The organism is Cellulophaga sp. 20_2_10 (assembly GCF_023476645.1).
Taxonomy (GTDB): domain Bacteria; phylum Bacteroidota; class Bacteroidia; order Flavobacteriales; family Flavobacteriaceae; genus Cellulophaga.
Genome location: NZ_JAMCOJ010000007.1, coordinates 1 through 115,343, shown reverse-complemented (window position 1 = coordinate 115,343; position 115,343 = coordinate 1). Strand labels below are relative to the sequence as shown.

Here is a 115,343-nt window from a genome sequence, read left to right as displayed (position 1 = left end):
ATATCCAATTCATATTAATCCAAACAGGTCCTCTCCAATATTTTTTAGGATCAAAACGATCGCTTTCCGGATCAAAAGAAGCACATAAATACTTATCTTCTCCTCCAAACTTAGTCATCATTGTTTGCACTAACACATCTGCTCTTTCTTGGCTAGGTATGTTTGCATATAAAGGCGCAAAAGAAGAAGAACTTACAAAACTAATAGGCGCATCTTTTCTTAAATCGTAATGCACATAAGCTCCTAACTTATCATCCCACAATTTAGAATTAAAGCTTGCTATACTTTTTGCTTGCCATTTTTTTAATTGGGCAATTTTATCCTCGTTACCACCAATACGGATGTATAAATTAATTAAAGCTTGGTTCGATTTAATTAACATTGCATTAAACAACGGATCTATAACTAAAAAAGGAGATAACTCTGCTATTTTAGCATCGTTATAGTTGTTCTCCTTAGCTATTTCTATAATGTAGAGGTAATGATCATATTCTCTTTTACTAGGCCTCTGAGAAGCATCTACGTGAGTTGTATCTCTGCGCTCAAAAGTATATTCTGGCGGATTCATTGTTGTCCAGATATCATCCCAAATAGGTGAATTATCTGTGCCAGATTCCCAATTGTGATATATAAACACCAAACCTTCATTATTTACGTCTCTATTTTTGTAAAAATAGTTGTGGTTTTCATAAACCTTATCTATTTGAGATTTTACAAATGCAAACATATCTTTTTTATCATCTGCAATACTGTACATTTTTTCTAACACAAAACCCGTTACAGGGGGTTGTGTCATCCCTGTAGATTTATATTTTTTTGATGCAACCGGACTTAAATCTGACCTATGTACATCTGCCCCTGGAAAATAGGTATCGCTTTCGTTATGAAAAACAATATGCGGTATAAAACCATTATCCCATTGTGCATCTAACAAGGTTGCTATTTCTTGCTTTGCTTTTGAGGCATCATAATATGCCTGCCCTATAGCTATAAAACCACTATCCCACTTCCATTGAAAAGGATACAATCCTTTACAAGGTATCGTAAAACCTCCTTCTTGGAAATTATCTTCTAATACTCTAATGGCTTGTAATATTAACTTCTCTTTCATAAAACTGTTGTATTAAACACACTAGCGGCACTGACCTCCGCTAATGTGTTTGTCATAATTATAAACAAAAAAACTACTAACTTAAAAATTGAATGTTGCGTTAAAGAACACTCTTGTTGGCAATACAGGACGACCAACAAAGAACTCTTCATCTGTTTGGTTGTTACCCAACCTTGGAGAACCTTCTGTAATTCCGTCAGAATCAAAAAGATTAAATACCTGTGTACCTATTCGTAACGTTTCTCCGTCTTCACTTAAACTAAAAGTATACCCTAAATTAAAGTTTGCTATACCTATAGCATCTAATTCTATTGTATTTGTCTCGTTAGAGAATTTTTTACCCGTGTAGTTGTAATCAAAATTAGCATCTAGCTTAGAGTCATCAAAACTAATACCTAAAGCGCTTATTACTTTTGGCTGTCTTCTTAGTTCGTTACCTTCTATAGTTGGATCGTTCTCTGATTTTGTTATTTCGTGATTTTGATATGTAAAAGATCCTGTAAAGGCAAAATTATCTGCAAAGCCCCAGTTCCAAGTACCTTCTATACCATACGTATTCGTATCTTGCTTATCTACATCTTCTATAAAACCACCACCTGGTGCATTTATAAAACTTACAGACCTTCTATCCTTTAAACCAACATTATACAATGCTGCTGTTGCAGAAAAACCAGGAATACCATACTTAACACCTAATTCTCCTTGAAGAATTTCTTCTGTATCGTAAGAAGAAGGATTTCCAAAATTATCGAACTTTGTACCTCTTAATTCTGGGAAAAAATAGCCTCTAGAAAAGTTACCATAGACACTTAAATCATCATTTACCTTATACAAAGCAGCTAGTGCCACTGCAAAATCATCTGCATAAACGTGACCTCTTGTGTAACTACCGTTACCCCAAGCTACATTATCTAGACCTGCTATACCTGTATTATCAACCAAGTAAGAATCTGTTCCTTCGTTTTCTATATCTCCTGATGCTCTTTCATATCTAATACCAAAATCTAAATTCCAACGATCTAACTTAATTTCATCTGCAAGAAAAACAGCTACTTTATTACTAGAAATATTTCTGTTTGTATACGCTAAACCTCTGTTTGTAACCCCGTTTACACTATAATCCGAAACATTTACCAAACTAGGCCTGTTATTGTATTCTCCTAAATACCTAGTAATTACATTAAAATCTCCTGCTTCTGATCTAGATAAAAAAGTACCTAAAGTAAGGTTGTGCACCCCTACAGATTTTGTTAATTTAATATCTGCCATTAACTCTTTTAATGGTCTATCTCTATCTAAAATTCTGTTTTCAAAAAGTAATGCATCTGCTGCTAAAGGCTGACCGTTTAAATATGTAAAATCTCCACTTGCCAAACCTCTTGCATCTAAATACTCTTGTTGTGTTTCTACTACTTTTGCTCCGCCTACTCCACTTCCGTCTAAAAATAAATTAAATTGATGCTCGTATTTAGAGTAACGTAATTTTGCATCTAATTTTAAATCATCATCAAACCTGTGTTTAAAGTCGGCCATAATGTAAGACCCTTTGGTAGACACACCATCTTCTATAGGAGAAGTATACACTCCGTTTGGAGTTTGGTAAGATATATCTTGTGCATCTGCTGTTTGTAATGTAAAAATCTCATCACCATTATTACCTGTTGGTCTTTTTCTAGAACCACCTTCTAATGGGTAAGGCAAGAAAAATTGTACTTGATCGTCTATATATTGACCAGAAAGTGTAAATGATCCTTTTTCTGTTACGTGTTTAATATTACCTCTTAACTGAAAACCTTCTGTTGGCAAACCCGTAATAATTGGACCCTCATCATATCTATAAAAACCAGAAAGCGCATAAAACGTATTAGAATCTTCGCCTCCTAAAGGACCACTTGTAACAAAATCTGCTTTATATCTAGAATTGCTACCAACTTCTGTTCTTAATGTTGTTTTTTGATCTACTGTACCTGTAATACTCGTATAGTTAATAATACCCGCAACAGAACCTACACCATATAATATAGAAGAACCACCACGTACAAACTCCAAACTCTTTATACCAATATCGTTTCTAAAATATACATCATGAGCAGATGAGTTTAACCCAAATGTACTTAACACCGGCATACCATCTATTTGTAATGGGTTAAATTGATATTGCCCACCAGAAGGCAAACCTCTTACAAAAATATTAGATGCAACCTCACCACCACCACCTTCTGCGGTAATACCCGGTACACTACGTAACACATCTGCTTGGCTACTTGTATTTACTTTTGCCAACTGCTTTGCGCCTAAAGAAGTAACAGACAAAGGTGTTTCTTTCTGAGACCTTCTTGTTGATGTTGCTGTTAACAAAACCTCATCTAACTGCTGACCATCTGTGCTTAACACAATATTTAAAACTGCTTTGCCACCAGATAAGTTTATTGTTTTTTCTATTGTAGTGTATCCTATATAAGATACTCTTACAATTTGAGACCCACTTAAACTAGTTGACAATGTATAATTACCATCAAAATCTGATGTTGTACCTTCTGTTGTGCCCTTTATAATAATATTGGCACCATCTACTGGAACTCCGTCCGAATCTTTAACTGTACCAGAAATGTCGGTTTGCCCAAACACTCCCGTACTGCTAAAAACTAATGCAATTGCAAAAATTAAGTTTTTCATTTTCTTGATTTTTATTAATATTAAGTTTGTTGGTTGCTATTACGTAATTTGTAATTATTATATAAATTTATGGAGATTAATGTAATTATTTAGTGATTTTATTAGCATAAAACTATGCAAACGTTTGCGGTAACGTTTGCAATGTATTTTTTTTATGTATATTGACCTACAAAAAGTATCTTAAAATGGCTAAAAACCACATTGTAACCCTAAAAGAGCTTTCCAAAAAGCTAAATATTTCTATATCAACAGTTTCTAGAGCTTTAAATGATCATCCAGATATAAGTCCCAATACTGTAGATAGAGTTAAAAAATTAGCAAACGAATTAAACTACGTCCCTAATCTTTTTGCAAAAGGCTTTAGAACCAAGAAAACGAATATACTTGGCGTAATTGTACCAAATGTTAGTCATATGTACACAACTACAATTTTAAAGGGTATTTTGGATGAAGCCGAATTATCTGGTTATAGAGTAATTATTTCTGAGTCTAAGAACGATGAAACAAAACAAGTAGAAATGTTGCAAACTATGATACAGTTTGGCGCAGATGGTATTTTAATGTCTTTGGCAAAAAAAACATCTTCGGTAAATAAAATTCTAAGTATGTTACAGCGCGTGCCTTTGGTTTTATTTGATAAAGTATCTGACAAAATACCGTGTACACAAATTGTAATAGATGAAGAAGAGGCTGCCTATAATGCAGTACAGCATTTGATAGGTTTAGGCAAAGAAAGAATTGCTATTTTAAAAGAAACTGAAAACTCTTATAACTCCGAAAAAAGATTTGCGGGCTACAAACGAGCTTTAGAAGCGAATAACTTACCGCTTAAAGAAAAATTAGTTTTAAGTACAGAAGATATTTCTCTTATTAATGGTAAAAGGTTAACCAACGTTTTACTTAGTCTAAAGAAAAGGCCAGATGCCATTTTTGCAATTACAGACAATGCAGCAATTGGGGCAATACAAACATTAAACAAATTTTCTATAAAAATACCCGAAGAAATAGCTGTGGTAGGCTTTAGTAATTCTGCAAGCGCTACAATTATTACACCCAGTTTAACCACTGTAGATCAACCTGGAGAGCGTTTGGGTAGAACCGCAACCACTTATTTAATTAAAGAAATACAAAATCCCGTAGAGGATTTAGTTACAAAAACAATAGAGATAAAAACAAATTTAGTTGTTAGAGCATCTACCTTTAAAGGATAAAGCACTAACAACTAAATAGTATTTAAAGTATATAAAATTACTTCTTACGCATAAATACAGAGATAGGAACTCCTTCAAAATTAAAGTTCTCTCTAAGTTTATTTTCTAAGAAACGCATATAAGGATCACGCACATACTGTGGTAAATTACAGAAAAACGCAAATTGCGGATAAGGCGTTGGCAATTGTGTACAAAATTTAATTTTTACATATTTACCTTTATACGCTGGTGGCGGATTATTCTCTATAATAGGTAACATAACGTCATTAAACTTACGTGTCTGTACTTTTCTTGCTCTGTTGTTGTACACCTCAACAGCAGTTTCTATAGCTTTAAAAATACGTTGTTTCGTAAGCACAGATACAAATATAATTGGCACATCTGTAAAAGGCTCTATCGCTTGCTTAATACGCGTAGTATACTTTTTAATAGTATTGGTTTCTTTATCTTCAACCAAATCCCATTTGTTTACTAATATCACTACACCTTTATTATTACGTTGTGCCAACCAGAAAATGTTTTCTACTTGTCCATCAAAACCACGCGTAGCATCTAGCATTAAAATACAAACATCTGCATGTTCTATTGCTCTAACAGAACGCATTACAGAATAGAATTCTAAATCTTCTTTTACCTTCGCTTTTCTACGTATACCCGCAGTATCTACTAAGTTAAACTCAAATCCAAATCTATTGTATTTGGTATCTATACTATCTCTAGTAGTACCTGCAATATCTGTTACAATATATCTTTCTTCGCCAATTAAAGCATTTATAAATGAAGATTTACCTGCATTTGGTCTACCAACTACGGCAAACCTAGGTAAATCATCTTGCTCCATTTCTTTCTCTGGAAGTACTTTAACAACGGCATCTAATAAATCTCCTGTACCACTACCATTTATACTGGCAATAGTAAAGTATTCTCCTAAACCTAGTGAATAAAACTCTACAGCATCTTGTGCTCTTTTTGCATTATCTACTTTGTTTATTACTAAGAATATTGGTTTATCTACTCTACGTAACAAATCAGCAACATCTTCATCCATACCGGTTACGCCAGACTCTACGTCTACCATAAAGATAATTGCATCTGCTTCGTCTATAGCAAGTTCTACCTGCTTATCTATCTCTGCTTCAAAAACATCATCACTTCCTAATACGTATCCACCAGTATCTATTAAAGAAAACTCGACCCCATTCCAATCACTTTTTCCGTAGTGACGATCTCTTGTAACACCACTAACGGCGTCTACAATAGCTTCTCTACGTTGAATTAATCTATTAAAAAAAGTAGACTTCCCTACATTTGGTCTTCCTACTATGGCAACAATAGCACTCATTCTTTTATTTTTTTGCAAAAGTACTATTAATATCTGAAGAAAAACAGTATCTTTTTGTTTACTATCTATTTACATTATGAAAACACTACCTAACGATATCGTTTTAAGGCCTAGATTTCAGCTAAAATTGGACCAACCAAGCAAGATAATTCTTGATCAATTTGAAAAAACTAACAACAATTCTATCACTTGTAAGCGATTAGACGAACATATATTTTTAAAGATTAAGCCAAAAGATATTCATTTTTGGTCTCCTCAACTTCATTTAGAACTAGATATTATAGATTCTAAATCTTGTAAATTATATGGTGTCTTTGGTCCTAACCCATCACTATGGACCTTTTTTATGTTTATCCATTTTGCAATAGCCATAACATTTCTAGTCTTTGCTATTTGGGGATATACTAACTGGTCTTTGCACAGGCCTTATTTTTTACAGCTTTCTTTTATGCTTTTTATGACACTTATATGGGTGTCTTTATATGCTTTTGGCCGCATTGGAAAACAAAAAGGAAAACCACAAATGAATGAACTTTATTTGTTTATGAAACAAACCATTAGTGAGTGTTCTGTATAAAAAAGGACTTGCTACATTTGCTCGTTAAGCAACTATAATCATATTACTTAATTACAAAGGTACTGGTAACTTACAGTAAATTAACACAATAAAACAAAAAATCCTTAAAATCTACTTTACGTAGAAATTAAGGATTTGTACCTGTACTCCGTATAAAATTTATTTAATCTCGTAAATAGAAACAGTATTAGAGACTTCGTTGGTAACAATAACTAAGTTTTCTCCAGACGGACTATCTTCAGCAGCTACAGTTAAGAGTCCTTCTGGTGCAATGTCTTCCGCACTAAAAATCCAATGTATGTACTCCGGTGCAGCAGGATTACTAATATCGTAAACCAACACACCACCTGTACGTTCTAAGCCTACAAACAATAATGTTGCGTCTCCTATTTTTAAAGTTGCTACAGATTCTGGCTCCGCTCCTTTATCATCACTTCTGCCATCTGCTTCACCTTCATCTGCATTAAAATAAGCAGGATTAACTTCTAATGTTTTTCTTCCTATGGCGTCACCACTATCAAAAACTAAAGAACCGTCTGTATTCCAAATTGTAAAAGATCTTGCTCCGTATGAATACAACTCGTCAAAATCACCATCATTATCTATATCACCATTTGCCGTAGTAATTTTAAGTCGACCTAAATTTTCATTTAATTGAAGGTCCGCAGCATTAGGAAAAACTGAAGGATCTAACGTTACATCTTTAACACGTTCTTCTTCAGAATAGCCATCATAATCTCTAGAGTCACCCTCGTTTGCAGAAATAATATAACCAGTTCCGTTTATAGAGGCATACGTTATAGCATCTGGCATATAAAAACCTTTAATTGGCCAGTTTTTAAAATTACCAACAATGTCATCTTTATTACTAGCATCTAACATATTATCAGACAACATATGATCTTTAACACCCAAACCAAAAACTTGCGTAATGCTTTTAGAAACTAAATTAACAACTGCCATACCGTTGTTTTCTTGCAAAGAAACATAGGCAAACCTGCTGTCTTTAGAAACCGCAACATACTCTGGCTCTATATCCTGTGCAACTGTTGCTCCAGGACCAAACACTCTAAAGTTATTCCCTACTTCTTGACTATTAAAACCTGAAAAGCTTAATTGTACAACTTCTTTTTTATTTAAATCTACTACAGTAATTGATCCCTCTGGGTCTACCGTATAGTCGTCATTAGGTTCACCTTCATTGGCAGAAATTATGTACTTACCATCTGGACTAAAAGTTACCATATCTGGTAAAGCACCGGCAGCATAAGATTGCTCCAGAACTTGTGTATCTGTATTATAGGTTGCAATTTGTCCGTTTGCCTGTTTGTTTGCGTTTTCTACAGCAACCGCCAACAAGCCGTTATAAGTAGCTACGCTATTAGGTGTGCCATTTAAAGTAATAGAAGTTAATTTTAATGGTGATTCTGGTGAGGATAAATCCCAAACCGACACCTCATTCTCTTTGGGGTTTACAACAAATAACTTTTTAGAAGCCTTGTCATAAGCACTAATTTCAGCAAAGCCTTCATCTCCTGTACCGTTAGTAAAACGGCCAATTCTGTTAAAGGTTAAAGCAGATGTGTCTATTGGAGTTTCACCACCACTGTTGTCGTCTTTATCACAAGAAACAAATAGCGCAACAAATAATGCTGCGCTTAATACATATTTTTTCATTTTTGGTCATTTATATAGTTATGCCAAAAATGATGATGTTATATAACTTTATTGTAAACTTAAAAATAAAGAAAGGTTAGGTTTTAGCCTTTATTGTAACCAAAACGTTTTAACTGGTTTGCATTGCTACGCCAATTTTTATTTACTTTAACGTAAAGCTCTAAGTGTACTTGCTTGTCAAAAAACTTTTCTAAGTCTTTACGCGCCTCTACACCTACTCTTTTTAAAGCAGACCCTTTGTGACCAATAATAATACCTTTTTGCGAGTCTCTTTCTACCATAATTACAGCACGCATTCTAATAATTTCTTCGTCTTCAAAAAATTCTTCGGTATCTATTTCTACCGCATAAGGAACTTCTTTTTTATAAAACTGAAGGATTTTCTCTCTAATAGTCTCGTTTACAAAAAAGCGTTCTGGCTTATCTGTTAATTGATCTTTAGGGTAGTATGGATGAGATGCCGGAAGCAATTCTATAATTCTAAGAAAAACTTCTTTTACATTAAAGTTCATTAATGCAGAGATTGGGTGTATTTCTGCTGTTGGCAATTGTTCTTGCCAGTATTGTACTTGCTCCTCTAACTTCTCTTGTTCAGAGGCATCAATCTTATTTAATAATAATAGTACCGGAATTTTTGTATTCTTCAACTTGTTAAAGAATGCTTCATCTTTTAATGCTCTTTCTCCTATCTCTACCATATAGATAAGAATATCAGCATCTTCAAAAGCAGTCTTCACAAAATCCATCATAGAACTTTGTAGTTCGTATGCTGGTTTTATAATACCCGGAGTATCAGAAAGTATTACCTGAAAATCATCACCATTTACAATACCCAAAATACGGTGTCTTGTAGTTTGTGCTTTAGAGGTGATAATAGATAATTTTTCGCCCACAAAGGCATTCATTAAAGTAGATTTACCCACATTTGGGTTTCCTATAATATTTACAAATCCGGCTTTATGCTCTTTCATTCTTCAATTTTTTAAAATACGCCGCAGCGGCAACATTTACTTTTGGAGCCAATAATAAAACTGCTATCATATTAGGAACTACCATTAACGCGTAAGATAGATCTATTAAATTCTTCACTAAATCTAAAGACGCTACAGCTGCAAAAATAATCATTATTACAAAGTAGACATTATATAATTTACCTATTCTAGCATTAGTTAAGAAACTAAGGCTTTTTACACCGTAATATGAGTACGTAAATAGTGTAGATAAAGAAAATGCTGTTACAATAATCATTAATAAAATATCGCCATAACCAAACAATGTTCTATCAAAAGCATCTAAAGTCATTAATATACCACTAGTATCTTCTTTATAAGCGCCACTTAAAATTATTACAATTGCCGTAAAAGTACAAACCATTATAGTGTCTATAAAAGGACCTAGCATTGCGACTAAACCTTCTTTTACTGGACTATCTGTTTTAGATTGTCCGTGATACATTGGTGCACTACCCAAACCAGCTTCATTAGAAAACATTGCTCTACGCACACCAATAATTACCAATCCCCAGAACCCACCAGTAACTACGGTTTTAAAGTTCCAAGCTTCTGTAATTATAAGTTTTAAAGCGGGTAGCACTTCTGATGCATTCATAATCATAACAAGAATTACCGCCATTAAATATACAAACACCATAAAAGGCACCACTGCAGAAGACACTTTAGCTATTTTAGACAAACCACCAAAAATAACAAAGGAGGTTATTATTGCAAGAACGGCGCCTATAGTCCATTTCCAAGTTTCTGCTTCTAGTGCATAAATAGTATCTGTTGGTTTTACAACCATCATAAACGTTTCTGTAAATTGGTTTGCTGTAAAGACACCTAAAAAACCAAACAGCCCACAAATACAAAAGAAAATTGCCAATGGTTTTGCTTTTTTACCAAGCCCTTGTGTAATATAATACATTGGGCCTCCTTGTAAATTCCCCTCAGAATCTGTACCTCTATACATTACAGCTAGTGTACAAGAATAAAATTTAATTGCCATACCAAGAATTGCTGTTACCCAAATCCAAAATACCACACCAGGGCCACCGTCGTGAATTGCAATGGCGACTCCAGAAATATTACCCAAACCAACAGTTGCTGCAACTGCTGAAGAAAGTGCCTGAAAAGAACTTACTTCTCCCTTAGCATCTTTACTATCGTATTTACCTGCTGTAATTGCAATAGCGTGACCAAAAAAGCGAAAAGGAACAAATTTTGAATAAATTATTAAAAATAAACCGCCACCTATTAATAACACAATCATGGGCCATTCGGTATAGGGTAAAACACTCTTTAACACGTCATTAATCTTGTCCATAGAAAAATATAAAATCTTATAAAAGATGGTAATTTACGCATTTTTAAATCGCGATTATAAATTTTTTTATTTTTTGCTTGCCAGTTCCAAAAAAGGGCGTATATTTGCAGTCCGAAATATAACGGTCAGCAGTTATGATCTGAAAGTTAAGAGCTAAGTTGTTTATTTTGGAAACGCAAATCGCGGGATAGAGCAGTAGGTAGCTCGTCGGGCTCATAACCCGAAGGTCACTGGTTCGAGTCCAGTTCCCGCTACAAAGTTTAAAAGCTTCACAGAAATGTGAAGCTTTTTTTATGCGCTAAATTTAAGTGAGTGCCTCTACGCTCATTTAATATTTCTTCACATCTGTTCTACATACTCTTTCTTCATTAAATAATATAAGAAAGGTTACTCATAACTAATTGTATACCAATTATAAGCAATACGCTCCCAATTACACATCTTGGTAATTTTAGTATAAAAAAATCTTTAAATTGTAACACACAATGTTTAAAAAAACCAGATATTATGAAGAACCAAACCTTATTATTTATTTTAATATTAGCCTTAAACTCTATAAATATAAATGCACAGGAAGTTAAACTTATGTCAGTAGCGAACAAATCGGGAACAAACCACCCTGATTTACCGCAGTGGAAAAATGCAGGCGTTAGCCTAACAGGTAGGCAAGATACATACATATCTATTATTAGTGAACCAGCAAAAGACAAGGTAAAGCGAGTTGTTTTTATAGCTGCAGGCCAACAAAGTGATAATCCGTTTGGTGATGACCACTTTTTTTCAGGCCGGTTCGCTGATGGGTATACTAATGTTCTTACGGGCCAGCCAGACAATTACAAACAAGGTATTAGAAAAACAAATAACCTAGAAGGAACAAGAACTTTAAATTCTAAATCTTTAGCATCCAGGTTAATAAATTCAGGAAAATTTCCAAAGGAATCAACTTTATTTGTTTTAGGTTTCGATACAAGATTCGGCTATTTTAGAGATGAGCCCAAAAAAAAACGTAGAGAAAATGCTTTTTTCAGTTTTTTAACATCCAAATTTGACGCATCAAAAGTAGAACTGATTGTGCTTTCAGGACAAAGTAGAAGCGGCGCCCTTATGTTCCGTCTTGGAAGTCGTTTAAGAAGTAATTCGGCATATGACAAAATACCGTTAATTGTACAAGGGTATGATCCAGTAGCTACAAATCCAGTTTTGGTAAAAAGGAGGATAGTTTCTCAAAAAGTTCTTGCCGCTCTTTTAGTAAGGACACCAGCTACAGCACTTGAAGAATACCTTCCTATAAATAGTGAAAATGATAAACTTATAAACCCTCATGATCATGATGATTATTGCTGGAAAGTTGATATGAATGTTACATTTCCTCCGAGCAAAAGGGAAAATTTAAAAGTTTTAAATTTACATGGTGGAGCTATGGTTAGTAAAGATATACATGAAAGTATTCGTGCTTTTGCTTGGACTGGAGTAGATACTAAAAACCCCACTTGGTACAAAGAATGGTGGCTCAATATGGAACATGAAGAAATGGGCGGAAATTTTTCTGATGCTTATTTACAAAAAACTGTAGAAGTAGGTTATCAGCATATTATTTATGGGATGGATGAGATAATCTTAGAAAAAGTATATTCTTATCATACGAAACCTATGGTTGGCAATTTTAATGCTGATTATGCAAAACTTGAAAAAGAAAAAGGTCTTGAAAAAAAGGCAGTTAAAAAAGAAGCTGTATTAACCAACACAAAAAATGTTGCTGTTGCTAAAAAAAATGTAAGTAAGAGTTTAACCAAAGGTGCTAAAACTGTAGCTAATAATAGTACCGTAATGACCGAGTTACTAAGAAAGGATTATTCAGATATAATTTATTATGGAAAATGTGGTGATGGTAACGATTGTTGGCGCGCACATATAAACGATAAAAACGGAAAATTCACTACTACGTCTTACGGCGGAGATATGTGGTTTCAAGGTGAAAAACCAATAAATACTCCTGTTGCTGGTGATTTTAATAAAGATGGTTATACAGATATTGCTTATTACGGTAAAGTTGGTGGTGGTGACGATTCTTGGAGGGTACATCTAAACGATAAAAACGGGAAATTTACAACCACTTCTTACGGTGGAAATATGTGGTTTGAAGGAGATAAACCAATAAATACTCCTGTTGCTGGTGATTTCAATAATGATGGTTATACAGACATTGCCTACTACGGAAAAGTTGGTGGTGGTGATAATTGTTGGAGAGTGCATCTAAACGATAAGAATGGAAAATTTACCGCCACTACCTACGGCGGAAACATTTGGTTTGAAGGGGATAAACCAATAAATACTCCTGTTGCTGGTGATTTTAACAATGATGGTTATACAGATATTGCTTATTACGGAAAAGTGGGTAATGGTGATGATTGCTGGAGAGTACACCTAAACGATAAGAATGGAAAATTTGTCGCTACTTCCTATGGAGGTAATATGTGGTTTGAAGGAGACAAACCAATAAATACTCCTGTTGTTGGCGATTTTAACAATGACGGTTATACAGACATTGCTTATTACGGAAAAGTTGGTGATGGTGATGATTGTTGGAGGGTGCATCTAAACAATAAGAACGGACAATTTGTTGCTACTTCTTATGGAGGCAATATGTGGTTTGAAGGCGATGAACCAATTAACGCTCCAATTGCTGGCGATTTCAACAGCGATGGATATACAGATATTGCTTACTATGGTAAAGTTGGTGCTGGTGATGATTGTTGGAGAGTACATCTAAACAATAAGAACGGAAAGTTTGTTGCTACTTCTTACGGAGGCAATATTTGGTTTAAAGATTAAGTAACATATTTTTTAACTTACAAGACAAAGAACCAAGGTAACAAGCAAATTCTTTGTGAAGTTTAAACATTATAGGAACAAGCTCATAGATTCTAAAACTAGTACTATGAGCTTTTTTTATGCGCTAAATTTAAGTGGGTGCGTCTACTCCCATTTTATATTTCTACACATCTGTTCTACATGCGCTTTCTTCTTTACATAGTATAAGAAAGGTTACCCATAACTAATTGTATACCATTTATAAGTAAATCTTATCCAATTACACATATCCGTAATTGAACACAAAAAAATAGTTTTACATTGTGTTGAAAATTAAGAAAAAGAAGTTTTTCTTAAAACACAGACAGAATAATTAAAGGAACAAAACTTCCGTACATCCTACCATATAGTTTGTACTTTATTAGCAATAGTCATTTTTACAGCATCAGAGTTTAAGTATTCTGCAAGTATCAAGCGGTCAAGCTCATTATTTTCATATAACCAAAGGAGTTCGGTTTTTAGACTTTCATCGCTACAGTCAGCATCTTCTTCATATTGTAAGCTAACGTATTTTATTAATAATTCTTTAGTGTACGGAGTGCACATTAATTCAATGTTTTTTATAATAGATTCCATATGTTTTAGTTTTTATTGGTATTATTTATTTGGTACTTGTGATTGAATTCAAAAAGTAAACTGTGGTGTATTCTCCAGCTATGCCTTTTCTTAAATAGTAGTTCTGGTTGGTCTTTATACTTTTCTTTAATCACTTTCATACGGTATCTAAAAGTACGCTCAGATATACCAGTTAATTCAATTATATGCTTGAATTCGTAATAGTTTTTTTGTTTCATAATTATCTTTATTTACAAATATGCAGCTGCAACTTAAAAGACCATTTTCTTGAAAGATTTATATCATTTTATGAGATAATAATTCTATATTTATTTTTTTAAATTTTCACATTATGAATCGTATTAAAGAAGTACTACACGAAAAAGGTATGAAGCAATCATTACTTGCTGAAAGACTGGGTAAAAGCTATAATATGGTTAATAGTTATGCTGCTAATCGAAGACAACCTCGTGTTCAAGTATTATTTGAAATTGCAGAACTTCTAAACGTTAGTGTGAAAGACCTATTAATTGATAACCAAGCCGTTAAATGAAATTAATCAACAATCAAGACACCTTATTAATCGATGAAATTAAAAGTTTAATTAACGAAAAATCTAAAGTTTATATAAGCTGTAATTTCTTTACTGCTTTTGCTGTTTTTGAGTTAATTGAAACACTAAAAAAGTCTAGTCAAGTCAGTATTTTATTAGATTTAAAATCAGAAGTAGACTTTCAATTTATCCAGAATGATGCTGAGCAAAAATTAAACCTAGCATTAGATAGAAAATATAAAATAAATCAAGTTATTGGTTTAATAGAAGATAAAATCCAGTTTAGAAAAGGGAATACTGCAAACCAAAATATTCTTATTATAGAAAATGAGGATAACTCTATATGCTTTACATTAACACCATTAAATTTAGATTCTGTTAGTTTAGGTCTTATACCTTCTCAGTTTCCCGTGCTTATAAACGCATTAGAAGATACTAATAATACTTTTTTAGGTTTATTTAATAATTCATGGGAAAGCAGTAGTCAATCTTTAAACGATATGGTAGTTGAAGAACTTCAAAAAGGGACTTCAAATTTTACTGGAGAAGCTATTTATAAATATTGTATCCGTGAAATTTTTCATTACTCTACCATAAACGAACGAGCAGATGCAAAATTGGAAAAAGTAGGGCTTAAAGACTCAAAAATATGGAGTATGCTTTATAATTTCCAGAAGGATGCGGTAATTGGTGCTATCGAAAAAATAGAGACTTATGGAGGTTGTATCATTGCTGATAGTGTTGGTTTAGGTAAGACTTTTGAGGCTTTAGGAGTAATTCAATATTATTCTTTGAGAAATGAAAAAATATTAGTTTTAGCTCCAAAAAAACTTAGAGAAAACTGGACTATTTATACATTAAATGATAAGAGAAATGTTTTAACGGAAGATAGATTAAGTTACACTGTTTTAAATCACACAGATTTATCTAGAGAACGTGGTAAGTCTGGAGATGTAGATTTAGAAACTATTAATTGGGGTAATTATGATTTAGTTGTGATTGATGAATCTCATAATTTCAGAAATAATCCCACTAAAAGAGGTATGACTAGATATAAGCGTTTAATGAACGATGTTATCAAGTCGAATATAAGAACTAAAGTTTTAATGTTATCTGCTACACCAGTTAACAATAAAATGAATGACCTTAAAAACCAAATTGCTTTTATTACAGAAGGTGATGATGCTGCTTTTGCTTCACATGGAATCAACAGTGTATCTCAAGTAATGAAAGATTCTCAGCGTAGATTTACTAATTGGTTTAGAGATGGAGACCCAGATAATTTAGATGTTAATGAATTAATGCAGCATTTGGATGGTGCATACTTCAGAATACTAGATATGCTAACAATAGCAAGGTCAAGAAAACACATAGAAAAATATTATGATACCAAAGATATTGGTGAGTTTCCAGACCGTTTAAAGCCTATTACCGTAACTCCAGAAATAGACACAAAAAAGCAGTTTAAAGATATAGAGCAAATTTACGATGAAATTAGTACACTAACTCTAGCTTCTTATACGCCCTTAGGCTATGTAATGCCTCATAAACGTGATTTTTACGAGGAGAAATACGATATGCAAACACATACTGGTAGTGTGTTTAAACAAGTGGATAGAGAGCAGAGTTTAATATACTTAATGCGCGTAAACCTTTTAAAACGTTTAGAAAGTTCAATTCACTCTTTTAAGCTAACGGTAGAAAAACTTATCGGTTTAGTAAATTCCAACTTAAAACAACTGGAACAACATCAAAATGGTAATATAGATTTAGATATTAATATTACAGATATAGATTTAGATGATACTGATTTAGAAGACTTATTAATTGGAGGTAAAACAAAAGTGCTGCTGCAAGATATTGATAGCATACGCTGGAAGCAAGATTTAAGACACGATAAGGACGTTTTAAACAGTTTACTTGCAAGTATTAAGCTCATAGATGTGAACCGTGATGCAAAGCTCTTAAAGCTTAAAAAGCTTATAGAAGGAAAAATTGAAAATCCTCTAAACGGTAACAATAAAAAAGTAATTGTATTTACAGCCTTTGCTGATACAGCAAATTACATGTATCATGAGTTAAATGACTGGCTTAAAAAAGACAAAGGATTAAATGCTGCTTTGATAACGGGTTCTGGTCACAACAAAACCAACATGAAGGATTGCCGTAATGACCTTAATTCCATCTTAACGCATTTTTCACCGCTATCAAAAAAACGTAAAGATATTTATCCAGAAGCAACTAGTGAAATTGACGTGTTGTTCTGTACAGATTGTATTTCAGAAGGTCAAAACTTACAAGATTGCGATTATCTAGTAAACTACGATATTCACTGGAATCCAGTACGTATCATTCAGCGTTTTGGACGTATAGACCGTATTGGCTCTATTAACAAGCAAATTCAATTAGTAAACTTTTTTCCAAGTATGGAGCTCGATAGTTTTATTGATTTAGTAGCTAGAGTTCAAGGAAAAATGGTAATGTTGGATGTGTCGGCAACTGGAGAAGACAATATCATTTCTAGAAACAGTAAGGAAATGCAAGATTTGGACTATCGTAAACGTCAATTAAAGCAGTTACAAGACCAAGTACTAGATTTAGAAGATATTAATGGTAATATTTCTATTACAGATATGACGTTTAACGATTTTAAAATCGATTTAGAAAAAAGTAGCGATGCACAAATAGAAGCCTTAAACGAAATTCCACCAGCATCCTACGCTATTGTAAAGTCTAACTTATCTAGCGTAAAAGAAGGTGTTATTTTCTGTTTAAAAGATACTAGTAACGATATAAGCGACAAACTCAAAAACAACATCTTATATCCCTATTTCTTAGTATACGCTAGTTTAGATGGTGAAGACACCGTTACAGCTTCGCAAACCAAAATAGCTTTAGATTATTTTAGAAAACTATGCATGGGTAACGATAAAGTGCTGCCAGATTTAGTAGCAGAGTTTGATAAAGAAACCAAAGCTACTAAAAAAATGAAAGCCTATACCCAACTACTAAAAGCATCGTTAAAAGATGTGGTTGGTGTACAAGAAGAAGTTGGTTTAGATATGTTAGCCACCCGTGGAGCTATCAACTTACTAAACAAAAATATAGGTAACGATGATACATTACAATTAGTCAGTTATTTAATTATTAAGTAAATGAGTAACCAGTTTAATAGCATATTTAAAATACCAGACCGTAGTCTGGTAGCGCAGCGGTTAACAAAAGCTTTTTTTCTTCGGAATTTCAGCTTATCCACTGCTGAAAAAAAGTTGCTAAACAATACTATTGTCGCTATGGAAATATTGGGACAAGTTAATCTAGAGAAAACAAACATTCCAGTAGTAGTAACGGAAACCGATAGCTACGAGAATATTTTAATAATTACGTGTAGTATTAATAATAACCAGTTAGAAAAGTATACAGATAGTTGTACGCAATTCATACAAAAATATATAGCACACCAAGTGGTTTTGGTAATTGAAGACGGTGACGATTTTGTTATTAATGTAGCCGAAAAACGCATTAATCAAGTAGACAATAATAAACTGGTAGTAGACCAACAGTTTAACACCTCAGTAATATCTAAACTTTATAAAAACGAACAAACCGAAGCCTTTTTTAAAGCTTTAGATTTTAATACGTTAGATAAAACCAATCTAGAAACCACATACAAAAGTTACTTACAAGCAGTAGTACAATACCAAGTAGCAAACAGTACAGGTAGTTTTAATAAAAGAAGCCAGAAACGTACAGAAGAAGATATGGCTAATTTATTAGCCATAGAAAACATAGAAGTAGAAATAACTAGCCTAAAAAGCCAGTTAAGCAAAGAAAAACAACTCAATAATAAAGTAGCTTTAAATGTAGCTATACAGAAAAAGCGACAACACATACAACGCATTAAACACCAACTCACTACAATATGAGCATAGATAAAATACAACAAGGCGATACCCTAACGCAAAGCAAAGATTTAGTAGCAGATAATATAGAAAAGTTAAAACAACTGTTTCCAGAAATTGTTACGGAAGGAAAAATTGACTTTAAAGTATTACAAGATGTTTTAGGCGAAGATATTGAAGAAGAAGATGAATACTATCGTTTTACGTGGGCTGGTAAAGCACAAGCCAGACGAGAAGCACATAAACCAAGTACGGGTACATTAAGACCAGCTAAAGAAGATAGTGTAGATTGGGATACTACCGAAAATCTTTACATTGAAGGTGACAATCTTGAAGTATTAAAACTTCTACAAAAAAGTTATGCTGGTAAAGTAAAAATGATTTACATAGACCCACCATACAATACGGGTAAGGACTTCGTTTATAAGGATAACTACAAAGACAATCTTAAAAATTACCAAGAAGTAACTGGGCAAGTAGATAGTGATGGTAATAAATTAAGTACCAATAGCGATAGTGACGGACGTTTTCACTCTAATTGGTTAAATATGATGTATCCCCGTTTGCGATTGGCTCGTAATTTATTAAGCGATGATGGAATTATTTTCGCAAGTATCGATGATAATGAAGTTCATAACTTGAATAAAGCAATGGAAGAAGTCTTTGGTGAGTCAAATTTTGTAGTTCAAGTAGCTTGGAGAAAATCTGATAATCAAGCAAATATTGGTCAGATAGCGAGAGTCAAAGAGTATATTTTAGGTTATGCAAAAAAGAAAGATGACCTAACAATGTTTAAAATGCCATTAACTGACAAGGCTAAAAAAGAATATAGATACTCTGATAATATAGGTCAATTTAGAAGAGCCATTCTTCTACACAAAACCAGAGGCAGACACTTTTTTGATGTAAAAACAAAATCAGGTAATATACTTAAAGGTCCTTGGATGATAAATGAAGAAGATTTTAAAAAATTAGACTCTGAAGATGCTATATATTGGACTTCAGGAGGAGAAGAACAGCCTTATGGTAAGATTTATTTACATAAATCGAAAGGACAAATTCCAAATGATTTTTGGGGTATTGAATTCGGCACAAATCAAAGAGCTAGTTCGGAAATTGAAGAGCTTTTCGGAAAAAGAGTTTTTGATTTTCCTAAACCCACTTCAATGTTAGCAAACCTAATAAAAATAGGAGCTGATAAAGAAAGTATTATTTTAGATTTTTTTGCTGGTTCCTCATCCTCTGCTCAAGCAGTGATGAATCTAAATTCGCAAGATGAAGGAAAAAGGAAATTTATACAAGTTCAGTTACCTGAAAAGACAAATCCTAAAAGCGAAGCCTTTAAAAATAACTATCAAGTTATCACAGAAGTTGCAAAAGAACGCATCCGAAGAGCAGCACAAAAAATAGCAGAAGAAAACCCAGAAAAAGCTAAAGATTTAGATTTAGGTTTCAAAGTTTTTAAACTAGATAGTAGCAATATAAAAGGTTGGGATGGTAATCCAGAAGAGCTAGAAACTAACTTGTGGGATGCTGTAAGTAATATTAAAAAAGACAGAACAGAAGAAGATGTATTGTATGAGATATTACTAAAATACGGTTTAGACCTAACATTACCGATAGAAGAAAAAGTTATTGAAGGTAAAACGGTTTTTAATGTAGGTTTTGGTGCTTTATTTATTTGTTTAGGAGATAATTTAACAAGCAAAGTAGCAGAAGGTATTGGTCAATGGAAAGAAGAATTGGCTCCTGAAATGTGTCGTGTTATTTTTAAAGATACTGGCTTTACCGATGTAGAAAAAACAAATTCTGTACAAACATTAAAGCGTTTTGGTATCACAGAGATAAAAAGTATATAACGTATGAAAATTCAATTTGATGCTGCGTTAGATTACCAACAAGAAGGTATAAACGCTATAGTAGATATATTTCAAGGTCAAGAAGTTTGTGAAGCTAATTTTACGGTGTATTCTCCAGAGTTTTTAGCAAAACAACAAAACTTTGCTTTTAACGAAATTGGTTATGGAAATCGTTTAACGTTAAGTGAGGGTAAGTTACTGGAGAATGTACAAAACATTCAATTAGCTAATGGATTAAAACCTTCAGAACGTAAAGAAGTTAACCGAAACCATTTAGACTTCACGATAGAAATGGAAACTGGTACGGGTAAAACTTATGTGTATTTACGTTCTATTATGGAGCTGTACCGTAAATATGGGTTTTCTAAACATATTATTGTAGTGCCTTCCATTCCTATTAAGGAAGGTGTTTACAAATCTTTAGAAATTACTAAAGAACATTTTAAGCAGTTGTACGATAACATTAATTATAACTTCTTTATATACGATAGTAGTAAATTAAACGAAGTCCGTGATTTCTCTACTAATGATGGTCTGGAGATTATGGTTATAAATATTGATGCCTTTTCTAAAAGTTTTGTAGACCCTAAAAAAGACAACAAAACCAATATTATACACAGGTATAACGATAGTTTAGGATACAAACCTTTAGACCTTATTAAAAACACAAATCCAGTAGTGTTTATAGATGAGCCGCAAAGCACCATGAGTACGCCTATTCGTAAAAAGGCAGTGAAAAGTTTACATCCTTTATCTATAGTAAGATATTCTGCTACACATAAGGAAAAAGTAAACCTAATGTATAAGTTAGATGCTATTGATGCTTATGACAGAAAGCTAGTAAAACAAATAGAAGTTGGTTCTGTACAAACCGAAGGTGTAAACAATCAAGCTTATATTAAATTAGTTAGTGTAAAAGTTAGTAAAGGATTTCCAGTAGCTAAAGTAGAAGTGGATGCTTTTAAAAATGGTAGTATCACCAGAAAAACCTACACTGTAAAGCAAAATGAAGATTTAGAACAGCTTACAGATAGAATTGAATATGAAGGTTATATTATAAAAGATATTCATGCAGTAGCTGGTAATGAGTATATAGACTTCACTAGTAAAGAAGATGTTATTCGTTTAGGTCAGTCAATTGGTGCTGTAGATGAAAAGCAAGTAAAAACGGCTTTAATAAGTAAGACTATTGAAGAGCATTTAGACAAAGAACTGGTTCTAAACCCTCAAGGAATTAAAGTCTTGAGTTTATTTTTTATTGATTCAGTAGGTAAATACCGTGTGTATGATGAAGAAGGAAATGCTGAAAATGGTGAGTATGCCGAGATATTTGAAAAAGAATATTTAAAATTAATTACTAAACCAAAATACGTAAGTCTATTTGAAGAAATTACCGATGATGAAAAAGATGCTTCGGCTGTTCATAATGGATATTTCTCAATAGATAAAAAGAGTAAATCCAGTAATAAAAAAGATAAGTTCGAGTATTTTAAAGATACTTCTGGTAACGTAAAAGCAGATGAAGACACGTACAGTCTAATTATGCGAGACAAAGAAATGCTGTTAAGCTTTAAGTCTAAATTACGCTTTATCTTTTCGCATTCAGCGTTAAAAGAAGGATGGGATAATCCTAATGTATTTCAAATCTGTACACTTAAAGATGCTGGTAATTCAGAAATAAAAAGAAGACAAGAAATTGGTAGAGGATTACGTTTATGCGTTAACCAAGATGGAGAACGTATTTATGGTCATGAAGTAAATACACTTACAGTAATGGCTACAGAATCTTATAGCGATTTTGTAAGTAACTTTCAAAAAGAAGTAGAATCAGATACTGGTATCCGTTTCGGAATATTAGAGTCTCATAGTTTTGCTAATGTAGTATTAGCTATTGAGGACGAAACACCAGTGTATTTAGGTCAAAAAAAATCTGAAGAATTATTCAAGCATTTATTAACACAAGGTTATATTGATGCTAGAGGAAAAGTGCAAGACGAATTAAGAACCGACCTAAAAAATGATAACGTTAAGTTACCAGAAGAAATTACCGAAAACAAACACGTTTTAAAACAAGTGTTAAGCAATTTAAAAGATGCTGCTGGTAAACTTGAAATTAAAAATAAAGACGAAAAGAAAAGAGTAAAAGTAAATAAACGTGTTTTAGATAGTCCAGAATTTAAAGAACTTTGGGAACGTGTAAAGTACAAAACAACTTTTTCTGTAGATTTTGATTCTGCTAGTTTAATAAAGGAATGTATCAATGCTTTAGATAATAGATTAAAAATTACTAGAGGCAAACTACATTACAGTAAAGCATCTGTATCTATTGATATTGGAGGTGTTCAAGCTGAAATACAAAATAATAGTGTTAGAACAGAAACTTTACATGAAGAAGTAGAAGTACTTCCAGATATTGTTGGTTACCTTCAAAATGAAACACAGCTGACCAGAAAATCTATAGTAGAGATACTTACTGGAACAACGAGGTTACCCTATTTTAAAATTAACCCTCAAAAATTTATTGAAGGCTGTATAGATATTATTAATGAGCAAATGAGAATGCACATTATTGATGGCATCCAATACAAGAAAATTGATAAAACAGAATACTATAGTCAAGAACTGTTTGAGAATGAAGAACTTTTCGGATATTTAAAGAACAACTTAAAAGAGAGTACTAAGTCACCTTACGATTATGTGGTTTATGATTCGGGTATAGAATCGACCCTAGCAAACGATTTTGAAGAAAGTAAAAATATTTCTGTGTATGCGAAACTACCAAACTGGTTTAAGATTGATACACCTCTTGGAACATACAATCCAGATTGGGCTATCCTTTGGAAAGATGAAAATGAAGAAAAGCTATTCTTTGTAGTAGAATCTAAAGGTAGTACTGGACTATTTGATTTAAGACCAAAAGAACAAGGAAAAATTGATTGTGGTAAAAAACATTTTACAGCTCTAGATACAGAAATGATAGTTGCTGCTAATATGGAAGATGTTACTAATGAAGCTATGATGAAGTAAAAACTATTATTTTCAATATAAATACCACTAAGGAATGATTTATAAAAAGATAGAAATATTAAGCGATTTAATAGATAAATATGGTAATTCTATTAACCCGAATTTAAAATCTGTAAAAATATTACAATCAGAAAAGGACTGTTTTATAATGTCACAGTTCAATGATGATATAGAAAAACTATATTTAGAAAACTTAGATATAATTGCTGACGATAATTTTATAGAAGTGTCAGATATAATAAACCCTAGTATGTTTAATCCTCAGAATGAAATAACAGAAAATGTAAAGATATTTCTTGATGAGTTGGATAAAGAAACTATTGCTATGTGTTTTTCTGAAATTATTGTAGAAGATGTAAAAAGTAACACATGAAAAAAGAAATAGTACTTTTAGATAGCCCATTGTATTTTGAATGTCCAGTGACAGGAGAAGTTATACTTGATGAGGAAAATGAAATAAGCAATGAGGCTTCAAGTGCTACTGAATTTATTTATTACGATGGCGAATTCGAGTTTCAGAAGGATTGGGTCAAAGAAGCCTATGAAGATGACTTAATTGATTTTATTCAATTGGAATCTAAGGATTCAAAAGACATTATTTGCTATGAACTTGTTATGGGGTCTGGACCTAGTTTAGATAATTTATTTATTGGAATTAAAAATTAAAGAAATTGTATGAATATAAACAGCACCGCATATTACGATTTACTATTTGAAATAGCAGAGGAAAACAATAAGACTTTACCATATCGTGTTAAAGAATTAAAACGTATTCTTCAATTAATTGCTTCAGACTATACTACTGAAACCTCCATACAATTCCCAAGTTTGTATGCCAGATTAGATTTTATATACAGAAAAGAACAGTTAACTGGAAACCTTGAGAAGAATCTAGGTGCTTTGAGGTTTCATACTAAAACAAATGATACCATTAACCAAATAGATGAAGGGCACTTTTATGGATATTTACTAACTGTAGGTAAATTTATAGAGAAGCTAACATCTAGTCCAATACCAAATTGGTTTGTTGGTATTACAGATAAAGCAACATACGACACTTATGACCCACCAAAAGCCAAAGCGCATTATAATGCCTTAATTGGGTACGTTTGGGATAAAACAAGTAACCATATTATTGTAGATACTGATGATGGGAATCAGTTTAAAATACCATTACTAGATGATTATCTATTAAAAGAATATGCCGATACGCTGGATATAATTCAAGTAGGTGATAAACTATCCTTATTAGAAGTTAAAATTGATGAGAATGACAATTGTTTGCCATTACATATTGTATATCAACCAGATTATTTAATTGATATTTCGGCTGTAGCAGAATGTTTTCAAAACATTGGAGGTAATGAAATAGCACCATGGCAACTGTTTTTTATTAAACGAATGATTGAAGTGGAAGCTTCGGCTGCCTTATTAAAGGGAAATGTTTCTAACTATTTTATGGATGAGTTAGTATATGCTCCTAGAGACAATCAACCTTTATTTAGCAACCTCATAAAAGAAACTTTTAAGAATAGTCCTTTTCAATACACAGTGTTATTTAAAGATGACCAGGAACTAAAAAGTTTTATACAAAAAACAAGAGAGCAATTCGATAATTTAAAACGTGTAGTACAGTTAGATTTTGAAAGTGATGGAGTTGATATAAATAAAGATAGTACAGTTTTAGAACCCGCTTTCATAAACGAAAAAATAGGATTACAAGGACGTTTAGATGTGTTGGACAAATCTAATCAAGCAGCAAAAATTATAGAATTAAAATCTGGACGTTTACCATGGTCAAGAGATAATTCGCCTACAAAAGTTAGCGTCAATCATGCAGCGCAAGCAAGAATGTATCGTATGATGTTACGACAGGTATACAATATGCCAGATAACAATATTGAAGCTGCTATTTGTTATTCCTCAGCTACTATCCAAGGTGAGAATATAAGATGGGTACCTAAATATGTCGATTTTGATAAAAGAATACTAAATACTAGAAACGTTATTGTTAGTAGGGAAAGAGCTGTAGTTTCTGCTGAGAGCAGTGATATTATAAGTCAGTTTTTCAGTGAATTAGGATTTGAAAAACTAGGAATCGATTTGCATCCTAAATTAGAGTGGTTTAGAAGAGATTTTGATGCTATCCAAGACGCTTTAAGAAAATTAGATAATGATGAGTTACAATATTTTTTAGCTTTTTATCAATTTGTTGCTCAAGAACTAATGCTTTCTAAAATAGGCGATGGTAAATATTCTAAAGGTCATGCTGCACTTTGGAATAAGGAAGATGTTAGTGAAAATGATGAAAGTGATGCAATAGAGCCTTTAAAAATTGAGAATAACTATAGTGATGATGAGGTAAATCCAAGATTAATACTAAAACATACTGCTCTTTTAGATTCCGATGCATTTAATTTTAGACGAGGTGATATTTGTGTACTCTACCAAAAAGCCGAAAAGGATGCTATTGTTACCCAGGGCCAGATTTTTAAGTGTTCTATTTCAAAAGAGATAGATAACGATGGTTGTATGGAAGTTGTTTTTAGATACAAGCAAAATGCAGTAGCTAAAGATAAAATTTTCAACAATGATAAACCGTGGTGTATAGAACACGATAGTCTCGACCATTCATTCCATAGCATGTTTAAGAGCTTATTCAAGTTTATCAAAACAGATAGGTCTAAACGAGATTTATTACTGGGAAAACGAGCTCCAGAAGAGTTTGATTGTGAGTTAAAAGAGTATGTTACCGAAGACGAAAATAAAAACTCAGAATCAAGAAAAGAGCAAAATAAAATATTAAGTGAAGCATTATCGGCAAAAGATTATTATCTATTAATTGGCCCTCCAGGAACTGGTAAAACCAGTATCATGTTAAAGCACTTGGTAAGACAGCTTCATAGTTCTGTAGAAGGTAATATTTTGGTTTTAGCATACACTAATCGCGCTGTAGATGAGATTTGTGAGTCGATTAATAATGCTATTATAAATTTTGAAGACCAAAATGATGGGCGTATTAATTTTGGACGAACAGATAGAAACTTTATTAGAATAGGTTCAAGATTAGGAACTGCTACAGAACATCACCATAACTTATTAGATGGCATTGCAGAAGGCTGTACCAATAGAGCTGAACTAGTGGAGGTTTTATCAAAACACCGTGTTTTTGTTTCAACAGTATCATCAATTATTAATAAAACAGAACTGTTTAAAATCAAGAAATTCGATACGGTTATTATTGATGAAGCTTCACAGATATTAGAACCTCAATTGGTTGGTTTATTAGGAAGGTTTAAAAAGTTTATTCTTATTGGAGACCATAAACAGTTACCAGCAGTTTCATTACAAAGTCAAGAACAAGCAAAAAGATTTGATTCTAGTTTAAAAAGTATTGGTATTGGTGATTTGAGAGAGTCTTACTTTGAGAGAATGCTGCGATTATCAAAAGATAAAGGATGGAAACATGCTTCTAATATGTTGAGCTTCCAAGGACGAATGCATAAAAATGTTGCTACATTTCCCAATCACTGTTTTTATGGAAATAAATTAAAGATAGCTGGTTTACGTCACCAAACTGGAGTATTGCCATTCAGAACTTTCGAAAATGACATCCAAAAATATTTAGGAAATAGACGATTATTATATATTCCAAGTAAAGTTACAGAGTCTAGTAACAGAAAAACAAATGAGTTCGAAGCCCAAACCGCAGCAAAACTGGTTCAACAAATTATTGATTTATACAACAATAATGAAGGTGCTTTACTAACTGATAAAAATGAGTTTAGAGAAGTTAAATACCAATCACAAAAAACCATTGGTATTATTACGCCTTACAGGAACCAAATAGCACTAATTAAAAAAGAGTTAGAAAAAGCTGAAATCCCTAATTGGGAAGATATTGCTGTGGATACAGTAGAACGATACCAGGGAAGTCAAAAAGATATTATTATTTTGAGCTTGTGTGTTAATTCACTCGCTCAGTTAGAGTTTTTATCAGCAAATATAACGGTTGATAGTGATACAGGAGAACTTGTGGACAGGAAGCTAAATGTGGCTCTTACCAGAGCGAAGGAGCAACTTATTTTAATTGGGAATCCTTATTACATTTCCAATGTGTCTATCTATTATAAATTAACGCAGTTTATTAAATCTAGAGGAGGTTTAATTGAAGAAGGAGTTGATGGTTTGTTATCTGGAGACATCTCTTTTAATGAAGAACTTGATTTGAAAAAGACCTCTACTGAAGAAGAAGTACAACTACCAGACGCCTCTTTTAATTCGGTTTTTAATGAGCTTGTTTTGAATCCTATAAAAGATAGAAGTCCTAATTATCCACAAGGTATTTTGGGATATGATAATGAATATAACCGCACAACGGTTATTGGTTATGGACGAGCTAATTTTGATGAAGTTATCATTACTCATGAGCCAAAAGACCGTACCTTATTGTATTGCTATTACAATATGAGGAAACATTATTTTTCTCAATTAGCTATTTTTAAATCCTTTGATGAGTTATTCCAAAATGAATTACAAAACAATTCTAAGAAAATGGTCTTTGTCGATTGGGGATGTGGACCATGTACAGCTGGAATAGCACTTCAGTCATATTTAAACACTGCCCAAGAAAATGCTATGATTGAATATGTTGGAATTGATATTTCAACCGCAATGTTAGAAAAGGCCGAATCATTTTTACAATCTTCAATGTTTGGAGCTAATTTTAATTATAATTTGGTGACAAATTTCTCTGATATTGAAGAAGCTCAATTTGAAGATATGCTATCGCAAACAAAGCTTTGCATTTTTAACTTCTCTTATTTTTTTGGAAACATAAACTCAGAACAAGCTAAGCTATTAGCAGAGTTTATTAATCAATTAGTTGAGAGATTTCCATTGAATAAGTACTCTATATTATTCCAGAATTCTGCTATGGAAAAGAGAAATCATAGTTATAATGTGTTTAAAAGAACACTAAAAACATATAATTCAAAATTAAGTAGACGAGAAGTTGTTAGATACAAAAATAACGAAATGTCAAGGTATGAGAAAGATGAAAAAGTGTATTTTGAATTATTAGAATTATAATGGATTTATTTGGAACATATAAAACGGATGAAGAGGTTAATGAAGAACTTGTATCACAAATAAACGGTCTAGTTTATAAAGAGCATTTTCTTACTGAAACTGAAGAGAGAACACTTATCGATATTATTGATAAGCAACCTTGGTTGGATGATTTAAAAAGGAAAGTTCAACACTATGGGTATAAGTATGACTATCGAGCAAGGAAAATAAATCAAAACTTTAGGTTAGGAAAATTACCAGATTGGAGTAAGGGTTTATGTGACAAGCTATTGAGTAAAGGTGTTGTTGATTTTATACCTGACCAAATTATTGTCAATAATTATGAGCCTGGACAAGGTATAGCTATGCATGTAGATTGTGAGCCCTGTTTTAGTGAGACAATTATATCTTTAAGCTTAGCTTCTGACACTGTGATGGATATAAAAAATATTAAATCCAAAGAAAAGATTAGTATTTTGCTTAAACGTAGGTCGTTGTTAGTATTTAGTAACGAATCTAGATATTTGTACGAACATGGTATTGCTTCTCGCAAATCTGACAAATTTAATGAGTCAAAAAGGAACCGTGAGCGAAGGATATCATTAACATTTAGAAAAGTTATTTTGGAGTAAAAATTATGAGAGTCCTCACCAAATCTAGATTTAAATTAGGTTTAGAATGTCCCAATAAGCTATTCTACACTAGAAAAGTTGAGTACTCAAATCAAAAAACCGATGATACATTTTTACAAGCTTTGGCTCAAGGTGTATTCCAGGTAGAAGAACTGGCACGTATGCATTACCCAAATGGAGTTTTAATTGAAGGGAATGATTGGGATTATGAGAGACTAGCAGAACAAACTAAAATATTACTCTTACAAGAAGATATAATCCTATTTGAAGCTGCTTTTTTAATAGACAATCTATTTATGCGGACGGACATTTTAATTAAGCATGGCAGCAATATTAAACTTATAGAAGTTAAGGCAAAATCATATAGCCCTTCCAATGATTATACTTTTATTGGAAAAAAAGGTATAATTTTCCTGTAAACCATAAAGCACCTGTTCTAGAAGTAGTTAAAGAAGCTAATTTTTACAAAATAACTACAAACAAAGGTGACTTTTACAGCAAAACAATAGTAAGCGCTACAGGTACTGCTAAAAACCCTTTTATACCTAAATACCCAAATGATGAAGTTTTTAAAGGAAAACAAATTCATTCTGTTGCTTATAAAAATGCAAACGACTTAAAAGGAAAAAATGTTATTGTTGTTGGTGGCGGAAACTCTGGTGCTCAAATTTTAGCAGAAGTATCTAAAGTTGCTAAAACAAAATGGGTGACACTAAAAGAACCTAAATTTTTACCTAAGGAGATAGATGGCCGTTATTTATTTAAGCAAGCCACAGAAAGCTATGTTACTAACGACACAAAAAGCTATACCGAGAAAGTTTCTTTAAGTGATATTGTACAAATTAAAAGCGTACAAGAAGCTTTAAAAAGGGATGTTTTTAAAGACTATAGGCCTTTTACATCTTTTTATGAAAATGGTGTTATTTGGGAAGACAACACTAAAGAGCCTGTAGATGTAATTATTTGGTGTACTGGATTTAGAGCAAATTTAGAACATTTGTCTTCTTTACGTATTACAGAAAACAATAAAATAAACACAACAGGGACTAAAGCTACAGAGATAACTGGTTTGTGGTTGGTTGGCTATGGCAACTGGACAGGTTTTGCGTCTGCTACAATTTATGGTGTTGGCAAAACGGCAAAGCAAACCGTTAAAGAGATAGTAGCTTATGTTGGAGGTTTGTGAAACAACACCTTAAGTTTTACAATGTTAATTATTAGCTAATTACTTCTCATATTTTATTTTTACTCCTATCTTAGATTGTAAGAAAATCATCTTTTTAAAAGAGATTTTACATACGGAAATCTAAAAAGCAGTCTACCGCATAAATTAATATGAAACATTTTTTACTCTTATTTATTACTAGTTTTACTATACTTTGTAGTTCGCAAACCAAACAAAATAATATAAACAAACTAAGCTCTACAGCTAAAATATGGGGGTTTTTAAAATATTATCATCCAAAAGTAGCAAAAGGAGAAATAGATTGGGATAAAGAACTTTTAGATATATTACCACTAGTACAAAATAGTAAAAACAAAAAAGAACTTTCTAAAATTTATATAAATTGGATCACATCATTAGGTGAAATTGAAATATGTGAAAATTGTACTTTGGTGGATAATGAAAATTACTTTGGTAAAAATTTTGATCTAGATTGGATAAAAGATACAAACCAATTTTCTCAAGAATTAATTGAAAAACTTAAGTTTATTGAAAAAAATAGATTCCAAGGTGATCACCATTATATATCTGCAATTGAAGGAATAGGAAACCTAATTATTAATAATGAAAAAGAATACCCAAGCTATAATTGGGAAGATCAAAATCTAAGATTACTAACCCTATTTAGGTATTGGAATTATATAGAGTACTTTTTTCCCTACAAATATCAAATGGATAAAGACTGGGATACTGTTCTAGAAGAATCAGTTTTAAATTTTTTAAGCCCTAGCACAGAAACAGCTTATCACTTGGCATTATTGGAGTTATTTAGCAATACTAATGATACTCACGCTCTTTTTTACACAGACCTTACAAATAAATACTTTAAATCTTACGCAATACCTGGAAAAAGCAAAATAATAAATAACAAAGTGGTACTTACTCAGCTTTTGAATAACGAATCTGAAACTAATAATGAATGGAAAATAGGTGATGTTATTTTAGAGGTAAATGGAAAAAAAATAAAATCTATTTTAAAGAATATTGATAAGTATATACATGGTTCTAACTCATCTGCAAAATTAAGAAATGCTGCCAGTAAAATTTATAGCGGAGAAGGTGACTCTTTAAAAATTAAATTTGAGAGAAACGGTAAAACAAGTATCAAAAAAATAAAATACAAGCAATTTAATAAAACTACTTACAAAAAAGAAAAATGGAGAATAGTTGATAGTAATATTGGCTATATAAATATGGGTGCAATTACTAAAAATGATGTACAAAAAGTATTGGATACCTTAATAAATACTAAGGCTATTATATTTGACATTAGAAACTACCCCAGAGGAACAATGTATATTATTGCAAACTTCTTATTAGAAAAACCTAAAGAGTTTGTAAAAGCATTAGTGCCAAATCTTAGTTACCCTGGAAAATTTAAGTGGATGTCAACTATAAGTTGCGGAACAAATAATCCAAAAGCTTACAAAGGAAAAGTAATTATTTTAGTAAATGAAGATACTCAAAGCCATGGAGAATTTACAACAATGGTATTACAAACAGCTAAAAAAGCAGTAATAATAGGTAGCCAAACAGCTGGTGCAGATGGCAATGTAAATCATGTAACTCTACCGGGAGACTTTTACACGTATTTTACTGGCATAGGCATTTTTTACCCTGATGGTAGAGAAACACAAAGAATAGGTATAGTTCCAGATATTGAAGTTAAACCTACTATTAAAGGAATAAAAAATGGTATTGATGAAGTATTAGAAAAAGCTATAGAAATAGCAAAATAACTATTAAGAAGAACTAAACTAAAAACAAATTCTTCATTAATTTAAGGCTTTATTATAGTAAGCTCATAAACTCTAAAACAAGTTCTATGAGCTTTTTTTATGCGCTAAATTTAAGTGGATGCTTCTACTCTATTTTTTTAATTACACAGCTGTTTTAAATATGATTTCTATTCTTTTTCCACTTAAAAAATAAGAGTAACTTTAGTCTGTAATTACTAAATTTAGTACCAATGAAAAGCAACTCTGAACATAAAATATACGACTGTATAATAATTGGTGGCGGACAAGCAGGTATGTCTGTTGGTTATTTTTTTAGAAGAACTAAATTAGAGTATCTTATTTTAGATGAGCAAGATACCGTTGGTGGTGCTTGGCTAAAAACCTTGGATAGTTTAAAGCTATTTTAAATTGCATATTGAAAAACTACAATTGTACTTTCTAGAAAATCGGCAATGGATACATTTGTTTCTTTTATTACCTTATGCCCATTTATCCTATCCCTTCACTAGTTCCTTCTGTAGTTAATATGACAATCTTTACGTTGTTGTTTTTTAATAATTTACAAAAAAAATATTTTAAACTTGTAAAGTTGACATCAGTCTTATGCTGTTAATTGATTCTTAAGAGAATCTTAAGAGAAATATTATCTAACTTTAATTAAAAATCGTAAATTTTGTGCGATGAGAATTTTAATAGTAGAAGATGAACCAGGTATATTTAACTTTCTTAAACAAGGTTTAGAGGAAGAATCTTATGCTGTAGACATCGCCGAAGAAGGGAAAAAAGGGCTTAAAATGGCACTTTCAGGCGAGTATAATTTGTTGTTGTTAGACTGGATGGTGCCTGGCATAAGCGGTATTGAAATATGTCGCCAATTCAGAAAAGAATTTCAAGAAACCCCTATTATCTTCCTAACTGCTAAAGACACATTAGACGAAACTATTTTTGGACTTCAATCTGGAGCCAACGATTATATTAAAAAACCATTTCATTTTGAAGAGCTTCTAGAACGCATTAAGGTGCAATTGCGTCCAAAATCTGGCGAACATTCTATCTTCAAACTTGGAGAAATAACACTTAATACGTCTACACACCAAGTATTTAAGGCCGAAGAAGAAATAGCGTTAACCCAAAAAGAGTTTGCCTTATTAGAATATTTAATGCGCAACAAAGGTTTAGTGTGCAGAAGATCTCGAATTATTGAAAACGTTTGGGATATTCACTTTGATTACAACACAGGCGTTATTGACGTATTCATCAACGCACTTCGTAAGAAACTAAAATTAGGAAAAGAAGATAATTACATCCAAACGATTAGAAGTGTTGGTTACATTGCAAAGGAATTATGAATTTGAGTTTTAAAAATAGGATAGCACTACATTATATGATAGCAACTGCAATCATAATGGCGGTAGCATTTACAGCTGTTTATTTTGTAGTGAAAGGCGTGGTGTATCAAAACATAGATAACGACCTTTCTTTTGAAGCTGAAAAACATACCGAAGAAATAAAAGTTGTTGGCGACAGTATCAAAATAAAAAATAGAAAAGAGTGGGAAGAACGCGAGCATAGAGAAGTTCAAGTAAATCCTGTTTTTATTCAGATTTTAGATAAGAACGGGCTATTTATGGACAAATCCCCAAATCTAAAAGATAACCAACTCGATTTCAGTGAAAAAGCTAATTTTGGCGGAAGCTATAATGAGAGTCTTAATAACAAGCCCATTAGACAGGTTCAGTTACCTATTGAAGAAAATGGTAAAATAAAAGGCTTTATAATTGCTGCGATGTCATTAGAAGCATCTCAAATGGTACTATTGAACCTCAGAAATATTTTGCTATTAGTCTATTTGCTGCTTTTGGCGAGCCTTTATTTTATTTCTAAATATATTGCTGGCAGAAGTATTATACCAGTAAAAAATGTAACAGAAACAACCAATAGAATTACCCGTAACAACTTAAATGAACGTGTTGCATTACCGCAGAATAAGGATGAATTATTCGATTTATCTTCTGGAATAAACGACTTATTGCAACGTATCGAGAATGCTCTTGAAAGGGAACGCCAATTTACATCAGACGCCTCTCACGAATTGCGTACACCTTTAGCTACCTTAAAGGGCACATTAGAAGTATTAATTCGTAAGCCAAGAGAACGCGCGGAATACGAAGATAAAATTAAGTTTAGTCTCACGGAAATAGACCGAATGACTGCTACCTTAGAGCAACTTTTACTATTAGCAAGATTAGACTCAAGCTCAAAAACACTGAATGAGTCCTCAATGCCTTTGGCCACCATAATCGACGAAATTCTTACCAGACAAAACAAACAAATAGCTGCTAAAAAAATTTCTATAAATTTCAAAAATGACATTGAGTACGAAACTTTAGTGCCTCAATATTTTAGCAATCTTATATTCGAGAACATCGTTAATAATGCCATAAAATATGCTAAAGATGCCACGACCATTCATATTTCAATTACCCAATCAGGTTCTAAAATAATTTGCAAGGTTAAGGACGAAGGCATAGGCATAAAAAAAGAAGATCTAAAGAAACTATTCAATAATTTCTTTAGATCAGATGCGCTAAACCATAAAAATATTTCTGGTAATGGTTTGGGGCTTTCCATAGCTAAAAAAGCTGCGGATGCTATAAGTGCTAAAATTTACGCAGAAAGTGACTTAGGTATAGGAACAACTTTTACGGTTCAATTTTAAAACAATCTTAATAAATTCCTTTGACTGTCTCAAATTACATTTACATAAGAATTTGCAATAGCACACTATTACTATTTGAAAAAAAAATATTCCCTCATTAACCAATATTTTTTTTGGTTGGTGTTTATTGGTTAATAGGTGCAAAGATCATGAGAACTATCAAGGCCTTTGCCGTATTTTAAAGCAAATCATATATTCTTAAGCTAATCTTAAGAAATGCCTTAGAATACAATTAGATATCAATTTTACATTTGATTACTATTTTCTATAAACCACCTAAAAAATGTTAGAACGCATTATTCAGTACAGTATCCATCATAAACTCATTGTGCTATTATTTACTGCCGGAATTGTTGGATTCGGTTTGTATTCTCTTTCCAATATTCCTATTGGAGCAGTTCCTGACGTAACCAATAACCAAGTACAAGTTATTACAACGTCTAGGAATTTAGCAACTGAAGATGTTGAGAAATTCTTGACGTATCCTGTAGAGTTGGAAATGGCAAACTTGCCAGGAGTAAAAGAAATTCGTTCCATTTCTAAGTTTGGTTTATCTGTGGTAACGATAGTGTTTAGTGATGAAATGGGTACGTATTTACCACGTCAGCTCATTGCCGAAAAAATTAAAAGTGCGGAAGAAAAAATCCCCACAGGTTTTGGTAAACCTTTTATGGGGCCAGTTTCAACAGGTCTTGGAGAAATCTATCAGTACGTCATCGATGTAGATGCCGAACATAAAGACCAATACTCATTATCAGATCTGCGTACCATTCAAGATTGGGTGGTAAAACGCCAGCTTTCTGGAATCCCAGGAGTAGTTGAAGTAAACACTTGGGGAGGCTATTTAAAAACCTATGAAGTTGCTGTAAACCCGCAGCGACTTCGAGCTATGGACGTTTCTATTTTTGATGTTTTTACAGCTCTTGAAAAAAACAACAGCGTTGCTGGAGGCGGTTATATTGAAAAAATTAATGAAAGTTACTTTATTAGAGGCGAAGGTTTAGTGTCTTCTATTCAAGATCTTAAAGACATAGTTGTTGTCAACAAAGGCGAAATTCCTGTTTATGTTAAAGATATTGCAAATGTTGGCTTTGGTCACGCGAACCGTTTTGGTGCTATCACAGGAAACGGCGAAGGCGAAAAAGTACTTGGGCAAGTAATGATGCTTAAAGATGCCAATTCAAATGCAGTTATTGAAGCAGTAAAACAGCGTGTATCAGAAATAGAGGCTTCATTACCACCTGGTATTTCAATTAATCCATTTTTAGAGCGAGGCGAACTTATTGGTAAAACTACCTTTACCATTGCCGAAAATCTAATTTTAGGGTGTTTGATTGTAATTTTTGTGGTGGTCTTACTTTTAGGAAACTGGCGTTCAGGATTAGTTGTTGCTTCCGTTATTCCATTATGTCTTCTCTTTGCGCTTTCCCTAATGTATATTTTTGGTGTAGATGCAAATTTAATGAGTTTGGGGGCAATTGACTTCGGAATTATCATTGATGGAGCAGTAATTATAGTTGAGTTCATTGCCTTTAAAATTACGAGTCAGCGTGCTAAATTATTAGCACTCCCGAAAAATGAAAGGCAAGGTTTAATAGACACAATTACGTATCAAGGAGCCACAAAAATGATGAATTCCGCTGTATTCGGACAATTAATTATCATCATTGTTTTTATACCTATTCTGTCTCTAGTAGGCGTAGAAGGAAAAATGTTTCGCCCTATGGCATTGGTATTTTGTTTTGCTCTAATTGGTGCAATGGTATTCTGTTTTACCTATATACCAGTAATGGCATCTCTGTTTATTAAACCAAATAATACAGAAAAGAAAACCATATCATCCAGATTGATTGCTTTTTTAGAAGATAAATATAGACCAACTATTTCATGGGCATTGCGTAAAAAGAAATTAGTATTAAGTATGGCTGCAGGTTTGTTAATTTTTACCGGTTTTCTATTTACTAGAATGGGTGGAGAGTTTGTGCCAACTTTAGATGAAGGCGATTTTGTAATTCAGCCTGTATTAAAAACAGGAATGTCTTTAAGCAAAACTATTGAAGCCACAACAAAAATCGAAAAAATACTTAAGAAATTTCCAGAGGTGGAACAAGTAGTAAGTCGCATTGGTGCTGCAGAAGTACCAACAGACCCAATGTCTATGGAAGAAAGTGATGTGATTATAAAACTGAAACCAAAAAGAGAATGGACATCTGCTGGGTCTAAAGACGAACTCGCAGATAAGTTTAAAGAAGCCTTATCTAATGAAATTGCAGGTGTAGATTTTGAGTTTACCCAACCTATAGAAATGCGATTTAATGAATTGATTACTGGTGTTAGGGCAGATTTAGCAATTAAAGTTTTTGGAGAAGATTTAGACGTCTTATACAGAAAAGCTTTAGAAATAGAAAAAGCCATTCAAAATGTGGAAGGAGCTGCGGATATTTCTATAGAAAAAACAGCAGGTTTACCTCAAATGTCAGTAAAATATGACCGACAAAAAATTGGTAAATATGGAATGAATATTGAAGACTTAAATAAAGTGATTACAATGGGTTTTGCAGGAATGCCAGCTGGAACCGTATTTGAAGGCGAAAAACAATTCGATTTAATGATTCGGTTTGACGACTCGCACAGAAAGGATATTGAAAATTTGGAAACAGCTTCCGTTTCTTTACCTAATGGTTCAAAATTACCACTTAGCGAATTTGCAACTATAAAGTATACTAAAGGGCCTACTAAAATTTCAAGAGATAATACCAAGCGTAGAATTGTAGTAGGTGTAAATGTGCGAAACCGAGATTTAGAATCTGTCGTAAAAGATGTACAGGCAATAATTGAAAAAGAGGTAAAGATGCCAACAGGATATTCTATTAGCTATGGTGGGCAATTTGAAAATCTAAGAACAGCAACAGCAAGATTAAAAGTAGCTGTACCTATCGCCTTGATTTTAATTTTTGTATTACTGTATTTCGCTTTCGATTCTGTAAAAGAAGCTTTAATGATTTATAGTGCAATTCCTTTATCTGCAATCGGTGGTGTGATGCTTCTCTATATGCGAGGTTTACCATTCAGTATTTCGGCCGGTGTTGGTTTCATTGCACTCTTTGGTATCGCAGTACTTAATGGTATTGTATTGATTGAAGAATTTAAAGAATTGAAAGCACAGGGTGTAAGCAATATCAATAAACGTGTTTTAATGGGGACAAAAAACAGATTACGTCCCGTATTATTAACCGCGGCAGCAGCGGCTTTAGGTTTTTTACCTATGGCAATTTCAACATCTGCTGGTGCCGAAGTACAACGGCCTTTAGCAACCGTAGTGGTAGGTGGTTTAATTACTGCAACTGTATTGACTCTTGTAGTACTTCCAATTTTATATACAATGTTCGATAGAAAAGGACATCATCCTAAAGTGAAAACAAAGGTAAATTTAAAGCCGTTAAGCATTATACTTTTATTGTTGGCACCATTCTTTGGAAATGCACAACAAAAACCTATAAAAGCAGAACAAACTGTGCAACTGGCTATAAAGAATAATAACGCACTTCAAGCGTATGCGAAAAGAATCAACCAATCTGAACAATTAGTGGGTAGTGCATATAATTTGGATAAAACACAGGTTTATTATAATTCTGACCAAAACAATATTGGAGAAAATGGCTTGCCAATTCAAGTTTTTGGTTTGAGTCAGTCACTTCAATTTCCAACTATTTATGGTGCGCAGCGCAGGGTAGAAAAACAAAAAATCGAATTAAGCACGCAACAATATAAATTAAACAAAAGGCTATTGACTAAAGAAGTTTATAGTGCCTATTACAATGTGGTTTATAATAATAGTCTTGTTAAAAAATATACGTATTTAGATAGTCTATATGGTCAATTTGCAATAGCAGCTAAGAAAAGATATGATGTTGGAGAAACTAATTTATTGGAAAAACTAACCGCCGAAACAAAGCAAAAAGAAGTAGCGATTGCACTTTCACAAGCTCGCGCAGATGTTTCTAAAGCCTACACAATGCTACACAAATGGGTGCAGTATGATTCATTGGATACTGTGACAGAAGATGTGCTACCAAGACTAACCTTAGATGAATTTACTATAGCAAACCATCCAGGATTGTTATATTATAATTCGGCCGAAACTTTGGCAAAGTCATCGTTATCGTTAGAAAGACAAAGGTTATTGCCAGATTTACAATTTTCGGTATTTAAAGGAACAAACAATGGTCTAAACGCAAAAAATTATAGTGGCTTTCAAGTAGGCGTGGCTGTGCCTTTATGGTTTGGAGCACAAAAATCAAAAATCAATGCCGCAAAAACAGAAACATTTATTGTTGCCAATGAATTGCAAAACTATAAAATACAGTTGCAGTCAAAATATGATGGCTTACTTTCCGATTTAAAAAAATATCAAGAAACAGTTGATTATTATGAAAATACAGGACAGAATCTCTCAAAGGAACTAACAATAACAGCTTCTAAAGCATTTATAAGTGGAGAGATAGACTTTCTGCAATATGTGCAACTTTTAGAGAGTGCAAAAAATATCGAAATTAACTATTTACAAAATCTAAATAAATACAACAATACCGTTTTAGAGTTAAATTATTTAACCAATTAATAATGAAAAATACAAACAATAAATCACCTAATGCTATCTACTTCAAGAGTCTATTATTGGTAGTGATATTAGCTTTAGCTTCCTGTAATTCAAAAGAAAAACCTGAAGTTGTAACTATAGATGCAACCAAGACAACAGAAGACGTTGATGTCATCACTATTACAGAAAATCAATTTACATCTGGCAACATGGAGATAGGTAAAATAACAAAACAACCATTTAGTACTGTTGTAAAAGCGAACGGTATGTTTGCTGTTCCACCAGAGAATCAAGCAGATGTTAGTGCTTATTTTGCAGGATATGTGAAGAATATTAGTTTGTTGCCAGGCGATTCTGTTAAAAAAGGACAGACTTTATTCACCATAGAAAATCCCGAGTATCTGCAAGTACAGCAAGATTTTTTAGAAGCTAAAGGACGTTTGAACTATTTAAAATCGGACTACGAGCGCCAAAAAGAATTGATGGTAGATAATGTGACATCAAAAAAGAGCTTTCTAAAAGCAAAATCTGAATATACTGTGACATTGGCGCAATATCAATCTCTTAAAAAGAGGTTGAGTTTAATGAATATTAACCCAAATTCCTTAACAGGAGAAAACATTCGTTCAGTCATCAGTGTGCTTTCACCAATAAAGGGTTATGCTACCAAAATTAATGCTACAAAAGGGATGTACTTAAATCCATCTGATGTTGCAATTACAGTTACAAATACAGATAATTTACACATAGAACTCAAGATTTTTGAAAAAGACTTACCAATGGTAAAAATGGGTCTGCCAATAAATGTGCGGTTACAAAACGATATGAATAAGGTGTATCAAGGCAAAGTACATTTAGTAAATAAAGCAATAAATACCCAAGATAGAACGGTAGATATTCACGGTGATTTAATAAATGAAGACGATGCCAAACTATTTGCACCAGGAATGTACATAGAAGGAGAAATTTTAACGACGACTCAAGAGCATTCTGCACTACCTGTAGAAGCGATTGCTAACATTGATAACGATTACTTTGTGTTGGTTAAAGAAAATGAAACAAATTATAAAAGAGTATTGGTAAAAATAGGAGCAACTACTAATGGATTTATTCAAATATTAAATACTGATAGTTTTGCACCAAACACAGAATTTTTGACTAAAGGTGCTTTTAATCTAATAACAGAATAAATGGCAGAAACAACTGAAGAGCTAGACAAATATTTAGACAACCATTACATTCACAAAAGTAGTTGGTTAAGAGCAGCTGTACTTGGTGCTAATGATGGTATTTTATCCACAGCCAGCATAGCCATAGGTATTGCAGCGGCAAGTGCTACACGAGAGCCTGTTATTTTGGCAACACTGGCAGGTCTTGTTGCCGGAGCTTTGTCTATGGCTGCAGGAGAATACGTTTCCGTTAGCTCTCAAACAGATGTTGAAAAAGCAGATATTGAGCGCGAAAAACAAGAGCTACAAGAAATGCCTGAAATCGAGTTACAACGCCTTGCAGAAATCTATGAAAAAAGAGGTTTAAAAAAAGAAACTGCACTAATTGTAGCTAAAGAATTAACAGCACACGATGTTTTAGGTACACATATTAGGGATGAATTAGGTATTAATGAAATTAACCAAGCTAAACCTATGCAGGCTGCAATAGCTTCTGGTGCTGCATTTACAGTTGGTGGCCTACTTCCTTTTTTGGTAACCTTATTTCTTCCGCTAAATAGTATGGAATATTCCCTTTATGGTTTTGCGCTACTCTTCCTAATTATTTTAGGAGCATTGGCAGCTAAAACAGGAGGTTCAAGTATTGGGAAAGCAATTGCCCGAATTACATTTTGGGGAACAATTGCAATGGGTCTAACCGCCTTAGTTGGGTATTTATTTAATGTAAATATTGCTTAAAAAATTAAAATTATGAACGACGCACATTTTCATTTAGTAGGCAATCAACTGCCTATAGTAGGCGTACTGATTGGTTTTTTTATGTTGTTAGCAGGTTTAATCATGAAAAAACCTCAAATCAAAAATACAGCATTAGGTATATTTATTATTAGTGCTTTAACAGCTATTGCTGCTTTTTTAATAGGAGAAGGTGCAGAAGAAATTATTGAAAATTCACCTAGAATTAGTGAAACATTAATTCACAAACACGAGGAATATTCAGAACTGTTTTTTACGATGATGCTGATTTTAGGAAGTGTATCGCTAATTACGATGTTTTTACAGTATAAAAACTTGTCATTTTCTAAATATGGATTTGTACTGATTTTACTACTCTCAATAACCTCTGTAGTTATTTCAAAAAATACAGGAACAAGCGGTGGCAAAATCACACACATAGAAATACTAAGTGATGCCAATGCAATTCAATTAGATGGACACGATGAACACGAATATGAGTAGCAGCGTTGCTGCATATTGTACAGATTTATTGACGATTTCAAAATGTAAGGAGTTGCCATTTCATAACCTTGAGCATACTAAAGAGGTTGTTCAAAATGTAAAATATCTATGCGCTGCGATGGATATTAATCATGTAGATACTGAACTATTAATTGTTTCAGCTTGGTTTCACGATACAGGATTTTCAAAAACCTATAAAGGGCACGAAGACGAAAGTAAAAAGATCGCTACAAAGTTTCTTTTAGAATTAGGTATAAGAAATGAAATGATAGAAAATATTTGTCTTTGTATTGATGCCACTAAAATGCCACAAAACCCAACAACTGTATTAGCTGCGATATTATGTGATGCTGATTTTTTTCATATAAGTACACCTCATTTTTATTACCGAAAATTACTTCTAAGAAGAGAATGGGAAATGAATTGTAAAAAGAGGACAACAGATAAAAAATGGCATCAATTAAATCTTGATTTCTTAAAGAACGTTCATTTCAAAACTGAATATGGAAAGAATGCTTTAGAAGTAGGCAAGCAAGAAAATATAAAAAAAGTTCAACGAATTTTAGAATATTATGATGAATAATCTTTTTTTACATAAAGGATATAGTTTTGATAATCAGGATTTACTTTCTGAATTACCAGATGCTATTTGTAAAAGTATTCATAAAAATAGGATAACAATCTATTTTAAATGCGGCGATTCCATTTTTATAGAAGGTAAGGAACCTACAGGCATTTATAGAATCAAGAAAGGAAAGGTAAAGAAGTTTACGTCTACAAATTTTGGAACTGAGCATATCTTTTATGTCTGTAAAGAAAATGAATACTTGGGATATCACGCTGTTTTAAGTGAAGATTTTTATCCGGATTCAGCTACGGCACTTACAGATTGTGAGATTGAATTTATATCTAAAAGCGATTTTTTTAAAGCAGTAGATAAGTCGCACGAGCTAGCCCAACGTTTATTAAAAAATATAAGTCGTGAGTTTGGAGTATTCCTTAACGCTCTAAAATTACTTGCAAAATACACAGTTAGGGAAAGGGCTGCATTAAATTTATTAATCCTAGAGAGTAAGTTCAGAGAAGATAGTAGAGATGATACCGTGATAATTATTAATCGAGGTGATTTAGCGAGTATGGTAGGTACTGCAAAAGAGTCTTTGGTGCGTATGTTGAAAGATTTTAAAGAGGAACAACTTATTACCACTAAAGGTAGTAGCATATTCATTAAAGACTATAAAGGTCTTGTAAAGGCATCTAATTTCAATTAATTCATTTTACATATGTTACACTCAAAATTGATAAATATCAATGTAAGCTATGGAATTAAATTACGATTAATAAAGTAAATTTACCTAACTATAAAACTATGAGAAAAAATTTATTATTAGCAATGATTTTTGTTGCTTCTGTTGCTACAGTAAGTGCTCAAGAATGGCAGACAGATTTTGTAAAAGCAAAAGCTATCGCAGCAAAAGAAAGTAAACCTATAATTCTTGTTTTTCAAGGGTCCGATTGGTGTGCACCATGTATTAAGCTAGATCGTGAAATTTGGAGTACGGAAAAGTTTAAAAAGTATGCAGGCGAACATTATGTAATGCTTCAGGCCGATTTTCCTAGACGAAAAAATAATGCATTATCAGATACTCAAACTAAGGCAAATGCAGCTCTTGCCGAAAAATATAATAAACAAGGTTATTTCCCATTTGTGGTAGTTCTAGACTCTAAGGGTAAAGTGTTAGGAGAGACAAGTTATAAAAAGACTACATCCGAAAATTATATCAAGGAATTAAATGCCTTTACAAAATAATTTGAAAGTAGTCATCACTTCATTCGTCTTACTATTTTCAATAGTATGTACCGCACAGCAACCCTATAAGCGAACACTCAAATTAATGGGGAGTCGGTTTGATATTACTGTTGTAGCAAACGACTCTATACAAGCCAACAAACACATAGATACCGCTGTTGCTGAAATCACAAGAATCGAAAAAATTATTTCTTCTTGGGATTCCAATTCGCAAACTTCTGCTATCAATAAAAATGCGGGAATAAAACCCGTAAAGGTTGATAAGGAGCTTTTTAATTTAATTGAAAGAGCTATTCGAATTTCAAAACTTACCGATGGAGCTTTTGATATTAGCTACGCATCAATGGACAGAATTTGGAAGTTTGATGGAAGTATGAAAAAGATGCCTTCAGAAACAGAAATTACAGCATCCGTATCAAAAGTTGGTTTTAAAAATATTGTACTTGATAAAGAAAATAACACAGTCTTTTTGAAGTTAGTAGGAATGAAAATTGGTTTTGGTGCTATTGGCAAAGGATATGCTGCCGATAAAGCAAAAGCATTACTTATAGAAAAAGGAGTATCATCGGGAATTATAAATGCTTCTGGAGATATGAATACTTGGGGGAAACAACCAGATGGGAGCGAGTGGAAAGTTGCTATTACGAACCCTATGAATAAGAATAAAGTATTTGCGTTACTCCCTATAACAAATGGTGCAGTAGTAACTTCAGGTAATTATGAGAAGTATGTAAACTTTAACGGTAAGCGATACACTCATATTATAGATCCAAGAACTGGATATCCTTCAACCGGAATTATTAGTGTAACCGTTTTTGCACCAAAAGCAGAACTTGCGGATGCTCTAGCAACTTCAGTATTTGTTATGGGAAAAGAGGCTGGGTTAGACCGCATTAATCAATTACCAAAAATAGAATGTATCATCATAGATGATAAAGGAAATATTACGAAATCAAAGAATATAGAAATAGATAGGTTATGATTAAAAAGTTAATATGTGTTGCTCTAATAACAACTTGTTTTAGTAGTTGTGTTGTGGTTAAAGAATACGAAAAAGTAAATATAAATGACCCAGATATGGCATTGACAGAAAAAAAATGCGACAGAAATGTTTCCACTATGCATTCATATAGAGAAGCAGCCGTAGGAGCAAATGGAGGAAAAACTGGAGGAGGCTGTGGCTGTAATTAATAAAACAAGAGATTTGAAAAAAATAATTTTGATATTCTGCGTATTTGCTTTTGCTAAATCATATTCGCAAACAGGACAAGACTCAACCAAAATCTATAAAAAACGCGTGTTGGAAACTACTGAAGTAGATTTCTTAACAAGTTATTATTCCCAAGATGGAGATAATGCTGCGGTAAGTGGTGGAATAGGTACGGAAGAATTAACTGATGTTACAGGAACTTTTGTAGTTTCTATTCCATTAAATGATGATGACGTATTAACCATTGATGCCGGCGTTTCTGCATACACTTCGGCATCATCAAGTAACGTTGATCCTTTTGATGATGGATTAGCAGACCCATTTCAAGCATCTTCTGGTGCTTCAAACAGTGATTTATGGAAAAATATAACAGGAAGTTACAGCCATAGCTCGGATGATAGAAACGATATTTGGTCTACTAAGGTGGCAATATCTTCAGAGTACGATTATTTTTCTGTGGGAGTTGGCGGTAGTTACACCAAGCTTTTCAATGAAAAAAATACTGAGGTAAGCATAAATGGTAATGTTTATATAGATAGTTGGAAAGCTATTTATCCAACAGAGTTAAGACCTTTTGGAGAGGGAGGAAATGGTTTAAGTAATCGTTTGTTTACTCAGAATACAATTACAGGTAACACAAACTACAACCCAAGATTTGCTGAATTTGATAGTGAAGGTCGTAACTCCTATTCCTTAGGTTTTGGGTTCTCACAAATATTACACAAAAAGGTACAAGGATCATTAGCTCTAGATTTTGTGCAACAAGACGGATTGTTATCTACGCCTTTCCAAAGAGTTTACTTCAGTGATGTAGCAGATTCATATATTGATAATTTTCAACTGGCAGATGCAGTTGAAAGTTTACCCGATTCTAGATTTAAAGTGGCAGTTGGTGGTCGTTTAAATTGGTATCTCAATGAAACGGTTACTGTACGTACTTTTTATCGTTATTATTTTGATGATTGGGGTATTACTTCACATACAGCGAGTATTGAAATGCCTGTTAAAATAACGAATAAGTTTACCTTATATCCATCATACAGATTCTACAATCAAACAGCAGCAGACTATTTCAACACTTACGAAAGTGCTTTATCTACGGATGAGTTTTACACGTCAGATTATGACCTTTCTAAATACTCCGCAAACCAATTTGGTTTTGGAGTATCTTATACAGACATTTTCTCAAAAGCTCATCTTTGGCAATTTGGACTAAAAAGTATTGACTTAAAGTTTTATCAGTACGATAGAGATACCTCTTTTAGTTCTAGTATAATTACAGCAGGCTTCAAGTTTGTAATGGACTAATCTCTAAGATTTAATAATGTTAATAAGCTCTAAGATTAATAGTTTTAGAGCTTATATATCATTCCTGTTTATAAAAAAACAACCTCACTTCTAATAGTTGTATTGGCTTTTTCGCTAATGCGCATCAAGGAGTTGTTGAACTCATTCTAATAGACCACTAAAACCAAAAAAAAATATTTAAACTGGTTCTTTCTTATGATGTTCACGCTACAAAGTTTAAAAGCTTCACAGAAATGTGAAGCTTTTTTTATGCGCTAAATTTAAGTGGGTGCCTCTACTCTATTTTTTTAATTAGACAGTTGTTTTTAAATATGATTAATGTTCTTTTTCCGCTTAAAAAATAAGAGTAACTTTAGTCTGTAATTACTAAAATTAGTGCCAATGAAAAGCAACTCTGAACATAAAATATACGACTGTATAATAATTGGTTGCGGACAAGCAGGTTTATCTGTTGGTTATTTTTTTAGAAGAACTAAATTAGAGTATCTTATTTTGGACGAACAAGATACCGTTGGTGGTGCCTGGCTAAAAACCTGGGATAGTTTAAAACTATTTTCGCCAGCAGCATATAGCTCTTTGTCTGGTTGGCAAATGCCCAATACCGAAGAAGAATATCCCTCAAAAAACGAGTTTATTAAGTATATTACTGCTTATGAAAAAAGGTATAATTTTCCTGTAAACCATAAAACAACTGTTCTAGAAGTAGTTAAAGAAGCTAATTTTTACAAAATAACTACAAACAAAGGTGACTTTTACAGCAAAACACTAGTAAGCGCTACAGGTACCGCTAAAAACCCTTTTATACCTAAATACCCAAATGATGAAGTTTTTAAAGGAAAACAAATTCATTCTGTTGCTTATAAAAATGCAAACGACTTAAAAGGAAAAAATGTTATTGTTGTTGGTGGCGGAAACTCTGGTGCTCAAATTTTAGCAGAAGTATCTAAAGTTGCTAAAACAAAATGGGTGACACTAAAAGAACCTAAGTTTTTACCTAAGGAGATAGATGGCCGTTATTTATTTAAGCAAGCCACAGAAAGCTATGTTAATAATGATACAAAAAGCTATACCGAGAAAGTTTCTTTAAGCGATATTGTACAAGTTAAAAGCGTACAAGAAGCTTTAAAAAGAGGTGTTTTTAAAGACTATAGACCTTTTACCTCATTTTATGATGATGGTGTTATTTGGGAAGACAACACTAAAGAGCCTGTAGATGTAATTATTTGGTGTACTGGATTTAGAGCAAATTTAGAACACTTGTCTTCTTTACATATTACAGAAAACAATAAAATAAACACAACAGGGACTAAAGCTACAGATATAACTGGTTTGTGGTTGGTTGGCTATGGCAACTGGACAGGTTTTGCGTCTGCTACAATTTATGGTGTTGGCAAAACGGCAAAGCAAACCGTTAAAGAGATAGTAGCATATGTTAATGGTTTAAAAAATAAGTCATTATAATAGATTACAAATTTTATAAAAAGCCACAAGTTTATTCATAAACCTGTGGCTTTTCACTTTTTACTACACGAATATATACTGATACAGAGCGAAAAAAAACTAAGTATTTCAGCATACCTAAAAATTACTTTACTTAGCTAATAAGCACTAATCAACAAATAAAATTTATATAAATGAAAAACAAAGTTTTACTAACAACAATTTTTACGGCACTAATTAGTGCTTTCACTTTTGCACAAACAATGAGTCTTGGGAGTGATGATACCGAGACCAACCAATATAGCAATGACCAAATTGCTACATCTATTAAAGAAATTCTAAACACCACAAACCACAAAGATATTTTAGGTGATGAAAAAGTAGAGAAAGACCTTATTGTTGTTTTAAAAAATGATGGTGAGTTAACTTCTTACGATTTAGAAAGTCTAGATCAAAAATGGAATATTCAATTTACAGATAGTTCTAATAATAAAATGAATAATCAGTTTAAAATTGAAAATGCTATATTATATGCTACAAGTACACAAAAAGAAATTATTGCGGCTAATGTAAATGATGGTAGTCTGTATTGGAAAACAGAAATAGGGATGCATAATGAGGTTGAAAGAAGGTATGACATAAACGGACAGCATTTACCAATACAAGGAAACCTGATTTTTTTAGCATCTAACAACAAACAACTCTATGCATTTAATAAATATACTGGTGACAAAGTGTGGAATTACAAACTACAGTTTCCATACAATAACTACACTCCTGTTCTAAACAAAGACAATCTAGTAATACCTAACGCTCCTTATGTGTATTCTTTTAAATCGCAAACAGGTCAGGCTATTTGGCAACGAGGTTTTGGCAATACACCTATGTATTCTTTAATGCAAATTGATGATAAAAAAGCCTATGTTGCTAGTGAGTCTAATAAAGTATACGCGCTAAATATTGACGATATGGCGTCTATAGCATGGGAATACGAAACAGAATACAGCTATGCTAGCATAGATAACAATACGATACTAGATGGTGATACATATTATTTTGCTGCTGATACAGAAAGTAAAATTTCAAATGTGATAGCTTTAAACAGCAACAATGGAGAATTAATATGGAAAACTAGTTTAAATAGTAATGAAAAAGAAGTAAGGTACTTTAGCAAATACAACAACTATATTTTTGGTTTTACAAAAGCAGATACTAACGCATTTTTTATTCTAAACTCTAGTGATGGCAAGCAGTTAAAAATTAATCAGCCTAAAGAAAAAATACTATCTAACATTTTTATTTCAGAAGGAAACTTAACCTTTTTAACCAAAAGTTATTTTGTGACATACAATTTAAAATCTGGCCAATATACATACAGAGATATTACGTTAGAATATGAGGTTAATGATGCTTTTAATTTATATTTTGAAATAGTAAAGGCGAACTAATTAGTTGTGTAAACACTACTGTAAATGTAATTCTGTACCACTTAAAATAATAGCGTATGAGTAAGTCTAAAAAAATTATTTTAGCAATAGCCGGAGTGTTCGCTGTACTTATAGCTGGTTTTTTCTTGTCTAAAAAAGTTAATCTTAATCCATATTATAAGGTTGGACAGAAAATTGATAGTTTAAATGGTGTTGTAGTTTATTACAATGGTGGAGTTGGCAATGTTGATGGCAGAAACCTATCTGAAGATGGATATAATATTGGACTTACATACCAATGTGTAGAGTTTGTGAAACGTTATTACCTTGAAGAGTTAAACCATAAAATGCCCAATAGTTACGGGCACGCTAAAGATTTTTTTAATTTAAATACTAAAGACGGTACTATTAACAAAGAACGCAACTTAACGCAGTACACAAACGGCAGTAATTACAAGCCCAAAGTAGGCGACTTGGTTGTATACTCTGGCACACTTCTTAATAAATATGGCCACGTTGCTATAATAGCCGCAGTAGAGAATGGTGAAATTGAAGTTATACAGCAAAACCCTGGACCTTTTGGAAGTTCTAGAGAAAAATATACTTTAGTTAACAAAGACAATAAATGGACTATTACTAATGACCGAATTTTTGGTTGGTTAAGAAAATAATAAAATTTAGAATGAAAAAAACAAACAACATACTATTAGTTAGGTTAACGTTATTGTTTTTAGGCTTCTCTGTATTTACAAGTGAAGTTTATTCTCAAAACTCATTATCATTTAAGGCCAACCAAAGCCGTCACCAAGGTTCTTATGCAGAATACTATTACAGAATTGTTAAAGATGGCAGCAAGTATAAATTAGTAGACCCCAGAAAGAGAGATGTTCTAGAAAAAGAATACGATACTATTGTTAAAAATGAACATTTTATTAAAACCGTTATTGGCAACGATATAACAATTTATAGGTGTAGCACATTAAAAAAAATAAAATTACCCAATATACAAGAAGCTTATTTTTTTAGAAATGGTTTAGAGGTTTTGAGTAAAAAAGGAGCTCAATATTACGACAATGACATTTCTGAAATTGATAATTTTCCGTATGAAGAACTTTTTAAATGCGGTACAGTTTATTCAGAAACATACAGGCTTAAACAAGATAGTAAAACAAAAAAATACAGTCTTAACGTAGAAAAAGGAGATTTTGGAGCTCCAACCATGCCGCTAATATTAGAGTTAAAAGGACTTCCTGATAACATAGAAGAATTAAGTTTCTTAAATGACAAAACCTACGTAACCAAAAGTATTAACAACGATTACAACCCCCATCCGTTGCTTATAAAAGTAACTAAAAATGGCAAAGACGGAATATATACCTATAACCTTGAAGATGTTATTTACCCTAAAAAGCAAAAATCTAAAAAAAGAGAAATTTATACTATTGACACAGTGACCAGAGATACTATTTATGTTCCTGAACCAATAGATTCTCCATTCTTTTTTAATAAAAAAGGAACCATAGTGTTTAAAGAAGTACTGCCTATAGTTTACAATCAAATTCAGCAAAATACCAATACAGGCCTTATATACTTGTACAAGGACAACAAAATAGGTCTGTACCCAAACCTCATAAGTACTAGTTTTTCTGTGTTTGATGAAAAAACAACATCATTTTATAAAATTACAAAGAATGAAAAGCAAGGCTGGTTAGACATTAAGACTTTTAAAGAATATTATTTTGATGAATAACCCAAAAATGAAACAACTTATAATCTTAATTTTTCTGGCTCTAAGCTTTTTGTCTTGTGAAAACAAACCTACATTAGAGCTAAAACCAACCATTGCTAAAGCAGCACAAATTATACAACCTAGAATATCGCAAACTATGCCTATTCCAGAATTATGGAATGTTATGGTTTTTAAAAAAGGTGGTTGTTTGGGCGGTACGCAACATATAAAAGACTTTAAAAGAGAAATACCTACTATGGTATTTAGCGAAAAAGAATGGAAAACTTTTTCTAAAAGAGATACAACAGAAGTAACAAATTTTTTACTCTCTAAACTGGCAGACACAACCACAACAGCTGTGCACACCTGTCCGTTTTCTAATGCTACAAATGGTGAAATGGCTGTTTACGCTCTTCAGCATATTTACGATATAAACTGGTACAACTTTGCCCACTTTAAAGAATACGATGGTAAAAAAATTACAAGTGCAACAGATCAACCTCAGATATGGTTGCAAAACATATTGAAGAATGAGAAAGAGAGAGAAAAATTAGCCTCATTATTCAAAAATAAATTGAAGAATTAATATGAAACAAAAATTACTTCTTATTCTAATTCTTCTTTCTGTAATTGCTTGTAAACTGGCTCCAGATACCACTAAACAAGACAACCCTACAATAGACAAGAAAAAAACAACTAAGGATACACTTTATTACAATGGTTTTAAAGCTAGTTATGTAAAACTATCTAAACCTAACATACATTTTACCAATGATATGCAGTTAGATTATTTTGAGTTTAAACCTAAAGACTCTCTTACAACGCCACAATACACTTATCCCAATAAAGAATCTGTTTACATTACGTACCCTAACAAAGAGCGCAGTTATGGTGGATATGTTTATAAAGGGTATGAAGATTGGGTTGTAAGAAAAAACCAATTACTGCACTATGTAGATTACAATTACAAAGATTCTACTTGCGTAATTTACACAGCTCCTAAAGGAAACTTATACCTTAGAAAAGAAGATATAAAAATCACTAAAAAATATTATAAAAAAGAATTGAGAAAGACTCTAAAAACTAAAGACTCTCTTGGTGAAGAATATATAGTAAACAATGCAAACGGAAGCAGGTTCTACTGGTACCCACATAAAGATTCTATTTTTCCAGAATATCAATATGATAGGCTAAACAACAGGCCAACCAAAATACTTGCTCTGTATGAATCTAGATTTATTTATGAACCTACATTATACAAAGATTGGTATGTCTATAAAAATAGTTTTCAAATTAGAAGCTATGATTCTATTAAGCAATATAGCACCAATTACGACACAGATTTTGGATATGTTTTTACTCCAAAATCAGACTACATTAAAAAAAGTGATATGCGAATTAAAGAAAGCTTATTAACTGTGGTTGCAAACTTTAAGGCTAACGATAAACACATAAAAATAGATTCTTTACTAGATATTACACTTAGCAGTAAATTAGAGTTTGATACATATAAAAAGCAAAAAAAAAATATTACGTATGATGCAAACATAAAAAAAGAAGAAACCACATTAGCACTTCCTATTAAAAATGAACCTTATAAAATTGTATTAGAAGACAGTTTTGGAGAATATATTATGAGGAATAAGTACAATGGAGAAATTCCTTTTTTAGATGCATATATAATAGAATATAACGACCCAGATTATACGGTAAACAAACTTATTAGTAAAACTACAGGAAAAGAAATAATTACTTTAGACGGACAGCCTTATATATCTCCCAATAACAACATTATTATATCTGCAATGCCTAATGCTTATGATAACACCTCCTTTATTCAATTTAATAAAATTAAAAATGGAAAGATAGAACCTCTTTATTCTTTTGAATTTCCGTATTGGGTTATAGAATATCATCCTAAAATTAGATGGGTTAATAACAATACAATAATACTACAAGCAGTTTCTCCTGTACATAGAAATGCTTTTTATAACAAGCAAGAAGAGAAAATAGAATATATTAAAATTAAAATAAAAGATGCTTTTTTTACTAAAGGAACAGAATAAACAACAAATAATAAAAAACACATTAGATACGCATAAAATACCGTTTAACATTAAAAGATCCAGGAATAGTATTCCCCTTAATTTAAATTTTTAAAAAATGAAAAAAGCCTACTATATATTTTTAGTATTAACGATACTAATAGCCATACCATTTATTATATCTTTTTTTCCATCTGCTCCGAGTGCTTCTGTACACAGAGACCCTTCTGGTTTTGGTGTTGGTTACGGAGCAGCTATAAAGAGTCTTGTTACAGACGTAATTAGAGTTACATTTGGCATATTTGCTGTAATAACAGTATTGCTAAGACTTGCATTACTGCCAAATAAATAATTAAATCAATACTATTTACACAAATGAATAACAACCTAATTATAATATTGCTTGTTCTAGCATTAACATTTTTAATTGTTATTTACGGTTTAAAGAGAATTAAAACAACCGGTTGCGTACCGTTTATGGTTACATTTTTTATTATACTCTGCTTAAACGTACTTACTTTTTATGCTTGGGTTAATTTATCTAGAATTGCTTCTAATGTTTATGTTGCCACTGCAACATCAGAAAAGTATATAGGAACCGTAATAGCCTACGATTCCATAATCATAGATGGTGACGACCCTAAAAAAAAGACTTTCGTAAAATATACACCTCTTGTTTTATTTACGACTAATACTGGCAATAAACTTACAAAAGAATTAAACTTTACGGTCTCTAAAACAAAGTTAGGAGACACATATAGGCTATACTACAATGAAAAAAAGAATACAGTAATTGCTTTTAGTCCTTTAATATATATCATAATACCTATAAATATATTTGCTTGCACATTACTATCTTTTCTATTTATAGGTATTTTTAAATATGCGCTAGGATACCCAATGAAAGGCTATTATTCTAGAGAAAACCTCTCTTACTTATTTTTTAAATTTGGTGTTCCATTGATACTACTTTTTTTTATGATCATTGCTCTTGTAGGTATTTCTATTTCAAGAAATCCTGATGGCTTTCCTAATAACATAATAATTTTAATTGTTTTTGGTGGAGCAATGCTAATCTGGGGCTACATGAATAGTACCTCTGGAATGAAAAATCCTAATAAACTGGATGAAAAATCAAGAAACACAAAACAAACAAGAAAAAACTAACATCTAACTATAGTACACTTCTGGTAAAGTCACTTAGAATAACATGTGCAATATTTACAACAATAACAACACTACTAAGATTTGTTTTAGTACCGACTAATTAATTTGAAAACTAGTTTTTATTTATGCATTTTTTTACAGTTTCTACAATAATAGTGCTAGTCTTTTCTTTATTTATGGCTTTTCATTTTGTGAAAAGAGCCAATAAACCAGGCTGCTTATCGTTCTTTACAACCATTGTTTTAATGCTTGTATTAAATATCTGTTTATTGTTTTCATTATTGATAGTGTATTCTTCTGCTAAAGAAATGTCTCAAATCACACTTTTGAATAAAAAATATACAGCAACAGTTATTAGTTATACATCTGATGCAGAAGACGACTCTAGTGGTAATTTCAACGTTGTATATAAACCCTTAGTACAGTTTAAAACAAGTACGGGTAATATTATTGAAAAAGAATTAAGTTTTCAAAAATCTAGAATAAAAATAGGGGATACCTATACGGTTTATTATGATGTTAAAAACGATGAGGAACTTAAATTTCCAATCGGATTAATTGCTACAACAATTGGGAACCTTCTTTTTTGTTCTCTCCTTATTTTTATTTTTATAGGTGTTCTAAAATACGCACTAGGATACAGAATGAAAGGATATTATTCTAAAGTAAAACGTAAAGAACTTGCCTTTAAAATAATTGTCCCTGCACTACTAATTGGTTTTAACCTAATGCTTATATATGGTATTTTCTTTGGAAACCCTGTGCCCAGATTTATTACTGCCATATTAGTCTTTTTTGTTATAGGACTAGCATTAGGAACCTGGGGTTATTTTAGAATGATATCTGTAAAGGGAATGCCTAAAATGGAAAAAGTTGGTCCTAACAAGTGGGTGAGCAAATGGGATAATGATGATGACATACTAGATGACAAAGAAGAAAATCTTATTTTATAAATCTAACTTAGCTATATAATCTTCGGCATTTTTAAGGTGTGTATTTTGCTTCTCTTCAGGCATTTTATCGTACATACGTATTAACATACCCAACCTAGGGTTAGACAAGAAAAAATCTCTATGCGTGTGCATAAATCTCCAGAAGAGTCCGTCCCAAACGTCTTGCCACTCCCCTTTTTTATAATTACTCATTTTCATTACATAATTACTACCACTTATATATGGTTTGGTTGCCATTAATCCGCCATCTGCAAACTGACTCATACCATACACATTTGGCACCATAACCCAATCGTAAGAGTCTATAGACAGTTCCATAAACCATTGGTATACCTCATCCGGATGAAACTCGCACAACAACATAAAATTACTTAGTACCATTAAGCGTTCTATGTGGTGACAATAACCCGTTCGCAGCAATTTCTTAATCGTTTGGTCTATTGGGGGTATACCTGTAGTTCCGTTATAAAACGACGCTGGTATTTTACGTTTAAAACCCCAATAATTAGCAGTACGCTCCTCTGTGCCTCTTGTAATATACATTCCCCTTATAAACTCTCGCCAACCAATAATTTGTCGCACAAAACCTTCTGTAGAGTTTATAGGTACATTATTCTCTCTTGCATAATCTAGCGCCTTATCTACGATTTCTTTAGGTGTAATTAAACCTACATTTAACATTGGTGTTAATACACTGTGGTTAAGTATAGAGTTCTCTGCCACAATAGCATCTTCATACACACCAAACTCCATAAATCGTTGATCAAAAAATTGTTGTAACCAATCTTCTGTTGCACTAAAACTAGTAGGGTAAAGAGATTGTTCTGTTAATGAACCCAAGTTCCCTAAAAAATGCTCTTCTACATATGTTTTAGCTTCTTGGTAATATACATCTACATCTGGAAACTGAATTGACGGAGGTGTTTTTTTAGTTGGATATTTTTTGCGATTCTCCGTATCATACGTCCACTTACCACCTTCTGGCTCTCCGTTTTCATCAATAAGAATATCTAATTTTTTACGCTGCTCTTTGTAAAAAGTAGTTTGGTGGTATTTTTTTTTGTCTGCGGTAAAAAATGATGCTAAATCTTCTTCAGTATTTAAAAATAAAGGTGATGTGTGTATTGTCGTTTTTATTCCTGCCTTTGCTGCACTTTCTTCAATTCGTTTTTTTAACCAATTATCTGTTGGGTCTATATAATTTATATGCTCAATATTATCCTTTTGTAACTCAAGAATAAATGTTCTAATATCGGCTGTTTTTCCTATGGATGCTATATATGTAACATCACATTTATGTTCCTCAATTAAAAAATCTTTATACCTCTTCATAGTTGCTCTATGAAAAGCTATTTTTTGTTTATGAAAAGAATACTGTTTAAAAAATAAATATTCTTCTATTATATATATCGAGTCCCCCGTTGCTACTAAAGGAGATTCTTTAAATAATTGATGCGGAAAAACAATACTTATACTTTTCATTTATTTCTTTTACAACGTTCACTACAATACTTAACCTCTTCCCAATTTTTCTCCCACTTTTTGCGCCAAGTAAATGGGCGTTCACAAACAATACATATTTTTTGTGGTAGGTGCTGTTTTTTCATTTTTATTATTTTTTCTTCCCAATTAGTAGTTTTACAACCTAATTAGGTAATGTAGCATTACACAACTATTTTTTAAATTAATTTTTTACACGAAAACAAATTTTAAGCATCTGGTATAGATCTGGATGATTTTTTTTCATTACATCTGGTTGCTCAAAAAAGTATTCTGACGCTACTGCTAAAAATTCGGCCTCATTGGTTCCTCCATAATTTCTAATATCAGATTCATTATCATTTATAGCTTCTATCTCTTTATGTATAATTTTTAACCAAGGAATAACGTAAGGCTCTTGTATTAATCTCTCTGGCACACCATCTATTACACCATCTTGCTTATCTATTAAATGCACAAACTCGTGTATCCCTGTATTGTGAACATGCGGTTTTTTCTTAAAGCCACTATGTAGTGCTTTTCTAGACAAAAGCATTTGATTTTTAAATTGTCCACTACCCACCATACCAGCAATATTTCTATTTTTATCTTTTTGAGCAAAACCTAAATCTTCATTAAAATGATCTGGATATACCAGTACTGTACTTAAGTTTTTATAATACCACTCTGGAAAATTAAAGACAGGAATAACAGCACTAGACGCAATTAATATTCGATCTAAATCCTCCAGTTCAAAACCTACACTTTCTATATTTATTTCGCTTAAAAACAACATTATACGACTTTGAAAACGTTTTTGTTCAGCAGCAGACAAATCCTTATAAAAATGGACATGTTGTATTAATAGATTGTGCCAATTGGCAGGAAAAGTTTCTGCTTTTTTCTTTTTAGTTAACAGAAAACCATAAATAGCAAAAGCTACTAACAGTAAAAATCCAAAACCATATATCATAGTACTTCTTATTTAATGTAAAAATATCCTTTTAAAAAATACTACTCTCTTTTATGTACGTGTGTAGCTAGTATTCTATTTTTTTCTTGTTGTACTGCAGGGTGCTTTTTATGTCCCCAAATTTTGTCTCTTGCCGCTTTTGCACTTTGTTGTAAGTCTACAATTGGCAAAGGATAATCTACTCCCAAAGTAACACCACAAAATGTCTGCTCCATTAAACTCATTTTCCAAGGCTCGTGAATATAACTTAAGGGCACATTGCCCAATTCCGGAATCCATTTTTTTATAAATTCACCTTGTGGATCGTGTTCTTGTGAGTTTTTTACAGGATTATACAAACGTACCGTATTAACACCTGTAGTACCTGCCTGCATTTGAAACTGTGGGTAATGTATACCTGGTTCATAATCTAAAAATTGCCGTGCTAAATGATACGTACCTTCTCGCCAATCTTGGTCTAAGTTTAATGTTAAAAACGAAACCAGCATAGCACGCATTCTAAAATTAATCCAACCCGTTTCTTCTACTGCTCGCATACAAGCATCTACTAAAGGGTATCCTGTAGTTCCTGTTTTCCAAGCTTTAATAAAAGAATCGTTTATAGGATGCTCTAAAATCTCGTACCCTTTATTAACGCACAAGGTTTCATAAGTGCACTCTACTTCAAACTTCTGAATAAAATGACAATGCCAATGCAATCTTGTAAGCATTGCGGAAAATGCCTTGCTATTTTTTGTGCCGTTTGGGTGCGTACCAATAAAATAAAAAGCTTGTTTTACACTTATGTTTCCCCAAGCTAAATAAGGAGACAATCTACTACAAGCAGTTCTACTTTCTGTTGGTTTAGATATGTGTTTTTGATAGTTAAAACCTCTTTTTGCTGTGAACGATTTTAAATAGCGCCACGCATTAATTTCACCCGCGGGTTGGTATTGTTTTGGATACTTATTTATCTTTTTAAGAAACTCATCTGGCAACAAAAAATTATGATCTAAAATTTCAACTTCTTTAGCTATAGTATATGTGTTTACAATTACAGGCAAGTGCATTTTTTTATGCCATTGCGTACTCCAGTCTAATCTATTTTTAATACCTCTTAAAACACCATCTCTTTGATACTCTAGCCATTTAATATTATTTGTTTTACAAAATTTCGCAACCTTTTTATCTCTCTTCCAGGTAGCCAAGGTTCCACTTTCTTGATAACTATAAATGTTTTTAACCTCATAAGCATCATTTAAAAAATGAAACGCCTTTAAAGCTTCAGCATAAAATACAATTACCTTTTTATTAAAGGGTTTTAATGTATTATTTAATGCATTTATAGAGTGATAAATAAATTGCAAATGCCTTAGACTGGTATCTGGATAATTGATGAATTCTGGCTCAAATAAATATAGAATTATATAAGGAATACCAGCCTGTTCTGCTTTTTGAAAAGGCTCGTGATCCTGAGAGCGAATATCTCTCTTTAACCAAACGATATTTACGGTTTGTTTTATCAAAAAGCGAATTCTTTTTTACATTTTTTCCAAAAAGCAAAGAAAGATGGGTAGTAACCGGTAACTGTAAACATCCAATCTCTTGCATCTTGCTCTCCTTGGTAATGTGTTGTAGTTGGATGTTCTTTAAAATAGATTTTTTTTAATTGATACTCAGAAACTAAATCTGAAAATTCACCAATATAAACTTGTACATTACTAATATTATCCTCTGCTAATTTTAGCATAAAATCTATACTTTTTTTAGACACTGGATATTTTGCAAAATGAGAAGGCTCTAACAATAAAACCCTATTTACAACTTCTTCTTTTCTCCAGATAGGATCTAAATTGTAAAAATTATAAATACAAATTGGTATTCCTTTTTCTAAATTTATTTTAGCCTGACTTGGCAGCGGAGTTATTAGAATTACATCTTTAGTTTCTTTAACCACATCTGGTATCTCTAATGACTCAAAAGCACTGTAAGGAACATCTAAAAAAGTATTGCTTTGCGTGGTAAAACAGTACCTATTAATATTTTCTTGATTGGCATAATATTTTTTATTGGAATTTGAGCCTGCCACCCATTGCCAACTTAAAGCATTACTTGCCCAATCTGCATCTAACAAATAATAGTACATCCATTGTGCTGGTTTTAACCAGTGACTCTTAGCTATATTACAAGATACTGAAGCCACATACATACGTAAATGGTTGTGCATATAACCTGTTTCCTCTAATTTTTTTATTGCAGTATCTATTGCAGATATTCCTGTATTTGCATCTACAATTGACTTTGGCATTTGCTTGTTAGAGACAGGTGATTGTTGGTGTTTTAAATCTGAATTAATTTCTTCTCCTTTATTAATCCAAACCTGTTGCCAATAATCTCTCCAAGCTAATTCTTGTATAAATTTTTCTATAGCCTCTGGTTTGTATCCTCTAGCTAATACTTGGTCTACTATATATTTAGTAGAAATAACACCTCTAGAAATATAAGGTGATAAATAGGTTACAGCCCCATTAACATAATTTCTTGTAGATGCATATTTTATAGGATCTATTTGACTTACTCGTTTGTAAATTTCATCGATAGTAGTAGGAAAAAAAGTAGATTCATCTTCAAATAACTCCATAATACGCTATTTTTATACTTTCTCCCAAATTTGTTCCACATTTAAGTAAAAACTCCCCATAAAATTAAAGTTACATTCGTCTGGCTTTATAATAGACAAAAAGGTTTCATTATTCTCTCTTTTGTACAAGTGATAAGTTTGACCAATTATAGGCTCAAAAGTAAATTTAGCTTCAAATATAACTTTGTTATATTCAAACTGCTGTATCATACTATCGTACTCAGCTTTTAGTTCAGAGTATCTTGCTTCTAATTTATGGTTTACTTTATTTATGCTTCTGTTTTTCCAAGCAATATTATCTGTAGTAGTAATTACTGGCGCACCAACAGATGTAGCATACGGTTTTAAAGCCGCATCATACTTTTGTGTTTCTGTATTAAAAACGACACTATCTGGTTTTTTATCTTCCTTCATTTACAATAACCTGTTTATCAATAACTAAAAAAGAATCAAAAAAATAAATTCTTTTCTACTCTATAAAGATAAGCATTGTATCATAAACAATATACCTAAAAGTGAACTAGCGTTCTTATAAAATTGTTAATTCTACACTCTTGTAATTAGATTTTGGAGCATCACAAACTGAGCAGCTTTAGTTTTCTGGTAAGTCTGAAAAACCGGTAAAGAAATTTTTATTTTAGTGGAAAAGGATTTTGTTTGTATGGACGAAACTGTAGAAGACCAGACGGATAATTATCCTAATGCTTAATAATCTAATTTTTAAACAAAAAAAAGAGTGCCCAAAAGCACTCTTTTTAACTAACCAACTAGATACTTAAAATTAACTAATTTTCTTTATCTTCTTCAAACTCTGTTTCTGCAACACCAGTTTTAGTCGTATTTATATCTCTAAACTTTAGGCTTGGCTTTTTGCCATCAAAATCAAAAACTAAGATTTCTTTAGACTGCATAAACTCCAAACTATTAAAGCTATTAAATTTATTATTCTGTAGTTGTAATACCTGTAAATTTACCAACTGTCCAAATTCCTGAGGAATATCTCCCATTAATTGGTTGTTAGCTATAACAAGTTCTTTTAACTCTACTAGATTACCTAATTCCTTAGGTACAAAACCTACTAGTGTATTTTCAAAAAGCCCTAAACTTTCTAATTTAGATAAACTTCCTAATTCATCTGGAATTATACCGGTTAATTTATTACTTGATACATTAAGTACTTTTAAGTTGTTTAATTTACCTACGCTTTTAGGAATTTCGCCATCTATAAGATTATTAAAAAGAACTAAAGTTTCTAAGTTTTCTAAATCACCTAACTTTTCTGGTAATTTACCAGTTAGCCTATTCATTTCTAAATGCAAGCTCTTTAACTGCTTTAGCTTTGTAATTGTAGCAGGTATTTCTCCTCCTATTTTATTAAAAGCTAAATTTAAATCTTGTAAACTTTTAAGTTTATTTATAGTTTTAGGTAAGTTTCCTTCTAAATTATTTCTAAATAAATTAATCCCCACAATGTGGTTATCTTCAACTTTTACACCTTTCCATGTAGAAACTGGTTTATCTAGATCCCATTTAATTGTCCACTCACTACCATTAGTAGCGTTATACAAATCTACTAATATTTCTTTTTCCTTGGGTGCCACTTGTCCTGCTACTGTCTGGACTGCAATGGCTATAAATGCTATAAATGTGTAAGTAAAATTCCTTCTCATGTCTATACTGATTAGCTAGTATTATGACACAAAGAGAAGCTAATTATAGACCATAGGCAAAATTATTAGATGAACTACAGGTAGTTAACCCGTTTTTGTTGTGAAAGTCGCTTTTCTTGTGGTTTAGCTAATTCACTTACATCTATTAATTTACCCTACAAATCTTCTAAATTTAAAGTTAAGTCTTCCCAAGAAGTCATTAGTTGTTTTAATTTCTTCTTTTTCGCTTCATATTTACTAAAGAAATCTGCTTCAGCAATGGTTGCTTCATACTCCAATAAAAGGCCTTGATCTATCTTCTTAATTTCACTTTCTAAAGAAGAAATTTCACTTTCTACGTTACTAAGTTTATTTTTTAAAGCTTTTATTTTTTTCTGATCTTTGTAATCAACCTTTTTATCTTCTTCTTTCTTAACCTCTTTTTTAACTTTAGTTTTTTTCTCTATTGCTCTAAAGTTTTCTGCTTTACGTTGGTTTAAGTAATAATCTATATCACCTAAATACTCTCTAATTTTTTGATCTTTAAACTCGTATACCTTATTGGTTAAACCTTGTAAAAAGTCTCTATCATGCGATACAAGAATTAATGTACCTTCAAAATTCTGCAAAGCTTGCTTTAAAACATTTTTAGATTTTATATCTAAGTGGTTGGTAGGCTCATCCATTACCAACACATTTAAAGGCTGCAATAACATTTTAGCTAGCGCCAAACGGTTACGCTCACCACCTGACAATACTCTTACGTATTTATCTACATCGTCTCCTCTAAACAAAAAAGAACCTAATATATCTCTAACCTTACTTCTATTTGTTTCGTTAGCAGCATCTATCATCGTATCTAATATGGTTTTTGTACCATCTAAATACTCCGCTTGGTTTTGTGCAAAATATCCTATTTGCACATTATGTCCTAATTTTAAGTGACCTGTATACTCTATATCACCCACCATTATTTTGGCTAAAGTAGATTTACCTTGCCCGTTTTGACCAACAAAAGCTGTTTTGCTATCGCGCTCAATTAATAAATCTATATTATTTAAGACTTTTTTATCGCCATAGTTTTTAGATAAATCTTCTATCTCAGCAATAATTTTACCTGGTGTTATAGAGATAGGAAAACGTAGATTCATAACACTATTGTCATCTTCATCTACTTCTATCCTGTCTATTTTATCTAGCTTTTTAATTAGAGATTGCGCCATAGTTGCTTTAGATGCTTTTGCTCTAAACTTCTCTATTAACTTCTCTGTTTGCTGTATTTGCTTTTCTTGATTTTTTTGTGCGCTTAACTGTTGTGTCTTTAACTCGTTACGTTGCACTAAGTATTCTGAATACGGTTTATTGTAATCGTAAATTCGACCTAAAGAAATTTCTATTGTTCTGTTGGTTACATTATCTAAAAACATTTTATCATGCGATACTATAACCACAGCTCCTGTGTACCCTTTTAAAAATTGCTCTAACCATATTATAGATTCTATATCTAAGTGGTTGGTAGGCTCATCTAACAACAATACATCGTTGGTTTGTAGTAAAAGCTTTGCTAGCTCTATACGCATACGCCATCCGCCAGAAAAAGTCTCTGTCTTTTTATCAAAATCTTCCCTGCTAAAACCTAATCCTTGTAAAACTTTTTCTGTTTCACCTTGGTAGTTGTAACCTCCTAAAATTTCGTAATGATGTGTTATATCATTTAAATCTATAATAAGCTGACTGTAACTTTCACTTTCGTAATCTGTACGTTCTGCTAATTGATGATTTATTTCATCTAACTTTTGCTCTAATGATTTAATTTCTTCAAAGGCTTGGTAAGACTCGTCTAAAACAGATCTACCTTCTACAAAGTCTATATCTTGTTTTAAAAAACCAATTTTTACATCTTTATCTGATGCAATTATGCCGCTATCTATTGGCATTTCTTTAGACAACAGTTTTAACAACGTAGACTTCCCTGCGCCATTTTTTCCGATAAGTCCAACTCGGTTTCCCGGGTTTAATCTAAAAGAAATTTCTTCGAATAAAAATTCTCCGCCAAATGAGACAGATAAATTGTGAATATTAAGCATAAAATGTGACTAATGTTACAGATGAAAATTATAGAAAATTGTATTTTTGTAAAAACTTTTTGCAAATGTTAAAAAAAGGAAACAAACTCAGCAGTATTTTAACAGGAACTTGTCCAAAATGTCAATTAGAGAATATGTATAAGGATAAAAACCCTTATCATTTGTCCAATGTGTATGACATGCACGAGCGTTGTTCTCATTGCAACACCAAATATCAAATGGAGCCTTCCTTTTTTTACGGAGCAATGTATGTAAGTTATGGTGTTGGTATTGCATTTGCTGTTGCTGCTTTTTTTATCTCTTTTATTCTTATAGAAACTAGTCTTCTAATTAGTTTTATTTGCATAGTAGCAACTTTAGTTGGTTTTATGCCTGTAATTATGAGACTGTCTCGTAATATTTGGATAAATATGTTTATTCATTATGACAAAAATGCTGCCGAAAAATTTAAGAAACAGACTTAAGATACCTTTTTATAAAACGCTTACAGTCTATTTCTGACCTTAACGGTTCCTTATTCTCTATAAAATTATACAATTGTTGGGCAGCATATGGCCCAGCCATAACTCCTCTAGATCCAAAACCATTTAAAACATACATATTTTTGTGTTTAGGATGTTCGCCTACCAATGGTTTACGATCTGCAACTGTTGGCCGAACTCCTGCTTTGTGGTCTACCACCTCATAATCACATTTTAAAAATGTATTTAACTTGGTTAAAAGCTCTTCTTTAGCAGCAGTAGATACTATATTTGTTTTATCGTCTCTATTGTAAGTTGCACCAACTCTATACAAATGGTTCCCCATAGGAATAATAAACACAGATGATTTTACAACCTTATCTTCGTTTAAATCTGGAGCTTTTATAGTTAATAACTCTCCTTTTGTACCATTAAGGGGTAAATAATTAAAGAATGGATTACTTTTTAATCCAAAACCTGTTGCAAATATAATATTAGTGGCAGCAATACCTTTATAAAAAACACTATTTTCTTTAATCTCTAATGCAGAAAAATCAAAGGTTTCTTCCTGTAAAACACCTTTATCTATTAGGTAGTTTTTATAGGTTGACAAAAGTTTCTTTGTATCAATTCTCCCGGTATCTAAAACCTTTCCGTATCCAAAAGGCGCATCTATGTTGTCGTTATTATTTTGAAGAATTTTAGGTGATAAAAAATAATGAAGATTTGGCTTGTCTAAAGCTTCAAACCACATATTTTGCTCTTCTACAGATGCAAATCTACGCACTACAGGTATTTTATAATCTAGCTGTACTTGTAGTTTTTCTTCTAAACCTTTATAAAATGGTAAAGCTAGGTCTAATTGTTCTTTAGCGTTCCAAGCTAGTGTAAATCGTTTTAAAATAACAGGGTTATATAATCCGCCAGCAACTACAGAAGATGTCTGTGAGCTATCTACAACAACTTTAAAACTCTTATTGTTCTGCTCTAGAGTTTCACAAAAAGAAATACCAGCCAAACCAAGGCCTACAACTAAATAATCTACCATATGGCAAAAATAGATAAAGTAGCTTAATTTATAGCATAAAAAAACTCCCTAGGATAAAAATCCTAGGGAGTCTGCTTATATTATTGAATTGGAATTCTAAAGCATATTTAATAGCTCCACATATCTTGTTCTCTGTCTCTAATAACCTCTTTGATTCTTTTAGATTCTAGCAACTGGAACAATGCATTATCCGAGATGTAATCTTTAATTTTACGATCTCCGTGTACATTTTCTTCTTTGTAAATTACTGCCTGAAATCTTCTAGAGTTCAACAACATATCAAAAGAAATTGGACTTGCAGAGTTTCTTTGGTTAAAAACTTTGGCTGTGTGTAATATTTCTCTAGCATCTGGATACCATACCCAGAAAAGAGGAATTTTGTTACCATCCATCTCTACAGAATCATCATCTATAAAGTTAACATCTGGTGCTACTGGAGCAATACCTAACAAACGGTATTTTAATTCACCTTGTCTTTTATCAAAATACCACATTCCTTTAATTAGGTATTCTTCTAAATCCGCAGCTACTAAATCTCTTTTGTTAATGTACTCTTCAGATACTGTTTCACCAGCGTTGTACTGATCGTAACCGTAATCTGTAGTATCTATTTTTTGCATAGACGCTTTAAGATCACTTAATTTTCTTTTTTCTGTGAAATAAGAATCTGCATAAACTTCTAAATCACCACTCTTAATAGCTTTCATTAAAACATGGTATAAAGATCTTCTGTCTTTACCTATGTCTATAGTATCTATTGGGTAATATAAAGGAAAATTTACACGCTCATCTAAATCTATAACTTCCCATATAGTAGTAGACCATAAAACATCTCTGTCGTCTACATAACCATATCTTAATGGTCCGTCATTATCTTTTTTAATTTGTGCTTCGGTTTTTATTCCGATTTCATCAGGGTTTTTGGCATTCAATACATTTGATTGCGCCATAGCAGATAATGAAGACACTGCCATAAATCCTACTACTAAAATGTTTTTCCAATTCATCATTTAAATAATTTTATTTTGAAGCTATAAGTAAGTTGCCATTTTGCAACAGCAACTTACTGTTTAGTTTCATTTATTCTAGTTTGTAATTTCTACAAGTACACTAGAAACTTTCTTTAATCTGTAACTCTTGTTATTTGTAATATAAGCTTGGATATTAAATATCTGAACCATATCACCTCTTTTTGCTCTTTTTAATGCAGATTTAGCTCTTCCGTCTAATTTTCTACCATTAACTCTTATTGTTGGTTGCCCAGGAACTTTAAAGCTGAATCCGCTAACTCCAATGTTTAAATCGAAATCGAAATCATCTAATATTGCACCTATTGTAGACACTTCTAAGTTTGCACGTGGCATTTTAACGCTACCAGTTTCTCCTCTAATAGAACCTGTTGGACTTGGAATATCTTTAATTCTGAAGTCAGAAGAAGAACTAACCGGCTTACCATCAGGCAATGTACCAGAAGCTGTAATCTTAACTGTTCTACCAGAACCTGGCGTCATAACATATTTACTACCACTTACCGGCTTTAAACCTGGAGCAGAAGCTCTTACTTTATTGTTTGGTATACCTGGTATAGATATTGTCATTGGATTAGGAACACCACGATAAACAACGTTCATCTTATCTGCTGCAATTAAAGCTGCACTTGGCTTAGAAATAGTTGCGAATGAATTGTTCACCTCAACTGGAACCTCTGTACCATCTTGCATAAAGAAAAGTGTACCAGCAACTACGTGATCTCCAGGATTACCAGCGCTAATTAACATTTTTACTCCACCTGCTTCAAGCTTGTAATCTGTATTTTCTTTTAATTTTCTACCATCTAAAGTTAATTCTGCTCTAATTGGAGTAGAAGAATTATCAGTTTTACTAATAACTATTTTACCATCGTAAGCTTCTCCTGAGTAGAATGCTGTTTTAGATCCAAAAAGAGAAGTTTTAAAGTTCTTTAAAGAAACTTGATCAGTTAAGTTACCTTCTAACATTGCTTTTAAAGCATCTTCTTCTGTAGACTTAATATCAGATTGTAAAGCAGTAATCTTAGTTAAAGAAGCTATTAAAGGAAAACTTTCATACTGGTAATTAATCCAATCTTGTTTTGTTTTGTCTTTCTTTACTACTTTACCATTAGCATCACCAGTTTCAAACCTAGCAACAACTGCTCCTTTTAATCTTTCTGGTACTAATTGAGCTATTTGAGAACGGTAATCTGTAATTCTTTTCATGAATTCTTTACCACCTTCTGCTAAATTATCTCCACTAAAGAATTTCTGATCTAAATAATCTGACTTATCCATTACCTGGTAGTCTGTTGGATCTTCAACTCCTTTAGTCATCTCAGCTTTAAGACCTTCTAAATAGTCATAATACTCTTGAGATAACTGTTGTACTTTTTGAGCATTTTTGTAATCCTTAGCATATTTAGCCGCATCTTCTGAAGCCTTAGTTCCAAGACTTTCTAAGAAAGCCATGTTATTATCTGTTGATTTCTTGTTAGAAACTTCCATCTTCTCATTCATTAATCCGAATGCCGCTAGAACTTCTTTACTCATATTTAACGCCAGCATACAAATGAACACTAAGTACATTAAGTTTACCATTTTCTGACGTGGTGACTGTTTTCCTCCTGCCATGTTTTCTACTAAATTTTAGTTAATAATTAGATTTGGGGTTATTAGTATTAACTAATTAGTTTTTGCTCATTGCAGATAACATACCTCCGTAAACTCCGTTTAACGAAGATAAATTTGTCGCTAAAGATTCCATTTGATCTTTTAATGCTGAAGAGTTTTGTACTACTTCTTCATTAATAGATGCTTGTCTACTAGCACTTTCTAATTGTACTTTGTATAAGCTATTTAAAGATTCCATTTGTGAAGCAGCTTGTACCATTTCATCAGAATATTTTCTTGTAGATTCCATTGCATCAACTGTTGGTGCAATTCCTTTAGCAGCTCCTTCAAAGTTCTTAATGCTACTTCCTAAGCTTCCCATTAATTCTGCATCTACACCTGCTTCTTTTAACATAGAATCTAATTTCTTAGATAAAGATGCTTCTGCTTCTTTTACTTCTAAACTATCATTTTTCTTTTTAACTGATGTTTCACCACCTGCTAATTCTGGATATACTAGAGACCAGTCTAATTCGTCATCTAGAGGTTCAAATGCACTAATTGCAAAAATAAGTGCCTCTGTAATAAGACCAATTGCAAGTAAAACACCACCGTTTAAAGGTCCAAGTTCCCAGTGAAGAATTTTGAATAACGCTCCAATAATAACGATCGACGCTCCTAGGCCATAGGCCATATTAAATAATTTCTTTGTTGATTTTGATTGTGCCATAATTTAAATTTTAATTTGGGTTTATTAATTATAAGTATTTAGGGTTAAATTTATTCGGTTAATTAATCGGTAGAATCTTCTTCTCCCATGTAATCTTGTACAGTTCTAAAGCCAATATAACTACGAGCTGAATCTCTGTATTCGTAATCTCTTGTAGATACTTGTAAGAAGTAAGCAACATCTTTCCAAGAACCACCACGTATTACTCTTCTTGCGTTACCACTATCTCCTCCGTTAGGATTCATTGTAGAAACAAAATCGTAAGTACTTGGATCGTAGCTAGAGCTTGTCCATTCAGACACGTTACCAGCCATATTATACAAGTTAAAGTCGTTAGGCTCATAAGCTTTAGCCTCTACTGTATATAATGCTGCATCTGCAGCGTAATCTCCTCTTTGTGGTTTAAAGTTTGCCATGTAGCAACCTGTATCACTAATTACATAAGGACCACCCCAAGGATACATACCACTTTCGATACCACCTCTTGCAGCATATTCCCATTCTGCTTCTGTTGGCAATCTAAATTTATTTACTGGTTGTTTACCTCTACTTTTTTGGTCGTCATTCTTTAATTTTGTTCTCCAGTTACAAAAAGCCGTTGCTTGGTCCCAAGTAACACCTACTACAGGGTACTCACTATAAGCATCATGCCAAAAATAATCGTTGTGCATTGGCTCATTATAAGAGTATTCAAAATCTTTAATCCAAACAGTAGTATCTGGATAAATAGGCAATTCTGTTTGCTTAATAAAATCTTTTCTACTTCCTGTCTTAGACCTAGCAGCTGCATCTATATCCATCCAGCTATACTTATATTTAAGTTGCGTAACATCTATAGTACGTTGGCCATTGTATGCTTCATCTTCTGGGATATATAATTTATCCATAACTTCTACATAGTACTCATCTGGATATTCTGATGTGTTCCAAACAAGATCTTCATCTTTATTTAGAGCTCTACCTTCATATCCTAATGGGCCACCACCTCCGTAGTTATCCATCATATATTTATCATACTCAGACATTTTAGTTGTATCTGCATCTTTAAACGCGTACTCACCAATACCACCATCTTCTGGGCTTAAGCCTAACTCATCTGCTAATATTGCCAATTTAGTTCTTGTAATAGAATCTTTAACCCATTCTACAAACTGACGATACTCACTATTTGTTATTTCAGTATCATCCATATAAAAAGAAGTTACTGTAACTGTTTTAGTAGGCGCGTTTAAAACCTGCGCTTGGTCTTCTTCTGACTTACCCATGATAAAAGACCCTCTAGGGATCAATTCCATTCCGTAAGGTTTTTCCGGATACCATTTTTTTCCTTGGGCTCCTACCAATTCTCCTTTTGTCCCTGACTTACCGCAACTGCCAAGTAAAAGAACAAATCCCATGGACATTAACAATAGTTTCTTCATAATTATAGGTTAAATTTCGATTTAAGATATTTAGTTCTTAATCACATATATTCATTCATTAAAACTGTGTTTTAGATGAAATATTGTATTAAGACACGTTATTTACAGTAATTTTTTAATTAAGTCCTTTTTTAAAAGCTTTAAACCACCTTTCAGGTATATTTTGGTTTGTAGCCTCAACATAATCCGCCTTGGTGCAGGGTAATAACGCAGGCATTTCGTTTTTATTATATGAATTTAAAATAGATGGTACTTCTACCCACCATCTTTCTGTTAAATTACTTTTATAAAAAACTAGTTCTTCTAAGTCCGAAGGAACTATATACTTTGTAAACGCTTCTTTATTTAAATAAGGCAACTCTTGTACTCTAAAGTTATAGCCCTCTATAAAGTACCATATTATCTGGGCTATGAGCTGAAAAGACTGGTTAGAGTTCTCACTTTCAAACACACCAAAAACAGCTAATTTCTCGCTTATTCCTGCGTATCTAGCAATAGCACAAATTTCTCTTCCAGTAAATCCGTTTGGTGAAAAATTATTTAACATCCCCATTTCACTAGCTCGTATGGCCCGTGCATCTAAACTAACAATATGTGCATTTCGTAGAAGAGGCTCTACTAATGTAATGTCTGATGTTACTTCTCCTAACCTGTATGCATCAAAAAAAAGACGCTGCATTAAGTCTATTTCTTCTTGAGAGTTAAAATAACTTTGATACCCAATGTTTGAGAAATTAAAAAGATTATTTGGTTGGTCTGTTATAATCTTACTCATGTAAGAGTTAGATGATATAAGCTCTTCTTGGTCTCCAAAATCAAAACGATTATCTATGTTTACTAGATTAATCATATTTCTGAGTCCGTCAAATGCTCTATAACAAGGATAAGTTAAATCTTGTGTTGGACCAATTACTATAGGTAGTATATCTTCTTCTATAAGTGAAGCTACAATTTCTTTTACTACATAATAAGTATCACTAACACTTTCTCCTGGTTCTACGTCTCCTAAATCTAGAACGGTAGAGTTCCAATTACCTACCATTAATTTATAAAGTTCCAGTCTAACTCCTGAGATATCTAACGCTTCTGCTTTTTTCTCGTAAGCATTTCTAGATTCGTTAACACCAATAATAGCTATGGAAGCCATAGCTAATACTGGTAAACCATCTTTTTTTGTGTGCTTGTGTATTTTCTTTCCTAATGATTGCGACGGTAGAAGCTCACAATGAGCTATTACTTTATCTGCCACTGGAACCAAAAATTCGAACGCCATATTTATTTACTTCTTTGTCTTTGGTTTTGCTTTCGCCTTTGCTTTTGCTTTAGGTTTGGCTTTTGCCTTTTTCTTTGGAGTTTTCTTCTCTATCATCGCCTGTGCTTCTTCTAGAGTAATTTTGGCAGCATCTACTGTTTTAGCTAATTCTACCTTTATTTTTCCTTTTAAGACATTGAATCTTCCCCATCTAGCTTTTTCTATACGTATACCCTCTTCTGGCCATTCTTGTATAAGCTTATCTATTTCCTTCTGCTTTTTAGCTTCTATAAGCTCTACAATATCTTCAAAAGAAAGCGTATCAAAATCGTACTTTTTATTTACGTTTATAAACATTCCGTTCCATTTTATAAATGGCCCAAAACGCCCAACACCTTTAGTTACTTCTAAATCTTCATAAGAAGCTACTGGTGCATCTGCTATTTGTTTTTCTTTTATTAACTCTATTGCTCTTTCTTTGGTTATATCTAAAGCGCTTTCGCCTTTTTCCATAGAAATAAACTTTTTACCAAACTTTACATAAGGTCCAAATCTACCTACGTTTGCAGATACTTCTTCTCCTTCGTATTCTCCTAAATCTCTTGGTAATTTAAAGAGTTCCATAGCCTCTTCAAAAGTTATAGAACCTAAAGAGTGCTCTGGCAATAAACTTGCAAACTCTGGTTTTTCTTCCTCTTCTGCCGTTCCTATTTGTACCATTGGTCCAAACCTACCTAAACGCACAGAGACTTGTCTTCCAGATTTTGGATCTGTTCCTAATATACGTTCGCCACTTGCTCTTTCTGCATTTTGCTCTACGTCTTCTACCTTAGGGTGAAAATCTTTGTAAAAGTTTTTCATTACTTTACTCCAATCCTCATCACCAGCAGCAATTTCATCAAAGTCTTCTTCTACTTTAGCAGTAAAGTTGTAATCTAGTATAGTTTCAAAATGACTTACTAAAAAGTCAGTCACAATCATCCCTATATCTGTAGGTACCATTTTACCTTTATCTGAACCAACCGTTTCTGTTAATCCTTTTTCGTTTACGCTACCAGCTTCTAAAACTAATTGAGTGTATTTTCTTTCTACTCCATCTATAGTTCCTTTTTCTACATACCCTCTATTTTGTATCGTAGAAATTGTTGGTGCATAGGTAGACGGTCTTCCTATTCCTAATTCTTCTAATTTTTTTACTAGAGATGCTTCAGTAAATCTATATGGTGCTCTAGAGAAGCGTTCTGTTGCAGTAATAAATCTGTTCTCTAGTGTTTCTCCAACTTTCATTGCAGGCAACATTCCTTCTTGCTCTTCTGTCTCTTCATCATCATGACCTTCTAAATAAACCTTTAGAAAACCATCAAATTTAATAACCTCACCGTTCGCAGTAAATTCTTCCTTGTGTTTATCTGCTTGTATTTTTACATTGGTACGCTCTAATTGCGCATCACTCATTTGCGATGCCAATGTACGTTTCCAAATAAGCTCGTATAATCTAGCTTGGTCTCTCTCTACAGAAGGAGACTGCTTTTTCATCTCTGTAGGTCTAATTGCTTCGTGAGCTTCTTGCGCCCCTTTTGTTTTACCTACAAAACTACGAACCTCACTATATTCTTTTCCATAACTTTCTACAATAGCTTCTTTTGCCGCATCTAGTGCTTCTTTAGACAAGTTTACACTATCTGTTCTCATATAGGTAATTAAACCTGCCTCGTACAAACGTTGTGCAACCTGCATTGTTTTACCAACAGAAAAGTACAACTTACGCGCTGCTTCTTGTTGTAAGGTTGATGTTGTAAAAGGTGCTGCTGGAGATTTCTTTGCTGGCTTTTTATCTAAGTTCGCTATAGAAAAATTAGCTCCTATATTTTTATTTAAGAAGTCTTCTGCTGTTTTTTTGCTAGAGAATGTTTTATTAATTTTTGCTGAAAAACTACTGCCTGATGCAGTTTTAAATTCTGCAACTACTCTAAATGATGCTTCTGGCGTAAAAGCTTCTATAGATCTTTCTCTCTCTACAATTAACCTAACCGCTACAGATTGTACACGACCTGCAGATAAGCCTGGCTTTATTTTTTTCCAAAGAACGGGAGACAACTCGTAACCAACCAACCTATCTAGCACTCTACGTGCCTGCTGTGCATTTACTAAGTTGTAATTAATTTCTCTCGGGTTCTCTATTGCCTTTTGTATGGCAGATTTTGTAATAGAGTTAAAAACAATTCTTCTTGTCTTAGATTTATCTAATTTTAATTCTTCAGCCAAATGCCAAGAAATAGCCTCACCCTCGCGATCCTCATCACTCGCAAGCCATATAATCTCTGCTTTGTCTGCTAAATCTTTAAGTTTTTTTACAAGTTTTTTCTTTTCGCTATCTACTATATATTTGGGCGTAAAGTTATTTTCTACATCTACCCCTAATTCTTTAGATGGCAAATCTGCTATGTGTCCAAAGCTCGATTCTACCTTATAATCTTTTCCTAAAAACTTCTCTATTGTTTTTGCTTTTGCAGGTGACTCTACAATTACTAAATTCTTCGCCATTTTATGGTTTTTGGTTGTACAAAAGTATAGCAATTTTTTTATTTAATACGTTATAAGGTAGAATCCAATAAAAAAAGACCGCTTTTAAGGGCGATCTTTAGTACATTTTAGCAACAAATTAATCTAGATTTAAGCTACTTAACAAGCTTATATTATTTTCTAAATATTTATATTGATACAATACATTATCGCCAACCATTAGTAAATTTTCTTCTCTTGGTATAACATCAAAAGTTACTATATCTTTAAAATGATTAATCTCTTTTAAATTAGTTACATCTGTTTTATCATAGACCTTTAATCCAGAATTACCATCGCACACAAAAAGCGTATTACCCTTTATTCCAAGCCCATAAGGACCATCTAATGCATATTTTTTTAGTAAAACGGGATTAGCAATTGTACTAATATCTATAATAAACAATCCGCTTTCTGTTGCTCCACAAGTATTACCACCACGTAAAGTTACATAAGCATAATCGCCATCTACTACAACAGGGTCGCAAGCTGTACCGTGCTGAAATTCCGAAACAAATGTTGGTGTTTGCGGTGTAGATATATCATATATATACATTCCACTTTTACTTCCTAAAAATAAATAATTGTCTTTATTAAAAATAGTCTCTATATCAAACCCAGCATATACATCTTCTAAATCTTTAGGGTTTTCTAAATCTTCTATATTAAAAACGTTAATTGAATGATTATCTACTGCGTATAAATAATCTTTTACAATTTTAAAACGAGCTAAAGATCCTCCTTGACCAACATTACCAACATCTGCGGTATTATTTAAAGCTCCATTTTCTAACCAATTAGTTGTTTCTTCTTTTAACCTACGCTCGGTCACCACTTCCCAACCTACTAAAATCTCATCTTGTGTAGTTGCATTTTCCCATTCGTAAATATCGGCTATTGGCCAAACAATATTATCTTGTAATACATTTTTTAACCTATTTACAAGCTTAATATTGTCTTTATTAGAGATATTAAAAACCAATAAATCTTTTAAACTATCTGCATACAAATAATTATCTTTAACAGAAATATCTACATTCCCTGCTATTTTAATAAAAGCTATTTTAACTGGGTTTTTTGGATTTTTGTTATCAATTACGTGTATTCCTTTGTATTTGTCGTTTATAAAAATATAATCGTTGTACGCATATATTTTACCCGACTCTTCAATAGGTTTTGGCGCAATAATTTGGCCACCACTCTCAAACTCAGACAAACTAATTTTAAGAGGTTTTGCTACTAAGTAATCTGCGTATTTACTATCATCTATATCTTCTGTACAACCTACAAGTGTTGTAACAAATATGAGTATTAAAATAAATTGTTTTTTCATTCTTATTATAGTTTAGTTGTTACAAACTAGATACAGAATAAAAACAAAGGTTGCGTAGGTTATTCAAAATCAGACATAAGAGATTTTAGTCTATCTTCTGTTTTATCTGTAAAGCCAACTCCATCTTTATAGGCGTAGTAAATTGAAACTCTAGAAAGCATTGCTGTAAAAAATATCCCTACAAAACAAAGCAGCACTCCTAATTGTGCTATAAAACCCAAAACAAGCAATAAACCAAATAATACCAACCAATTTTTGTTTCCTAAAGCAAAACTTGCCTTTACTATTTCTATCGCAGATAATTCTTCACCAAAAGCCAAAAACACAGGAAATAACGCTAGAGGAACTCCTAAATAAATTAAACCAAAACCACAAGTTAGCATACCTACTATGACTAACCCAATTGTTATTAATGCCAATATAAAAGCCTTACGTATGTATTCTTTTTTAAAATAAAAAAAATGTCCTTCTGCTGCTGTTAACTTCTCATCTTTAATTTTACATATTCTATAAAAACCAGCCATAAGCAATAAAGAAACCGTGCTAATACACACAAATATTATAGGCATTAACAACATCACAAAAAAAGGATATATAGCAGGTGGGTCTTGACTCTCAAATGCTACAGGATCTATTAAACCAAGTGCTATTAGAGGGATATACAAAATAACCAAAAGCACTAACGCTGATAACGCATTAAATAACAATGTTACAAAGCCCTGCATCCAAACAAGTTTAAACAACTCTATTGTTTTGCTAAAAAGAACACCAAAATCTAAAGGTGCTCTTAATTTTATTTTCTCTTCTACGCCGTAAAAATCCATTTCTGTTTATTTTGAGGCACAAAAATAAACTTAAGCTTGATTATATTACTAAAAAACTATTAAAATTAACTGTCATATTGTCACTTCTTTATATTTAGTACTATCTTTGCCTTTTATTAGTTAGCAGTAGATTTAGATATGGCAGAAGAGAAAGTTATAGACGAAGCAGTACAAGGAAATTCTTTAGCACTAGAGAACAAAAAAGACAACACACGTAAACTGTATATAGAAAGTTATGGGTGTGCTATGAACTTTTCAGATAGTGAAATTGTAGCTTCTATATTAGCAAAAGAAGGTTTTAACACCACACAAGTGCTAGAAGATGCAGATCTTGTATTAGTTAATACTTGCTCTATTAGAGAAAAAGCAGAACTTACTATTCGCAAACGTTTAGAAAAATTTAATGCAGTAAAAAGAACTAGACCACATTTAAAAGTTGGTGTTCTGGGCTGTATGGCAGAACGTTTAAAGAGTCAGTTTTTAGAAGAAGAAAAAATTGTGGATATGGTTGTAGGTCCAGATGCCTACAAAGATTTACCAAACCTTATAAAAGAGATAGATGAAGGCCGTAACGCTATAAACGTTATCCTATCTAAAGATGAAACTTACGGAGATGTTTCTCCCGTACGCTTAAACACAAACGGTATATCTGCATACGTATCTATTACTCGTGGCTGCGATAATATGTGTACATTTTGTGTTGTACCATTTACCCGTGGTAGAGAGCGCAGTAGAGAACCACAATCTATACTAGAAGAGGTTAACGATCTTTGGAACAAAGGTTACAAAGAGATTACACTTTTAGGACAAAATGTAGATAGTTACTTATGGTATGGTGGTGGCTTAAAAAAGGATTTTGGCGAAGCTACCGAAATGCAAAAAGCAACTGCTGTTAACTTTGCTACTTTATTAGAAATGACTGCTATTGCACAACCTGAAATGAGAATTCGTTTCTCTACTTCTAACCCTCAAGATTTAACTTTAGATGTAGTTAAAACTATGGCCAAGTACAATAATATTTGCAACCACATACATTTGCCTGTACAAAGTGGAAGCAATAGAATTTTAAAAGCGATGAACCGCTTACATACCAGAGAAGAATACTTTACACTAATAGATAATATTAGAAAAATTATTCCAGATTGTGCTATTTCTCAGGATATGATTGCTGGTTTCCCAACCGAAACCGAAGAAGATCATAAAGACACTTTATCCTTATTAGAATACGTAAAATACGATTTTGGCTACATGTATTCTTATTCTGAAAGACCTGGAACAATGGCTGCTCGTAAATTAGAAGACGATGTTCCTGAAGCTGATAAAAAAAGAAGGCTAGCAGAAATTATAGCATCTCAAAGAGAACATTCTGGTTATAGATTACAACAGCGATTAGGTAAAATTGATGAAGTTTTAATTGAAGGAGAATCTAAAAGATCTACAGCACATTGGAGAGGTAGAAACTCGCAAAATGCCGTAATTGTTTTCCCTAAAGAAGACAGTAAAATGGGCCAATTTGTACATGTAAAAGTTGAAGACTGCACCACAGGAACCCTTTTAGGTAGTATTGTAAAAAATTAAACAAAATGGAATCTGTACAAGCAATTAAGCAACGATTTGAGATTATTGGTAACGATACACAACTCAATAGAGCTATAGAAAAAGCAATACAAGTTGCTCCTACAGATATATCTGTATTGGTAACAGGTGAAAGTGGGGTTGGTAAAGAAGCAATACCAAAAATTATACACTCTTTATCTCACCGAAAGCACGCAAAATACATTGCTGTTAACTGTGGCGCAATACCTGAAGGCACAATAGACAGTGAACTATTTGGTCACGAAAAAGGCGCCTTTACAGGAGCTACAACCACAAGAAAAGGTTATTTTGAGGTGGCAGATGGTGGTACTATTTTTTTAGATGAAGTAGGCGAACTACCTCTTACAACACAAGTACGTCTGCTACGTGTATTAGAAAATGGTGAGTTTTTAAAAGTAGGATCTTCGCAACCACAAAAAACCAATGTACGTATTGTTGCTGCAACCAACGTACATATGTTTGATGCGATACAGAAAAATAGATTTAGAGAAGATTTATATTACAGATTAAGTACTGTAGAAATAAATCTTCCGCCTTTACGCGAACGTTTAGAAGATATTCACCTATTGTTCAGAAAATTTGCATCAGACTTTAGTCAAAAATATAAAATGCCAACTATACGCTTGTCTGAAGAAGCGGTACAGCTATTACAAAAATACCGTTGGGCAGGTAATATTAGACAATTGCGTAACGTAGCAGAACAAATATCTGTACTAGAGTCCGAACGTAACATATCTGCAACAACACTACACTCCTATCTACCAATTGGCGGCAACAAAAACCTACCCGCTGTTGTAAATAAAGAAAAAAAAGAGGGCGACTTTAGCAACGAAAGAGAAATTTTATACAAAGTTCTTTTTGATATGAAAGGAGACCTTAACGACCTTAAAAAGCTGACGCTAGAGTTAATGAAAAATAATGATAGCGAAAAGGTACAAGAGGAAAACGAACATCTAATTCAGAAAATATATGGAGACGATGATGACGAAGATTTTGAAGAAGCAGAAAGTGCAGCTTCAGAAATTCTACACTTACCCAATCCTAATAGAGAACGAGAAGAAATTATTTCTCCAACTGCACCACAAGATGACAAATACCATTTTGCCGAAGAAATAGAAGAGGAAGAAACCCTATCTTTACAAGACAAGGAAATAGAACTTATAAAAAAATCTTTAGAAAGAAACAGAGGAAAAAGAAAGGCTGCAGCTGCAGAACTAGGCATTTCTGAACGTACTTTATATAGAAAAATAAAACAGTTTGATTTATAGCAGATGAAAAACATAAAAAACATACTTGCATTACTTGTTATTGCTTTTACAATACAGGCATGCGGACTAAAAAGTGTTGGTTACAATTTTACAGGTGGTAGCGTTGGTGACGCAAAATCTTTTCAGGTAAGCTTTTTTCAAAACTATGCCTCGCAAAGCGCAGGTTCTACAGTAGAGCCAGGCTTAGACAGAGATTTCACTACCGCTCTACAAGATCTATTAAGTAGCCAAACAAGCCTTGGAATAACAAACTCTAACGCAGATTTGGTGTACGAAGGTGAAATTGTAGAATACAGAATTTCTCCTATGACTGCTACAGCCGCACAGACTGCAGCGCAGAACAGATTAACTATGGCCGTTAATGTACGTTTTTACAACAAAACAAAAGAGGATTCAGATTTTGAGCAACGTTTTTCATTTTTCTATGATTATCCAGCAAACTCTTTATTGGCTTCTGTAAAATCTGAAGCACATGCAGAACTTTTTGAGCGTATTACACAAGATATTTTTAGCAAATCTTTAGCAGACTGGTAGATTTATGAAAGTAACAGATTTTACATATTTATTACAAAAGCCAGAAAGCATTAGCTCTGTAGCAAAAATAAATCAGTTAGAAGAGATTATTACGGACTACCCCTATTTTCAGGCTGCACACGCTGTGCATTTAAAAGGTTTAAAAAACACAAATAACTTTAAGTATAATAATGCCCTAAAAATTACTGCTGCACATACTGCAAACAGAGATGTTTTATTCGATTTTATAACCTCTCCGGAATTTTTAGACAACTCCAATAAAGTTACTGCAATAACTGAGCTTGCAAAGCTCAAGGAAATAAATGTAACGTCTGAAGAAGTAGCATCTCCACCAAATATGCTAGAAGAAAGCACAGATAAACCTTTACCGCAAAATTTAGATGATGCAGAAAAAATCCTAAATGATGATCTCTTTGAAACAAAAGAGCCTGTTACTTTAGAAAAGGTAGAAGATGGTGAAGATGAAATTGAGGAGGAAGATGAAGAGGAAAAACCGCTTGAAGATAAAACCGAAAGCGAGAAACTAAATATTGGCGAACCTTTACATTTTACAAAAAAAGAAAAACACTCTTTTGCGCAGTGGTTAGAGCTGGCAAACCCTATAGGAGAAGAAGAACCAGAAGAAATTAAACTAGAAGAGCCACAAAAAACTGAAGAAAAAAGGCCTAGAAAAAGTACAAAGTTCGATCTTATAGACAAGTTTATAAAAAACAATCCTAAGATTTCGCCTGCTAAAAACATAGAAAAGAAAGTAGACATTTCTAACTCTGTAAAGCTAAATAAGGACGAACTAATGACCGAGACACTTGCAAAGGTTTATTTAGAACAAAAAAAATATAAAAAAGCAATACAAGCTTATAAGATTTTAAGTTTGAAATATCCAGAAAAAAGTAGTTTCTTTGCAAACCGAATAAAATCGGTACAAAAAATTCAAAAAGAAAACATATAACAGATGACTACGTTTACAATATTTTTAGTTCTTATTATTATAGTATCTCTTTTACTAATGTTAGTAATCATGGTACAGAACCCTAAAGGTGGTGGATTATCTTCTTCTTTTGGTGGCGGTGGTAGCCAAGTAGTTGGTGGTGTTAAAAAGACTGGGGATTTCCTAGACAAGAGTACTTGGACATTAGCGGCCTTATTGGTTATACTAATTTTAATGTCTAACATTGCTTTACCAGGAAAATCTGGAAACGGAGATTCTAAATTATTACAAGAAACAAACACAGAGGCTCCTACTACAACAAACACGGAGGCTCCTGCGGCAGACACTAACTTAATGGATAGTATTAAGTAGTAGAAATACGCACAACATACATATTAAAAATGCCAGCTTATGACAAGCTGGCATTTTTTGTTTTATAAATTGTCAGTTTTGTGCTATGGCACAATTTCTGCCTATATAACCCTAGAAAATTAATATTAAAAAATAATAAAATATGGCTAAAGTTAACATTAAACCATTGGCAGATAGAGTGCTAATTGAACCGATGGCAGCAGAAACTAAAACGGCTTCTGGATTAATAATTCCAGACACTGCTAAAGAAAAACCTCAACAAGGTAAAGTAGTTGCTGTTGGCCCGGGAACTAAAGACGAAAAAATAACTGTAGCAATTGGTGATACCGTACTTTATGGTAAATACGCTGGTACAGAGTTAAAGTTAGAAGGTTCTGACTATTTAATGATGAGAGAGAGCGACATTTTAGCAATTATCTAAAACAGCTATTTGCTATTAGTCCTTGGACTTTTAGATCTTAAAAATAATCAAACTTAAGCCCTTAGTTACAGACTAAAGGCAAAACTTAAAAACACATATAAAGATGGCAAAAGATATAAAATTTGACATTGAAGCAAGAGACGGCCTTAAAAGAGGTGTAGATGCTTTAGCAAACGCAGTAAAAGTAACATTAGGCCCAAAAGGTAGAAACGTAATTATTAGTAGATCTTTTGGTGCTCCAACAGTAACTAAAGATGGTGTTTCTGTTGCTAAAGAAATAGAGCTTGCAGATCCTTTAGAGAATATGGGTGCGCAAATGGTTAAAGAAGTTGCTTCTAAAACTAATGATTTGGCTGGTGACGGTACTACAACTGCTACTGTTTTAGCACAAGCAATAGTAAAAGAAGGACTTAAAAACGTTGCAGCTGGCGCTAATCCAATGGATTTAAAAAGAGGTATAGACAAAGCTGTTGAGGCTATTGTTGCAGACCTTGCTAAGCAAACTAAAAAAGTTGGTGATTCTTCTGATGAAATAAAACAAGTTGCATCTATCTCTGCTAACAACGACGAAACTATTGGTGAGTTAATAGCACAAGCTTTTGGTAAAGTTGGTAAAGAAGGGGTTATTACTGTAGAAGAAGCTAAAGGTACAGATACATACGTAGACGTTGTAGAAGGTATGCAATTTGATAGAGGTTACTTATCTCCTTACTTTGTAACAGATTCTGAAAAGATGGTTGCAGAATTAGAAAACCCATACATTTTATTGTTTGATAAAAAGATATCTGCAATGAAAGATCTTTTACCTGTATTAGAGCCAGTAGCTCAATCTGGTAAGCCATTATTAATTATCTCTGAAGATGTAGATGGTGAAGCGTTAGCTACTTTAGTAGTGAACAAATTACGTGGTTCTTTAAAAATTGCAGCTGTTAAAGCTCCAGGTTTTGGAGACAGACGTAAAGCAATGTTAGAAGATATTGCAATCTTAACTGGTGGTACTGTTATTTCTGAAGAAAGAGGATTCTCTTTAGAAAGCGCTACTTTAGATATGCTTGGTACTTGTGAAAAAGTTTCTATAGACAAAGACAACACAACTATTGTAAATGGTTCTGGTGATGCTAAAATTATTAGCACAAGAGTTAATCAGATTAAATCTCAAATAGAGACTACTACTTCTGATTATGACAAAGAAAAGCTTCAAGAACGTTTAGCTAAATTAGCTGGTGGTGTTGCTGTACTTTACGTTGGTGCTGCTTCTGAAGTAGAAATGAAAGAGAAAAAAGATAGAGTTGATGATGCATTACACGCTACAAGAGCTGCAGTAGAAGAAGGTATTGTTGCTGGTGGTGGTGTTGCTTTAGTTAGAGCTAAATCTGTTTTAGCTAACGTAAAAGTAGAAAACGCAGATGAAGAAACTGGCTTACAAATTGTTGCTAGAGCTATTGAAGCTCCATTACGTACAATTGTAGAAAATGCTGGCGGAGAAGGTTCTGTTGTTGTTGCTAAAGTTATCGAAGGTAAAGGTAATTTTGGTTACGATGCTAAATCTGAAATTTATACAGATATGATTAAAGCGGGTATTATAGATCCTAAAAAAGTAACTAGAGTAGCTTTAGAAAATGCTGCTTCTGTTGCAGGTATGATCTTAACTACAGAATGTGCTTTAATAGACATTAGAGAAGATGCTCCTGCAGGCCCACCAATGGGTGGCGGTATGCCAGGGATGATGTAATCTTTAAAACTTAAGAATACTAAAAAACGCTTCAGAAAATATTTTCTGAAGCGTTTTTATTTTTAGCACAACTTAAAACTACTCTTTATGATCGTCTTGCACTTCTTTATCTCTATAAAAACAACACGCGTGTAAACTATTGTAAACCTCATCTGGAGCCTTTAAGTTTTTAGTATCATGACCTACAGCTGCAACACTGTTTTCAATTAAGCCTAAATTAGTTTTACGCTCATCAAAAATAACTTTAAGCTCATGTGTTTTCACATTCCAAATAGCACTCTTAACACCTTTTGTTTTTATACACGCTTTTTCTATTCGGTCTTTACACATTTGGCAAACACCATCTACTTCTAAACTTGCTTTTGCATTTTTATTTTGCCCAAAAGAAACATAGGCAAATAACATCACCACTATAACTGCTATTTTTTTCATAATTTTTATATTTTATTTTTTTAACTTATTTAATTTAAATCGTAAACCTGCATAATACATACTTCCAAAAACTGGGCCGTACACAAAAGTAGTATCAAAATTAGAACCAAAAGGATTATCTGCTCCAATTATTGGCATATCCTGTCTTACATTAGTAATATTCTCACCTCCTACATAAACCTCGAACTTAGAAGAAAACACTTTGGTCACTTGTGCATTTAAAGTAGCTACTTTTGGCGAGTAAGCCGGCAATTGGTACTCTTCGGGATTACTAGAGGTAGATGAAAAACGTTGGGTTCCCAACCAATTAAAAGTAGTATCAAATTTCCACTTTTTAATAAATCCATGTCCTTTTGTTTTATAGGATGCATTTGCAAAAAACCTGTGTTTAGGCGTTAAAGACCTTTCTAACTTTGCAGATTTGTACTGTGTCTTTATATCATATAATTTATAAGCCACACGCAAGTCAAAATTACTAAACACCTCATAGTTTAACTCTGTCTGAAAACTATTAGCATAACTATCTCCCTCTAAATTATAAAAACTAACTTCTTGCGGATTTTCCCAATCTACAACAATTTGGTTTTCAAAATCGGTTCTATAAAAATCTACAGAGATATCACCTTTTTTATCAAACAAATTAAAGCCTTGTAAAAAAGACACTCCGTAATTCCAAGCAACTTCTGGGTCTAAACCGTAAATAGTACCACCATCATCATTAATCTTAATGGTTCTACCAGTTGCAAACATACGTTGGTTTTCTGCAAAAATATTAGCTGTACGCTTACCTCTACCAAAGGATGCTCTTAGCGCAGATTTTTCCCAAGGAGAATAACGCAAGTGTACTCTTGGAGTTACAAAAAAGCCAAGTCTATTGTGATTATCCACACGTACACCAGCAGTTATATTTAGTTTTTCCAAATTATCATACCCATACTCAAAATAACCACCAACAGAATTATCTATACGCGCAAAAGAATCTGCTAATACGAACTCATCATATTTATCATACGTAAAATTAATTCCGGTTTTAACCTTGTGTCTAGAATCGCCAATTATAGAATTATAATTCACATTAGAATACACACTCGTATGCTCAATATCATAAACATTTAACCCAAAGTAAGAATCTTGCTTGTGGTTACTTACTGCAAATTGCGCTCCTAGAACCTGCCAAGGTAATTCTGGGTTAACATAACCAAACTTTGCCGAAAACTCTGCTCGCTCTGTATTAATTTCACTACCCCAAGCATTCGTAGTTAACTTGTCTGTATTAGGATCAAAATTTAACTCGCCCGTCTGTTTTTCATCATTTAAGTACTTAATATCAAAAAATGTAGCAAAACCTTTTTCTACATCTATATACTGCCACCTGTTCATAAGGTTAATTTGGTTGTAGATAGGCATATCCATAAACCCATCATCATTAACATCGTGTTTTTTATTATGACTATTACCGTGTATGTACAAACCTGTACTCCACCTCTTACCTATTCTTGTATTTATGTGTGTATTTATCTCTAAACGCTCACTACTTGCTCCATAAACATTTACAAACAAAGCATCATCCTCAAAAGGTTTTTTAAGTTCTGCATTTATTTGCCCAGCAATACTCTCATAGCCATTTACAACACTACCCATACCCTTGGTAATTTGTATACTCTCTACCCAAGTACCAGGTATAAAACTTAAGCCATACGCTTGTGATGCACCACGCACAGATGGAATATTTTCTGTCGCAATTAAGATATACGGACTTGTTAATCCTAACATTTTAATTTGCCTAGTACCAGAAACCGCATCCGCAAAATTTACATCTATAGACGGGTTAGTTTCAAAACTTTCAGATAAATTACAACAAGCAGCTTTTAGCAACTCATCACTACTTACTATCATTGTATTTTCTGCTTTTAAATACAGTTTGGCTGTAGCTTCTTTTTTTGCGGTAATTGTAACCTCATCTAATGTACTTGTAGATTGTAAATTATGGCTAATTTTCCCCGGTTTAGTTATCGTAAGCGTATCTGTTTTAAACCCAACATAACTTATTATTAATTTAGAGTATTCTTTTTTATAAGGAACAGAAAAACTACCATCTATATCTGTAATAACACCAACACTGGTGTTATGCCAATAGACATTTGCACCTGTTAAAGGCACGGTTTCTCCTTTAGCTGTTTCTTCAAATACAGTACCTGTTACACGCTCTTGCGAAAATATAAAGAGAGGAAACACAAGAAGAATAAAAACTATTTTTTGCATTTTTTAAATCGATTTTTAACTATTGAAACATATTTATTTTAAAGTTTATTTGTCATAAACCAACAACACAAGAGCTTTTAAAGCACTTTGCGTTGTAAAACATTAACCAATAAAAAAATCAAATTGTAAAAACCTGATGCTGTATTTGAGCATCTTGCACCAAAAGTGGCGGTACATACTTTGTAAACCTAGTTTTTTGTTGTAATGCAATTACACTACTAGGATTAAAATAAGAAATAGAAGTAATAACATATTGCGTAATTACTTTCTCTGTTTTATCTGAAGCAACAGTTAGTCTGTCTTGACCTTTAACAGCTTCTAAAATACCCGTACAACAACTATTTTCTTTAACGCTATTTGTGTTTAAAAAAGCACTTTCACCACAGTCAAAATCTTCTGGATATACAGAAACAGAAACCAACTCTCCGCAACAAAAGTGCTTTTCCACAGCAAAAGACACCGTAGAAAGCAGCACTAATAATGCAAGTGCTATACCTGTTATTTTATGAAGTAGTTGTTTCATTACAAAATCAAAAATAGCTAAAAAAGTTTTATTTACACAGCTTTGGTTGCCAAACGAACTATTTAAGTTGTGTGTTAAGTTAGTTTTGTTATTTAGTACCGACTTTATTCAAATAAATAATAATGCAGATTTAAAAATTAAGGTATATTTTTGCATAAATTTTTAGCTTACAACAATGTTACAAGATCTTAAACCATCAGTTTTAAATAGTATAGAAAATAACAAAGGAGAAAGAGACAATACTCTTTTGGCTATTTGTGAATTATTAGAAAAAAACGTGCCTTACTATAATTGGGTAGGTTTTTATTTTAAAAACGGTGATAAAAACGAATTGAAACTAGGTCCTTATGTTGGAGAACCTACAGACCACGTAATTATTCCGTTTGGAAAAGGTATTTGCGGACAAGTTGCTGTATCTAACAAAAATTTTGTTGTACCAGATGTTCAAGCACAAGATAATTACATTGCTTGCAGCATATCTGTTAAAGCAGAAATAGTTATTCCTATTTTTGTAAACGGAGAAAATGTTGGTCAAATAGATATAGATTCTGGAACTCCAGATCCATTTTCTAAAGAAGATGAAGATTTTTTAGAGTTTATATGTGCAGAAGTAGCTAAAATTCTTTAAAACTTTATGTTTTTGTTGATAAACCATTGCCGTTCTTAAAATCAAAAAAATTACTTTTGTGTCCTTATTCAATCTTTTAACAATAAGCACATAAAATGAGTACCACAAAAAAAGCTACATCGGCATTAATTTCTGTTTTTCACAAAGACGGTCTAGAACCTTTAGTAAAAAAGTTTAACGAACTTGGAATAACAATTTATTCTACTGGAGGCACAGAAAAATTTATCAAAGAATTAGGAATTAACGTTATACCTGTAGAGGATGTAACTAGCTACCCTTCTATTTTAGGTGGTCGTGTTAAAACGCTTCACCCAAAGGTTTTTGGTGGTATATTAAATAGACAAGATAATGAGAGTGACCAAGCACAGTTAGCTGAGTTTGATATTCCTCAATTAGATATTGTAATTGTAGATTTATACCCTTTTGAAAAAACAGTTGCAAGTGGTGCACCTGAACAAGATATTATTGAAAAAATTGATATAGGCGGAATTTCTTTAATTAGAGCTGCTGCCAAAAATTTTAAAGATGTTCTTTGTGTTTCTTCTATGGAAGATTACAGCGAAGTTTTAGATATTATTACAGCTAGCAATGGTACAACTACTCTAGAAGACCGTAAGCGCTTTGCTGCAAAATCTTTTAATGTATCTTCTCATTACGATACTGCTATTTTTAACTACTTTAATAAAGAGCAACAAGAAACAGTTTTAAAAATTAGCGAAACAAACGGTAAGGCTTTACGTTACGGAGAAAATCCACACCAAAAAGGATTCTTTTTTGGAGATTTTGACGCCATATTTAACAAATTACACGGTAAAGAATTAAGCTACAATAATTTATTAGATGTAGATGCTGCTGTTAACCTAATGAACGAGTTTAAGAATGATGAACCTACGTTTGCCATTCTAAAACACAACAATGCTTGTGGCTTAGCCTCTAGAGCAACATTACACCAAGCCTACGTAGATGCTTTAGCAGGTGATCCTGTTTCTGCTTTTGGAGGTGTTTTAATTAGCAACAAAGAAATAGACTTAGCTACTGCAGAAGAGATACACAAATTATTTTGTGAAGTAGTCATAGCTCCTAGTTATGCTGCAGATGCTTTAGAAGTATTACAGGGGAAGAAAAATAGAATTATTTTAGTACAGAATGATGTTGCCTTACCTCAAACATCTGTAAGAACTTGTTTAAACGGTGTTCTTGTACAAGATAAAGACCATAAAACGGATACAGTTGCAGATTTAAAAAATGCAACAGAAACAGAACCTACTGCAGAAGAAATTGAAGATTTAATATTTGCTTCTAAATTATGTAAGCATACAAAATCTAATACAATAGTACTTGCCAAAGGAAAACAATTATGTGCTAGCGGAACAGGACAAACCTCTAGAGTAGATGCTTTAAACCAAGCAATACACAAAGCAAAATCTTTTAATTTTGATTTAAACGGTGCGGTATTAGCAAGTGATGCTTTTTTCCCGTTTCCAGATTGCGTAGAAATTGCAGGTAATAATGGTATTACAAGTGTAATACAGCCAGGTGGGTCTATAAAAGACCAATTAAGCGTAGATTATTGCAATGAAAATAAAATTTCTATGGTAATGACTGGCACACGTCATTTTAAACATTAATTTTGTTACATTCATCGATTAAACTTACATTTAGTCCAGAAACCAATTTATAATACATGGGATTTTTTGATTTTTTTACAGAAGAGATAGCTATAGATCTTGGAACAGCCAATACGCTAATAATACATTTAGACAAAGTTGTTGTAGATAGCCCTTCTATTGTTGCTAGAGATAGAATTAGCGGAAAAATAATTGCCGTTGGTAAAGACGCCAATATGATGCAAGGTAAAACCCATGAAAATATAAAAACAATTAGGCCACTTAAAGATGGTGTAATTGCAGATTTTGATGCATCTGAAAAGATGATAAATATGTTTATTAAAAACATACCTGCATTAAAAAAGAAATGGTTTCCGCCTGCATTACGTATGGTTGTTTGTATTCCTTCTGGTATTACAGAAGTAGAAATGCGAGCAGTAAAAGAATCTTGTGAACGTGTAAACGGTAAAGAGGTTTATCTAATCCATGAACCAATGGCAGCTGCTATTGGTATTGGCTTAGACATTATGCAGCCTAAAGGTAACATGATTGTAGATATAGGTGGTGGTACAACAGAAATTGCTGTTATTGCTTTAGGTGGTATTGTTTGTGACAAATCTGTAAAAATTGCAGGTGATGTATTTACCAACGATATTATTTATTACATGCGTACACAACACAACCTATATGTAGGTGAAAGTACAGCTGAAAACATAAAAATAACAATAGGTTCTGCTACAGAAGACTTGCAAGAGCCGCCAGAAGAAATGTCTGTACAGGGTAGAGATTTATTGACAGGTAAACCTAAGCAAGTGTCTATTTCTTATAGAGAAATTGCAAAAGCTTTGGACAAATCTATCTTAAGAATAGAGGATGCGGTAATGGAAACGTTATCACAAACACCACCAGAATTAGCTGCAGATATCTATAACACAGGTATTTACTTAGCAGGTGGTGGTTCTATGTTAAGAGGATTAGACCGTAGGCTATCCCAAAAGACAGATTTACCCGTATATATAGCAGAAGATCCTTTACGCGCAGTTGTTAGAGGAACAGGTATTGCTCTTAAAAACTTAGAACGTTATAAAAATATCCTAATTAAATAATTAGGGTATTTTTATAAGTTTTAGATTGAGTTTATACCGTTAAATATGTAAAATGAATGCAGCAAATTATCAACTTTTTAATAAGAAACAAAAACGGACTTTTATATGTTTTTTTATTACTAATTGCATTAGGTTTTACAGCACAATCTAACTCATACCATCAATCTAAATTTTTTAACTCTACAAATTGGTTTACAGGTAATATATACCAGACATCTACCAACGTGTCTACATATTTTTCTCTTCAAGATGAGAACAATGTATTATTAGAGGAAAATAAAAGGTTACGTAATTTACTTTTTAATGAAGGTATTGCTCGTCCAGATAGTATTGCTATTGACACCACTTTACCTTATAATGTAATTACAGCTAACATTATAAAAAATAGCTATTCTTTAAACAAAAACTACCCAACCATAAACGCAGGTAAAAACCAAGGCGTACAAGAGGATATGGGAGTTATAACATCTAATGGTATATTCGGAATTATAGACCATACTTCTTCTAACTTTGCTATAATACAAAGTATTTTAAATACAAAGTCTACCATAAATGCAAAACTGAAGAATTCTAATTATTTTGGATCTCTTATTTGGGACACAAAAAACTTTAACATGGTACAATTAACAGACATCCCTAGATTGGTAGACCTAAAAATAGGAGATACCGTTGTTACTGGAGCAATGTCTAGTATTTTCCCAGAAAACATTCCTATTGGTATTATCAAAGACTATAGTCTAAACAAGACAGAAAACTCGTATCATATTAATATAAGTCTATTTCAAGATATGTCTAATGTTAAAAATGTGTATATCATAAAAAATAAAAATATAGTTGAGATTAAAGAATTAGAAAAGAAAGTAGAATAATGGTAAATAATAAATTAGTACTACATATCATTAGGTTCTTTTTTCTTGTATTAGCACAAGTACTTGTGTTTAATAACTTAAACTTTTTAGGATACATAAACCCAATGGTTTATATCTTATTTTTCTATTGGTATCCGGTAAAAGAAAACAAAGCTATTTTACTTATTGCTAGTTTTTTTCTTGGACTAACTATAGATATGTTCTTGGACACAATGGCCATACATACTGCCGCCTGTGTAACCATAGCATATTTAAGGTCCGGAATTATGCGTTTTTGCTTTGGAGTTAACTACGATTTCCAAAATTTTAAAATGTCTTCTACTACCACATTACAGCAAGTAACATTTTTAGCTCTACTAATTTTTTTTCATCATTTAATTTTCTTTTCGCTAGAAATTTTCAGTTTCAGTAATTTGTTACTAATTTTAAAGAAAGTTTTAATTGTTGGCAGCGCAACTTTACTTCTTTGCTTGCTAATTAAGTCATTGTTTAGTACCCAGAAAAAATGAAAAAAGTACTATTATCATCTATCATTATCTTAATAGGTCTAACCTTTTTAGGACGATTATCTTATTTGCAAATTTTTAGCTTTTCTCCTAATCAAATTTTAGAAGATGCTGCTATAAAGGCTATTTATGACTATCCTGAACGCGGTTATATTTATGACCGAAATGGCAAATTACTTGTAGCCAACCAAGCTGCTTATGATGTAATGGTTATACCAAGAGACGTTAAATCGTTAGACACACTAGAGTTTTGCAATTTAGTTGGGATTGACAAAAGCACTTTCATTAAAAATATTAAAACTGCCAGAATACGATCACCTAGGTTGCCCTATGTAATGGTTTCGCAATTATCTAAAGAAGATTATGCAAGGCTGCAAGAAAAAATGCGTAAGTATGAAGGCTTTTATATTCAAAAACGTTCTCTACGCTATTACGATACCAAAAGTGCCGCAAACGCCTTAGGATACATTAGTCAGGTTACACCAGCAGATTTAAAAGCACATCCATACTATACTCAAGGAGAACTTAGAGGAAAAACTGGTATAGAAAAACAATACGAAGATGTTTTACGCGGTAGAAAAGGTGTAAAATACATTCAAAAAGATAGATTTAACAGAGATATTGGCCCATATAAAAATGGAACTTTAGACACCTTACCAGAACCGGGTAAAGAAATACAACTTACCATAGATAAAGACTTACAAGAATACGGAGAAAGATTAATGGTTGGCAAGCACGGCGGCATTGTGGCATTAGATCCAAGTTCTGGTGAAATTTTATCGCTAATCTCTGGCCCTACTTACGACCCATCTTTATTGGTTGGCAGAAAACGTTCTGCAAACTATAGCAAACTCTATTATGATAGTATTTCAAAACCAACTTGGGACAGAAGTTTACTAGCTCAAGAATCTCCTGGATCTCCGTTTAAAGTAATTAATGCTCTTATAGCTTTACAAGAAAATGTTTTGACACCAGAAGACCAAATACGTTGCTATAACGGATTTTATGTTGGTAAAAACAGAACTAAAAGAGGCTGCCATTGTGGTGGTGGTTTAAGAGATATGAATAGCGGTATTTACAAATCATGTAACGCTTATTTTGCTGGAACTTTTAAACAGATTTTTGATCATTTTGACACTACAGACGAAGCAATGGATGTTTGGCAAAAACACGTTAAAAGCTTCGGTTTAGGTGAATACCTAGGAACAGATTTACCTACCGGAAGTCGAGGTAGAATTCCCGGAAAAGAATATTATGACAAAATTTATGGCGATAACAGATGGTCTTGGTCATATATTGTTTCGCTTTCTTTTGGACAAGGAGAAGTTGCTGTAACCCCTATACAGTTAGCAAATATGACTGCAGCTATAGGCAACAAAGGATATTATTACACGCCTCATATTCTTAAAAAAATAGAAGGTAAGCCAATTACAAATCCTATGTATACGCAAAGAAAGTATACTACAATAGACAAAGAAAATTTTGATCCTATTATTAAAGGAATGGAAGCCGTATACAAAACGCCAGGTGGTACCGCACACTGGTTACAAGTACCCGGCATAGACATTGCTGGTAAAACAGGTACAGTAGAGAACTACACTAGAATAAACGGAGTTAGAACACAATTAACAGATCACTCTATATTTGTTGCTTTTGCTCCCGTAGAAAACCCGAAAATTGCAATAGCCATTTTTATAGAACACGGTTATTTTGGAGGTAGATACGCAGGACATATCGCTTCTTTAATGATAGAAAAATATTTAAAAGGAGAAATTACCAGAAAAGATTTAGAGAAGAAAATGCTTGAAAAAACTTTAGAAAAAGAATACGCAAAACCGTTTAGCGGCGAACCGTTTAAAATAAACGAAAGAAGCTGGTAAGTTTTTATAATTAAGCATTAAAACACAAGAAGAAAACTCCTTTATGGCTGGAAAAACTTTTTTAAAAAGAATAGATTGGCTTTCCGTATTTATATATTTTGCTTTAACCGCTATTGGCTGGTTAAGCATATATTCTAGTACATTTACAGAAAGTAATCCATCTCTTTTTGATTTTAGTACATTTTACGGAAAACAATTTTTCTTTATTTGTGTTAGCGTAATTGCCATTGTTTTTGTCTTTGCCACAGAAGCCAACTTATTTGAGCGGTTTTCTGGAATTATATATACAATTGGAATAGTACTCTTAGTAGGGTTATTTCCTTTTGGAAAAACTATAGCAGGTGCAACCTCATGGTACAACCTTGGCTTTTTTAACCTACAACCATCAGAAATTGCAAAAGTGGCAACAACACTTGCAATGGCAAAGTATTTAAGTGATATACAAACAGATCTTAGAAGACAGAAAGACAAACTATATGCTTTTGGAATATTAATTATACCTGCAATACTCATAGTTCTACAACCAGATCCCGGTAGCGGCGTAGTATTCTTTGCTCTAACTTTTGTATTGTTTAGAGAAGGCCTACCTCTTTATTATATGGCCATAGGCCTTGTTGTATTACTAATATTTGTAGCTACACTTAAATTTGGTACCATATGGGTTATTATTGGCGTAAGCATTTTAATTGCACTATTTTACTTAACAAAAAGAGAAAGAGTTAAAATATCTCCCTTGCCTGTTGTATTATTTTTTGCTGTTTCTGTATTAATCTCTTTTTCAGTTCGGTTTGTTTTTGATTCTGTTTTTGAACAACACCATAGAGATCGTTTTAACTTATGGTTACGTTTAGAAAAAGACCCAAAAAAGCTAGAGCAAATAAGAAAAACTATTGGATACAATACCTATCAATCTGAAAAAGCAATAGAATCTGGCGGTTTTACAGGAAAAGGCTTTTTACAGGGAACAAGAACTAAGGGTGATTTTGTACCTGAACAACATTCAGATTATATTTTTACAACCATAGGAGAAGAATGGGGATTTGTTGGCACAGGTACGGTAGTACTTTTATTCTCCATTTTACTACTGCGACTTGTATATATTGCAGAACGGCAGAAAAATGCCTTTAGTAGAATATATGGTTACGGCGTAATATCTATTTTATTTGTGCATTACTTAATTAACATAGGTATGGTAATAGGTCTTGTACCAACTATAGGTATTCCTTTACCATTTATGAGCTATGGAGGTTCTGGATTATTAGGCTTTACGCTGTTGCTCTTTATCTTTTTAAAACTAGATGCAAATAGATTAAAAGAGTGGGATTAAAACGTCCAGTCAGATAAATTAATTTCTTTTTCTAGCTTATCCTCTATTTCCTTTGGTAAAGCTTCAAAAAAATTAATACCAGTTTCCTTCTCTATTTTATCTACAGACACAACAAAAGAAGTTAATGGTTTTTTACTTTCTTTATGCGGTAACAAAAATGCAATTACTTTTAAGTTGTCTTTTTTTCCTTTTGCTATTATTTTATAAAAGTAATTAGGAACTGCAACATCTTCATCCCCTATTACATCCATATTTCCTTTTAAAACACCTCCTGTAACAACGTAAACCTCTTTGTCCTTATTTGCCCAGATACGTACCATTTTTTCTAAATCACCCCAAATACCAGCGTTAAAATCATTTTTTTGAGGTGTTATATTACTTGTGTAAAAAGTTTCGTTGTGTGCGTATACAGAGAATTTACGATCTCCTGCCGGACAAAGATGTCCTCTATCGTACCCAGAACGTTTGTAATTACGCCAATCTGCAGATTTTGTCTTTACTTTGGGGTCTTCTATAAAATAAGGTCTTTTTCTCTTGTCTTTAGTCAAGTCCTCTTTCTTTAAAGAATAGGCAACCCATTCTGCTTGCTCATATTTTTCATTATAAGATAGCGTATAATAATTATGCTTCACAATATCACCGGTAGTAGATGATGGCTGTAAATAATTTAGATCTTGAAGCTCTACATCAGTAACACTAACATTTTTATCTGTGTAAGTATCTGGAGTATAAAAGTTATTAAACAACCAAAAACCAACAGTACAAATAAACATCAAGACTATATATGTCGTTTTTTTATTCATACTACCTCTGTCAATTATGGTTAATTAAAATCTTTATTCAAAAATAAAGCTTCCAGGACAAACCTTGGAAGCTTTTAGTTTTTATATCAAAACGCCGTTTTTATTCTTTAATAGCAACTGTATAACCTTCAGAATCTTCTAAAGATTTTTTTCCAAGTATTTTGCCAATAGTAAAAGACGCATTAGACTTGCGCTCTGTATACTCTACAAAAAACTCATCTCCGTCTTGTGACCACAAAAAAGTAGTATCAAAATCTAAATCTCCATTATCAAATTCTTTATACGTTCCCATTCCGTCAGATGAAAACTTCCACTCATCTCTATATGTTTGCTCTGGTTGATTTTCAAAAGTAATAGAAGAATCATTTGCCCAAGTACCAACAATAGAAGAAGAATCGTCATCTTTAGAACAGCTTACTGCTAATGTAATTGCAAATAAAATAAGCGCTAATTTTTTCAAAATAAATAAATTAAGGTTAATTATAAAGTCTAAACGAATTTAATTCTATAAAAGTATTTTAAATAAAAAATGCCCAACATAAACAGTTGAGCATTTTAAAATAAGTGAACAAAAACACTAGCCCTTAATTGCAGCTATCTTTGTGTTATTTTTAATGTTATTCATTTTTAAATCTTTAAGCACACTAATTGCTTCTTCTACGTATACATCTCTAGATAGGTCATTATGCCATCTTTCTCTTTTCTCCTTTAAAACAGTGTCTTTTACAAAAAGATCTTTCTCATATCTTAACGATTCAAAAGTTAAATCTGTTTTATAGCTATAGATGTCCTTAAAGTGTTTTGACTTTTCTAATAGCACTTCTTTCTCTTTTTTATAATCACTATAACTTAGAGAAACAACATTCTCATCTTGCTGTTCTTTTAACCACTTTGCATTTTCCTCAATTAACTTTAACTGAGAATTACCTTCCATACGTTTAGTACTGTTCGCAATTGTTTCCTTGTAATCTATATAACCATTCCAAGGCTTATAATCTGCTGGACTAATTTTGTCCCAAGCTAAAGGGTTTTGCTGGTCTCTTTCTCCTAAATCTATGTAGCTATATTTGTCTGGCACAACAACATCACTCTTAACACCTTCTAATTGTGTAGAGCCACCATTTATTCTGTAAAATTTCTGCGTTGTTACTTTTAACGCTCCTAAATCACCATGCTCATTGCTACGTACTATATCTGATAAAGACCATACATTTTGCACTGTCCCTTTACCAAAAGTTTGCTTGCTACCAATTACAATAGCTCTTTTATAGTCTTGCATTGCTGCCGCTAAAATTTCTGATGCCGAAGCAGACAACTCATTTACCAACAATACTAATGGTCCATCCCATTGTATACGTTCGTCTTTATCTTCATGCACAACCTTTTCTTCTGTACCTGCAGAAGACTTTACTTGTACTACTGGTCCGTCTTTAATAAACAAACCTGCCATTTCTACAACAGTACGCAAAGATCCTCCACCATTATCTCTTAAATCTAAAACCAAACCTTCCATTCCGGCCTCTTTTAGTCTTTCTATTTCCTTAGCAACATCAGATGCTGCATTACGGTTGTTATAGTCTTTAAAATCAATATAAAACTTAGGTAAGTTTATAATTCCGTATTTATGATCTTCTTTTTCTACAGTAGCCGACTTAGCATAAGATTCTTCCATCTCTACTAAATCTCTAGTAATTTTTACAACCTGTACAGAACCATCTACTTTTTTAACTGTTAAGTATACATTAGTTCCTTTAGGGCCTTTCATCAACTTAATAGCATCGTTTAATTGCATTCCTGTAACATCTACAGGTTCTTCATCTGGTTTTTGACCAACTTTTACAATCTCATCTCCAACTTCTATATTCTGATCTCTCCAAATTGGACCACCAGATATCACTTCTACTATTTTTATTTCGTCTTTCTTCTTTTGTAATCGAGCTCCAATTCCTTCAAATTTACCAGACATACTAACATCAAACTTGTCTTTATCTTCTGGTGCAAAGTAATAGGTATGTGGATCAAAACCTTCTACAATAGTATTAATGTATTGTCCAAACCAGTCTTCACGATCGTACTCATTATTCACAAAGTCAAAAAAGTCATCTAAGGTTGTTTTAGTCAATTCTCTTGCCGATTTTTCTGCTTCCGTTTTAGAAAGTGGCTTTTCTTTATCTGTTAATTTACCATCAAAAGTGCTAATTGTTGCATATTTTAATTGCTTTCTCCATCTTTCTCTTAATTCTTTTTTAGTAGCTACAAATGTTTGATCTTCATAATCTATATCTATAGTTTCTTTAGTATCAAAATCAAAAGGCTTGCTTAAAATATCTTTATATATTCCTGATGCCTCATCCATACGCTTCATTAGTCTTTTATGAACTAAATTAAAAAAGCTTATGTCTGTATTTTTTATTTGGTCATCTATTTGAAACTTATATTTTTCAAACTCTTTTATATCGCTCTCTATAAAATATCTTTTTGTAGGATCTAAAACATCTATAAATTCTTCAAAAACCGAAACAGAGAAATCATCATTAATGTCTTTAGGCTCGTAGTGACCTTTTTCTAACATATATGCAATTATCTCTATCAGTAATTTATCTTTATCACTGTCGTTAACAGTATCTAAAGACTTATTTGTAAAACTGCAAGACGCTACAGCAAATAGCATTCCTAGCAACACAACAATTAAATTCTTTTTCATCTATTATTATTTTAACTTTTAGTAGAATTTGGATTCATTAGAAATCATATAAAAGCATATAATTCCTAATTATTTTACCAAGATACAGAAAAAACCATGCCAGTATAAAGATTGTAACAGTTTTTTAACCAATTTATGAATTTTTAAGATAGATTTTTTAAAAGCATTCTTGTAAACATATTAAAAACGTATTTTTACGGTATAAATTATAATCTTGATGCAAAAACCTTTAATATTAGTTACTAATGATGACGGAATTACAGCTCCCGGACTAAGATCATTAATAAAATTTATGAAAGAAATAGGCGATGTTGTTGTGGTTGCACCAGATAGCCCACAGTCTGGAATGGGCCACGCAATAACCATTAACAACACACTTTACGCAAATCTTATTGTTGTTGACGATGTAGATGGCGCAGAACAAGAATACAGCTGTAGTGGGACACCCGCAGACTGTGTAAAAATGGGACTTCAGGAACTCTTAGACCGCAAACCAGATTTATGTGTTAGCGGCATTAATCATGGGTCTAACTCCTCTATAAATGTAATTTATTCTGGCACAATGAGCGCCGCCATAGAAGCAGGCATAGAAGGTATACCCGCCATTGGTTTTTCTCTATGTAATTTTTCTTTGGATGCTAATTTTGAAGAAGCAAAACCATACATACAAAAAATTGTAACACAAGCACTTGCAAACGGAATTCCAAGAGGAGTTGTATTAAATGTAAATATTCCTGATGTTGAAAACGAACCATTAAAAGGCATAAAAATTTGCAGACAAGCGCGTGCCAATTGGAAAGAAAAGTTTGACAAACGTACCAATCCAATGGGTAAAGATTACTATTGGCTTACAGGTGAGTTTGAACTTTTAGATAAAGGTGAGGATACAGATGAATTTGCTTTAGCCAACAACTATATCTCAGTAGTACCTACACAATTTGATTTAACCGCACACCACACCATACAACAACTAAATAACTGGAACTTAAATGAACACTAAAAAAGAAATTATTATAGGGTTTCTTGTAGGCCTTCTAGCAAATACAGCAGGGACACTTTTATATATTGTTTTATTTTCTAAACTTGGTATTGAAGAAACATTTATTGCTGCTATAGAAAACGGGCATATTGGTAGTATTTTAGCGCTAGGTGCTATCTTAAATCTGGTTGCTTTTTTTCTTTTCTTAAAAATGAGAAGAGATTACAGAGCCAGAGGCGTTCTAATTGCTACTTTATTAACTGCTCTTGCTATTTTATACTATAAGATTTTTTAAAAAACACAATAGATTTAAATGAAATATTACATTATTGCCGGTGAAGCTTCAGGCGATTTACACGGATCTAACCTTATAAAAGCTATAAAAGCTACAGATACTAACGCCAATATTAGATGTTGGGGAGGCGATCTTATGCAGAAAGCTGGCGGAGAGCTAGTTAAGCATTACAAGAGCATGGCTTTTATGGGCTTTATAGAGGTTCTAAGTAATATTACCACGATTTCTAAAAATTTAAAATTTTGTAAAACCGATATTGACGCCTTTAAACCCGATGCCATAATTTTTATAGATTATTCTGGGTTTAACCTGCGTATTGCAAAATGGGCAAAAGAAAATAAATACAGAACAAATTACTATATATCTCCCCAAATATGGGCTTCGAGAGAAGGTAGAATTTCTAAAATAAAACGAGATATAGATGCAATGCACGTTATTCTTCCATTTGAAAAAGATTTTTATGAGAAAAAACACAATTACCCTGTACATTTCGTTGGCCACCCGCTTTTAGATGCTATAAGTCAACAAAAATTACCTAATGAAGCTAATTTTAGAGCTACCAATAATTTGGATCCAAAAAAGCCCATTATAGCGCTATTACCAGGCAGTAGAAAACAAGAAGTACAAAAAATGTTAGATGTTATGCTTTCTGTAACACCTTCTTTTCCCGACTATCAATTTGTAATTGCTGGTGCTCCTAGCTTAGATCTTGATTTTTATGCCCCTTTTTTAAAAAATCCTCAAGTTAATTTTGTTTCCAACCAAACTTATAGCCTATTAGCCTTATCAACAGCTGCATTAGTTACAAGCGGCACCGCTACATTAGAAACTGCATTGTTTAAAGTGCCACAAGTAGTTTGCTATAAAGCGCATTGGTTATCTTACTACATTGCAAAAAAAATTATTACACTAAAGTATATTTCTTTGGTGAATTTAATAATGGATAAAGAGGTAATTAAAGAGTTAATACAAGATGATTTAACTACAGAAAATCTTAGTTCAGAATTACACAAAATATTATCTAAAGACACAAGAGAAAAACTGTTTGAAGAGTATTATGCATTAGAGAAAAAACTGGGAGGCACAGGTGCTAGTAAAAAAGCAGCTGAGTTAATTGTTGCTAGCACAAACACTAGTACGTAAAAATCTCAATAAAATTTACTAAATTTGGTAACCAAGAGCCCTAAATTTTTCTTGGAATGATCCGTAAAGCAACTATTCTTCTTTTAATACTATCGCTAAGCAGCTGTGTATCTAAAAAGAAAACCACCTACAGTAATGATCGCAAAGTTAGTGTTGCGCCGTCTAAAGTTATTATACAAAGAAATTCTTCTCCTAGAGCAGAAAGAAAAGCTGAAGAAGCTTTAGTAGAATTAAAAGCTGATAAAGTTATTAATTCTGCTTTAAATTTTTCTGGAACCCCTTACAAATACGGAGGCACTACAAAAAGAGGTATGGATTGCTCCGGCCTTTTATATGTTGCCTTTTCTGAACACGACATATCTTTGCCACGAGTTTCTTACGTTATGGCTAATGAAGGCAAAGAAGTTCGTGTAAAAGATGTAGAAAAAGGGGATTTGCTTTTTTTTAGAACTTCTAAAAAGAAAAAAAGGATTAACCACGTTGGTTTAGTTGTTGCCACAGACAATGACGAAATTAAATTTATACACGCAAGCACTTCTAGAGGTGTTATTGTTTCATCTTTACGAGAAGGCTATTGGAATTATGCCTTTGTAAAAGCAACAAGAGTACTATAATCTATGAAGCCGTTTGAGTTTATTTCGGTAAAATTAGCACTGTGTCTAATTACCGGAATACTCTTGCAACAACTACTTAAAATAAGTGTAACCGTCTCTTTTTGCATTCTATTATCACTTATTGTAATACTAGGGTTTCTTTATATTACATCTAAAAAAAGGGCTTTACGTTTTGGTATTATTGCTGCAGTAACAACTATTGCATTAGGTGTATGTACCAGCAGCACATCAAACCCTAAAAACAACAGGTTACATTACACAAACAAGGCATATTCTTCTATTCCCTTATGGCATTTAAAGATAGATGAAACTTTAAAACCTAACCCTTACAGCAAAAGATACATTGCAACTATTAAAAGTATAAACGGTGAAAAATCGTTTGGAAAAATTTTACTCAATGTACCTATAGACTCCACTTCTACCAATTTTAAAGTTGATGACGAATTAAATAGTATAGGTGATGTAGTAAATACCAACAAGCCACTAAATCCACATCAATTTAATTATGCTTCTTACCTAGAGGATTTAGGAATATATCATCAAATAGAAATAAAACAAAATTACACACGAATACAGTCGACCTCTAAAACACTTAAAGGACTAGCCGCTACAGCACGCGAAAACATTATAACAAAGCTCAACGCTGCAAACTTTAACAAACAAGAATTAAGCATAATTAAAGCGCTTTTATTAGGTGAACGCAACAATATAGATCCAGATACATTAACTGCGTATAAAAATGCTGGAGCAATACATATTTTAGCATTATCTGGGTTACATATAGGTATTCTTTTATTGGTTCTACAGTTTCTATTGTCGCCTTTAGAATATTTACCAAAAGGAAAAATAATAAAGCTTATTACAATAGTTATTCTACTATGGAGCTTTGCATTACTCGCCGGTTTATCTAGCTCACTGATTAGAGCTGTAACTATGTTTACTTTTGTTGCGTATGCCTTATACTTAAATAGGCCTACAAGTTCTTTTAATATTTTAGCCTTATCACTTTTCTTTATATTGTTACTACAACCAAATTTATTGTTTTCTGTAGGTTTACAAATGAGCTATGCTGCTGTGTTTTCTATTGTTCTTTTTAATCCTATTTTTCAAAAAGTATGGGAACCTAAATATTGGTTAACTTCTAAAATATGGCAATTAACAACGGTTAGTTTTGCTGCGCAACTTGGTGTTTTACCTATCAGTTTATATTATTTTCATCAATTTCCAAGCTTATTTTTTATAACCAATTTAGCTATTATTCCTTTTTTAGGAATTATTCTAGGCTTAGGAATTGTTGTTATTGCATTGGCCTTATGCAATGTGTTACCCACATTTTTAGTACAGATTTACAATAACATTATTTTAGCAATGAATACCGTTGTAAAATGGGTTGCCACTCAAGATGCTTTTTTAATTAAAGATATTTCTTTTAACAAACCCCAAGTACTATTAAGCTATGCTGCATTAGTATTACTTTTAATGGTTATTGCTAAAAACAATTTTAAAAGAACAGCTTTATTACTTTGTAGCATTGCCCTTTTTCAAGGGGTTATTATTTTTTACAACTACAAAGCAAATACCCAAGAACGCTTATATGTGTTGCACAAAAGCAGGAACACAATTTTAATGCATCAAACTGGGAAAACATTAAAAATAGTATCTTCTGACTCAGTAAAAAACAACCAGACATTTAACGCCATACGTATTGCTGAACGCATAGACGCAACATCTAGGTTAAAACTTAAGAACAACTACAATTATAAGGGCCATACTATTATTATAGTTGATAGTTTAGCTGTTTACCCAACTACAAAAAACAATACTATTTTACTAACACAGTCTGCGAAGCTAAATTTAGATCGCTTAATTACGGAAGTGAACCCTAAAGAAATTATAGCAGACGGTAGCAATTATAAAAGTACCGTTAGCCTGTGGAGAAAAACTTGTTTAAAAAGAAAAATCCCTTTTCACTATACTGGTGAAAAGGGATTTTATGTTTTTGATTAACACTGATATTTTTACTTTATACCGTGCATCATTTTCTTTATTTTACCATTTAACAGCAACATTATTACTCCGGCACCTGCAGGAATTAATGTGAATATTAAAAAGAAAGTAGATAAGCCATATTCTTCTGAAATTGGATCAATATAACTTCCGGTCCAACCACCAATTACACCTGCCAAGAAATTAGATATAAACCAAATTCCGAACATAATACCTACAAATTTCACTGGTGCTAGTTTACTCACATACGATAGACCTACCGGAGATACACATAGTTCTCCTAAGGTATGAAAAAGATATGCTAAGACTAGCCAAATCATACTTACAGATGCCGTTTTAGCTCCTTCTGGAATACCTGAAGAACCATAAGCCAATGTTGCAAAACCAACACCAACCAATATTAATCCTAAAGCAAACTTAACAGGACCAGATGGGTTGTATTTAGACTGCCAAATTTTTGAAAATAAAGAAGCAAATACAATAATAAACAACGAGTTAAGTACAGAGAACCAAGAAGCAGAAACCTCTACCTGTGAGCTTTTAACCTCTGTTACCTTTGCTGTAACTGTATCTTCTGTAGCTTCACTAACATAGCCTAAGTCTTGCGTAAGCTTTAACTGTACAGTAGTACCTGCAACAAAAGTAGTATCTTTTGATAACGCTAATCTTTGCTGTAAAGCTTCATTCTTTTGATTTTCAAAAACTAAAGAAGCGTACGTATTATCTTTCCAAAATAATCCTTTAGCTGGCTGTTCTTTTAAGTCTGTTATTTCAGCATTAAAAAAGTAACCAATAGCATTTTTATCTTCATTTAATAAGTTACCATCTTTAACAGTGTTTCCTAAATTTAAACTATCTGCAGGATTATAAAACTCGTATTTGTTATTCACTTTTACATGTACAACATCGCCTACAACTAAAGGGTCACTAGTTCTAACCTCTTTAATTTGTTCTACATTGTTCACATCTGTGTAAGCTACTGCGTAAGATGTAGTCTTATAATCGTTTTGTAACATCCAAAGTACCAAAACCCAAACAATAACAAAACTAGACGCCAGTACAATATTGGCCGTAGAATATTTAGAGAATGTCTTTTTAAACAATAAGCTTAATACGTATGTAATAATACCTAAAGGAATAATAACAATAATACTGTTTATGACTTTAAATGCGGTAGCAGAAGACCCCTCTAAAACTCTTTGTGTATAATCACCAGCAAAAATGGTCATAGAACCACCTGCTTGCTCAAAAGCCCACCAAAAAAATGTTGTAAATATGGCAAAAATACCAATCACTATCATTCTATCAGATACTACTTTAGATTTAGAAACTCCACCTACAAGCTCTTCTACCGTTTCTTCTAATTTTTCAGCATCATCCTCAATTGTACCTTCTATACTCTTATTTGTATTGGGTTTTAGACCAATTTTTCCGAATATTTTCTGTGCCAAATAGAATTGCACCATTCCAATAAACATAAAAACACCAGCCAAACCAAAACCATAATGCCATCCTATTTTTTCACCCAAGTAACCACACAAAAGAATACCTAAGAAAGAACCCGCGTTAATACCCATATAGAATATGGTATAACCAGCATCTTTTTCTTCTCCTTGAGTTTTATATAACTGACCAACGATTGAAGAGATATTCGGCTTAAATAAACCATTACCAATAATTAACAATGTAAGTCCGGCGTAAAAAAACCAGTGTGTAGATCCTTCTAGAGCCATAGAAGCGTGACCCAAGGTCATTATAAAAGCACCTAATATTACTGCATTTCTAAATCCTAAAAATTTATCTGCAATGTACCCACCAATAATTGGCGTTAAATACACCAAACCAATATACCAACCATATAATATAGTTGCGTCTGCTCTTTCCCAACCCCATCCTTCATTTAATAAAGATGATGTTAAAAAAAGCACCAATAACGCACGCATTCCGTAATAACTAAAACGCTCCCACATTTCAGTAAAAAACAACACAAAAAGCCCCGATGGGTGCCCTAATACTGTTTTCTGATTAGTTTCAGATCCTCCGTATTTAAATTCCATATATAATTAGTTAGTTTATAAATTTGATTTCATCAAAAATAACAGATTTAAAGCATATTTTAATCAATTCCAAAACAAGAATAATTCGCCTTAAATTATTAAATTCATAAAATGCTTTTAAGAAAGACCAAGTTTACTAATAATTTTAATAAATAGTAAACTTTTTATCTTAAATATTGCAATTAGACAGGTAAAACTGACATATATATGAGCAAAAGAAAATTGATACATTATGTTTATCTTTGACACCTGAAAAAAACCAACTATGATTACCCCTATTCAAGGATTTTCTAAACTTACCAAAGAAGAAAAAATAAACTGGATTACAGAAAATTATACTAAAAATTCTGCGCACACCAAAGAAGTTTTAAAAGTATACTGGAACTCTGATACCAAGTTGCAAAAATTACATGATGAGTTTATAGAAAATACCATTTCTAATTATTATTTACCACTGGGTATTGCTCCTAATTTTTTAATTAACAACAAGCTCTACGCTGTACCAATGGCAATAGAAGAGAGTTCTGTTGTTGCAGCAGCAAGTAAAGCGGCTAAGTTTTGGCTTTCTCGTGGCGGATTTAAAACCACAATTTTAGGAACTGAGAAAGTAGGACAAGTACATTTTATATTTAAAGGCGATTCTAAAAAATTAGAATCCTTTTTTAATAGCATTAAACCACTACTTATTAGCGACTCTAACGAGCTTACGACTAGTATGAAAAAACGTGGTGGCGGTATTTCCAAAATTGAACTGCGCAACAAAACAGCAGATCTAGCGAATTATTATCAATTACATTGCACTTTTGAAACCTTAGATGCAATGGGCGCTAATTTTATAAATTCTTGTTTAGAGCAATTTGCTATAACACTAAAAAGAGAGGCTTTACTTTATTCTGATTTTTCTAATACTGAAAAGAACATAGAGGTTGTAATGAGTATCTTATCTAACTACGTACCCAATTGTATCGTAAGAGCAGAAGTAAGTTGTAAGGTTGAAGAATTGAATGAAGATGCAAATATAAAATCGTCTCAACTTGCTGAAAAATTAGTACAAGCAGTAACCATTGCTAAAGTAGAACCATACAGAGCTGTTACCCACAACAAAGGTATTATGAACGGCATTGATTCTGTTATACTTGCCACGGGTAACGACTTTAGAGCTATTGAAGCAGGAATACATGCATACGCAAGTAGAAATGGAGCATACAGTAGTCTTACAGATGCAAGCATAGAAAACGGTATATTTAGATTTTGGATTGATATTCCTCTTGCATTAGGTACTGTAGGCGGATTAACAAATTTACATCCCTTGGTAAAAGTTGCTTTAGAGATTTTACAAAAACCAAGCGCTAAAGAATTAATGCAAATAGTTGCTGCAACTGGTTTGGCTCAGAATTTTGCTGCACTACGCTCCTTAGTAACTACCGGTATACAAGAAGGGCATATGAAAATGCACCTACTAAATATACTAAATCAACTTGGGGCAACAGATAAAGAAAAACAATTACTTACAACTCATTTTAAAACAAATACCGTAACGCATAGCGCTGTAGTTACTGCCTATAACAATTTAAAAAATGACTAAAGAGTTTTATAGTAATGGTAAATTATTACTTACTGGTGAATACGTTGTTTTAGACGGCGCACTTAGTCTAGCTGTACCCACTATTTATGGCCAAAACTTACTAGTTACCAATACAAATGAAAATTACATTAGCTGGAAAAGTTTAGATGTTCATAATAACACTTGGTTTAGTGCTAATTTTAATAGCAGCGACTTAGCCATTTTAAACACTGATGAAAAAGACAAAAATTGGAGTAACACAGCTAAAACACTCCAAGCTATTTTAAAAGAAGCACAAATTTTAAATCCTAATTTTTTAAAAGACAACAAAGGCTTACTAGTTGAAACAAAATTAGATTTCCCTAGAGATTGGGGTTTAGGCTCTTCTTCTACGCTTATTAATAATATTGCGAGTTGGGCTGCCGTAAATGCTTTTGACTTATTAGAAAATACTATGGGCGGCAGCGGTTATGATATTGCTTGTGCACAGAACAATACTCCTATTTTTTATCAGAAGATAAAAAATAAACCAACAATTAATGCTGTAAACTTTAATCCCGCTTTTACAGAACACATCTACTTTATACACCTGAACAAAAAACAGAATAGCAGAGATGCAATTTCTACATACAAGCAATGCACGTTTAACAAAGAAGAACTAATTAAAAACATCAATCAAATAACTAAAGAGATAAGCACTACAACATCTTTAACTGTTTTTGACACACTTATAACACAACACGAAGAACTGCTATCTAAAGCTTTAAAAACACCTGCAGTTAAAGAATTATTGTTTGCAAATTATAATGGCGCAATAAAAAGCTTAGGTGCTTGGGGAGGAGATTTTATACTTGCTACAGGAGATAAAAACACTCCTGCCTACTTTAAGGAAAAAGGATACAGTACCATTTTTAAATATACCGATTTTATAAAATAAAAAAGCCTCCAAATTGGAGGCTTTTTTTATGATTTTATGCGAAGTTCTACTAGTAGAACATTTGTCTGTTATCTTCTATTGTAGCAGACTTCTTTAATGCGTTGTATACAGCAGAATTTACTCTCTGCATAGCTGTTGTCTGTACCATATTAGAGTAAGTACTGTAATTATCTAACTTAGGAGCTTCTTCCTTTTTAGTTACAGTTACCATAAACACTCCTGTTTCACCTTGTAATAAACCAGACGTTTCGCCTTCTTTAAGACCAAAAGCATTACCTACAACGAAAGGCTCTCTACCTGCACCAGGAATAGTTGGCGACTTCATAGTTAAAGCCGAAGCAGTAGAAGCAGATATATTATTAGCTTTAGCAATAGCCTCTAAGTCTTTACCTTTGTTCGCTGCAATAATTTGTGCTGCCTTTTTCTCTTTTCTTAATTTAGGCAATACAATAAAAGATGCATCTTCTGCAGACATTAAACCTTCTTTGTATGTACCTGTTAACTGAACAACAGCATAACCGTTATTTACAGGAAAACGTTTAATATCACCAACTTCAGAATCTTCATTAAAAGCCCATTGTACAATTGCTCTCTGCGCAGATAAACCTGGAAGATTTTCATCCATTGCTTTTATCTTATTTACAGGTCTTGCAATAAATTTTTTCTCTTTAGATAATTCTAAAAATGTTTTATCACTAGCCTTAGCATCACTCTCGAATTGTGTAGCTGTTGTAAACAATGCATTACTTGTAGCTACAGAAGCTTCAATAGTTCTTGCTAAAGTTGCAATACGAACTAAATCTTGTTTATCATCAACCTTTACAATATGGTAACCAAATTCAGTTTCTACCATACCTATATAACCAACTTCATTACCAAATATGAATTCATCAAACTTAGGAGTCATTCTTCCTTTTTGATTATAACCTAAATCTCCACCTCTTGGGCCAGATGTCCCATCAGAATTATCACGAGCTAATACAGAAAACTCAACATCTCCTTTTTTAGCATCTTTTAATAATTCGTCTGCTCTTTTCTTAGCTTCTTCTTTTGTTCTTTTTACTTCAGGGTTTGCTCTTTCTGCACCTTCCCAAGCAACAAGTATGTGACTCGCTTTAACGTTACCTTCTTTTTTCTTCTCTATCATTTTAGTAACCTTAAAAGAGTTACCATCACGGTAAGGTCCGTATACATCACCAACGTTTAACGCCATTAATGTATCTGCAAATTTTGGAGAAAGAACATTTTTAGTTTTAAATATAGTATCGTATTTTAAATCTGAATTAATATCCAAAAATTCACCAATATTTTTAGTGTTTCTAAAACCTAAAACGGTGTCCTTATATTCTACTTTATCCTTAAGTAAAGTAAGTATTTCTTCTTTAACAGCTTTTTCATCTTCTAAAGACGGCTTTTCTTCAAAATAAACAAACTGAAAATCTCTTGCTTTTTCTTGTTTAAAATCATCTTGATGATCTTTTATATAAGAAGATATTTCTGACTTGCTCACAGCTACAGAACTGTCTGATATAGATGTATAAGGTACTCTTACGTATTTTACATCTATTTTATCGTTTGCTAATTTATAGTCTAACTCTCCTTCTTTTAAAGTAGCACCTAAGCCTGCTTTAATTAAGTTAAAGTAAGTTTGCTCTTTTGCTGCTTGCATTATAGCTACTTCTTGTTGCAACCATAACTGGTATTGTGCAGGACTTTCTTCTTTTAACGTAGAAATAAATTCTTTAAAAATATACTCATCAAAAACACCATTCTCATCTTGGTACTGTGGATTTTGAGTAAAACCAGGATTAGATGCAATAAAGTTTATAATTTGATCTTGTTCTATATCTATTCCTAAATCATCAAACTCATCGCTTAAAATAGCATTTCTTACTTCTTGATCCCAAACTGTGTTTACAACCTGCATAGAAGTTGCACCAGCTCCAAAACGATTAGAAGCAGACTCTACCTCTCTTCTAAATTTATCAATAGAAATATCTTTTCCATTAACTTCTGCTACAGTTGTTCCAGTTTTTTCACCAGACATACCGTTAGCACTAAAAATACCAGAGATAACAAACGCAAATAACGCTAAACCTATAATTAGGATTAATATCGTAGTTCTCTTTCTTATGTTCTCTAAAATCGCCATTTTATAAAATGTTTAAAATCAGTGCGCAAAAATACCATTTCTTTTTGGGTTTAAAAATTTAATTTTTATCAAATTTTTAACACAAAAACCCTACTCCTTTTCAAGTATATGCAAGGTTACCAAATCTATTTTGGTATTTGACACCTCTATTATTTTAAAATTGAAGTTTTCAACTTTTATTTCTGAGTCTTTTTCTGGAATTTCACCAGTTTCATTTACAATTAAACCACCTAGTGTTTCATACTCATCACTTTCTGGAAGTTCTAATTTATAATTTTCATTTACATAGTCTACATCTAACCTTGCCGAAAACTTATATGTTACTTCATCTATCTGTTCTTCAACCAAGTCTGTAGTATCATGCTCATCCTCTATCTCGCCAAAAAGCTCTTCTACAATATCTTCTACTGTCATTATACCAGATGTGCCACCATACTCATCTAACACAACAGCAACACTTTTTCTTTTCTTTATTAACGAATCCAGAATATCACTAACCAACATTGTTTCTGGTACAAATTCTATTGGCAAAAGTATTGTTTTTATTGTCTTTGGTTTTTTAAACAACTCAAAAGAATGCACATACCCAATAATGTTATCAATGGTTTCTTTGTACACCATTATTTTAGAAAACCCAGTTTCTGTAAACAATTTAGTTAAGTTTTTAGGAGAATCATGTAATTCTACAGCAATAATTTCTGTACGAGGAACCATTACCTCTCTTGCCTTAACCGCAGCAAATTCTAATGCGTTTTGGAAAATTTGAATTTCTGAATCTACTTCATCCTCCAATGTAACTGTTTCTAGCTGCTCTGTAATATAATCTCCTAATTCTACTTTACTAAAAGCAAGCTGACTATGATCGCCGCCTGTTTTAAAAAAGATTCTTAAAATAAAGTCTGATACTTTTATAACAAAATTAGAAATCCAAGAAAAAAATAAATAGAAAAAATAAGCAGGTATTGCTAATATTTTAAGCAGCGAATTCGCATAAATCTGAAAAAGCACTTTAGGCAAAAACTCTGCGGTAATTAAGATAACCAAAGTAGATATTATGGTTTGCGACAACAAGCCAAAATCTACCAATACCGCATCAAAAAAAACGCTACCAGTAGGCAACATACCTAAAAACCAAGCCATAAGTAAATCTCCCATATACATACCGTATATTACTAAAGAGATATTATTACCTATTAACATTGTTGCAATAAACTTAGAGGGTTTTGCAGTTAACTTAGACAATACCGTAGACAAAAAACCATCTTGCTTCTTCTCTATCTCTAAATGTATTCTATTAGCAGATATAAAAGCAATCTCCATTCCTGAGAAAAATGCAGAAAGCAATAATGATACAACAATAATTAAAATTGAAGTTCCCAAGATTATGATTTAGTATTATCTTCTTTCCTTTTTTCAAATTTTTTACGATAATGTCTACGAAAAAAGAACATCCCTAAAGAAACCACAGCAAAGAAAGCAAATAAATAAAATTCTTGACCAGTGTTCCATAAAGTAAACACCTTATAAATGGATAATAAAAAAACCCCCAAATACAGAACCTCCGTATACTTTAATATTTTCATCATATTTCCTCGTCTTTTATTGTTTTTAAACCTGTTGTTTTATGTGCATTTACTTGTTTTAAATCCTTATCAGAATCAAAACCTTCACCATACATTACAGATTCGTCCTCAGGATTTATAAACTCAAATTTCTCCTGAGTAAATATCCATTTATTAGTCTGGTCATAATACAACTGAGGCGTCTTAAATTGCTTTCCGTCATGCGTATTAATAATCACATTTCCCTGTAAACTTATTAATTTTGTAGTAGAATAACTAATGCCATAATCGGCTGTTATAGTACTCTTTTGATTTTTATCATCAAAAAACTCAACTTCTAATCCTTTTGGAAAAACTTCTCTAGGAAAGCTAAGGTTGTTAAAGTCTTCTCTAACAGGAGCCGTAAGCACTGCCAATACTTTTGACGTTACCGCCTTTTTGTTTTTAACTGGATCTGTAGTTTCTGTATACGTAAAAACTAAATCATTTGCCACACCTTGCGGATATACTGCTTTTTTAGCCTCTACACCTACACGTTCGTAATTATCATTACACGAAAAAAGCATTGCCATAAAACAAATTATGGCAATGCTCTTTAAAAAATTATATGTCCTTATTTTAATCATCTTATAGGTTAGGCACCTTTACACTACCACCAACCCAACAGTTAAAGGTAACAGTCTTACCTTGCATATTGTTAGAGAAAATATCTGTTTTAGTAGGTGCTCTTTGAGAGTAACTACTCGCTGCAGATGCAGAAGCAGACTTTAAAGAAGGATCTACTCTACCTGCTTTACGCGCTAATTCAGCAGCTTTCCAGTTTACAGCTAATTTCTCGAATCTTGTAGAACCACAATCGTTAGCACTACTAGAAACCAATCTAGCCATTAATAAATAAGCTCTACCATTAGATGGGTTTGCCTCTAAAGACTTACCTGCATATCTGTAAGATGTAGACTTACTAATTCTGCTATAACTATTAGCTATTTTGTATAAAATATTTGCTTTCTTATAAGAATCTGTTTCTAACTCACTAGCTTTTGTAAAATCTGCTAAAGCACCTTTACTATCACCTGACTTTAATTTTAAAGATGCAGAGTATAGGTACGCATTTGCAGATGGCTCCATAGCCAATTGCTTTTCAAACAATTTTTTAAACATTGGAGAATCTAAACAATCTTTAGAATACATTCTACTTACTGCTCTTTTTACCCATGTAAGATCGTTTTGCTTTTCTTCAAAATTCTTCTCGTATAATGGAATTAAGTTTTCACAGTTTGCTAAATCACCTAATTTAGAATCTACACTACTAGCAATTTTACCATAGTTTTCTGAATTTGCACTTGAAACTCTTAAAAGTTGCTTTTCCTTTTTTGTTAAAGTACCAGCATCTTCTTTAGGTAATAACTTTGTAATAGTTGCAACCAACTCTTTATTCTCTTCTTCTATTTTTTCTGTCACATCATCGTAAACATCAAAAACAGTTTGTAACTCCTCTTTACCAGCTTTGTGTAAATCTACCAAACTAGAGAAGTAAAGATATAATGCTTTTGGACTTTTAAAATGCTCTTTATCTTCTGTAAAAGCAATATGTAAAGCCGCATAATCTTCTGCGTCTGTAGACATTTTTTCATCATACTTTAACAATTGCTTGTCAATAAGAATTTCTGCCTTCGATACTTTAGTTGGGTAGTATTTGATATAATTATCATAAACTCCCAATAACATATTTACAAACTCAGTTTTTTCTGCTCCGGCAGCATTCTTTATTTTATGCTTTAAGATACGCTCGCCATATTGAAAGTTTGCTTGGTGATAATCTGGACATGCATCATACACCTTTTTCCATGGTCCATAAGCAGCATCGTAATTTTTAACTTTTGCATCTTGTGCATACAACTGAAAATTAGTAGCACATTCTGATTTGTCTACTGTTGCCGCAGCCGTTTCTTGAGCATAGCTTACACCCATAACGCTTATAAAAGCAATCGCTATAAAGTAAAGTTTCTTTTTCATCTTAAATTGGTTTTTATTAATGGTTATAAACTCTTTTAATTAATTGTTCTCTTATTAAACCACTTAGAGTTTAATGATATCCCTAGATTAATTTTAAAATAGTTTTCCTGTATTAAGTCCGCACTAGTTGTTCCTCTTTTTCCTATTTCAAATCCTATATTAATATTAGAAAAAGGATCATTAGTAGCGTTCATTGGTAATCCTACTCCAAAAGTTATGCCAAAGTCTTTAATATCCTCATTGTTCACTACCATTCCAGAGTTAATATACTTAGCTCCAGCTCTGTATGTTACTCTCTTGTAATAATCTGTAAAAGAAGTATAGTCTGGTGTATAAAAGCCCCCAACAGCAAACCTTGAAGAATTTTTATAAGTTAAATTATCTACTGTAAAAAATGGAGCCGTATAGTCTTCTAGTTTTTGCGCACTATACTCTGTACCAACAAACCATTTTCTATCTTGTCCAAAACCTAAGCCAATTGTTGTAGTTGTAGGTATTGTCACGCCCCTATTTGCTAAACCTAAGCGATCTAGATCTACATCTATAGTTTCGATTTCTTGTCCTGTACTAGAAGAAAAAGAACCTATTGTTTTTGTGTTATCAGATGATAAATTATTCTGTGTTTCAACACCAAAATAAGTATTCATTCTAATCTTCTCTGTAAGCATTGGTGTATAATTAGCGGATATCTTAAAGTTAGCACCGTTTACTTTAGACTCTCTAAAATCGAACGTCCCAAACTGCACATTTTCTACATCTTGCACTCTATTGGTTTCTATAGAACCAAAATTAAAATTAGTAGTTATACCAACAGTTAAATCTTCTATAATTCTTGCTCCTACAGAAAAGAAAACGGTATTAACACCACCTTCTCCAGTGTATTTATTTGTTATTAGGCCTGCGTTTGGATCTGTAAAACTAGATTCTACCTCGTAACCAACAGAACTAAAAGGCTTGATCCCGAAACCTACACCTACTTTATTTAATATAATTGGAAACCCAATTGCCAAATAATCTAGACTAGTTACAGAAGAATTTTGCTTTGTATCTGATCCTTTTAAAGCTGACTCTCTTCTAGATAATGAAGCGGTATAAGTAGTTCTTCCAAGCCCTCCATAAGCCGCTGGGTTGTTTAGGTTTATATGGATGCTATCTGCATACATACTAATACCCCCCATCATTTGATTTTCTACTGAACCTATTGATCTTAAATCTCCCAATCCAAAGTAAGAATATGGAGAAACTGTACCGTTTTGAGCGTAAATAGTACCTGCCATACAGCATACTATTGCAATAATTATTTTTCTTATCATTTAGTTTTTGTTGTATTCCAGCAAATAATTAAGTCCGTCTAGGAGAAAATTGGAATGCGCAAATATGGTATTTTTTAATCGTTTTGACAAAAAATGAGCGTCGCCACCTGTTAAAATAACTGTTAAATCTGCAAATCTAATCTTATATTCGTTAATTACACCATCAATTTCTAAACAAATTCCATTAACAACTCCGCTTTTCATACTCGCGCTTGTAGAATCTCCAATTAACTTAATTTCACCTTCCTTCTCTAGTAATGGCAAATTAGCAGTCTGGTTGTGCATTGCCTTAAAACGCATAGCAACTCCTGGAGAAATTGCCCCTCCTAGATATTCTCCATTTTTATTTATAAAATCGTAGGTAACGCAACTTCCCGCATCTATAACCAATGTATTCTTATTTGTGTATTGATAAAAAGCTGCTGTAGTTAAAGCAATACGATCTACACCTAAAGTTTTTGGAGTACCATATAAATTTTTAAATGGTATTTTGGTTGATGCACTTAATGTTTGCACATTACAATAGATGGCAAGCTTTGTTATTTCATCAGATCCTAACGCCCCTACTGTAGAAACAATAGCATTTTTAATATCTGGAAACTCCTGAAAAACCCGTTTCACTTCTTTTAAAAAAAATTGAAGCTCAAAAGATTTAGAAGTTAAAAACTCATTTCCTTTATAAACCGCCAATTTTACTGAGGTATTACCTGCATCTACAATTAAATTCATCTTGCAAATATTATAAAATTAAAAAAAATAAAATCTTTTTTTTGTTTTTTGTTTGGATATACGAAAATAGCAATTATATTTGCACCCGCTTAACGGCATGGTGCCTTAGCTCAGTTGGTAGAGCAATGGACTGAAAATCCATGTGTCCCTGGTTCGATTCCTGGAGGCACCACTTTAAAAACCCGATCAGAAATGTTCGGGTTTTTTTATTTTATTCACCCTATGCAACAGCACTTTATATATTTTCTT

The 115,343-nt window shown here is 32.6% G+C and carries 97 protein-coding genes, 2 tRNA genes and 1 pseudogene (1 of these 100 running past the window's edge); 62 read left to right on the top strand and 38 right to left on the bottom strand.

Translation table 11 applies throughout. The features are described from left to right. Positions 1–1,111, bottom strand: partial view of an MGH1-like glycoside hydrolase domain-containing protein gene (locus tag M4I21_RS13640; RefSeq protein WP_249559787.1) — the 5' portion only. The gene continues 191 nt to the left of window position 1, outside the view; only the first 1,111 of its 1,302 coding nucleotides appear in the window; the start codon lies at positions 1,109–1,111; its stop codon lies beyond the left edge, outside the window. Between the two features lie 81 nt (positions 1,112–1,192). Then, positions 1,193–3,787 carry a TonB-dependent receptor gene (locus M4I21_RS13635; protein ID WP_249559786.1) on the bottom strand — a complete coding sequence of 865 codons (2,595 nt, stop codon included), beginning with the start codon at positions 3,785–3,787 and terminating at the stop codon, positions 1,193–1,195. Positions 3,788–3,972: 185 nt separating this feature from the next. On the opposite strand from M4I21_RS13635, the gene M4I21_RS13630 reads away from it, so the two are divergent. After that, on the top strand, positions 3,973–4,998 hold the full coding sequence (locus M4I21_RS13630) for a LacI family DNA-binding transcriptional regulator (RefSeq protein ID WP_249559785.1): 1,026 nt from the start codon (positions 3,973–3,975) through the stop codon (positions 4,996–4,998). A gap of 37 nt (positions 4,999–5,035) precedes the next feature. Here the strand turns inward: M4I21_RS13630 and der are convergent, their stop codons facing one another. Further along, positions 5,036–6,340 carry a ribosome biogenesis GTPase Der gene (gene der, locus M4I21_RS13625; RefSeq protein ID WP_249559784.1) on the bottom strand — a complete coding sequence of 435 codons (1,305 nt, stop codon included), beginning with the start codon at positions 6,338–6,340 and terminating at the stop codon, positions 5,036–5,038. A 76-nt stretch (positions 6,341–6,416) separates the two neighbouring features. Here der and M4I21_RS13620 point away from each other — a divergent pair, with 76 nt between their 5' ends. Beyond that, positions 6,417–6,917: a GTP-binding protein gene (locus M4I21_RS13620; RefSeq protein ID WP_249559783.1), complete on the top strand. Its 501-nt coding sequence runs from the start codon at positions 6,417–6,419 to the stop codon at positions 6,915–6,917. A gap of 159 nt (positions 6,918–7,076) precedes the next feature. Here M4I21_RS13620 and M4I21_RS13615 read toward each other — a convergent pair whose 3' ends face one another. From M4I21_RS13615 to M4I21_RS13605, 3 genes are all read right to left on the bottom strand, one after another. After that, entirely contained in the window at positions 7,077–8,594 is a 1,518-nt protein-coding gene (locus M4I21_RS13615; protein WP_249559782.1) for a choice-of-anchor I family protein, read from the bottom strand. 83 nt (positions 8,595–8,677) lie between these two features. After that, positions 8,678–9,565, bottom strand: coding sequence for a GTPase Era (gene era, locus M4I21_RS13610; protein ID WP_249559781.1), 888 nt, complete (start codon positions 9,563–9,565; stop codon positions 8,678–8,680). Beyond that, positions 9,552–10,916, bottom strand: coding sequence for an alanine/glycine:cation symporter family protein (locus tag M4I21_RS13605; protein ID WP_249559780.1), 1,365 nt, complete (start codon positions 10,914–10,916; stop codon positions 9,552–9,554). Before M4I21_RS13605 ends, era begins: the two co-directional genes overlap by 14 nt. 181 nt (positions 10,917–11,097) lie before the next feature. Between M4I21_RS13605 and M4I21_RS13600 the strand changes: the two genes are divergently transcribed. Further along, positions 11,098–11,170: transfer RNA gene (locus tag M4I21_RS13600), tRNA-Met, on the top strand. A 253-nt stretch (positions 11,171–11,423) separates the two neighbouring features. Then, a complete protein-coding gene (locus M4I21_RS13595) occupies positions 11,424–13,748 on the top strand; it encodes an FG-GAP repeat domain-containing protein (RefSeq protein ID WP_249559779.1) in 2,325 nt (774 codons plus the stop codon). A gap of 378 nt (positions 13,749–14,126) precedes the next feature. Here M4I21_RS13595 and M4I21_RS13590 read toward each other — a convergent pair whose 3' ends face one another. Together M4I21_RS13590 and M4I21_RS13585 are read right to left on the bottom strand one after the other, a co-directional pair. Then, a complete protein-coding gene (locus M4I21_RS13590; RefSeq protein ID WP_249559778.1) occupies positions 14,127–14,333 on the bottom strand; it encodes a hypothetical protein in 207 nt (68 codons plus the stop codon). A 35-nt stretch (positions 14,334–14,368) separates the two neighbouring features. Further along, positions 14,369–14,581, bottom strand: a complete 213-nt coding sequence (locus M4I21_RS13585) for a hypothetical protein (RefSeq protein WP_249559777.1) — start codon at positions 14,579–14,581, stop codon at positions 14,369–14,371. A gap of 113 nt (positions 14,582–14,694) precedes the next feature. Between M4I21_RS13585 and M4I21_RS13580 the strand changes: the two genes are divergently transcribed. From M4I21_RS13580 to M4I21_RS13415, 34 genes and pseudogenes are all read left to right on the top strand, one after another. After that, positions 14,695–14,895: a helix-turn-helix transcriptional regulator gene (locus tag M4I21_RS13580; protein ID WP_249559776.1), complete on the top strand. Its 201-nt coding sequence runs from the start codon at positions 14,695–14,697 to the stop codon at positions 14,893–14,895. Beyond that, positions 14,892–18,050, top strand: a complete 3,159-nt coding sequence (locus tag M4I21_RS13575) for a helicase-related protein (protein WP_249559775.1) — start codon at positions 14,892–14,894, stop codon at positions 18,048–18,050. Before M4I21_RS13580 ends, M4I21_RS13575 begins: the two co-directional genes overlap by 4 nt. Further along, the gene (locus M4I21_RS13570; RefSeq protein WP_249559774.1) at positions 18,051–18,821 is read left to right on the top strand and encodes a DUF4391 domain-containing protein; all 771 of its coding nucleotides are present in this window, start codon (positions 18,051–18,053) and stop codon (positions 18,819–18,821) included. Next, positions 18,818–20,656 (top strand): site-specific DNA-methyltransferase, encoded by a 1,839-nt coding sequence (locus M4I21_RS13565; protein WP_249559773.1) that lies wholly within the window; start codon positions 18,818–18,820, stop codon positions 20,654–20,656. The genes M4I21_RS13570 and M4I21_RS13565 overlap by 4 nt, the downstream gene beginning before the upstream one ends. Positions 20,657–20,659: 3 nt before the next feature. After that, complete coding sequence (locus M4I21_RS13560) at positions 20,660–23,683, top strand: type III restriction-modification system endonuclease (protein ID WP_249559772.1); 3,024 nt, start codon at positions 20,660–20,662, stop codon at positions 23,681–23,683. Positions 23,684–23,717: 34 nt separating this feature from the next. Further along, positions 23,718–24,056, top strand: a complete 339-nt coding sequence (locus tag M4I21_RS13555; protein WP_249559771.1) for a hypothetical protein — start codon at positions 23,718–23,720, stop codon at positions 24,054–24,056. After that, positions 24,053–24,349: a hypothetical protein gene (locus tag M4I21_RS13550; RefSeq protein WP_249559770.1), complete on the top strand. Its 297-nt coding sequence runs from the start codon at positions 24,053–24,055 to the stop codon at positions 24,347–24,349. The genes M4I21_RS13555 and M4I21_RS13550 overlap by 4 nt, the downstream gene beginning before the upstream one ends. Positions 24,350–24,358: 9 nt before the next feature. Then, positions 24,359–28,774: an AAA domain-containing protein gene (locus M4I21_RS13545; RefSeq protein ID WP_249559769.1), complete on the top strand. Its 4,416-nt coding sequence runs from the start codon at positions 24,359–24,361 to the stop codon at positions 28,772–28,774. Further along, positions 28,774–29,385: an alpha-ketoglutarate-dependent dioxygenase AlkB gene (locus M4I21_RS13540; RefSeq protein ID WP_249559768.1), complete on the top strand. Its 612-nt coding sequence runs from the start codon at positions 28,774–28,776 to the stop codon at positions 29,383–29,385. Before M4I21_RS13545 ends, M4I21_RS13540 begins: the two co-directional genes overlap by 1 nt. 5 nt (positions 29,386–29,390) lie before the next feature. Continuing rightward, positions 29,391–29,804, top strand: a complete 414-nt coding sequence (locus tag M4I21_RS13535; RefSeq protein WP_349628882.1) for a hypothetical protein — start codon at positions 29,391–29,393, stop codon at positions 29,802–29,804. A gap of 11 nt (positions 29,805–29,815) precedes the next feature. Beyond that, positions 29,816–30,571 (top strand): annotated as a pseudogene (locus M4I21_RS13530) (NAD(P)-binding domain-containing protein); the annotation flags it as partial. A gap of 149 nt (positions 30,572–30,720) precedes the next feature. After that, positions 30,721–32,349: a S41 family peptidase gene (locus M4I21_RS13525; protein ID WP_249559767.1), complete on the top strand. Its 1,629-nt coding sequence runs from the start codon at positions 30,721–30,723 to the stop codon at positions 32,347–32,349. Positions 32,350–32,579: 230 nt separating this feature from the next. Then, positions 32,580–32,756 (top strand): NAD(P)-binding protein, encoded by a 177-nt coding sequence (locus tag M4I21_RS13520; RefSeq protein ID WP_249559766.1) that lies wholly within the window; start codon positions 32,580–32,582, stop codon positions 32,754–32,756. A 273-nt stretch (positions 32,757–33,029) separates the two neighbouring features. Next, positions 33,030–33,698, top strand: coding sequence for a response regulator transcription factor (locus tag M4I21_RS13515; protein WP_249559765.1), 669 nt, complete (start codon positions 33,030–33,032; stop codon positions 33,696–33,698). Positions 33,699–33,733: 35 nt separating this feature from the next. After that, complete coding sequence (locus tag M4I21_RS13510; protein WP_249559764.1) at positions 33,734–35,068, top strand: sensor histidine kinase; 1,335 nt, start codon at positions 33,734–33,736, stop codon at positions 35,066–35,068. Positions 35,069–35,351: 283 nt separating this feature from the next. Beyond that, the gene (locus tag M4I21_RS13505; protein WP_249559763.1) at positions 35,352–39,689 is read left to right on the top strand and encodes a CusA/CzcA family heavy metal efflux RND transporter; all 4,338 of its coding nucleotides are present in this window, start codon (positions 35,352–35,354) and stop codon (positions 39,687–39,689) included. 2 nt (positions 39,690–39,691) lie between these two features. Next, the gene (locus tag M4I21_RS13500; protein WP_249559762.1) at positions 39,692–40,858 is read left to right on the top strand and encodes an efflux RND transporter periplasmic adaptor subunit; all 1,167 of its coding nucleotides are present in this window, start codon (positions 39,692–39,694) and stop codon (positions 40,856–40,858) included. Further along, positions 40,859–41,575: a VIT1/CCC1 transporter family protein gene (locus M4I21_RS13495; protein WP_249559761.1), complete on the top strand. Its 717-nt coding sequence runs from the start codon at positions 40,859–40,861 to the stop codon at positions 41,573–41,575. A gap of 12 nt (positions 41,576–41,587) precedes the next feature. After that, entirely contained in the window at positions 41,588–42,076 is a 489-nt protein-coding gene (locus M4I21_RS13490) for a hypothetical protein (RefSeq protein ID WP_249559760.1), read from the top strand. After that, complete coding sequence (locus M4I21_RS13485; protein WP_249559759.1) at positions 42,069–42,659, top strand: HD domain-containing protein; 591 nt, start codon at positions 42,069–42,071, stop codon at positions 42,657–42,659. The genes M4I21_RS13490 and M4I21_RS13485 overlap by 8 nt, the downstream gene beginning before the upstream one ends. Continuing rightward, complete coding sequence (locus M4I21_RS13480) at positions 42,649–43,347, top strand: Crp/Fnr family transcriptional regulator (RefSeq protein WP_249559758.1); 699 nt, start codon at positions 42,649–42,651, stop codon at positions 43,345–43,347. The genes M4I21_RS13485 and M4I21_RS13480 overlap by 11 nt, the downstream gene beginning before the upstream one ends. Before the next feature lie 98 nt (positions 43,348–43,445). Further along, a complete protein-coding gene (locus tag M4I21_RS13475; RefSeq protein ID WP_249559757.1) occupies positions 43,446–43,886 on the top strand; it encodes a thioredoxin family protein in 441 nt (146 codons plus the stop codon). After that, positions 43,870–44,868, top strand: coding sequence for an FAD:protein FMN transferase (locus tag M4I21_RS13470; RefSeq protein ID WP_249559756.1), 999 nt, complete (start codon positions 43,870–43,872; stop codon positions 44,866–44,868). Before M4I21_RS13475 ends, M4I21_RS13470 begins: the two co-directional genes overlap by 17 nt. Next, a complete protein-coding gene (locus M4I21_RS13465; protein ID WP_249559754.1) occupies positions 44,865–45,077 on the top strand; it encodes a DUF4266 domain-containing protein in 213 nt (70 codons plus the stop codon). Before M4I21_RS13470 ends, M4I21_RS13465 begins: the two co-directional genes overlap by 4 nt. Before the next feature lie 13 nt (positions 45,078–45,090). Next, positions 45,091–46,404, top strand: coding sequence for a DUF3570 domain-containing protein (locus tag M4I21_RS13460; protein ID WP_249559752.1), 1,314 nt, complete (start codon positions 45,091–45,093; stop codon positions 46,402–46,404). 381 nt (positions 46,405–46,785) lie between these two features. Then, on the top strand, positions 46,786–47,865 hold the full coding sequence (locus M4I21_RS13455; protein WP_249559751.1) for an ArsO family NAD(P)H-dependent flavin-containing monooxygenase: 1,080 nt from the start codon (positions 46,786–46,788) through the stop codon (positions 47,863–47,865). Positions 47,866–48,038: 173 nt separating this feature from the next. Further along, positions 48,039–49,292: an outer membrane protein assembly factor BamB family protein gene (locus M4I21_RS13450; protein ID WP_249559749.1), complete on the top strand. Its 1,254-nt coding sequence runs from the start codon at positions 48,039–48,041 to the stop codon at positions 49,290–49,292. A 56-nt stretch (positions 49,293–49,348) separates the two neighbouring features. Further along, positions 49,349–49,942: a CHAP domain-containing protein gene (locus M4I21_RS13445; RefSeq protein ID WP_249559747.1), complete on the top strand. Its 594-nt coding sequence runs from the start codon at positions 49,349–49,351 to the stop codon at positions 49,940–49,942. Positions 49,943–49,953: 11 nt separating this feature from the next. Further along, positions 49,954–51,021, top strand: coding sequence for a hypothetical protein (locus M4I21_RS13440; protein WP_249559745.1), 1,068 nt, complete (start codon positions 49,954–49,956; stop codon positions 51,019–51,021). Positions 51,022–51,028: 7 nt separating this feature from the next. Continuing rightward, on the top strand, positions 51,029–51,586 hold the full coding sequence (locus M4I21_RS13435) for a hypothetical protein (protein WP_249559744.1): 558 nt from the start codon (positions 51,029–51,031) through the stop codon (positions 51,584–51,586). Between the two features lies 1 nt (position 51,587). After that, positions 51,588–53,066, top strand: coding sequence for a hypothetical protein (locus M4I21_RS13430; protein WP_249559742.1), 1,479 nt, complete (start codon positions 51,588–51,590; stop codon positions 53,064–53,066). 97 nt (positions 53,067–53,163) lie between these two features. Beyond that, positions 53,164–53,397, top strand: a complete 234-nt coding sequence (locus M4I21_RS13425; RefSeq protein WP_249559740.1) for a hypothetical protein — start codon at positions 53,164–53,166, stop codon at positions 53,395–53,397. 23 nt (positions 53,398–53,420) lie between these two features. Next, complete coding sequence (locus M4I21_RS13420) at positions 53,421–54,212, top strand: hypothetical protein (RefSeq protein ID WP_249559738.1); 792 nt, start codon at positions 53,421–53,423, stop codon at positions 54,210–54,212. A 125-nt stretch (positions 54,213–54,337) separates the two neighbouring features. Beyond that, the gene (locus tag M4I21_RS13415) at positions 54,338–55,165 is read left to right on the top strand and encodes a hypothetical protein (protein WP_249559737.1); all 828 of its coding nucleotides are present in this window, start codon (positions 54,338–54,340) and stop codon (positions 55,163–55,165) included. Here M4I21_RS13415 and M4I21_RS13410 read toward each other — a convergent pair. The 6 genes from M4I21_RS13410 to M4I21_RS13385 form a co-directional block, all read right to left on the bottom strand. Beyond that, positions 55,160–56,647 (bottom strand): cryptochrome/photolyase family protein, encoded by a 1,488-nt coding sequence (locus tag M4I21_RS13410; protein ID WP_249559735.1) that lies wholly within the window; start codon positions 56,645–56,647, stop codon positions 55,160–55,162. The genes M4I21_RS13415 and M4I21_RS13410 overlap by 6 nt on opposite strands. After that, positions 56,644–56,772, bottom strand: a complete 129-nt coding sequence (locus tag M4I21_RS13405) for a DUF2256 domain-containing protein (protein ID WP_249559733.1) — start codon at positions 56,770–56,772, stop codon at positions 56,644–56,646. The genes M4I21_RS13410 and M4I21_RS13405 overlap by 4 nt, the downstream gene beginning before the upstream one ends. A 77-nt stretch (positions 56,773–56,849) precedes the next feature. Then, positions 56,850–57,617 carry a M90 family metallopeptidase gene (locus M4I21_RS13400; RefSeq protein ID WP_249559731.1) on the bottom strand — a complete coding sequence of 256 codons (768 nt, stop codon included), beginning with the start codon at positions 57,615–57,617 and terminating at the stop codon, positions 56,850–56,852. Positions 57,618–57,658: 41 nt separating this feature from the next. Continuing rightward, the gene (locus tag M4I21_RS13395) at positions 57,659–59,122 is read right to left on the bottom strand and encodes a cryptochrome/deoxyribodipyrimidine photo-lyase family protein (protein ID WP_249559729.1); all 1,464 of its coding nucleotides are present in this window, start codon (positions 59,120–59,122) and stop codon (positions 57,659–57,661) included. Beyond that, positions 59,119–60,237, bottom strand: coding sequence for an FAD-binding domain-containing protein (locus tag M4I21_RS13390; protein WP_249559727.1), 1,119 nt, complete (start codon positions 60,235–60,237; stop codon positions 59,119–59,121). Before M4I21_RS13390 ends, M4I21_RS13395 begins: the two co-directional genes overlap by 4 nt. 12 nt (positions 60,238–60,249) lie before the next feature. After that, a complete protein-coding gene (locus M4I21_RS13385) occupies positions 60,250–60,651 on the bottom strand; it encodes a DUF2452 domain-containing protein (protein ID WP_249559725.1) in 402 nt (133 codons plus the stop codon). A gap of 226 nt (positions 60,652–60,877) precedes the next feature. Between M4I21_RS13385 and M4I21_RS18695 the strand changes: the two genes are divergently transcribed. Continuing rightward, entirely contained in the window at positions 60,878–60,946 is a 69-nt protein-coding gene (locus tag M4I21_RS18695) for a DUF7009 family protein (RefSeq protein WP_502798719.1), read from the top strand. 76 nt (positions 60,947–61,022) lie between these two features. Here M4I21_RS18695 and M4I21_RS13380 read toward each other — a convergent pair whose 3' ends face one another. Together M4I21_RS13380 and M4I21_RS13375 are read right to left on the bottom strand one after the other, a co-directional pair. Beyond that, positions 61,023–61,907 (bottom strand): leucine-rich repeat domain-containing protein, encoded by an 885-nt coding sequence (locus M4I21_RS13380; RefSeq protein WP_249559724.1) that lies wholly within the window; start codon positions 61,905–61,907, stop codon positions 61,023–61,025. A gap of 155 nt (positions 61,908–62,062) precedes the next feature. Continuing rightward, positions 62,063–63,973 (bottom strand): ABC-F family ATP-binding cassette domain-containing protein, encoded by a 1,911-nt coding sequence (locus tag M4I21_RS13375; RefSeq protein ID WP_249559722.1) that lies wholly within the window; start codon positions 63,971–63,973, stop codon positions 62,063–62,065. Positions 63,974–64,038: 65 nt separating this feature from the next. Between M4I21_RS13375 and M4I21_RS13370 the strand changes: the two genes are divergently transcribed. Further along, positions 64,039–64,437 carry a DUF983 domain-containing protein gene (locus tag M4I21_RS13370; RefSeq protein ID WP_249559720.1) on the top strand — a complete coding sequence of 133 codons (399 nt, stop codon included), beginning with the start codon at positions 64,039–64,041 and terminating at the stop codon, positions 64,435–64,437. On the opposite strand, the gene M4I21_RS13365 is transcribed toward M4I21_RS13370, so the two are convergent. From M4I21_RS13365 to M4I21_RS13325, 9 genes are all read right to left on the bottom strand, one after another. Further along, on the bottom strand, positions 64,421–65,482 hold the full coding sequence (locus M4I21_RS13365) for an NAD(P)/FAD-dependent oxidoreductase (protein WP_249559718.1): 1,062 nt from the start codon (positions 65,480–65,482) through the stop codon (positions 64,421–64,423). The two genes, M4I21_RS13370 and M4I21_RS13365, sit on opposite strands and share 17 nt — an antisense overlap. Before the next feature lie 107 nt (positions 65,483–65,589). Beyond that, positions 65,590–66,489, bottom strand: a complete 900-nt coding sequence (porN, locus tag M4I21_RS13360; protein WP_249559823.1) for a type IX secretion system ring subunit PorN/GldN — start codon at positions 66,487–66,489, stop codon at positions 65,590–65,592. A 78-nt stretch (positions 66,490–66,567) separates the two neighbouring features. Further along, positions 66,568–68,127: a type IX secretion system motor protein PorM/GldM gene (gene porM / locus M4I21_RS13355; RefSeq protein ID WP_249559716.1), complete on the bottom strand. Its 1,560-nt coding sequence runs from the start codon at positions 68,125–68,127 to the stop codon at positions 66,568–66,570. Positions 68,128–68,182: 55 nt separating this feature from the next. Then, a complete protein-coding gene (gene porL, locus M4I21_RS13350) occupies positions 68,183–68,836 on the bottom strand; it encodes a type IX secretion system motor protein PorL/GldL (RefSeq protein WP_072304623.1) in 654 nt (217 codons plus the stop codon). A gap of 62 nt (positions 68,837–68,898) precedes the next feature. Further along, a complete protein-coding gene (gene porK / locus M4I21_RS13345) occupies positions 68,899–70,257 on the bottom strand; it encodes a T9SS ring complex lipoprotein PorK/GldK (protein WP_249559714.1) in 1,359 nt (452 codons plus the stop codon). Positions 70,258–70,372: 115 nt separating this feature from the next. Next, entirely contained in the window at positions 70,373–71,530 is a 1,158-nt protein-coding gene (locus tag M4I21_RS13340) for a formimidoylglutamase (protein ID WP_249559712.1), read from the bottom strand. 6 nt (positions 71,531–71,536) lie between these two features. Further along, positions 71,537–74,053 carry a type I DNA topoisomerase gene (gene topA, locus M4I21_RS13335; protein ID WP_249559710.1) on the bottom strand — a complete coding sequence of 839 codons (2,517 nt, stop codon included), beginning with the start codon at positions 74,051–74,053 and terminating at the stop codon, positions 71,537–71,539. A gap of 118 nt (positions 74,054–74,171) precedes the next feature. After that, complete coding sequence (locus M4I21_RS13330; RefSeq protein WP_249559709.1) at positions 74,172–75,404, bottom strand: LVIVD repeat-containing protein; 1,233 nt, start codon at positions 75,402–75,404, stop codon at positions 74,172–74,174. A gap of 59 nt (positions 75,405–75,463) precedes the next feature. Beyond that, on the bottom strand, positions 75,464–76,228 hold the full coding sequence (locus M4I21_RS13325) for a hypothetical protein (RefSeq protein ID WP_249559707.1): 765 nt from the start codon (positions 76,226–76,228) through the stop codon (positions 75,464–75,466). Positions 76,229–76,366: 138 nt separating this feature from the next. Here M4I21_RS13325 and miaB point away from each other — a divergent pair, with 138 nt between their 5' ends. The 7 genes from miaB to groL all read left to right on the top strand — a co-directional run bounded on the left by miaB (position 76,367) and on the right by groL (position 83,079). Continuing rightward, on the top strand, positions 76,367–77,806 hold the full coding sequence (miaB, locus tag M4I21_RS13320) for a tRNA (N6-isopentenyl adenosine(37)-C2)-methylthiotransferase MiaB (RefSeq protein WP_249559705.1): 1,440 nt from the start codon (positions 76,367–76,369) through the stop codon (positions 77,804–77,806). A 5-nt stretch (positions 77,807–77,811) separates the two neighbouring features. After that, positions 77,812–79,092 carry a sigma-54 interaction domain-containing protein gene (locus M4I21_RS13315; RefSeq protein ID WP_249559703.1) on the top strand — a complete coding sequence of 427 codons (1,281 nt, stop codon included), beginning with the start codon at positions 77,812–77,814 and terminating at the stop codon, positions 79,090–79,092. Between the two features lie 3 nt (positions 79,093–79,095). Beyond that, positions 79,096–79,626, top strand: coding sequence for an LptE family protein (gene lptE, locus M4I21_RS13310; protein ID WP_249559701.1), 531 nt, complete (start codon positions 79,096–79,098; stop codon positions 79,624–79,626). 4 nt (positions 79,627–79,630) lie between these two features. Next, positions 79,631–80,575, top strand: a complete 945-nt coding sequence (locus tag M4I21_RS13305; RefSeq protein WP_249559699.1) for a DUF8458 domain-containing protein — start codon at positions 79,631–79,633, stop codon at positions 80,573–80,575. A gap of 3 nt (positions 80,576–80,578) precedes the next feature. Further along, the gene (gene secG / locus M4I21_RS13300) at positions 80,579–80,926 is read left to right on the top strand and encodes a preprotein translocase subunit SecG (protein ID WP_249559698.1); all 348 of its coding nucleotides are present in this window, start codon (positions 80,579–80,581) and stop codon (positions 80,924–80,926) included. Between the two features lie 142 nt (positions 80,927–81,068). Then, on the top strand, positions 81,069–81,347 hold the full coding sequence (locus M4I21_RS13295; RefSeq protein ID WP_249559696.1) for a co-chaperone GroES: 279 nt from the start codon (positions 81,069–81,071) through the stop codon (positions 81,345–81,347). 103 nt (positions 81,348–81,450) lie between these two features. Beyond that, positions 81,451–83,079, top strand: a complete 1,629-nt coding sequence (gene groL, locus M4I21_RS13290) for a chaperonin GroEL (RefSeq protein ID WP_249559694.1) — start codon at positions 81,451–81,453, stop codon at positions 83,077–83,079. A gap of 78 nt (positions 83,080–83,157) precedes the next feature. Here the strand turns inward: groL and M4I21_RS13285 are convergent, their stop codons facing one another. From M4I21_RS13285 to M4I21_RS13275, 3 genes are all read right to left on the bottom strand, one after another. Further along, entirely contained in the window at positions 83,158–83,511 is a 354-nt protein-coding gene (locus tag M4I21_RS13285) for a heavy-metal-associated domain-containing protein (RefSeq protein WP_249559692.1), read from the bottom strand. Between the two features lie 12 nt (positions 83,512–83,523). Then, entirely contained in the window at positions 83,524–85,773 is a 2,250-nt protein-coding gene (locus M4I21_RS13280) for a TonB-dependent receptor plug domain-containing protein (protein ID WP_249559691.1), read from the bottom strand. Between the two features lie 118 nt (positions 85,774–85,891). Next, positions 85,892–86,296 carry an HYC_CC_PP family protein gene (locus M4I21_RS13275; protein WP_249559689.1) on the bottom strand — a complete coding sequence of 135 codons (405 nt, stop codon included), beginning with the start codon at positions 86,294–86,296 and terminating at the stop codon, positions 85,892–85,894. Positions 86,297–86,471: 175 nt separating this feature from the next. On the opposite strand from M4I21_RS13275, the gene M4I21_RS13270 reads away from it, so the two are divergent. The 7 genes from M4I21_RS13270 (at position 86,472) to rodA (ending at position 94,219) form a co-directional block, all read left to right on the top strand. Further along, positions 86,472–86,924, top strand: coding sequence for an XrtF-associated fRMsr-like GAF protein (locus M4I21_RS13270; protein ID WP_249559687.1), 453 nt, complete (start codon positions 86,472–86,474; stop codon positions 86,922–86,924). Between the two features lie 95 nt (positions 86,925–87,019). After that, on the top strand, positions 87,020–88,552 hold the full coding sequence (gene purH, locus M4I21_RS13265; RefSeq protein ID WP_249559686.1) for a bifunctional phosphoribosylaminoimidazolecarboxamide formyltransferase/IMP cyclohydrolase: 1,533 nt from the start codon (positions 87,020–87,022) through the stop codon (positions 88,550–88,552). Positions 88,553–88,608: 56 nt separating this feature from the next. After that, positions 88,609–89,637 carry a rod shape-determining protein gene (locus tag M4I21_RS13260; RefSeq protein WP_013620356.1) on the top strand — a complete coding sequence of 343 codons (1,029 nt, stop codon included), beginning with the start codon at positions 88,609–88,611 and terminating at the stop codon, positions 89,635–89,637. 56 nt (positions 89,638–89,693) lie between these two features. After that, positions 89,694–90,506, top strand: a complete 813-nt coding sequence (gene mreC / locus M4I21_RS13255) for a rod shape-determining protein MreC (RefSeq protein ID WP_249559684.1) — start codon at positions 89,694–89,696, stop codon at positions 90,504–90,506. Beyond that, positions 90,506–91,015: a rod shape-determining protein MreD gene (mreD, locus tag M4I21_RS13250; protein WP_249559683.1), complete on the top strand. Its 510-nt coding sequence runs from the start codon at positions 90,506–90,508 to the stop codon at positions 91,013–91,015. Before mreC ends, mreD begins: the two co-directional genes overlap by 1 nt. Beyond that, complete coding sequence (locus M4I21_RS13245) at positions 91,012–92,892, top strand: peptidoglycan D,D-transpeptidase FtsI family protein (protein ID WP_249559681.1); 1,881 nt, start codon at positions 91,012–91,014, stop codon at positions 92,890–92,892. Before mreD ends, M4I21_RS13245 begins: the two co-directional genes overlap by 4 nt. Before the next feature lie 43 nt (positions 92,893–92,935). Next, positions 92,936–94,219 carry a rod shape-determining protein RodA gene (gene rodA, locus M4I21_RS13240; protein WP_249559679.1) on the top strand — a complete coding sequence of 428 codons (1,284 nt, stop codon included), beginning with the start codon at positions 92,936–92,938 and terminating at the stop codon, positions 94,217–94,219. Here rodA and M4I21_RS13235 read toward each other — a convergent pair. From M4I21_RS13235 to M4I21_RS13225, 3 genes are all read right to left on the bottom strand, one after another. Further along, the gene (locus tag M4I21_RS13235; protein WP_249559677.1) at positions 94,216–95,022 is read right to left on the bottom strand and encodes a DNA/RNA non-specific endonuclease; all 807 of its coding nucleotides are present in this window, start codon (positions 95,020–95,022) and stop codon (positions 94,216–94,218) included. The two genes, rodA and M4I21_RS13235, sit on opposite strands and share 4 nt — an antisense overlap. 100 nt (positions 95,023–95,122) lie before the next feature. Beyond that, positions 95,123–95,482, bottom strand: coding sequence for a hypothetical protein (locus M4I21_RS13230; RefSeq protein ID WP_249559675.1), 360 nt, complete (start codon positions 95,480–95,482; stop codon positions 95,123–95,125). Between the two features lie 117 nt (positions 95,483–95,599). Then, entirely contained in the window at positions 95,600–97,726 is a 2,127-nt protein-coding gene (locus M4I21_RS13225) for a carboxy terminal-processing peptidase (protein WP_249559674.1), read from the bottom strand. 217 nt (positions 97,727–97,943) lie between these two features. Here M4I21_RS13225 and surE point away from each other — a divergent pair, with 217 nt between their 5' ends. The 5 genes from surE to M4I21_RS13200 are packed head-to-tail and all read left to right on the top strand — an operon-like array spanning position 97,944 to position 102,764. Then, the gene (gene surE, locus M4I21_RS13220; protein WP_249559672.1) at positions 97,944–98,726 is read left to right on the top strand and encodes a 5'/3'-nucleotidase SurE; all 783 of its coding nucleotides are present in this window, start codon (positions 97,944–97,946) and stop codon (positions 98,724–98,726) included. After that, positions 98,716–99,000 (top strand): hypothetical protein, encoded by a 285-nt coding sequence (locus M4I21_RS13215; RefSeq protein WP_249559671.1) that lies wholly within the window; start codon positions 98,716–98,718, stop codon positions 98,998–99,000. Before surE ends, M4I21_RS13215 begins: the two co-directional genes overlap by 11 nt. Before the next feature lie 18 nt (positions 99,001–99,018). After that, positions 99,019–100,143 carry a lipid-A-disaccharide synthase gene (lpxB, locus tag M4I21_RS13210; RefSeq protein WP_249559669.1) on the top strand — a complete coding sequence of 375 codons (1,125 nt, stop codon included), beginning with the start codon at positions 99,019–99,021 and terminating at the stop codon, positions 100,141–100,143. Positions 100,144–100,199: 56 nt separating this feature from the next. After that, on the top strand, positions 100,200–100,757 hold the full coding sequence (locus M4I21_RS13205) for a C40 family peptidase (RefSeq protein WP_249559667.1): 558 nt from the start codon (positions 100,200–100,202) through the stop codon (positions 100,755–100,757). Between the two features lie 3 nt (positions 100,758–100,760). Further along, positions 100,761–102,764: a ComEC/Rec2 family competence protein gene (locus tag M4I21_RS13200; protein ID WP_249559665.1), complete on the top strand. Its 2,004-nt coding sequence runs from the start codon at positions 100,761–100,763 to the stop codon at positions 102,762–102,764. Between the two features lie 11 nt (positions 102,765–102,775). Here the strand turns inward: M4I21_RS13200 and M4I21_RS13195 are convergent, their stop codons facing one another. After that, entirely contained in the window at positions 102,776–104,821 is a 2,046-nt protein-coding gene (locus tag M4I21_RS13195) for a peptide MFS transporter (RefSeq protein WP_249559664.1), read from the bottom strand. Between the two features lie 265 nt (positions 104,822–105,086). Here M4I21_RS13195 and M4I21_RS13190 point away from each other — a divergent pair, with 265 nt between their 5' ends. Together M4I21_RS13190 and M4I21_RS13185 are read left to right on the top strand one after the other, a co-directional pair. Continuing rightward, positions 105,087–106,406: a hydroxymethylglutaryl-CoA reductase, degradative gene (locus M4I21_RS13190; RefSeq protein ID WP_249559662.1), complete on the top strand. Its 1,320-nt coding sequence runs from the start codon at positions 105,087–105,089 to the stop codon at positions 106,404–106,406. After that, positions 106,399–107,322 (top strand): GYDIA family GHMP kinase, encoded by a 924-nt coding sequence (locus tag M4I21_RS13185; protein WP_249559660.1) that lies wholly within the window; start codon positions 106,399–106,401, stop codon positions 107,320–107,322. Before M4I21_RS13190 ends, M4I21_RS13185 begins: the two co-directional genes overlap by 8 nt. 49 nt (positions 107,323–107,371) lie before the next feature. Here M4I21_RS13185 and M4I21_RS13180 read toward each other — a convergent pair whose 3' ends face one another. The 6 genes from M4I21_RS13180 to M4I21_RS13150 form a co-directional block, all read right to left on the bottom strand. Next, a complete protein-coding gene (locus M4I21_RS13180; protein ID WP_249559659.1) occupies positions 107,372–109,474 on the bottom strand; it encodes a peptidylprolyl isomerase in 2,103 nt (700 codons plus the stop codon). Between the two features lie 90 nt (positions 109,475–109,564). Next, the gene (locus M4I21_RS13175; RefSeq protein WP_249559658.1) at positions 109,565–110,854 is read right to left on the bottom strand and encodes a hemolysin family protein; all 1,290 of its coding nucleotides are present in this window, start codon (positions 110,852–110,854) and stop codon (positions 109,565–109,567) included. A gap of 202 nt (positions 110,855–111,056) precedes the next feature. After that, entirely contained in the window at positions 111,057–111,662 is a 606-nt protein-coding gene (gene lptC, locus M4I21_RS13165) for an LPS export ABC transporter periplasmic protein LptC (protein WP_249559654.1), read from the bottom strand. A gap of 1 nt (position 111,663) precedes the next feature. Further along, complete coding sequence (locus M4I21_RS13160; RefSeq protein WP_249559653.1) at positions 111,664–113,052, bottom strand: hypothetical protein; 1,389 nt, start codon at positions 113,050–113,052, stop codon at positions 111,664–111,666. Positions 113,053–113,087: 35 nt separating this feature from the next. Further along, positions 113,088–114,365: a BamG family beta-barrel-assembly machinery protein gene (gene bamG, locus M4I21_RS13155; RefSeq protein ID WP_249559652.1), complete on the bottom strand. Its 1,278-nt coding sequence runs from the start codon at positions 114,363–114,365 to the stop codon at positions 113,088–113,090. Beyond that, positions 114,366–115,094, bottom strand: coding sequence for a type III pantothenate kinase (locus tag M4I21_RS13150; RefSeq protein WP_249559650.1), 729 nt, complete (start codon positions 115,092–115,094; stop codon positions 114,366–114,368). Positions 115,095–115,193: 99 nt separating this feature from the next. On the opposite strand from M4I21_RS13150, the gene M4I21_RS13145 reads away from it, so the two are divergent. Then, positions 115,194–115,266 (top strand) — tRNA-Phe (locus M4I21_RS13145). Positions 115,267–115,343: the final 77 nt, after the last annotated feature.

Bases quoted from the DNA above. Each gene is read 5' to 3' on its own strand.
- M4I21_RS13580 (WP_249559776.1), top strand. From the start codon at position 14,695: ATGAATCGTATTAAAGAAGTACTACACGAAAAAGGTATGAAGCAATCA.
- bamG (WP_249559652.1), bottom strand. From the start codon at position 114,365: ATGATAAGAAAAATAATTATTGCAATAGTATGCTGTATGGCAGGTACT.
- lptE (WP_249559701.1), top strand. From the start codon at position 79,096: ATGAAAAACATAAAAAACATACTTGCATTACTTGTTATTGCTTTTACA.
- M4I21_RS13225 (WP_249559674.1), bottom strand. From the start codon at position 97,726: ATGAAAAAGAATTTAATTGTTGTGTTGCTAGGAATGCTATTTGCTGTA.
- M4I21_RS13270 (WP_249559687.1), top strand. From the start codon at position 86,472: ATGTTACAAGATCTTAAACCATCAGTTTTAAATAGTATAGAAAATAAC.
- M4I21_RS13490 (WP_249559760.1), top strand. From the start codon at position 41,588: ATGAACGACGCACATTTTCATTTAGTAGGCAATCAACTGCCTATAGTA.
- M4I21_RS13340 (WP_249559712.1), bottom strand. From the start codon at position 71,530: ATGGCGTTCGAATTTTTGGTTCCAGTGGCAGATAAAGTAATAGCTCAT.
- M4I21_RS13185 (WP_249559660.1), top strand. From the start codon at position 106,399: ATGACTAAAGAGTTTTATAGTAATGGTAAATTATTACTTACTGGTGAA.
- M4I21_RS13390 (WP_249559727.1), bottom strand. From the start codon at position 60,237: ATGGAGTTATTTGAAGATGAATCTACTTTTTTTCCTACTACTATCGAT.
- M4I21_RS13465 (WP_249559754.1), top strand. From the start codon at position 44,865: ATGATTAAAAAGTTAATATGTGTTGCTCTAATAACAACTTGTTTTAGT.
- M4I21_RS13305 (WP_249559699.1), top strand. From the start codon at position 79,631: ATGAAAGTAACAGATTTTACATATTTATTACAAAAGCCAGAAAGCATT.
- M4I21_RS13575 (WP_249559775.1), top strand. From the start codon at position 14,892: ATGAAATTAATCAACAATCAAGACACCTTATTAATCGATGAAATTAAA.
- lpxB (WP_249559669.1), top strand. From the start codon at position 99,019: ATGAAATATTACATTATTGCCGGTGAAGCTTCAGGCGATTTACACGGA.
- M4I21_RS13385 (WP_249559725.1), bottom strand. From the start codon at position 60,651: ATGAAGGAAGATAAAAAACCAGATAGTGTCGTTTTTAATACAGAAACA.
- M4I21_RS13430 (WP_249559742.1), top strand. From the start codon at position 51,588: ATGAAACAAAAATTACTTCTTATTCTAATTCTTCTTTCTGTAATTGCT.
- M4I21_RS13615 (WP_249559782.1), bottom strand. From the start codon at position 8,594: ATGAAAAAATATGTATTAAGCGCAGCATTATTTGTTGCGCTATTTGTT.
- M4I21_RS13560 (WP_249559772.1), top strand. From the start codon at position 20,660: ATGAAAATTCAATTTGATGCTGCGTTAGATTACCAACAAGAAGGTATA.
- M4I21_RS13605 (WP_249559780.1), bottom strand. From the start codon at position 10,916: ATGGACAAGATTAATGACGTGTTAAAGAGTGTTTTACCCTATACCGAA.
- porK (WP_249559714.1), bottom strand. From the start codon at position 70,257: ATGAAGAAACTATTGTTAATGTCCATGGGATTTGTTCTTTTACTTGGC.
- M4I21_RS13380 (WP_249559724.1), bottom strand. From the start codon at position 61,907: ATGAGAAGGAATTTTACTTACACATTTATAGCATTTATAGCCATTGCA.
- M4I21_RS13285 (WP_249559692.1), bottom strand. From the start codon at position 83,511: ATGAAAAAAATAGCAGTTATAGTGGTGATGTTATTTGCCTATGTTTCT.
- M4I21_RS13630 (WP_249559785.1), top strand. From the start codon at position 3,973: ATGGCTAAAAACCACATTGTAACCCTAAAAGAGCTTTCCAAAAAGCTA.
- secG (WP_249559698.1), top strand. From the start codon at position 80,579: ATGACTACGTTTACAATATTTTTAGTTCTTATTATTATAGTATCTCTT.
- M4I21_RS13585 (WP_249559777.1), bottom strand. From the start codon at position 14,581: ATGAAACAAAAAAACTATTACGAATTCAAGCATATAATTGAATTAACT.
- der (WP_249559784.1), bottom strand. From the start codon at position 6,340: ATGAGTGCTATTGTTGCCATAGTAGGAAGACCAAATGTAGGGAAGTCT.
- mreD (WP_249559683.1), top strand. From the start codon at position 90,506: ATGGTAAATAATAAATTAGTACTACATATCATTAGGTTCTTTTTTCTT.
- M4I21_RS13545 (WP_249559769.1), top strand. From the start codon at position 24,359: ATGAATATAAACAGCACCGCATATTACGATTTACTATTTGAAATAGCA.
- M4I21_RS13200 (WP_249559665.1), top strand. From the start codon at position 100,761: ATGAAGCCGTTTGAGTTTATTTCGGTAAAATTAGCACTGTGTCTAATT.
- M4I21_RS13445 (WP_249559747.1), top strand. From the start codon at position 49,349: ATGAGTAAGTCTAAAAAAATTATTTTAGCAATAGCCGGAGTGTTCGCT.
- M4I21_RS13510 (WP_249559764.1), top strand. From the start codon at position 33,734: ATGATAGCAACTGCAATCATAATGGCGGTAGCATTTACAGCTGTTTAT.
- M4I21_RS13160 (WP_249559653.1), bottom strand. From the start codon at position 113,052: ATGAAAAAGAAACTTTACTTTATAGCGATTGCTTTTATAAGCGTTATG.
- M4I21_RS13215 (WP_249559671.1), top strand. From the start codon at position 98,716: ATGAACACTAAAAAAGAAATTATTATAGGGTTTCTTGTAGGCCTTCTA.
- porN (WP_249559823.1), bottom strand. From the start codon at position 66,489: ATGAATTGGAAAAACATTTTAGTAGTAGGATTTATGGCAGTGTCTTCA.
- M4I21_RS13315 (WP_249559703.1), top strand. From the start codon at position 77,812: ATGGAATCTGTACAAGCAATTAAGCAACGATTTGAGATTATTGGTAAC.
- era (WP_249559781.1), bottom strand. From the start codon at position 9,565: ATGAAAGAGCATAAAGCCGGATTTGTAAATATTATAGGAAACCCAAAT.
- porL (WP_072304623.1), bottom strand. From the start codon at position 68,836: ATGGCACAATCAAAATCAACAAAGAAATTATTTAATATGGCCTATGGC.
- rodA (WP_249559679.1), top strand. From the start codon at position 92,936: ATGGCTGGAAAAACTTTTTTAAAAAGAATAGATTGGCTTTCCGTATTT.
- M4I21_RS13260 (WP_013620356.1), top strand. From the start codon at position 88,609: ATGGGATTTTTTGATTTTTTTACAGAAGAGATAGCTATAGATCTTGGA.
- M4I21_RS13425 (WP_249559740.1), top strand. From the start codon at position 53,164: ATGAAAAAAGCCTACTATATATTTTTAGTATTAACGATACTAATAGCC.
- purH (WP_249559686.1), top strand. From the start codon at position 87,020: ATGAGTACCACAAAAAAAGCTACATCGGCATTAATTTCTGTTTTTCAC.
- M4I21_RS13535 (WP_349628882.1), top strand. From the start codon at position 29,391: ATGAGAGTCCTCACCAAATCTAGATTTAAATTAGGTTTAGAATGTCCC.
- groL (WP_249559694.1), top strand. From the start codon at position 81,451: ATGGCAAAAGATATAAAATTTGACATTGAAGCAAGAGACGGCCTTAAA.
- M4I21_RS13195 (WP_249559664.1), bottom strand. From the start codon at position 104,821: ATGGAATTTAAATACGGAGGATCTGAAACTAATCAGAAAACAGTATTA.
- M4I21_RS13520 (WP_249559766.1), top strand. From the start codon at position 32,580: ATGAAAAGCAACTCTGAACATAAAATATACGACTGTATAATAATTGGT.
- M4I21_RS13415 (WP_249559737.1), top strand. From the start codon at position 54,338: ATGCATTTTTTTACAGTTTCTACAATAATAGTGCTAGTCTTTTCTTTA.
- M4I21_RS13180 (WP_249559659.1), bottom strand. From the start codon at position 109,474: ATGGCGATTTTAGAGAACATAAGAAAGAGAACTACGATATTAATCCTA.
- porM (WP_249559716.1), bottom strand. From the start codon at position 68,127: ATGGCAGGAGGAAAACAGTCACCACGTCAGAAAATGGTAAACTTAATG.
- M4I21_RS13515 (WP_249559765.1), top strand. From the start codon at position 33,030: ATGAGAATTTTAATAGTAGAAGATGAACCAGGTATATTTAACTTTCTT.
- M4I21_RS13470 (WP_249559756.1), top strand. From the start codon at position 43,870: ATGCCTTTACAAAATAATTTGAAAGTAGTCATCACTTCATTCGTCTTA.
- M4I21_RS13525 (WP_249559767.1), top strand. From the start codon at position 30,721: ATGAAACATTTTTTACTCTTATTTATTACTAGTTTTACTATACTTTGT.
- M4I21_RS13280 (WP_249559691.1), bottom strand. From the start codon at position 85,773: ATGCAAAAAATAGTTTTTATTCTTCTTGTGTTTCCTCTCTTTATATTT.
- M4I21_RS13410 (WP_249559735.1), bottom strand. From the start codon at position 56,647: ATGAAAAGTATAAGTATTGTTTTTCCGCATCAATTATTTAAAGAATCT.
- lptC (WP_249559654.1), bottom strand. From the start codon at position 111,662: ATGATTAAAATAAGGACATATAATTTTTTAAAGAGCATTGCCATAATT.
- M4I21_RS13500 (WP_249559762.1), top strand. From the start codon at position 39,692: ATGAAAAATACAAACAATAAATCACCTAATGCTATCTACTTCAAGAGT.
- M4I21_RS13565 (WP_249559773.1), top strand. From the start codon at position 18,818: ATGAGCATAGATAAAATACAACAAGGCGATACCCTAACGCAAAGCAAA.
- M4I21_RS13295 (WP_249559696.1), top strand. From the start codon at position 81,069: ATGGCTAAAGTTAACATTAAACCATTGGCAGATAGAGTGCTAATTGAA.
- M4I21_RS13540 (WP_249559768.1), top strand. From the start codon at position 28,774: ATGGATTTATTTGGAACATATAAAACGGATGAAGAGGTTAATGAAGAA.
- M4I21_RS13620 (WP_249559783.1), top strand. From the start codon at position 6,417: ATGAAAACACTACCTAACGATATCGTTTTAAGGCCTAGATTTCAGCTA.
- miaB (WP_249559705.1), top strand. From the start codon at position 76,367: ATGGCAGAAGAGAAAGTTATAGACGAAGCAGTACAAGGAAATTCTTTA.
- M4I21_RS13370 (WP_249559720.1), top strand. From the start codon at position 64,039: ATGTTAAAAAAAGGAAACAAACTCAGCAGTATTTTAACAGGAACTTGT.
- M4I21_RS13485 (WP_249559759.1), top strand. From the start codon at position 42,069: ATGAGTAGCAGCGTTGCTGCATATTGTACAGATTTATTGACGATTTCA.
- M4I21_RS13570 (WP_249559774.1), top strand. From the start codon at position 18,051: ATGAGTAACCAGTTTAATAGCATATTTAAAATACCAGACCGTAGTCTG.
- M4I21_RS13375 (WP_249559722.1), bottom strand. From the start codon at position 63,973: ATGCTTAATATTCACAATTTATCTGTCTCATTTGGCGGAGAATTTTTA.
- M4I21_RS13440 (WP_249559745.1), top strand. From the start codon at position 49,954: ATGAAAAAAACAAACAACATACTATTAGTTAGGTTAACGTTATTGTTT.
- M4I21_RS13595 (WP_249559779.1), top strand. From the start codon at position 11,424: ATGAAGAACCAAACCTTATTATTTATTTTAATATTAGCCTTAAACTCT.
- M4I21_RS13325 (WP_249559707.1), bottom strand. From the start codon at position 76,228: ATGGATTTTTACGGCGTAGAAGAGAAAATAAAATTAAGAGCACCTTTA.
- M4I21_RS13550 (WP_249559770.1), top strand. From the start codon at position 24,053: ATGAAAAAAGAAATAGTACTTTTAGATAGCCCATTGTATTTTGAATGT.
- M4I21_RS13400 (WP_249559731.1), bottom strand. From the start codon at position 57,617: ATGATATATGGTTTTGGATTTTTACTGTTAGTAGCTTTTGCTATTTAT.
- mreC (WP_249559684.1), top strand. From the start codon at position 89,694: ATGCAGCAAATTATCAACTTTTTAATAAGAAACAAAAACGGACTTTTA.
- M4I21_RS13475 (WP_249559757.1), top strand. From the start codon at position 43,446: ATGAGAAAAAATTTATTATTAGCAATGATTTTTGTTGCTTCTGTTGCT.
- M4I21_RS13365 (WP_249559718.1), bottom strand. From the start codon at position 65,482: ATGGTAGATTATTTAGTTGTAGGCCTTGGTTTGGCTGGTATTTCTTTT.
- M4I21_RS13505 (WP_249559763.1), top strand. From the start codon at position 35,352: ATGTTAGAACGCATTATTCAGTACAGTATCCATCATAAACTCATTGTG.
- M4I21_RS13420 (WP_249559738.1), top strand. From the start codon at position 53,421: ATGAATAACAACCTAATTATAATATTGCTTGTTCTAGCATTAACATTT.
- M4I21_RS13450 (WP_249559749.1), top strand. From the start codon at position 48,039: ATGAAAAACAAAGTTTTACTAACAACAATTTTTACGGCACTAATTAGT.
- M4I21_RS13235 (WP_249559677.1), bottom strand. From the start codon at position 95,022: ATGAATAAAAAAACGACATATATAGTCTTGATGTTTATTTGTACTGTT.
- topA (WP_249559710.1), bottom strand. From the start codon at position 74,053: ATGGCGAAGAATTTAGTAATTGTAGAGTCACCTGCAAAAGCAAAAACA.
- M4I21_RS13190 (WP_249559662.1), top strand. From the start codon at position 105,087: ATGATTACCCCTATTCAAGGATTTTCTAAACTTACCAAAGAAGAAAAA.
- M4I21_RS13480 (WP_249559758.1), top strand. From the start codon at position 42,649: ATGATGAATAATCTTTTTTTACATAAAGGATATAGTTTTGATAATCAG.
- M4I21_RS13405 (WP_249559733.1), bottom strand. From the start codon at position 56,772: ATGAAAAAACAGCACCTACCACAAAAAATATGTATTGTTTGTGAACGC.
- M4I21_RS13555 (WP_249559771.1), top strand. From the start codon at position 23,718: ATGATTTATAAAAAGATAGAAATATTAAGCGATTTAATAGATAAATAT.
- M4I21_RS13330 (WP_249559709.1), bottom strand. From the start codon at position 75,404: ATGAAAAAACAATTTATTTTAATACTCATATTTGTTACAACACTTGTA.
- surE (WP_249559672.1), top strand. From the start codon at position 97,944: ATGCAAAAACCTTTAATATTAGTTACTAATGATGACGGAATTACAGCT.
- M4I21_RS13245 (WP_249559681.1), top strand. From the start codon at position 91,012: ATGAAAAAAGTACTATTATCATCTATCATTATCTTAATAGGTCTAACC.
- M4I21_RS13435 (WP_249559744.1), top strand. From the start codon at position 51,029: ATGAAACAACTTATAATCTTAATTTTTCTGGCTCTAAGCTTTTTGTCT.
- M4I21_RS13495 (WP_249559761.1), top strand. From the start codon at position 40,859: ATGGCAGAAACAACTGAAGAGCTAGACAAATATTTAGACAACCATTAC.
- M4I21_RS13455 (WP_249559751.1), top strand. From the start codon at position 46,786: ATGAAAAGCAACTCTGAACATAAAATATACGACTGTATAATAATTGGT.
- M4I21_RS13590 (WP_249559778.1), bottom strand. From the start codon at position 14,333: ATGTGCACTCCGTACACTAAAGAATTATTAATAAAATACGTTAGCTTA.
- M4I21_RS13150 (WP_249559650.1), bottom strand. From the start codon at position 115,094: ATGAATTTAATTGTAGATGCAGGTAATACCTCAGTAAAATTGGCGGTT.
- M4I21_RS13205 (WP_249559667.1), top strand. From the start codon at position 100,200: ATGATCCGTAAAGCAACTATTCTTCTTTTAATACTATCGCTAAGCAGC.
- M4I21_RS13275 (WP_249559689.1), bottom strand. From the start codon at position 86,296: ATGAAACAACTACTTCATAAAATAACAGGTATAGCACTTGCATTATTA.
- M4I21_RS13635 (WP_249559786.1), bottom strand. From the start codon at position 3,787: ATGAAAAACTTAATTTTTGCAATTGCATTAGTTTTTAGCAGTACGGGA.